Origin of the sequence: Caecibacteroides pullorum, assembly GCF_019239235.1 — a bacterium.
In the GTDB taxonomy this organism is placed as follows: domain Bacteria; phylum Bacteroidota; class Bacteroidia; order Bacteroidales; family Bacteroidaceae; genus Bacteroides; species Bacteroides pullorum.
The window spans coordinates 226579-310866 of record NZ_JAAZTS010000002.1 but is presented as its reverse complement, the minus strand read 5'-3'; the positions used below and the strand labels follow the sequence as shown (position 1 = coordinate 310866).

At 50.4% G+C, this 84288-nt stretch carries 87 protein-coding genes, 3 tRNA genes and 2 pseudogenes (1 of these 92 only partly in view); 58 read left to right on the top strand and 34 right to left on the bottom strand.

The genetic code is table 11. The annotated features are described in order from the left end of the window. A pseudogene (locus HF894_RS15110) lies at window positions 1-184 on the top strand (hypothetical protein); the annotation flags it as partial. Window positions 185-292: 108 nt separating this feature from the next. Here HF894_RS15110 and HF894_RS03460 read toward each other — a convergent pair. The 10 genes from HF894_RS03460 to HF894_RS03415 all read right to left on the bottom strand — a co-directional run bounded on the left by HF894_RS03460 (window position 293) and on the right by HF894_RS03415 (window position 8575). Next, the gene (locus HF894_RS03460) at window positions 293-1006 is read right to left on the bottom strand and encodes a tetratricopeptide repeat protein (protein ID WP_204971117.1); all 714 of its coding nucleotides are present in this window, start codon (window positions 1004-1006) and stop codon (window positions 293-295) included. A 416-nt stretch (window positions 1007-1422) separates the two neighbouring features. Further along, window positions 1423-2457 (bottom strand): UDP-glucose 4-epimerase GalE, encoded by a 1035-nt coding sequence (gene galE / locus HF894_RS03455; protein WP_021848231.1) that lies wholly within the window; start codon window positions 2455-2457, stop codon window positions 1423-1425. 175 nt (window positions 2458-2632) lie between these two features. Further along, window positions 2633-3211: an electron transport complex subunit RsxA gene (gene rsxA, locus HF894_RS03450; RefSeq protein ID WP_021848232.1), complete on the bottom strand. Its 579-nt coding sequence runs from the start codon at window positions 3209-3211 to the stop codon at window positions 2633-2635. Window positions 3212-3252: 41 nt separating this feature from the next. Further along, window positions 3253-3837, bottom strand: coding sequence for an electron transport complex subunit RsxE (rsxE, locus tag HF894_RS03445; RefSeq protein ID WP_075316953.1), 585 nt, complete (start codon window positions 3835-3837; stop codon window positions 3253-3255). 16 nt (window positions 3838-3853) lie between these two features. After that, window positions 3854-4516, bottom strand: a complete 663-nt coding sequence (locus HF894_RS03440; RefSeq protein ID WP_075316954.1) for an RnfABCDGE type electron transport complex subunit G — start codon at window positions 4514-4516, stop codon at window positions 3854-3856. Beyond that, window positions 4513-5505 carry an RnfABCDGE type electron transport complex subunit D gene (locus HF894_RS03435; protein ID WP_021848235.1) on the bottom strand — a complete coding sequence of 331 codons (993 nt, stop codon included), beginning with the start codon at window positions 5503-5505 and terminating at the stop codon, window positions 4513-4515. Before HF894_RS03435 ends, HF894_RS03440 begins: the two co-directional genes overlap by 4 nt. Window positions 5506-5537: 32 nt before the next feature. After that, the gene (rsxC, locus tag HF894_RS03430; protein WP_021848236.1) at window positions 5538-6875 is read right to left on the bottom strand and encodes an electron transport complex subunit RsxC; all 1338 of its coding nucleotides are present in this window, start codon (window positions 6873-6875) and stop codon (window positions 5538-5540) included. A gap of 38 nt (window positions 6876-6913) precedes the next feature. Next, window positions 6914-7855: a Fe-S cluster domain-containing protein gene (locus tag HF894_RS03425; RefSeq protein ID WP_204971116.1), complete on the bottom strand. Its 942-nt coding sequence runs from the start codon at window positions 7853-7855 to the stop codon at window positions 6914-6916. A gap of 36 nt (window positions 7856-7891) precedes the next feature. Beyond that, window positions 7892-8314 carry a SoxR reducing system RseC family protein gene (locus tag HF894_RS03420; protein WP_204971115.1) on the bottom strand — a complete coding sequence of 141 codons (423 nt, stop codon included), beginning with the start codon at window positions 8312-8314 and terminating at the stop codon, window positions 7892-7894. A 186-nt stretch (window positions 8315-8500) separates the two neighbouring features. Next, window positions 8501-8575 (bottom strand) — tRNA-Asp (locus tag HF894_RS03415). Window positions 8576-8744: 169 nt separating this feature from the next. On the opposite strand from HF894_RS03415, the gene HF894_RS03410 reads away from it, so the two are divergent. The 3 genes from HF894_RS03410 (at window position 8745) to HF894_RS03400 (ending at window position 11805) form a co-directional block, all read left to right on the top strand. Continuing rightward, entirely contained in the window at window positions 8745-10064 is a 1320-nt protein-coding gene (locus HF894_RS03410; protein ID WP_204971114.1) for a pyridoxal phosphate-dependent aminotransferase, read from the top strand. Window positions 10065-10394: 330 nt separating this feature from the next. Next, window positions 10395-11156: a DUF6261 family protein gene (locus tag HF894_RS03405; protein ID WP_204971113.1), complete on the top strand. Its 762-nt coding sequence runs from the start codon at window positions 10395-10397 to the stop codon at window positions 11154-11156. 55 nt (window positions 11157-11211) lie between these two features. Beyond that, window positions 11212-11805, top strand: a complete 594-nt coding sequence (locus tag HF894_RS03400; RefSeq protein WP_204971112.1) for a YqgE/AlgH family protein — start codon at window positions 11212-11214, stop codon at window positions 11803-11805. On the opposite strand, the gene HF894_RS03395 is transcribed toward HF894_RS03400, so the two are convergent. From HF894_RS03395 to recR, 3 genes are read right to left on the bottom strand one after another with little or no spacing between them, the layout of a single operon-like run. Then, on the bottom strand, window positions 11802-12335 hold the full coding sequence (locus HF894_RS03395) for a GNAT family N-acetyltransferase (RefSeq protein ID WP_204971111.1): 534 nt from the start codon (window positions 12333-12335) through the stop codon (window positions 11802-11804). The genes HF894_RS03400 and HF894_RS03395 overlap by 4 nt on opposite strands. Next, window positions 12332-12793, bottom strand: coding sequence for a hypothetical protein (locus tag HF894_RS03390; RefSeq protein ID WP_021848243.1), 462 nt, complete (start codon window positions 12791-12793; stop codon window positions 12332-12334). The genes HF894_RS03395 and HF894_RS03390 overlap by 4 nt, the downstream gene beginning before the upstream one ends. Before the next feature lie 53 nt (window positions 12794-12846). After that, on the bottom strand, window positions 12847-13464 hold the full coding sequence (gene recR / locus HF894_RS03385) for a recombination mediator RecR (protein WP_204969770.1): 618 nt from the start codon (window positions 13462-13464) through the stop codon (window positions 12847-12849). A gap of 92 nt (window positions 13465-13556) precedes the next feature. Between recR and yihA the strand changes: the two genes are divergently transcribed. From yihA to HF894_RS03365, 4 genes and pseudogenes are all read left to right on the top strand, one after another. After that, window positions 13557-14159 carry a ribosome biogenesis GTP-binding protein YihA/YsxC gene (gene yihA, locus HF894_RS03380; RefSeq protein ID WP_021848245.1) on the top strand — a complete coding sequence of 201 codons (603 nt, stop codon included), beginning with the start codon at window positions 13557-13559 and terminating at the stop codon, window positions 14157-14159. Window positions 14160-14172: 13 nt separating this feature from the next. After that, complete coding sequence (locus tag HF894_RS03375) at window positions 14173-14775, top strand: DUF4923 family protein (RefSeq protein ID WP_204971110.1); 603 nt, start codon at window positions 14173-14175, stop codon at window positions 14773-14775. 82 nt (window positions 14776-14857) lie between these two features. Beyond that, window positions 14858-15181 (top strand): annotated as a pseudogene (locus HF894_RS15390) (ISAon1 family transposase N-terminal region protein); the annotation flags it as partial. Between the two features lie 197 nt (window positions 15182-15378). Beyond that, a complete protein-coding gene (locus HF894_RS03365) occupies window positions 15379-16008 on the top strand; it encodes an ISAon1 family transposase (RefSeq protein ID WP_436627456.1) in 630 nt (209 codons plus the stop codon). A 144-nt stretch (window positions 16009-16152) separates the two neighbouring features. Here the strand turns inward: HF894_RS03365 and HF894_RS03360 are convergent, their stop codons facing one another. From HF894_RS03360 to HF894_RS03350, 3 genes are read right to left on the bottom strand one after another with little or no spacing between them, the layout of a single operon-like run. Beyond that, window positions 16153-16500 (bottom strand): hypothetical protein, encoded by a 348-nt coding sequence (locus HF894_RS03360; protein WP_204971109.1) that lies wholly within the window; start codon window positions 16498-16500, stop codon window positions 16153-16155. A gap of 10 nt (window positions 16501-16510) precedes the next feature. Continuing rightward, on the bottom strand, window positions 16511-16810 hold the full coding sequence (locus HF894_RS03355) for a hypothetical protein (RefSeq protein ID WP_204971108.1): 300 nt from the start codon (window positions 16808-16810) through the stop codon (window positions 16511-16513). Window positions 16811-16822: 12 nt separating this feature from the next. Continuing rightward, window positions 16823-17176, bottom strand: coding sequence for a helix-turn-helix domain-containing protein (locus tag HF894_RS03350; RefSeq protein WP_204971107.1), 354 nt, complete (start codon window positions 17174-17176; stop codon window positions 16823-16825). Window positions 17177-17308: 132 nt separating this feature from the next. Between HF894_RS03350 and HF894_RS03345 the strand changes: the two genes are divergently transcribed. The 45 genes from HF894_RS03345 to HF894_RS03125 all read left to right on the top strand — a co-directional run bounded on the left by HF894_RS03345 (window position 17309) and on the right by HF894_RS03125 (window position 56385). Next, complete coding sequence (locus HF894_RS03345; protein WP_204971106.1) at window positions 17309-17509, top strand: hypothetical protein; 201 nt, start codon at window positions 17309-17311, stop codon at window positions 17507-17509. A gap of 4 nt (window positions 17510-17513) precedes the next feature. Then, window positions 17514-17741: a hypothetical protein gene (locus HF894_RS03340; RefSeq protein ID WP_204971105.1), complete on the top strand. Its 228-nt coding sequence runs from the start codon at window positions 17514-17516 to the stop codon at window positions 17739-17741. A gap of 3 nt (window positions 17742-17744) precedes the next feature. Continuing rightward, window positions 17745-18305 (top strand): response regulator transcription factor, encoded by a 561-nt coding sequence (locus HF894_RS03335; RefSeq protein WP_204971104.1) that lies wholly within the window; start codon window positions 17745-17747, stop codon window positions 18303-18305. Window positions 18306-18482: 177 nt separating this feature from the next. Further along, complete coding sequence (locus tag HF894_RS03330; protein ID WP_204971103.1) at window positions 18483-18815, top strand: hypothetical protein; 333 nt, start codon at window positions 18483-18485, stop codon at window positions 18813-18815. A gap of 3 nt (window positions 18816-18818) precedes the next feature. Continuing rightward, a complete protein-coding gene (locus HF894_RS03325) occupies window positions 18819-19229 on the top strand; it encodes a hypothetical protein (protein WP_204971102.1) in 411 nt (136 codons plus the stop codon). A 60-nt stretch (window positions 19230-19289) separates the two neighbouring features. Next, complete coding sequence (locus HF894_RS03320; RefSeq protein WP_204971101.1) at window positions 19290-22148, top strand: hypothetical protein; 2859 nt, start codon at window positions 19290-19292, stop codon at window positions 22146-22148. Beyond that, window positions 22129-22446, top strand: a complete 318-nt coding sequence (locus tag HF894_RS03315; RefSeq protein WP_204971100.1) for a hypothetical protein — start codon at window positions 22129-22131, stop codon at window positions 22444-22446. The genes HF894_RS03320 and HF894_RS03315 overlap by 20 nt, the downstream gene beginning before the upstream one ends. A gap of 528 nt (window positions 22447-22974) precedes the next feature. Further along, window positions 22975-23472 (top strand): transcriptional regulator, encoded by a 498-nt coding sequence (locus HF894_RS03310; protein ID WP_204971099.1) that lies wholly within the window; start codon window positions 22975-22977, stop codon window positions 23470-23472. A 72-nt stretch (window positions 23473-23544) separates the two neighbouring features. Beyond that, complete coding sequence (locus HF894_RS03305) at window positions 23545-23958, top strand: hypothetical protein (RefSeq protein WP_204971098.1); 414 nt, start codon at window positions 23545-23547, stop codon at window positions 23956-23958. Between the two features lie 52 nt (window positions 23959-24010). Then, complete coding sequence (locus tag HF894_RS03300) at window positions 24011-24922, top strand: S49 family peptidase (protein WP_204971097.1); 912 nt, start codon at window positions 24011-24013, stop codon at window positions 24920-24922. Window positions 24923-24926: 4 nt separating this feature from the next. Continuing rightward, window positions 24927-26405, top strand: coding sequence for a coiled-coil domain-containing protein (locus HF894_RS03295; RefSeq protein WP_204971096.1), 1479 nt, complete (start codon window positions 24927-24929; stop codon window positions 26403-26405). Window positions 26406-26429: 24 nt separating this feature from the next. After that, the gene (locus HF894_RS03290; protein ID WP_204971095.1) at window positions 26430-27017 is read left to right on the top strand and encodes a hypothetical protein; all 588 of its coding nucleotides are present in this window, start codon (window positions 26430-26432) and stop codon (window positions 27015-27017) included. Window positions 27018-27138: 121 nt separating this feature from the next. Next, window positions 27139-27975, top strand: a complete 837-nt coding sequence (locus HF894_RS03285) for a hypothetical protein (protein WP_204971094.1) — start codon at window positions 27139-27141, stop codon at window positions 27973-27975. 12 nt (window positions 27976-27987) lie between these two features. Continuing rightward, window positions 27988-28479 (top strand): hypothetical protein, encoded by a 492-nt coding sequence (locus tag HF894_RS03280; protein WP_317196518.1) that lies wholly within the window; start codon window positions 27988-27990, stop codon window positions 28477-28479. Beyond that, window positions 28476-29036 carry a phospholipase D-like domain-containing protein gene (locus tag HF894_RS03275; RefSeq protein ID WP_021848378.1) on the top strand — a complete coding sequence of 187 codons (561 nt, stop codon included), beginning with the start codon at window positions 28476-28478 and terminating at the stop codon, window positions 29034-29036. Before HF894_RS03280 ends, HF894_RS03275 begins: the two co-directional genes overlap by 4 nt. After that, on the top strand, window positions 29008-29364 hold the full coding sequence (locus HF894_RS03270; protein WP_021848379.1) for a hypothetical protein: 357 nt from the start codon (window positions 29008-29010) through the stop codon (window positions 29362-29364). Before HF894_RS03275 ends, HF894_RS03270 begins: the two co-directional genes overlap by 29 nt. A 5-nt stretch (window positions 29365-29369) precedes the next feature. Further along, window positions 29370-29990 carry a hypothetical protein gene (locus HF894_RS03265; RefSeq protein WP_204971093.1) on the top strand — a complete coding sequence of 207 codons (621 nt, stop codon included), beginning with the start codon at window positions 29370-29372 and terminating at the stop codon, window positions 29988-29990. Next, on the top strand, window positions 29956-31710 hold the full coding sequence (locus tag HF894_RS03260) for a hypothetical protein (RefSeq protein ID WP_204971092.1): 1755 nt from the start codon (window positions 29956-29958) through the stop codon (window positions 31708-31710). Before HF894_RS03265 ends, HF894_RS03260 begins: the two co-directional genes overlap by 35 nt. A gap of 1035 nt (window positions 31711-32745) precedes the next feature. Further along, the gene (locus tag HF894_RS03255) at window positions 32746-32943 is read left to right on the top strand and encodes a hypothetical protein (RefSeq protein WP_204971091.1); all 198 of its coding nucleotides are present in this window, start codon (window positions 32746-32748) and stop codon (window positions 32941-32943) included. A gap of 19 nt (window positions 32944-32962) precedes the next feature. Continuing rightward, entirely contained in the window at window positions 32963-33367 is a 405-nt protein-coding gene (locus HF894_RS03250; protein ID WP_204971090.1) for an ArdC-like ssDNA-binding domain-containing protein, read from the top strand. A gap of 36 nt (window positions 33368-33403) precedes the next feature. Beyond that, entirely contained in the window at window positions 33404-33904 is a 501-nt protein-coding gene (locus tag HF894_RS03245) for a hypothetical protein (RefSeq protein ID WP_204971089.1), read from the top strand. Between the two features lie 307 nt (window positions 33905-34211). Next, window positions 34212-35612, top strand: a complete 1401-nt coding sequence (locus tag HF894_RS03240) for a hypothetical protein (protein WP_204971088.1) — start codon at window positions 34212-34214, stop codon at window positions 35610-35612. Then, window positions 35605-35940: an STAS-like domain-containing protein gene (locus HF894_RS03235; protein WP_204971087.1), complete on the top strand. Its 336-nt coding sequence runs from the start codon at window positions 35605-35607 to the stop codon at window positions 35938-35940. Before HF894_RS03240 ends, HF894_RS03235 begins: the two co-directional genes overlap by 8 nt. A 5-nt stretch (window positions 35941-35945) precedes the next feature. Further along, window positions 35946-36545 (top strand): hypothetical protein, encoded by a 600-nt coding sequence (locus HF894_RS03230; protein WP_204971086.1) that lies wholly within the window; start codon window positions 35946-35948, stop codon window positions 36543-36545. A 337-nt stretch (window positions 36546-36882) separates the two neighbouring features. Beyond that, on the top strand, window positions 36883-37077 hold the full coding sequence (locus HF894_RS03225) for a hypothetical protein (RefSeq protein WP_204971085.1): 195 nt from the start codon (window positions 36883-36885) through the stop codon (window positions 37075-37077). Beyond that, window positions 37074-37298: a hypothetical protein gene (locus HF894_RS03220; RefSeq protein ID WP_204971084.1), complete on the top strand. Its 225-nt coding sequence runs from the start codon at window positions 37074-37076 to the stop codon at window positions 37296-37298. The genes HF894_RS03225 and HF894_RS03220 overlap by 4 nt, the downstream gene beginning before the upstream one ends. After that, on the top strand, window positions 37291-37503 hold the full coding sequence (locus HF894_RS03215) for a hypothetical protein (protein ID WP_204971083.1): 213 nt from the start codon (window positions 37291-37293) through the stop codon (window positions 37501-37503). Before HF894_RS03220 ends, HF894_RS03215 begins: the two co-directional genes overlap by 8 nt. A gap of 161 nt (window positions 37504-37664) precedes the next feature. After that, window positions 37665-37859, top strand: coding sequence for a type II toxin-antitoxin system HicA family toxin (locus HF894_RS03210; protein ID WP_204971082.1), 195 nt, complete (start codon window positions 37665-37667; stop codon window positions 37857-37859). 26 nt (window positions 37860-37885) lie between these two features. Next, entirely contained in the window at window positions 37886-38302 is a 417-nt protein-coding gene (locus HF894_RS03205) for a type II toxin-antitoxin system HicB family antitoxin (RefSeq protein WP_021848394.1), read from the top strand. Between the two features lie 119 nt (window positions 38303-38421). Beyond that, entirely contained in the window at window positions 38422-38859 is a 438-nt protein-coding gene (locus tag HF894_RS03200; protein ID WP_204971081.1) for a hypothetical protein, read from the top strand. Beyond that, window positions 38856-40211 (top strand): hypothetical protein, encoded by a 1356-nt coding sequence (locus tag HF894_RS03195; protein WP_204971080.1) that lies wholly within the window; start codon window positions 38856-38858, stop codon window positions 40209-40211. The genes HF894_RS03200 and HF894_RS03195 overlap by 4 nt, the downstream gene beginning before the upstream one ends. A gap of 37 nt (window positions 40212-40248) precedes the next feature. Beyond that, window positions 40249-41115, top strand: coding sequence for a hypothetical protein (locus HF894_RS03190; protein WP_204971079.1), 867 nt, complete (start codon window positions 40249-40251; stop codon window positions 41113-41115). A 19-nt stretch (window positions 41116-41134) separates the two neighbouring features. After that, a complete protein-coding gene (locus HF894_RS03185; RefSeq protein ID WP_204971078.1) occupies window positions 41135-42031 on the top strand; it encodes a DUF6712 family protein in 897 nt (298 codons plus the stop codon). Next, complete coding sequence (locus HF894_RS03180) at window positions 42028-43014, top strand: hypothetical protein (RefSeq protein WP_204971077.1); 987 nt, start codon at window positions 42028-42030, stop codon at window positions 43012-43014. The genes HF894_RS03185 and HF894_RS03180 overlap by 4 nt, the downstream gene beginning before the upstream one ends. Next, the gene (locus tag HF894_RS03175) at window positions 43011-43460 is read left to right on the top strand and encodes a hypothetical protein (protein WP_204971076.1); all 450 of its coding nucleotides are present in this window, start codon (window positions 43011-43013) and stop codon (window positions 43458-43460) included. Before HF894_RS03180 ends, HF894_RS03175 begins: the two co-directional genes overlap by 4 nt. 36 nt (window positions 43461-43496) lie before the next feature. Continuing rightward, window positions 43497-45380, top strand: a complete 1884-nt coding sequence (locus HF894_RS03170) for a hypothetical protein (RefSeq protein ID WP_204971075.1) — start codon at window positions 43497-43499, stop codon at window positions 45378-45380. 63 nt (window positions 45381-45443) lie between these two features. Further along, entirely contained in the window at window positions 45444-49070 is a 3627-nt protein-coding gene (locus HF894_RS03165) for a phage tail tape measure protein (RefSeq protein ID WP_204971074.1), read from the top strand. 40 nt (window positions 49071-49110) lie between these two features. Further along, complete coding sequence (locus HF894_RS03160) at window positions 49111-49383, top strand: hypothetical protein (RefSeq protein WP_204971073.1); 273 nt, start codon at window positions 49111-49113, stop codon at window positions 49381-49383. After that, on the top strand, window positions 49383-51641 hold the full coding sequence (locus HF894_RS03155) for a hypothetical protein (protein ID WP_204971072.1): 2259 nt from the start codon (window positions 49383-49385) through the stop codon (window positions 51639-51641). Before HF894_RS03160 ends, HF894_RS03155 begins: the two co-directional genes overlap by 1 nt. Before the next feature lie 2 nt (window positions 51642-51643). Next, a complete protein-coding gene (locus HF894_RS03150) occupies window positions 51644-51982 on the top strand; it encodes a hypothetical protein (RefSeq protein WP_204971071.1) in 339 nt (112 codons plus the stop codon). Between the two features lies 1 nt (window position 51983). Next, on the top strand, window positions 51984-52508 hold the full coding sequence (locus HF894_RS03145) for a hypothetical protein (protein WP_204971070.1): 525 nt from the start codon (window positions 51984-51986) through the stop codon (window positions 52506-52508). 5 nt (window positions 52509-52513) lie between these two features. Beyond that, window positions 52514-54799 (top strand): hypothetical protein, encoded by a 2286-nt coding sequence (locus HF894_RS03140; RefSeq protein WP_204971132.1) that lies wholly within the window; start codon window positions 52514-52516, stop codon window positions 54797-54799. 10 nt (window positions 54800-54809) lie between these two features. Then, complete coding sequence (locus tag HF894_RS03135) at window positions 54810-55481, top strand: TIGR04255 family protein (protein WP_246593114.1); 672 nt, start codon at window positions 54810-54812, stop codon at window positions 55479-55481. Next, complete coding sequence (locus HF894_RS03130) at window positions 55472-55930, top strand: hypothetical protein (RefSeq protein ID WP_204971068.1); 459 nt, start codon at window positions 55472-55474, stop codon at window positions 55928-55930. Before HF894_RS03135 ends, HF894_RS03130 begins: the two co-directional genes overlap by 10 nt. Then, window positions 55906-56385, top strand: coding sequence for a DUF7689 domain-containing protein (locus HF894_RS03125; RefSeq protein ID WP_204971067.1), 480 nt, complete (start codon window positions 55906-55908; stop codon window positions 56383-56385). Before HF894_RS03130 ends, HF894_RS03125 begins: the two co-directional genes overlap by 25 nt. 176 nt (window positions 56386-56561) lie before the next feature. Here HF894_RS03125 and HF894_RS03120 read toward each other — a convergent pair whose 3' ends face one another. The 6 genes from HF894_RS03120 to HF894_RS03095 form a co-directional block, all read right to left on the bottom strand. After that, window positions 56562-57809, bottom strand: a complete 1248-nt coding sequence (locus HF894_RS03120; protein WP_436627455.1) for a Y-family DNA polymerase — start codon at window positions 57807-57809, stop codon at window positions 56562-56564. A gap of 1 nt (window position 57810) precedes the next feature. Next, a complete protein-coding gene (locus HF894_RS03115; RefSeq protein WP_204971066.1) occupies window positions 57811-58251 on the bottom strand; it encodes a LexA family protein in 441 nt (146 codons plus the stop codon). A 22-nt stretch (window positions 58252-58273) separates the two neighbouring features. Next, window positions 58274-59479: a tyrosine-type recombinase/integrase gene (locus HF894_RS03110; protein ID WP_204971065.1), complete on the bottom strand. Its 1206-nt coding sequence runs from the start codon at window positions 59477-59479 to the stop codon at window positions 58274-58276. 124 nt (window positions 59480-59603) lie between these two features. After that, window positions 59604-59678 (bottom strand) — tRNA-Pro (locus tag HF894_RS03105). Window positions 59679-59712: 34 nt separating this feature from the next. Further along, a tRNA-Lys gene (locus HF894_RS03100) sits at window positions 59713-59785 on the bottom strand. A gap of 90 nt (window positions 59786-59875) precedes the next feature. Beyond that, complete coding sequence (locus HF894_RS03095) at window positions 59876-60679, bottom strand: MBL fold metallo-hydrolase (RefSeq protein ID WP_021848249.1); 804 nt, start codon at window positions 60677-60679, stop codon at window positions 59876-59878. 237 nt (window positions 60680-60916) lie between these two features. Here HF894_RS03095 and HF894_RS03090 point away from each other — a divergent pair, with 237 nt between their 5' ends. Continuing rightward, window positions 60917-61474, top strand: coding sequence for a DUF3332 domain-containing protein (locus HF894_RS03090; RefSeq protein WP_204971064.1), 558 nt, complete (start codon window positions 60917-60919; stop codon window positions 61472-61474). 93 nt (window positions 61475-61567) lie between these two features. Next, window positions 61568-62044, top strand: a complete 477-nt coding sequence (locus HF894_RS03085) for an alanyl-tRNA editing protein (protein ID WP_021848251.1) — start codon at window positions 61568-61570, stop codon at window positions 62042-62044. A gap of 139 nt (window positions 62045-62183) precedes the next feature. Here HF894_RS03085 and HF894_RS03080 read toward each other — a convergent pair whose 3' ends face one another. From HF894_RS03080 to HF894_RS03060, 5 genes are all read right to left on the bottom strand, one after another. Then, window positions 62184-63299 (bottom strand): ABC transporter permease, encoded by a 1116-nt coding sequence (locus tag HF894_RS03080; RefSeq protein WP_204971063.1) that lies wholly within the window; start codon window positions 63297-63299, stop codon window positions 62184-62186. A 7-nt stretch (window positions 63300-63306) separates the two neighbouring features. Further along, window positions 63307-64410, bottom strand: coding sequence for an ABC transporter permease (locus tag HF894_RS03075; protein ID WP_204971062.1), 1104 nt, complete (start codon window positions 64408-64410; stop codon window positions 63307-63309). Window positions 64411-64484: 74 nt separating this feature from the next. Then, window positions 64485-65942 (bottom strand): ATP-binding cassette domain-containing protein, encoded by a 1458-nt coding sequence (locus HF894_RS03070; RefSeq protein WP_204971061.1) that lies wholly within the window; start codon window positions 65940-65942, stop codon window positions 64485-64487. A gap of 62 nt (window positions 65943-66004) precedes the next feature. Then, window positions 66005-66907: an HlyD family secretion protein gene (locus HF894_RS03065; RefSeq protein ID WP_204971060.1), complete on the bottom strand. Its 903-nt coding sequence runs from the start codon at window positions 66905-66907 to the stop codon at window positions 66005-66007. Between the two features lie 71 nt (window positions 66908-66978). Then, complete coding sequence (locus HF894_RS03060; RefSeq protein WP_075317032.1) at window positions 66979-68241, bottom strand: TolC family protein; 1263 nt, start codon at window positions 68239-68241, stop codon at window positions 66979-66981. A gap of 182 nt (window positions 68242-68423) precedes the next feature. On the opposite strand from HF894_RS03060, the gene HF894_RS03055 reads away from it, so the two are divergent. Further along, window positions 68424-69311: a helix-turn-helix domain-containing protein gene (locus HF894_RS03055; RefSeq protein ID WP_204971059.1), complete on the top strand. Its 888-nt coding sequence runs from the start codon at window positions 68424-68426 to the stop codon at window positions 69309-69311. Window positions 69312-69338: 27 nt separating this feature from the next. On the opposite strand, the gene HF894_RS03050 is transcribed toward HF894_RS03055, so the two are convergent. The 7 genes from HF894_RS03050 to HF894_RS03020 form a co-directional block, all read right to left on the bottom strand. Then, the gene (locus HF894_RS03050) at window positions 69339-69980 is read right to left on the bottom strand and encodes a DUF4252 domain-containing protein (protein ID WP_204971058.1); all 642 of its coding nucleotides are present in this window, start codon (window positions 69978-69980) and stop codon (window positions 69339-69341) included. A gap of 15 nt (window positions 69981-69995) precedes the next feature. After that, window positions 69996-70523, bottom strand: coding sequence for a hypothetical protein (locus HF894_RS03045; RefSeq protein WP_204971057.1), 528 nt, complete (start codon window positions 70521-70523; stop codon window positions 69996-69998). Then, a complete protein-coding gene (locus HF894_RS03040; protein WP_204969780.1) occupies window positions 70510-71019 on the bottom strand; it encodes an RNA polymerase sigma factor in 510 nt (169 codons plus the stop codon). The genes HF894_RS03045 and HF894_RS03040 overlap by 14 nt, the downstream gene beginning before the upstream one ends. Window positions 71020-71347: 328 nt before the next feature. Next, window positions 71348-74578: a carbamoyl-phosphate synthase (glutamine-hydrolyzing) large subunit gene (carB, locus tag HF894_RS03035; protein WP_204971056.1), complete on the bottom strand. Its 3231-nt coding sequence runs from the start codon at window positions 74576-74578 to the stop codon at window positions 71348-71350. A gap of 293 nt (window positions 74579-74871) precedes the next feature. Next, window positions 74872-76092 (bottom strand): glutamine-hydrolyzing carbamoyl-phosphate synthase small subunit, encoded by a 1221-nt coding sequence (gene carA, locus HF894_RS03030; RefSeq protein ID WP_204971055.1) that lies wholly within the window; start codon window positions 76090-76092, stop codon window positions 74872-74874. Beyond that, complete coding sequence (locus HF894_RS03025; RefSeq protein ID WP_072545637.1) at window positions 76089-76301, bottom strand: hypothetical protein; 213 nt, start codon at window positions 76299-76301, stop codon at window positions 76089-76091. The genes carA and HF894_RS03025 overlap by 4 nt, the downstream gene beginning before the upstream one ends. Before the next feature lie 4 nt (window positions 76302-76305). Continuing rightward, on the bottom strand, window positions 76306-78189 hold the full coding sequence (locus HF894_RS03020; RefSeq protein WP_204971054.1) for an amidophosphoribosyltransferase: 1884 nt from the start codon (window positions 78187-78189) through the stop codon (window positions 76306-76308). Window positions 78190-78671: 482 nt separating this feature from the next. Between HF894_RS03020 and gltB the strand changes: the two genes are divergently transcribed. Together gltB and HF894_RS03010 are read left to right on the top strand one after the other, a co-directional pair. Beyond that, window positions 78672-83198: a glutamate synthase large subunit gene (gene gltB / locus HF894_RS03015; protein ID WP_204971128.1), complete on the top strand. Its 4527-nt coding sequence runs from the start codon at window positions 78672-78674 to the stop codon at window positions 83196-83198. Between the two features lie 30 nt (window positions 83199-83228). Then, window positions 83229-84288, top strand: the 5' portion of a protein-coding gene (locus HF894_RS03010; protein ID WP_204971053.1) for a glutamate synthase subunit beta. Its footprint extends 284 nt past the window's final position; only the first 1060 of its 1344 coding nucleotides appear in the window; the start codon lies at window positions 83229-83231; its stop codon lies off the right edge, out of view.

Sequence of the window (84288 nt, the reverse complement as noted above, 5' to 3'; positions counted from 1 at the left end):
ATCTTTAGGCTTAAAGATACAAAATCTTTAGGTAATAACAAAGCCCCAGCTTGTGAAAGTCGGGGCTTTGTGCTAAACAAAGAAGGTGTGCTTTTTGACACACCTTCTCTTTTCATTTAATAACAACAAACCTCTACTTGAGCGATGTAAAGTAGTACTTTATGTTCCTAAAGCTTTACTTTAGAAACATAATCATTGAGCTTACAAACTAAGTCCGGATTAATATATACAAAAAGAGGATGCGTTACATGAACGCACCCTCTTTTATTCTTTCTCTAAAGACAGAAATGAATTACTCAGCTTGTAACTGAATATCAATTTGCTTCAGCATACCATTTACATTGTCCAACATTGCTTTTTGCTTTGGGTTGGTCAAAAGCTTGGCAACGGACTCCAAATAACCCTTAGCCTCTGTATAAATGTTTTTAGCCTTATCTCTGTCAGTAGCCAATGTCTTGGTAGCATCGTTGTATTTCAATGCACCAAGGCTGTACAAAGCATTTGTATTGTTTTTCTGAACTTCCAAAATTTCTTTGTATGCTTCTTCAGCAGCTGCTGTCTTACCGGCTTTCTGTGCTGTAATACCAGCGTTCAGATAATAAGTGGTATACATCTTGGTCAGAGACTTGTCGCCCGGAACTTCTTTCAACCCTTCCTTAATAGTAGCAAGATATTCATCGTTCTTTTTCAAGTCTTTTAATGCACCCGCTTTTCCGATATAAGCATTAACTAGATTGTATTTCTTCTGTACAGCTATATCAAAGTATTTCACAGCATCTTCAGATTTCTTTATTTTATCGGCACAAATACCACAATTAAATGCGATAACTGAGTCTTGATTGTTTGTCTGGTTCAGATAATTACTGAAATTGGTATAGGCTTTTTGATAATCCTTGGCTTCCAAGGCTGCGATACCGTCGTCTCTCAATTTTGCGAGATCTGCTTCCTGAGCAAAAAAGTTTGTTGCTGCACAACACAGTGCAAGAGATAAGATTAATTTTTTCATATTGCTTTAATTATTTAAAATGTATTCCCAAAAGTAAGAGTACATCTTGTAAGAAACAAGTCTCTTTCACTTTTTTTGAGTATTGCCCTGCGAATGTAACATGTATTAGCTTTAAGAAGAAGAAATCACAATAAATGTTACTTTATATATTCACCAGATCTACCCCTCTACATGCAAATAGCAAGCATAATAATAAAAATAGGCCCTGTCGTCACGACAGGACCTATTCACAACACAAACACAAAATAAAACACGACAAAACTACTATGCAATTATGCCTATTATGTTTTCACATAAAACACCTTCTATGGATATTCACATACACATATCGGCGACATATTGCATTCAATGAACAAATATCATGAAACATTTGTTCAATGAGGTTATGTATTTTTTCTTATTTAATCTATTATTCTTTATTGAATGCCTCTTTCACGAAGTTTCAACTGCCAGTTCCATGCAGAACGTACAGTATCTTCAATTGAGGTTTCAGCCTTCCAACCCAGCTCCTCGTTAGCCAATGTCGGGTCAGCCCATACTTTTACAATATCACCGGCACGACGGCCTACAATCTGATAGTTTAGCTTCACACCTGTCGCAGTTTCAAAAGCTTTAATGAGTTCAAGTACAGAGAGACCACGACCTGTACCGATGTTGAACACTTCCACTTTCTCCTTCTGCTTGTGCTGTAGAATGCGGTTAATAGCTACCACATGTGCCTTGGCCAGATCGACTACATTGATGAAGTCGCGGATACAAGAACCATCAGGAGTATCATAATCATCACCGAATACGCTCAATTTCTCGCGGATTCCAATAGCTGTCTGCGTCAGGTAAGGAACGAGGTTCTGGGGAACACCGTTGGGCAATTCGCCGAGCAATGCGCTTGGATGAGCACCGATCGGATTGAAGTAACGCAACATGATAGCATTAATAGGCGCACCTGAAGCTACAGTATCACGAATAATCTCTTCATTAATCTGCTTGGTGTTGCCATAGGGAGATTCGGCCTTTTTAATAGGCGCAGCTTCTGTTACAGGCAAAACATCGGGCTGACCATATACCGTACATGAAGAAGAAAATACAATTCCTTCTACCCCATGTTTAGGCATCAACTCAAGCAAGTTAATCAAAGAAACCAAATTATTGCGATAATATTTCAAAGGTTTCTCGACAGACTCACCCACAGCTTTGCTAGCAGCAAAATGAATGATTGCTTTAATGCCTGTATATTTGGAGAACATGGCGTCAAGTCCCTCAAAATCCAAACAATCAAGTTTCTCAAACGCCGGACGGATACCTGATACCTTTTCAATATTGTCTACTACATCAGCACTGGAATTAGACAAATTATCAATGATAACTACTTCATAACCTGCGTTTTGAAGTTCTACAACAGTATGAGAACCAATATATCCGGTACCTCCTGTCACTAATATTCTTTCTTTCATAATAGAGTCTTTTAGTTTTTAGGTCGATTTAATGCTACAAAAGTAGCAAATATTTTTAATTTTATACAAGAATTTGAGAAAAAAACGTGCCGACCTGTTTTTTAGTTCCGAAAAGTGTTTCCACTTCTTCTCAAACAGACCGACACGTCACTATTTCAAACGCATGGTCAGCGTCTCAAATTTTCACAACACCTGAGAAGCCCATAAAAGCCATAGCCAGCAAGCCGGCCGTGATCAAGGTGATAGGCGTACCCTGCAAGCCTTTCGGAATGTTAACCAGACTCAACTGCTCGCGGATACCCGCAAAAATAGTCAAAGCAAGTCCAAAACCAAGCGCCGTTGAAAAAGCGTAAACCACACCTGTCAGCAAATCATAGTCTTTCTGAATCACAAGGATGGCCACACCCAATACGCAGCAGTTCGTGGTAATCAGCGGGAGGAAAACACCTAGTGCCTGATACAGCGAAGGAGAGACTTTCTTCAAGATGATTTCCACCATCTGTACCAAGGCGGCAATGACCAGGATAAACGTAATAGTCTGCAAGTAACCGAGCCCCAACGCATCGAGCACATATTTCTGAATCAGGAATGTGACTATCGTAGAAAGGGTCAACACAAAAGCTACGGCTGCCGCCATACCCAATGCCGTATCAATTTTCTTGGAAACACCGAGGAACGGACAAATACCCAAGAATTGAGACAACACAATGTTGTTTACAAAGATTGCCGATATAAATATCAATATATATTCCATAATCACTGTTTAATTAAAGTAGGGAAAAATCACTGTTTATCTCAGGCTTTCTTCAAGCGGTTCACTATGGCGATGAGGTAACCCAACGCAATAAAAGCACCCGGAGCAAGCACAAACACCAGCATACCATAATCTTCGGGCATGATAGTCAGTCCGAATATCTTACCCGTGCCCAACAATTCGCGCACGGCGCCCAGCAGGGTCAGTCCCACAGTGAAACCTAATCCCATACCCAGACCGTCGAACATGGAAGCCAGTGGCCCATTCTTGGCCGCAAAAGCCTCAGCACGTCCCAACAGGATACAGTTCACCACAATCAACGGGATAAACAGACCCAACGTCGCGTAAAGCCCCGGCACGTAAGCCTGCATAATCATCTGCAACAACGTAACGAACGAAGCGATGACCACCACAAACGCAGGAATACGCACCATGTCAGGAATCAGATTTTTGATAGCGGAAATAACCACATTAGAACAAATGAGCACAAAAGCCGTAGCCAGTCCCATGCCCATGCCGTTCATGGCGGAAGAAGTAGTTCCCAACGTAGGACACATGCCAAGCAAAAGCACAAATGTGGGGTTCTCCTTGACAATGCCGTTCATCAAAACCTTAAAGTTATTCATAAATCACGCTCCTTTCTTATTTACCACTGATGGAGTCGGCAGCGGCAACTCCGTCCGTGTTTTGTTCTACATTCTGTTGAGTGGTGGCTCCCGTTACACCATCGGCACTATTCTGCCCTGCATATGCCGCATATGCTACGTTGACCGCGTTCAAGAAAGCACGTGAAGTAATGGTAGAAGCCGTGATGGCGTCTATCTCACCACCGTCCTTGCTGACGGTCAACGGTGTCGCACCAGGATTCTTTCCAGTGATGTCACCTTTCGCCCCTTTCTTAAACCAGACGTCGGCTTTCGAACCCAGACCCGGTGTCTCGGCATGCGACAGCAATGAATAATCAAGAATATTCCCTTGAGCGTCAAAGCCTACCAGCACCTTCAGTTCGCCACCAAAACCCATGGCTGAAGCTTCTACGGCAGCACCGATAAATTCACCGCTTTTGGTAGCCGGATATACGGCATACTCCACACCGTTCACTTCCTGCATCTTCTTCTCGGCAATGGGATCATTATCAAAGCCCGGCACCACCGCTTTCACAGCGTCGCTCAACGTCTTGGCGTTGGCCGCAGCAATGGGTTCCTTGGTCAGTTCATTCACATAAGCCAGCAACGCTACGGAGATGGCAGTTACCCCCGTAAGCACCAGCAACATATTCTTTAAAGATGATTCTAATTTTTTCATTTTTTCTTAGCTACCTCCCCGAAGCGTTTTGGTTTGACATAGGTATTAATCAACGGAGTGAACGCGTTCATGATGAGAATGGCGAACGACATACCTTCGGGATAGGCACCGAACAAACGAATGACCACCGTCAGCAAGCCGATGCAGACACCATAGATCAGCATTCCTCTATGGTTCATCGGAGATGTCACATAATCAGTCGCCATAAACACGGCACCCAGCATCAGACCACCGGAAAGCAAATGAGTAAGGCCATCAGCATATCTGGCAGGATCCACATAGTGCATGATGGTGGTGAATAAAAACACGGTCACCAAGATGGACACGGGAATGTGCCAAGTGATGATTTTCTTCCAAAGCATGTACACCAGCCCCAGCAACAGAGCCACGGCACTTACCTCACCGATACATCCGGGATTGTTGCCAAAGAACAAGTCCAAAGCACCGGGAAGCTGATCCATGGAAAAGCCGGGAGCGCCGTTGGCCACACCTTTCATAATAGCCAGCGGAGTGGCGGTAGTCACGGCATCCGTATAGGCAGTCAACTGCCCCACAGCCGGCCAGCTCGTCATCTGCACAGGAAATGACAGCAACAGAAATACACGTCCTACCAAAGCAGGGTTAAAGGGATTGCAGCCCAAACCGCCGAACGACATCTTGCCGACACCGATGGCGAACAAGGCACCAATGATAATAATCCAAACAGGCAGGTTAGAAGGCAGGTTGAAGGCCAGTAACACACCTGTGATAATAGCCGAACCGTCACAAACGGTCGTTGTTTCTTTCTTCATGATGAACTTACCGATGGCCCACTCGAAGAACACACAAGCCAATACGGAAGTCAGAGTCACAATCAAAGCACCCACTCCAAAAAAGTAGAGGGACACGAGGAAGGCTGGAAGCAGTGCGATGAGCACGCCGTACATATTCTTCTTCACGCTGTCACCTCCGTGAACGTGGGGCGAAAGGGATACAATTAATTTATTCATAAATCTTCTTGAATTCTATTCTTTAACTATTCTTACTTCTTGGCCTGACGGGCACGTATCATAGCGCCAACCTTAGCTTTACCCAAACGGATGTAGTCGAGCATCGGACGGTTGGACGGACAGGTAAACTGACACGAACCACACTCGATGCACGACATGATGTCCTCTTTTTCCACACGTTCGAAATCGCCGTGAGCCGAAACCGTGGCAAGCAGGAAAGGCTCCAATCCCATCGGACAGGCACCTACACACTTGGCACAACGGATACAAGGCTGTACGGCTCCGCGCTTGGCTTCCTTGTTGTTCATGATCAGGATACCGGAACTGCCTTTAGCGGTAGGAACATCGGTATTGACCAATGCCTTACCCATCATCGGCCCACCGCCGATAATCTTGCCTGTATCTTCGGGCAGGCCACCGCAAGCGTCGATCAGTTGCTGCATCGGCGTACCGATACGTGCCAGGAAGTTGGAAGGTTTCGTCAGCGATTTACCTGTTACAGAGATGACACGTTCGAACAACGGTTTGTTCTTCTGCACAGCTTCATACACAGCGAAGGCTGTACCTACGTTCTGCACTACGGCACCCGTAGAAATAGGTAATGCGCCGGCAGCCACCTGACGCTTGATAATGGCATCGATCAACTGCTTTTCACCGCCCTGCGGATATTTCACTTTCAAGGGAACTACCTCGATGCCAGAATAAGAAGAAGCAACCTTCGTCATCAGCTGGATAGCGTCGGGCTTGTTGTTTTCAATACCAATGAATGCCTTGTTCACCTTGACAGCTTTCATCAGGATCGTCACACCTACCATGATTTCTTCGGCATGTTCCAGCATCAGCTGGTGGTCGGCCGTCAGGTAAGGCTCACATTCCACAGCATTAATGATGACACATTCGGCCTTGAATGCAGGAGGTGGGCAAAGTTTCACTTGAGTGGGGAAGCAGGCACCACCCATACCTACAATACCAGCATCGGCTATCTTCTTGACAATTTCTTCGGGAGTCAGGTTGCATTCCTTCACCAGCGTGTCAGTGCGGTCAATGCTTTCTTCCCATTCGTCGCCTTCCACGTCGATGAAGATGGCAGGTTTAGCGTAACCGCTGGCATCGACAATCGTATCAATCTTGGCAACTTTACCGCTGACAGACGAATGAATAGCTGCTGATACAAAGCCACCGGGTTCGGCAATCTTCGTACCTACTTTCACAACATCACCCTTGGCTACAATCGGCTTTGCAGGAGCACCGATGTGCTGCCCCAACAGAATGACGGCCTTGGCAGGAACTTCTGCCTTGATGATGGGCTGATGTGCTGAAAGTTTATTTTCGTGTGGATGAACACCACCGATTGAAAATGTTTTCAACATACAAATTCTGTATTTTAGTCGTTTATGATTCTAGTTGATTATGCTTCGGCTTTGGGGGCTTCGGGAGTCTGTTTTGAAGCCTCGGCTTTGGGAGCCTCTGCCTTCGGAGCAGCAGTCTTCGAGGCAGCAGCCGGAGCGGCTCCTTCTTCCGTCTTCGGCTTACGCGGAGGGAAGTTCAGGGCAATGATGGCGTTCTGAGGACAAACCTCTTCGCACTTACGGCAAGATTTACACTTGTTCGGATCGATGTAAGCCAGGTTATTCTCCAGCGTAATGGCTTCGAAAGCACATACCTTCACGCACTTGCCACAACCGATGCAGGCAGCCGTACAAGCCTTGCGTGCCACGGCACCTTTATCCTTGTTGACACACTGTACGTACACGCGACGTGACTTCTTGCCCTGGGGACGAATTTCGATAATGTTGCGCGGACAAGCTTTGGCACACGCACCACAGGCCGTACACTTGGCCTCATCCACTTCGGGAAGCCCCGTCTCGGGATTCATTCGGATGGCACCGAACTGGCAGGCCGACACGCAGTCGCCACATCCCAGACAGCCATAGCTACAACCGGTTTCACCACCATACAGCGAAGCCGCAATGGCGCAGCTCTTCGCGCTGTCATACTGGTTGATGCGCGGACGGTTCTGACAAGTACCATTACATCTTACTACTGCCACCATCGGTTCAGAAGCGGCAGCGGCCAAACCGAGGATATCGGCAACCTTTGCCATGACCGGCTGTCCGCCAACCGGACAAAGTTTACCTTCCAGCGAACCAGCCTTCACGCAAGCGTCGGCAAATCCGCTACAACCTGGGTAACCACATCCACCGCAGTTTGCCTGGGGCAGCACAGCAGCCACCTGAGCAATCCGCGGATCTTCATACACGGCGAATTTCTTGGAAGCGACATACAGGATGGCAGCCAGTACCAACGCTATCACTCCTAACGAAATCACTGCAATCAGAATTACATTCATAAAGTTAGTTGTTTATTAATTGTTTTGAATTATTAGTTAGTTCATCGGTTGGATGGAAAAAGAAAATTTCTTTCCCAAACGCGACTTGTTCAGCCACAATATAAAATAGTAAGGCACAAGCAAAAACAGCGCGCCCAACGCCGCACCGAGTTCGTCGTTCCAAATAGCCATAAAAACAAAAAGAGAAACGACCAGCACCAGAAAAGGCACCACGAAAGCCAGCAGGACGGCCATTACGCCCATAGACAATTGGCCCGTCACCCATACACGGTCGCCGGGACGATATGTTTCCGCCGCAGCCTCGCAGGTCACGTCGATCAGTTTTTCTTTAGCGTCGGCCGAGGTACAGTGTCCCTTGATGCTGCATGCAGCACAAGCAGAAGTTTGAACTATCCGCACTTGTAGATGGGTACCGTTGATGTTTTCCACAATACCTTGATGTTTTATAGTATCCGCCATTTTGCAAAGTGAGCATTACAAATCGCGGCAAATTTAAGCATAATTTATGAACTACAAGCCTTTCTACGTATTTTTCTGTGTGCGCAAACAAGCTTTTTTCAAAAGTGAGGGATGAATGGAAAAAGAAGAAAGCCTCGATTTTGTTAAAAATCAAGGCTTTCTTTAATTGTTTTTTCTTTCAGAGAGCGGTGCGGACGGGACTCGAACCCGCGACCCCATGCGTGACAGGCATGTATTCTAACCAGGCTGAACTACCGCACCATTTCATTGTTTCGTCGCTATCTCTCTCGATTGCGGTTGCAAAGGTACGACTATTTTTGAAACCTGCAATAGGTTGGGCAAAAAAAATTTCTTTTTTTTCGTTCGGGGCGCCAATATACCGCTTTTATATTACCTTTGCCATATACAATTTATACCAAAAACGAAAAACATGAAAGCTACTCCTATCGAACGAGATATCATTGACCGGACGATCGATGAGTTCCAGGTGGCCGATTTCGGCAGAGCCACCATCCGAGAAGTGAAGGCCATCGCGGCCAAGGCTGAAGCCCAGTCGGGCGTCGAGTTCATCAAAATGGAAATGGGCGTGCCCGGACTGCCGCCGTCGGCCGTTGGCGTGGAAGCCGAAATCGAAGCCCTGCGGAACGGCATCGCCAGTCTGTATCCTGACATCAACGGCCTGGACGAGCTGAAGCGGGAGGCATCGCGCTTCGTCAAGGCGTTTGTCGACGTAGACATCGCGCCCGAAGGCTGTGTGCCGGTGACGGGCTCGATGCAGGGGACGTTCGCCTCGTTCCTGACGTGCAGCCAATGCGACCCGCGCAAGGACACCATCCTCTTCATCGACCCCGGATTCCCCGTGCAGAAACAGCAACTGGTGGTGATGGGGCAGAAATATGAGACGTTCGACGTCTACAACTTCCGCGGCGAACGCCTGGAGGAGAAGCTGGAAAGCTACCTGAGCCGCGGAAACATCTCCGCCATCATCTACTCCAATCCGAACAACCCCAGCTGGGTGTGCCTCAAGGACGAGGAGCTGCGCATCATCGGCCGACTGGCCACAAAGTACGACGTCATCGTGCTGGAAGACCTCGCCTACTTCGCAATGGACTTCCGCCAGGACCTGAGCCGCCCGTTCCAGCCGCCATTCCAGCCCTCCGTAGCACGCTACACGGACCACTACATCCTGCTCATCTCCGGCTCGAAGGCGTTCAGCTACGCCGGACAGCGCATCGGCGTGAGCTGCATCTCGGACAAACTCTACCACCGCGCCTACCCGGGCCTGATGCAGCGCTATGGCGGCGCGGGCACGTTCGGCACGGTCTTCATCCACCGCGTGCTCTACGCCCTGTCGTCGGGCACGAGCCACTCGGCCCAGTATGCCCTGGCCGCCATGCTGAAGGCTGCCAGCGACGGGCGCTACAACTTTCTGGACGAGGTGCGCGTCTACGGCGAACGCGCCCGCCGGCTGAAGGAAATCTTCCTGCGCCATGGCTTCCGGCTGGTCTACGACAACGACCTGGGCGAGCCCGTGGCCGACGGCTTCTACTTCACCATCGGCTATCCGGGCATGACGAGCGGCGAGCTGGCCCGCGAACTGATGTACTACGGCGTCAGCGCCATATCGCTGGTGACCACCGGCAGCTCGCAGGAGGGCTTGCGCGCCTGCACGTCGTTCATCCAGGACCACCAGTATGCCTTGCTGGACGAGCGGATGGCCATCTTTGCCGAAAACCATCCCCTCGGATAGTTGCCGACTGCTGTCGGCAGGTTGCGGACAACGTCTTTCGAAGCTAATAAGCGCCTTTTCACTGTGAAATAGAGGTACGAAGTAGTGAAAAGGCGCTTTTTCATACCAATGTATTCATACGAAGCAATAAAAATGTACGTTTTTATACTAATGTATTAGTACAAAACTATAAAAATGCACATTTTTACGTAAATGTATTTATACGAAGCTATGAAAATGCGCATTTTTCCGTCGATGTATTAATATTTTAGGATGAAAAAGTAGTTGATTGCCAAAAAATATTCCTATTTTAGCGTCTTAAACCAGACGAATAACCTAAAAACGACCGATATGACACAGAAGATGAAAAGAATTGCCCTGACGAGGCTCTCGCTGGGCGCGCATTACACGTTCCACAACATGTTCCGCAACTTGCTCGAGCTGCTGAAGGGCGTATTTGCCCCGCTGGATGCCGCCATCGAAGGCTATACGGCGGCCTTGCAGACGGAGAGCCGCATCGTCGTGCGCCCGACGGCCCAGGTGGCCACACACCGCCTGAAGGAAGCCGACTACCGCCGCGACCGCCTGGTAGGTACCATCTTCATGAGCGTGCGGGCCCACTTGGCGAACCCCGTCGACCGTCGTCGCGAAGCCGCCCGCCGCTTGCAAACGGCCCTCTCACCCTTCCGTGGGCTGACCAGGCGCGGACTGTATGCTTCGGCCACCGGATATGCCCATCTGGTCGAGCTGCTGCGCTCGGCAGACTGGGCGGCAGACGTGGCCACTTTGGGACTGGAACCCGAAATAGATGCACTGGACGAAGCCAACCATGCCTTCAGCGAAGCATTTCAAATAAAAACAAACGAAATGAAAACGCTCGTCGTGCTGAGCGACCTGCACACCACCGATGTGCGCCTCCACACCGATGCCGTCTACCGCGACATCGCCCGCCTGCTGGACTCGCTCGCCGTGGTCAGCCCCACCGACGAGCTGACGTCCGTCATCACCGAACACAACGGCCTGGCCGACAACATGCGCCAGGTCATCGCCAACCAGGGCAAACAGCGCACCCCCGCTCAGGAGTCCCCCACGGTGGACGATGGAAAAATTTGAGACAAAAAACAGGCCGGAAGTTTTGTATTTAAAGAATTATCTGTAACTTAGGAGCATGTCAACCTACACGGATATATTCAAGATCGAAACCAACCACGTGGTACCTGTCCGCGGGAAGGTGCTTATCTCCGAACCTTTCCTCTGCGACAAGATGTTCGGACGGTCGGTCGTCCTGCTCATCGACCACACGAGCGAGGGCACGATGGGCCTGGTGCTGAACAAGCCTTTCCCTCTGTCGCTGTCCGACATCTTCCACGACATTGCGGGCGGCAGAAACATCCCCATCTACCGGGGCGGACCGCTCGGGGCGGACACCATCTTCTACCTGCACACCATCGAGGGCATCCCCGGCGCTTTCCCCGTGGGGAAGGGGCTGTACGTGAACGGCGACTTCAACGCCGTGCGCGATTACATCAACCGCACACCCTCGGTCGAAGGCACCATCCGTTTCTTCATGGGGTATTCGGGCTGGGAAAGCGGACAGCTGGAACAGGAAATCGAAGAAAATACCTGGATCGTCGGACGCGAGACCACCGCCTCGCTGATGGACGAGAAAGCCTCCGTCGGCCTTTGGCAAAAATCGCTGAGCAAGCTGGGAGGGAAGTACGCCGTCTGGTCACGCTTCCCACAGATTCCCACCCTGAATTAAACCTTGTGCAGGCGTTGCAGCAGCACCACGTCGCGATAGCGCCCGCCGGCAAACCACCACTCCTTCAATACGCCGCATTCCACAAAGCCCGCTCCGGCAAACAGCCGCCGGCTGGCCTCGTTGTCCACCGCTACGTGGGCCGTCAGCTGGTGGACGAAAAGGAAGCGGAACAGGTAGTCACACATCAGCGTCAGGGCCTCGCCCGCATAGCCGTTTCCGCGGAACTCCTTCCGTACGGCGATACCTACTTCGCCGCGACGGTGCATCGGGGCAAAGTCGGTCACGTCCACCGTTCCCACCACCACGTCGTCCGTCCGGCGGACAATCATCAGGCGGAGCTGCTTGTCGGCAAACATGTCGCACTGCGAATCCTCGATATACTGCTTCAGCACATAGCGCGAATAGGGCACGGAGAAATTGGACACGTCCCACGTCTCCGGGTCGTTCTCCATGCGGTAGAGCAGGTCGAGGTCTTCCGGCTCCATCGGCCTGAGGCGCACCAGCGTCCCCTCGAAATAGCTCCGGCTCATAAGCCGCCCTCCTCCCGCTCGATGTGCAGCTCGCGGCGCAGGCGCTCCTCACCCGGCAGGCAGAAGAGCGAAGCCGTCAGGGCAATCAGGGCGCAAAGCAGACCCGTCGTGCTCAACATCCCGTAGTAGGTCAGAAAACCCGCCATCAGCGGCAGGGCCAGCAGCACCAGCCGAATGCCACTCCAGAAGACATAGAGCTGCAAGGCCCGAGCAATGCCGGCACGGTCGATACGGCGGTAGAGCACCCAGGCAAACAGCTTCAGCGACAACGGCACGCAGGCCGCCGCCAGCAGGATGGACAGCGTCTCGGCATAGTACGTGGTGCGTACGTCGTCGGCATACGCCCCCACCCAACTGTCCGTCGTCTCGCCCACGAGCACGAACACGACCGGCACCATCCAAAACAGGAGATAAGACATCCGCACAAAGCGGACTGCCTTCTTGATTTGTTCTTCCATATATCCTATATATAAATGTATTCACATCATCGCCCGGCGGGCGGAACAGGGCCTCACAGGGTGCCGTTGAACGGCGTGCGGTTCACGATGCTCCGCCCCAGCGTCACTTCGTCGGCATACTCCAGCTCGTCGCCCACGGAAATGCCGCGCGCGATGACCGACAGCTTGACGCCAAACTTCTCCAGCTTGCGGTAGATGTAAAAGTTGGTTGTGTCGCCCTCCATCGTCGTGCTCAGCGCCAGAATCACCTCCTTGACGCCTCCTGCACGGACGCGCTCCACGAGGCTGTCTATCTGTAAGTCGCTCGGTCCGATACCATCCATCGGCGAGATGACTCCGCCCAGCACGTGGTACAGGCCTCGGAACTGCTGCGTGGCCTCGACCGCCATCACGTCACGTATGTTCTCCACCACGCACACCACCGAAGCGTCGCGCTGTGGGTTGGAACAGATGCGGCAGACGTCCGTATCGGAAATGTTGTGGCACACCTTGCAATACTTCACCTCGCGCTTCAGCGTAATGATGGCGTTGCCGAACGCCTCGACTGCCGCCACGTCCTGACGCAGCAGGTGAAGCACCAGACGCATGGCCGTCTTGCGTCCCACACCCGGCAGCTTGGCAAACTCGCTCACCGCCTTCTCCAGCAAAACCGAAGGATATTGTCCGTTCATATAACCCTAAACTTTCATAATGCGGACGCAAAGATACGCAAATAAGTGCTACCTTTGCAAAGGCAATAAAACTAAATTTTCAGATAGAACCCATGGAGATAACAAGCGCAGAATTCGTCATCAGCAACACCGACGTCCGCAAGTGCCCCGCCGGCAACCTGCCCGAATACGCCTTCATCGGCCGCTCCAACGTCGGCAAGTCGAGCCTGATCAACATGCTGACCGGCCGCAAAGGCCTGGCCATGACCTCGGCCACCCCCGGAAAGACCATGCTGATCAACCACTTCCTCGTCAACAAAAACTGGTACATCGTCGACCTCCCCGGCTACGGCTATGCCAAACGCGGCTTCAAGGGGCAGGAACAGATCAGGAACATCATCGAAAGCTACATCCTGCAACGTCCGCAGATGACCTGCCTCTTCGTCCTCATCGACAGCCGCCTGGAACCGCAGCCCATCGACTTGCAATTCATCGAATGGCTGGGCGAGAACGGCATCCCCTTCTCCATCGTCTTCACCAAAGCCGACAAGCTGAAGAGCGGACGGCTGGGCGCCAACGTCGAGGCCTACCTCAGAAAGCTGAAAGAACAGTGGGAAGAACTCCCGCCCTACTTCGTCACCTCTTCCGAGAACCGACTGGGACGGAAAGAGCTGCTGGACTACATCGAAAGCATCAACAAAGAACTTAAACCCTAAAAGAGAACAGAATATGAACAGAAACATCTGGAAATGTATCTTCATCATCGCATTGGCCCTGCCTTCTGGCATCCATGCGCAGTCTCTGAAAGACCTGCTGAACAAGGAAAATATCGAAAAGGTGGTCAATGCCGTCACCAACAACAGCAACATCGACATGACTGGTACTTGGACTTTCACCGGCTCGGCCCTGGAACTCGAATCGGACAACCTGCTGCAACAGGCAGGTGGCACCTTGGCCTCCTCGGCTCTCGAGAAGAAACTGGACGAGCAACTGAACAAGATCGGCATCAAGCCGGGCCAACTGTCGTTCACCTTCAATGCCGACAGTACCTTTACGGCCAATGCCGGCAGCAAACCCGTGAACGGTTCCTATTCTTACGACGCCTCTACACAGAAAGTGAACCTGAAAATTGCCAAAATCGTCGGGCTGAACGCCAAGGTGAACTGCACCTCCAGCAACATGGATCTGCTCTTCGATGCCGACAAGCTGCTGCAACTGCTCACCTACCTCTCCAGCAAGAGCAGCAACTCCACCCTGCAAACCCTCGGCAACCTGGCCGGCACCTACGACGGTATGCTCCTCGGCCTCGGATTGAAAAAAGCGAATAAATAGTTTCCAAAAAGAGTCAACGTAACAATCCGAGTGGTGAATCTGATAAAATTATACCTTTGTCTGAAACAAATCATCAGCACTCATGGAAAACAACGGTTACCGTTTCCTTCTTCCAGAAGTATTTCATCATCTCAGATGTAAAGGAAAGCAACAATGAAATAGTAATTTACCTGGAAGAGAAAATGAATTTCCAGGGGAATACTCGAATATAAAAGTGGAGAGTAAGGGATTTTATGATCCGGTAGTCGTTCAGGACTTTCCGATCCCTGGCAAGAAGCTTTTCCTGAACATCCACCGTCGCAGATGGATTGTGAAGGAGGATGGATGCTATGTGAGCCGTAACTGGAAACTGGTTGCTGAAAGCAGCCGTATGACGCATGAATTTGCGTCTTTGTTAAAAGAGATTGATACCCTTCCGGTAAGCTGCAAGCTTTTAGGACTTCTCTTTGGAGTAAACTGTGAATTTCTTGAGCGTCAGTACTGCTATTATCTGATCGGTTACATGAACTGGAATCAGCTCTTCCATGCGGAAGAATGGATTCTGTTCGAAAAGAATATCGGTCCGTATGTGAGCATTGATGAAGTCAAGGCGAACTCTATACAATTCTGATAAACAAGGAGAAAAGAGGATGTTCGGGAAGCATCATCGCAATCATAAAAGGTACGGATGTCAGGACTGTCACATCCGTCCTGTTAAAGCTTTCCAGACGCAGACGCTTCCAGGTCAGGGAAATAACCCTTGACATGGCTCCGAACATGGAACAGACGGCACGTGTCTGCTTTCCGGCCGCACGTCGTGTGACGGACCCTTTCCATGTGCAGAAGCTGGCTTATGAAGCGGTTCAGGAAATGAGGGTGAAAGCGCGCTGGGAAGCCCTGGATGAGGAGTCCATACAAATGACACATGCCAGGGCATGCGGAAAAACATATCATGCTCTGGTCTTTGAGAACGGTGATTCAAGAAAGCAGCTGCTGGCCAGAAGCATCTATCCTCTCTATAAGAAAGAATCCCTGTGGACTGAATTCCAACGTATACGTGCCGTCATCCTGTTCTGGGAATATCCTGATATAAAGAAAGCATATTATCTTTCCATGAGACTCGGACTGATATATCACCAGTGCAGACATAAGGATACCGCATTAACAAGGCTTGCCAGATGGTATGACGAGGTGGACAAACATCCGCTGACCCCAAATTCAGATATTTCAGACAGAAAAAAGAAACCTATTTAAAACAAAAAGGCCTGATTTACAATAAAATCAGACCCTTTGTCGGGGTAGCGGGAACTTTATAATATCATTTAATCACTGACAATCAACATAATATCATACAAGTATTTAGTCTTATTATCTGAAAATGTCTGAATTTGTATCTATCTAAATTTTTCTATCCAATTTGGATAATAAACGTAATTTTTTAACATATTTATTCCACAAGTCAGGAATAATTTTTCCCTTTTGATAGGGATTTGTGTTATCATCATAAAACCATAAACAAATGTACTCACCTTTCTCGTTAACCTTATATCGACCTTCTGCTAACTGTTCTAGCAATTTTTTATTGATACCTTTGTAGGAACAATAATAGGATGAATGTTCATCTATTGTTTCGTTTAATGAGTTACCTAAAGAAGTGTACTCTCTATTAAAAAACATCCATTCGTCACGGTCATTTTTTCTCATGCCATAAGGCAAGTTTATTCTTAAGAAATCACTCAGTGCCATATATACTCTATTATAACGTTTTCTTTTCTAATAGAAATGTTATCTCTGATATAGCAGATGGTATAGATTCACACTTTTCTTGTAACTCTTTTTGAGAATCTATCATATCATGAGACATATCTAAAATTGAGCTTTCTAAATCTTTAGTAGCGATTGATTGTACCAATGTGGACACTACTTCCGGATGAGATTCAACAAAGGTTTTACCGTATTTATCTGCTAAACGATTATACACAGAATCCCAATAATAAAATACTTCATTAATGTGTTCTTCCATTTTTTTCGAGTAAGATTTTCTTTCTGCTTTCATAACAAACTACTATTATTTATTCATTAATATTTGAATAGTTCTTTCCTTCTCTAACAACAATTCCTTGAGGTGGGCTATCTCCTTTTGGCAATCACTAAGTGCAATGTCACCATAGACTTTGTTTCCATTACCTTTTACATGATGGCCAACATTCAGCGTTTGGCAGTCAATTTCCCTATCAAAAAAATCATCTATGCTACATTTGAGTACATTAGCCATCTTCTCTAATGCTTTAGACGTGGGATTTGCGTTAGCGTCAAAATAGCCATATAGACTTTGTTCGCTGATACCAGCCTGAGAACAAAATTCTTTTTGAGTCAATCCGGAAGCCTCTATTAAACTCTTTAAATTCAACCCATTAAACATGATATATTATTTTTATGCAGTCTAAATAACTATATTATATTTTACTTTTAACTAAATTATATTGTGCTTATATAAAATATATTTTAGCTTTGCATTATAAATTTAATCATAAATATTATAATTCATAGTTTTATGAGCAAGGAAATTGAAGAAATGGTACTTAGAAACCAGTACAACCAACTCCCGATGCAGAAGAAATTACAATTGCGAGATGAGTATTTGCGACGAAGCGGAATGTCTCTTATTACGTTCTATCAGAAACTACGGACGGACAACTTCAAGAAGTTGGAAAGAGAATTGTTTGAAGAACTGTTTAACAACTTTAATAACTGAACCTATGGACAAGAAATTGATAACTGCGCAAGAGGCAAAAGAAAAGGCTGACGCCTATTACTCTATGCAAAGAATATGCGAACAAATTAGTGAAAATGCAGAGAAGGGACGCACGCTAATTCGTATAAGGAGCATAAGCCCCGACAATAAAATTAAATTGGAAGAATTAGGCTATATCGTAACTGTAGATAAATTGAATTGTGTATTCCCTGTTTCAATATCATGGAAGTAGCGTATGGAAACAATAATCAATATCGAATTCTACACCACCCCCGAAGGCGTCGTCATGGTGAAGCCCGTTGGGCAACCAGCCTATGAACTGAAAGAAGATTGCCGAGAGGTTGTCTGTGCGATGCTGGCTATCATCAGGGAACGTTATCCGAAAGCTCATGATGCGTTGATGAAGCTATACTCATCCAGTTCGATGAATCGAACCTGGTATGAATATAAGGTGGTTCACCGCTTCATCCGGTGCAACTTCGGCGACTATAACCAAGGTGCCATTGACATCAACCATAACGGAACATTCCAGTTCGAGGAAGTGGGATGCCCGTTGCGTGGAGAATGTCCGCTGGAGGGCGTAGTATGCAAGCCAGAACTCGACATGCGGCTCACAGAGCGGGAAATGGATGTGTTCCGGTTGTATGCCCAAAATCTACAGACGGATCAGATTGCCGAAGAACTGCACATCTCACCCTGTACCGTGAACCGTCATCGAGAGAATATCAAAGCTAAGATTCGAGTCGGTAGCGTATCAGAGATGGTTGCTTACTGGTATGCAAACAATCTGAAATAAACTCATGATATTATCCTGATCAAAGCCCGAGCCTCCTGTGAAGGCCGCGAGGGCACCCACCCCGCACTATGTCCGAATGGTAGCGGACTGATGGTCATCACCATCCTCGCAAGCGACGGCGGTTCGAATCCGCCATGCGGGACACGACGATTTATGAACCAACAAAACATGATTAAGATGGAAAATAAGATTTCAAAAGGCTTTGCGTCCGTATCTACACCGGACGGTAAATATCGTATCTGGATGCCAAGACCTACCAAAAACGGGCACATGATTTGTTCATGTAGCTTTGCTTTAAAACGACGACTCCCATTGGTAGATGCTATCGATGCACTGCCCTACATTCAAGTAGACGAAGTACGAGAAATAGATGAAGATTACAGCACAATGGTTCTCACATGCAAGACGCCTCCCTATTCAGCTTGCCTGGAGTCCCTCATGGAGGATCTGCCTGAACTAATGGAAAAGCATCTAAATTATCAAGAATTCAACTTATCAAAAGGAGAATAATCAATGAAAAAAGGAACCCGCGTCCGCGTCCTACGGACAAATGAAATCGGCACTATCGCCGATAAACAGTTCATCCGAAAAGGAGGAGAAACGAAAATATACTGCAGAGTTAAGCTTGACAAGAACCCGAAACAAGATACCTGGTATTTCGCAGACCAGTTAATTGACACGATTGTGAAAGCTGAAGTGAGTATCAAAGCGTCCGACAGCTCTACATCTACATTTTCTGTGATATTTGACACGGATAATAAAAATATATCCATGGAACATATCCGTTCTATATCCGAAAACAAGAATATACCCACAGACAAATCACTTTCATCCTGGATTACAGTATGGTTATTCAAAGGTATCCGTGAGACACTGAAAGAAGCATATGGTGGTGACCCTATCATCAATAACGAGAAGTGGTAGTTTCGTCCTTGAACCACCGACACGACTTCCTTTTCTTTGTATCTCATAAAGATTTTCGCCATGATCAAAGCCACCGACATCTACGAAGCTACCCACCACGGACTGGACATCATCCTGTACTACTATCCGCAGGCAGAAGGGTGTGTAGATAATAAGAAGAAATTCAAGCGCCGCCCTGATGAGGACGACGCTTCCGCTTGCCTCAAGAAGTACGACGACTGCTATAAGGTCACCGATTTCGGCGATAGCGGCACGGCCATGAGCCCCATCGACATCTGTATGCAGGAGGAGAACGTACGTTTCCCGGAAGCCATTTCCATCCTGGCCTCACGTTACAACGTAACAGACGAGCTGAAGCGATCCGTGAACAAGCCCGACATCCGCAAGCGACCGGCCACTGCTGATGAAAAAGAGGGTACCCGATTCTTCGAGCTGGAAGAGAAGTTCACTGCCGACCAATTGGCCATACTTGGCCCGCGGGTGAAGCAGGAACACGTGGATTCGCTGCACTGGTTTGTGGCCAAATCCATCTCTTATGTCCGCAATCGGGAAGTGACCACCAAATACACGACACCGACCTATCCTATCTTCATGCGGGAATGTACAGTGCTGAAAAAAGATGGTTCGACGGATAAGTTCTACAAGATCTATGAGCCACTGAACCCCGACAAGCAATGGCGATTCAGCTACTCGCCAGACGGAGTGAAGCCCAAACTTTACATCAATGGCCTGGCTGAACTGCAAAAGGCTTACCGTGACTTCAACGCCCAGGAGGAAAAGCTGTTTTACAACGATCCCAAGAACCAGGACCAACCCTACAAGGAGAAGAAGCTGGACGAATGTTTCATCTGCAGTGGTGAACGAGATTCACTATGCCTGCGTGCCCTAGGCTACCATCCGCTGTGGTTCAACTCGGAGACCTACAAGGTATCGCCGGAAGAAATCAAGGAGATATACAAATATGTGGAGCGTATCTATAACATCCCCGATATCGACAGCACTGGTGTCCGCAAGGGGCGTGAACTGGCTTTGCGTTTTTTGGACATCCATACCATCTGGCTACCATCGTGGTTATCCCAGCATCGAGACCGACGGGGCAAACCACGCAAAGATTTTCGTGACTTTGTGGAATTGCGCCCGACCAACGAAGACTTCCGTAACCTGATGACGTTGGCCATGCCCGCCCGCTTTTGGGAAGAAAGCTGGAGTGAACGCAGCAAGAAGAAGACATACAGCATCAACACAGCCTACCTGCACTACTTCCTCACATTGAATGGATTCTACGCCCTGCACGACGACAACATCGACAGTGTGCGATACATCCACATTGACGGATGCACCGTCAGCCAGATTAAGGCCAAAGACATATCAGCCTTCCTGAAAAAGTTCACAAGGGAGAGGTTCCTGCCTGTGGAGATACGCAACCTGATACTGGACTCGCCACGAACCAGCGAGGCCTCACTGTCGCAACTGGATGAGATTGATTTGGACTTCACCAACTACACCGCCACCAGCCAATACCTGTTCTTCAAAGATTGTAGTTGGGAGGTCACCAAAGACGGTATCACACCCCATGAAGGAATGCTACCGAATAATCGATTTGTGTGGGACAACAACGTGATACCCCATAAAGTAAAAGTGCTACCACCCATGTTTACGATCACGCAAACGGATGATTTGGAAGGTAATCCGGTTTTTGACATTGCCGTTGGGGAACACCGCAGTTGTTTCTTCAATTACTTAATCAATACCAGTCGTCTGTATTGGCGCAAAGAACTGGAGTATGCCTGGTCAGACAAGGGTGTGGACGAAGCCAACCGCTACCGTACCGAACATAAGTTCGATATCGCCGGTCCCCTACTCACCACCGAAGAAATCGCAGAACAGAAGCTGAATCTCATCAATAAGATTTACGCTATCGGATATAATCTGCATCGGTACAAATCGCCCTCACGCGCTTGGGCCATATACGCCATGGACAATAAAATCGGCGATGAGGAGCAATGTAACGGACGTAGCGGAAAATCCTTTTTGTTCAAGGCATTCCGTTTTTTCATGCAAACCGTTAACCTATCCGGACGTAACCCTAAATTGCTCGATAATCCACACGTGTTTGATCAGGTAGACAAACATACGGGATTTGTCCTCATCGATGACTGCGACAGATATTTTCCTATTAAGCAGTTCTATGACATGGTAACCGGTGGCATGACAGTCAATCCCAAAAACAACAAGTCGTTTTTCCTGGAATTCGAGGAAAGCCCCAAATTTGGATTTACAACCAATTATGTTCCCCGTGATTTTGATTCATCCACCAATGCCCGTATGCTCTACATGGTGTTTTCTGACTATTACCACGAAAAGACCCCGGAAAATGATTATCTGGAAAGCCGCAGCATCCGCAATGACTTTGGTCGCAACCTGATGACAACTAACGACTACACCGAGGATAACTGGAACCAAGACTGCAATTTCTTCGCACAATGTCTTCAATTTTATCTATCCATGGCAGATCGTGGCATTAAGATACAACCTCCCATGGATAACATCGTAAAGCGAAAATACAAAGCAGACATGGGAGCCAATTTCGAAGATTGGGTCTATGGATACTTTTCCGAAGAGGGTGAGAATGTCAATACCTTCGTACAACGTACCAAAGCATACGATGATTTTATCACATTTGCCAAGGTTAGCAAAGGTCTATGGAGCATGCAGCGCTTCACCAAAGCCCTGCGCGGCTTCGTGGAGCTGTGCCCTTACATCGAGGAAATGAACCCTATTGAGTTTTTGAACAAAGATGGTCGTCTGCTCAAGAAGGTGGATGGCGAAACCAAAGAAATGATCTATCTGCGAACCAGACAGAGAGAAGGAGTATTCACCCCAAAAACCGAAGACAGCAATGGAAACATTCCGTTCTGAGTACATACAGCACTACGACCGATATCTATCCGACCTGATGAAGGACGAGACGGCTGCAGCCTACATGCACCGTGCCTACGACTATCTGGAAATGATGGGTGACGACAAAGTAATGCATCTGCAAGACGATAACCCCAAGCAGCTTCAGTGGTTGTTGGTGGCTTGCGGTGCCTTCCTGGCTGCAGGTGATCATTGGATAGATTACGAATTGAACGACGATTACACCAAAGTACGAAAGAAATTCGTCCCGCCCAATTTCCGAAAGAAAATCCTCCAGCAAATCCAGGAGATATCTTAGGTAAAAGCCGTTGGCACAAATGTCAGCGGCTTTTACTATTTTATATCAAGCCGGCCAACAAGGCATTTGCCCGGTTCCCCACTCCCCTTCTCTATTTACTACTAATTTTTTGTAACTCTGTAACCATTGTTTGAAAAAGAGGATAAATCTCTGAAAAAGAAAGAATAATAGAAGTTACGAAATCAGTTACAAACTGAGGTTACAAAAAAACAAGGTTTGTAACTTTAGAGAATATAGCACCCGATAAAGCTCAAAGTTACAAACTGTATTATCGGTTACGGTTTTATCAATCTGTTTTGTATCTCAAAATATACACTGAAAAACAGCATTTTATGACTGATAAGATACAGGTCACAAAGTCACAAATATTTTGGGCAAAATTGTTAGCTATACCGTTCATGTATTATGTTTATATGAAAATACCTATCTTATTTTTTACATATGTGTAAATATAGAAGAATTTCTATGTTTATATTGTGCACATTCAATATATTCATTATTTTTGTATGAAAACCAATAAGTTACAAGATGAAACCAACTGTTACCATTGAATTGCAACCCTATCTTCACGATTTCCTCTACCATGAGTTCGGATGTCCGCGATCAGACGAAGCTGTTGTCATCAAGGCTTCGAATGACATGGGCCGGTTCATCCAGTCGATGATAACCGTGACTGATAGACCACCCAAACAGGCCATTAAGGAGAATCCAATAACATTAGCACTCCCTGTGCAGGAGTGGAATCACTTCCTCTTTCGTGATAACTTTATATACATCCCGGAGTGGAAGCAGAGATTGATTCAGAATTATGTCGAAGCCTCCTTCAGGCTTAGGATCCGTGAATATTTCATGGCGGGGTATGCCAAAGGGTACAAACAAGACCGTATCATTCGAGCCTTCCTGATGGCTTACAATATCAAGAATAATGTGACAAACTACGACCAGGTGAAAAAGTACGATTATCGGAATCGGCAGAAGGCTATAAAAGAGGTCAAAAAAGATATTCAAAACGTGCTAAAATCTTAATATTTTTTAGCATATTAATTTGTAAGCAAAAATAAGAAACTCTATTCAATTTTACTTAAACCAGCAGCAAAAATGAGTAATCATACCAAGATAAATCAAATATGCGGATTGAAGTTTATTCCGCTGGCTGAAGCCGAGATTTTCAATCTTCCTGGAAGTGACTCAATAAATGTTAGCGGAGCCCTGACAGAAATCCCCATTGCCTCCGGTGAATTTACCGAAGAACAGACTGATGGTTCTCCTGCAAAACAGACCTTATCTGCGAATGTTACAGATACCGGACAGGACACGAGTTCCAATTTACGTCAATTATTCAGTCAAGAGGGTATCTTAGTCATCCAACTGACTTCTGGAGAACAAAAAGTCGTCGGTACCGATGAATTTCCGGTACTCGTTACCATGACCCAATCTGGATCTCCAGCAGCTTACAAACTTACTTTTGACCGCGAAAGCCCTGAACCTGCTAAATTTTTGCAGTCCTTTTGACGAGAAAATGCCATTGTAATTTTGTATCGGTTTTCAATAGGTACTTTTTACAATGGCATTTTCATCTTTATATAGCGCGGTTTGTCGGGGCAAATGGTTCCTCCGCTTCCAGGACGTTGACGCCAACATCCCGTTGGTCGAAAAACTGCTGGAGCGGAGCATGTCCGCCGAAGACAGCAGCACACTCTCCGAGCGCAAACCGCTTGCCCATACTTATTATCACAAGGGAGCGAAGTCTAAGAGCGGAAACCGTTTTGCAGATGCTCCCAAAGGCAGCTCCGCCATCATACCCGTACATGGTACCTTACTTAAATACGGAACCATGTGCAGTTATGGTACCACGGAATATGCGGATATGGTGCGCGAAGCAGTCGATTCCAACAATATCTCATCCGTCATTCTTGACATCGACTCCGGAGGCGGTAGCGTGGATGCAATCGCACCGATGCTTGATGCTATTAGTTATGCCCGTACATCCGGCAAGTCTGTGGTGGCATATTGCGATCTGTGCGCTTCTGCAGCCTACTACATCGCATGCTATTGCGACGAAATCATTGCATCTAACGAAGTATCTTCTGAGTTTGGCAGCATCGGCGTGATGATGAGTTTCATGGATTATGCCAAGTATTATGAAAATGCTGGTGTCAAACTGCATACGGTTTACAGCAACTTGTCTGACTACAAGAACCTTCCATTCGAAATGGCGAAGAAGGGCGAGTACGACAAAATACGGGATGAAGAGCTGGATCCTTTGGCCAAAGACTTCCAAGAAGCCGTCAAGTCGCATCGGACCAACCTGAAGGTTGACACCGAGGGCATCCTTCGTGGGCGTATGTTCTACGCCCGCCGTGCTGTTGAGGTCGGTCTGGCTGATTCCGTGGGTTCACTGGCCTTTGCGGTACAACGAGCCGAACAAATCAATACGCAAGCGATAGTTAACGAATATATTCACTCTAAATCGTAAAGTTATGTTTAGCAAAGTGTTAGGTGTGGTACTTTCGTTTCTGGGAATTTCCGCTTTCGCCAAAGACGAAAATGGAAAATCCATTCTGCTCGACGTTCAGCGCGAGCAGTTGAAACAAAAGTATGGTGAGCTGTTCTTGCAGAGCTTTGAGAAAGAGCTGCAGGAATTTGAGAAAGACGGTGCATCCGCCGAGTCAGCGGTTACACCGGAAGTGGTGGCTTCGCTCGAATCCGAGCGTGACGAATACGCAAGGCTGTTGGCCGAATCTCGGGCAAGATTGAAGAAGCTGGAAGAAGAGAAGGTTCAGTTTGAAGCTGCAATCAAGGAGAAGGATGCCCAAATTGAAAAGATGGGTAAAACAGAAGAACCTGCCGACGGCCAGGCCGTACAGGCACAAAACGGTGGTAAAATGCCTAAGTTCAAACCGGACATGTCACTGATGCACAACCAGTATCTGGAGGCTGCTTTCAAAGGTGCTGCTTATAGTGGCAATGATACCATTGACACGGAAGAACTGCAGCAGGAATTCGGCAAGTATGTAGCTGCCGAACGTTTGCAGATTATGATGGACTTGCTGGGCAAAACAGAGTCCATTCAGTACATGTCCACCATTGTGACTGACAAAACCGAAGTACGCGCTGTGCAGTCGGACATTGACTCCGTGCTTCAGGCATTCGTACCGAAGTGGACACCGAAAGGCAAGAGCACATTCACGCCTCTTGTCATCAAGAACTACAAGTGCAAGATTAACGTGTCTATCACTCCATCCGACATCATGGAGGACATCTTGGGCTATCTCTACGACGAGAACCTTGACCCGAAGGATATGCCGGTAGTGAGGTACATCATCTACCAGCTTATCATCCCGAAGTTGGACGAAGAGCGCGAAATAGCCCTGGCCGTCGGTGAGTACAAGGAGAACACTGCTACAAACGATGGCGATCCTGCCGGAGCTGCCAATGAATCGATGGACGGTTATGTTACCCAGTTGAAAGCGCTCAAGGAGGCCAGCAATGACAAAGTGACCTGGTTGCTCGATGGTGAGACCTTGTCCGATGAAACATTGTTGGCCCAGATCGACAAGGCGGTTGATCAGGTGAAGCCTCTGTATAAAAAGAAAACAATGTTCATCCATGCCGACCCGGACATTGTGACCCGTTACAGCAAGGCGTATCGCGAAAAGTACCCGTGGCTGAAAAACGAAGACGGTGAGAAAGTCAAAGTTGACTTCTCGAGGTTTACCTTTGCTCCGCTCGAAGGCATGCGCGGTACCGGTGTGTTCTTCATCACGCCCAAAGAGAACTTCAAGCATTTGAAGAGCAAGAATCCACAACAGACCAAAATCCGCATGGAAACCTATCACTACGACGTGCATGTCATGGCCGAGTGGTGGGAAGGTACAGGATTCTGGCTGGCTGAAGCTATCTTTGCCTATATTCCTCCCACAGAAGAAGCAGAGTCAAGTCAGGGAGGTGGTGTTTAATCGTAACGAATAGGAGATTTGATTATGGCTGAAGCATATAGCATGATATCAGTGCCCCGCAAGAATAACAATGCGGGGCGCGCATCCGGCAAAAAATCTTATATCATCATCTTTCGTTGGGATGATATCAAGACCTTTGCCAAGGATGAAAAAGGTGTGAAAGTGACTGCATTCGATTTTCAGGAAGGGAAGAAGCCGGTGGCTGTGTACGCTACGGACAGCACCATCAACATCTACCATACGGCAGAAGGCGATGATGACGCCCGTGGCTTCATTCATCACGTGGACTTCGACCATCCGGGATCGGAAGTCGAATGGGATGAGTTCGTCAACAACAACGTGAACGAGAATCTGGGTGCCATCGTGATTAATTGTTCGGGCGATGATTGCAAGATTGCCGGTACTCCTTGCACACCGCTCAAGATGTCGACCGCCGAAGGTCAGGACAACAACGAGGCCAACAAGACTACCGTCAACCTGGCCAGCTCGTTGCGAGGTGACACCCTTGGCCGAATAGCCAAGTCACTGATACCGGCTACCGACAACGAAGAAATCAATGCCATCCTCGGATTGCCTCCTGCGGCAGAATCCAGTCAGGGTGGCGGAGTCTGAATCTTTTAGTGGTTTGATTAATATCCGATCGGAGGGGCGCAGCCGCATGGTTGCGCCTTTTTTGTCCTTTCCCGATTTGCGATTGCAACTTACCTTTGCCGTGTAACAAAAAACAAATCGTATGAAAGAAGAAAAACAAGAAGGTGTTATTGCCACGGAAGAAATGGCCGCAAAAATCGCGGATAGTTCATTTAATATTGTGCAGACAGATGTGCTCAGGGCTACACACACATCAGTAGTCATCCCCTACTGCAAGGAATTTGCACAGGGCAAGGAGTTGCTTTATGCCCTGCGTTCCTGGGATAAGAACTGCTGCTTCCCTGCCGACTTCGTTGTGATCGGCGACAAGGAAGAATGGTTTTCCGACGAAATTCACTTCATCGAATGCCCGCGTGTGTCAGACAATCCGTCGGTGGATACCTATCACAAACTGAAGGTTGCATTGGAGAGCGACTTGGTGACCGATGACTTCATTTGGACAAACGACGACATCTATGTGCTGCAGCCCATAGACCTTTCGCACATCCAGCTCCCGAAAGTGCTCGGCCCGTTGGATACGTCCAAATACAAGGGATTTTACCGTGAAAACATGCAGCGTACCATCGACTTCCTGAAGCAGCTGGGGGCTTCCTGCCAGAACTACGGCACGCACACGCCGGTCATGTTCAATAAGGCTTCATGGTTGGGGATGATTGCGAAGTTGGACGAGCAGATAACGCAGGGCATGTTATACACATCCATCTACTTCAACCTGCAACAGCCACAGGTGACGGCTGTCACACTAGACTGGAGAAAAGACCCTTTCCTGCTGCCTGTGGTCTCTCAAAACCCAAGCACCGAGGTCGTGAAGTCGCTTCTTCCAAAAATGTTCCTGAACAATGCCCGTTCCGGCTACTCGCCGTGGCTGGAGTCATTCCTGGATAAGGAGTTCCCGGCAAAATGCCTGTTCGAGCAGTGAAGAACTTCCTCCGTGCCGTCTTTGAGTGAAGAAGACACGGAGGGACCGTCCTTCCGCGAAGAGTTCCCCTTCCTGAATGAACCGGACTGCCCCATGGAGCTGGAGGCACTTGCCTCCCGCAAGTTCAACCGCTATCATGCTTATGTGCGGTTACATCACGAGCTGAAGGACTGCACTTCCTTGGAGCAGTGTGCCGATGTGAGTCGCCAACTTATAGACAACTACCTGGATAACCGGATGATCTGGGATGAACTGAACTGGTACAAACAGCATCATACCCTGCTTGGCAAACATCCGGCCTTTGCCGAGTTCAACCGCCGCAAGGAGCTGCTGACGTTACCCATCAAGGAACTGCTGCAGCGCAAACGACAGGTGGAGATGAACATCTGGCGGGTGAAGTCGGAGATGAAGAAGGGCGACAAACCTCATCTCGACACTACACGCCGGGAGAGGCTGGCCGGGTATGAACGTGAACTGGAGGATATCAACCGATTGCTGGAATGAGCTACTATTTTTCACTCGATGATCTCCGCCGGGAGATGGCCGACTCGCACCTGTATTCGCGCAGGTTCGAAGAGATGCTGACCTTCAAGCTGAACAACTTGAAGGAACTCTGTGGCCGACTGCCAGGGCCCCGTGAAGCCTTCTTCATCGAAACGAAGAAGAGCTTCACGGCTTTCACGTTCATTGTGTATCTCATCAAGCATGCCGGACGTGTCCGCCATCTCTACATTGCCACCTATTCAACCAACGAACGCATCCTGAATGCCTTGCTTCGTTGGCGCGAAAGAGGTTTGATAGACAGCATCCATCTGCATGTATCCGAAACGCTCCAGTTCCGTATGCCGAAGATCTTCGCCCGGTTGGTCGAGCTCCATCACGCCGGTGTACTCACGCTGTCGTATTCCTGGAGTCACAAGAAAATTACCTGCCTCGACACCGAAGCGGGATTCTTCGTGGTCGAAGGTTCCGGCAACTATGGGGAGAATGCGATGGAAGAGCAATATGTTTTCTTACAAGACCGTAACGTATATGAGTTTCACAGCAGACGAATTGGTTAAGTGGCGGGATGCTCCCGCCTGGTTCGACCGTATCGACATCGACGAATACGAGAGACTGGCCGGAATCGGCTACCGGCCCGAACAGATAGCCATGTACTACAACATACCGGCTGAAGATTTCTTGTGGTACTTCAACCTGGTAGGAAGCCCGCTGAAGTACCACTACGACCGTGGCCAGCTCCTGCAGTCAGCCAAAGAGGGCCTGTCCATGTCTACTGCGGCACAGACAGGCGAGAATGTCACCCAGGCGCAGCGCTTCGACAAGTTCCGCAAGGCTGCAGGTTACAAGAACTCGATTAACAAGATTTTTTTTGATGATATCGGATAATGGGAATGTTTGACCAATCGCACTTCGACGTGCTTCAGGATTACATCGCTTCAGGCTGTACGATGGAGCTGACGGACGAAGAACTGAACTACTACAATGCGCTTTATGCCTTGGTGGGCATCAACCGGAAGTATGGCAAGGACAATGCCATCGCCTTCTTAATGCACGAACCGTTCAACATGGACCGGATGCGTGCCCGTCGCATGTACACCGAGGCATTGAATCTGTTCTTCCTCAACGATGCGGTTGAAAACGATGCTCACCGCAACATCATCTTCGACAATCTTCAGAAGGCCGCGCTGGCCGTACTTCAGAATGCCACGTGTGCTAAGGATATGGAAGTATATGGTAACCTGCTCACACAGGCTGCCAAGATTAAGCAGCTGGACAAGCCCGACCCGGTCAAGCCGAAGGAGATTACCGAGAAGCCCATCAAGGTCTACGACCTCGACCCGACGGCGGTTGGATTGCCTATCGTAAGCCGCCATGTCCTAGGCCGTCAGATTGACTCCATGGACCTTCCCGAACGTGAGAAAAACCGCCTACGCCGCGATGCTAACATTGTAGATATCGATATAGAAGAGATGCTTGATGACACGGAAGAAAAAACTAAAGACTACGAATGACGTCGAGGTGCGCTACTCCAACTGGATGGCGCAGCTCATCACCCTCATGATGCCTTGGTCGCTCTACTGGGTAGCCGGTCGTGCCAGCGCCAAGACGGTACAGGTACTCTCCGAGCGTGTGCAGGAAGTGGTTCACGACTGCCCGGGCGCTCCTTTTGCGTGGGTGGCCGACACGTACAGCGACCTGCGCAAGAACATCATCCCGTCGCTCATCGACGGCCTCTCTATGCTGGGCTGGCAGATGGGTGTGCATTATGTCATCGACCAGGAGCCGCCGCAAGCTTGGCGCGACCGCATGTACAACGTCAATACCAAGTGGACGGACACCATGACCTTCTTCACCGGCTTCAATTTCACCTTCATCTCGCTGGACAGGGCTTCCATCGGCGCCGGTCGCTCGTATGTCGGTGTGTTTGGTGACGAGGTGAAATACTTTCCGGAGGAGAAGTTCACCAACCTCCTGAAGGCCGTCCGCGGCTTTCGTGTGAAATATGGCAATAGTGTTTGGTACCGAAGCCGCACGCTCACCACCGACATGCCGAATCCCAACCACCTGGGCGAATACGACTGGATTCTGAAGCTCGCCAAGCAGAACGACAAAAAGCGTATCCTGCTGCTCATGCAGGCCAGCTTCGTTTACAACGATACCCGCCGCGAATACGTTGCCCGCCTGCAGCAGTACGAAGAACTGGCCGAGCAGGCCCGCACGGACGCATCCCTGCGTGCCAGGCTGCCCGAAGCGCACCGCACCATGGAATTGGCCAAGCGCACCATGGAGCGGTGGGAGAAACGATGGATATCAGCCCGCCGGAGCGTATCGTTCTTCTTTATATCCTCAAGCTACGTCAATGCTGACGTCCTGGGCGAAGACTGGTTTGCGGGTGAACTCGACGAAGGTCTCGAGGGGCTTGCCTGCAACGTGCTTTCCATCATCCCCAAGCTCGAGGCTACCGAAATGTTTTACTGTAACCTCACCCTGAAGAACTTCTACGCCGACGGCTTCCTCAACGAAGTTATCGAACGCCACCCCATCGGGTGGGAACAGGACTGCACCGTTCTGCGCTATCTCGATACCAGCCGCCCCATCGAGGCGGGCATGGATGCCGGAAACATGCTCTCCATGGTTTTCCTGCAGCAGACGGGGCATGTTGTTCGTGTGCTCAAAGAACTTTATACGCTCCCACCACAGAGCGCGCGCGAGCTGGCCGACAAATTCATTGCCTATTTCCGCCCGCATAAGCGTAAGATCCTGAAGCTATACTACGACCGCTCCATGAACAACTACAAGCGGGTGAACCAGGATATGGCCACTACTATCAAGAAGTACATCGAGTTCGATGCCGAGGGCCGGCGCACAGGCTGGCAGGTGCAGCTCATGTCGCTTGGGCAGGGCAATATCGGTAGTAACCTCGAGTATCGCTTCTTCATGGACTTGCTGGCCGGAAACCTGGAGCGCCAGCTGTTCGTGTTGCTCATCGACCAGTACAACTGCCCCAACCTCAAGAGCGAGATGGAGGTGACCCGCACCAAGGTCAAGGTAAACCAGTCCGACCAGTCGAAGATGGTGGTAAAAGAGAAGACGGGCGACAAGCTGCCAACCGCCCGCCTGCCCAAGGAGAGTACCAACCTGACCGATGCCCTGAAGTATGCCATCCTACGCAAAGATACCATACGAGTATGGCAGCGAGGGCACAACATATCCGCCTCTTCCTTCATCTGATACTTTTTGTTATGTGTTGTGGTAGGCCCTGCCGTCCGTGAGGATAGCAGGGCTTTTTCATGGACTGCGTGCGGGATGGTAGGATTTGTATGTAAGGATGTTTTATCACATTTCCGACCCTTCTCGCCCCTGCAATCGCAAATGGAGGGCGGCGCGGCACGGGCAGAAACGTCTTTCCCTCCTCCCGCAGTGGCGGTCGGAGGGGGTTCTTTTATTAGTTATCAGCGGTTTGCGGTTTCCAAAGTAAGAAGCGAATGAGTATATCGGCCTGTATGAATGAAAATACGCCCCATATTCATGTGGGCGCGCGAAAAATTCGGGCGGCACGCTTTCCATCTTAACTGCATTCCTGCAGGAGAAAGAAAACTTTGCCGCCCGAATTTTTCGCGTTAATTTGTAGAAAGTGACCTTTCTGTTTGTCTGATTGCGTTCACGCAGAGGTCACCGCTTCTTGCGATGCCGTGACCGGTTCTTTCGCCTCGTCATCCCCGACGGATAGACGGGGCATTTGCCTGATCCGTCACTTCGTCGGAAATAACCAGGCAGAGTGGTACTCTATTTTGCGTACACGCAGAGATTACCGCATGTCTCATGCCGTAATCAACCATTTCCACCCAGATATTGCGCTATGGAACCTCGCAGGCTTCGTTGTCCATTCGCATAACCGGGCAGAGCGGTATAGTCTGCAATTATATCTTCCCAGGCTGTTTCCTCTTCTGATTATCGCCATTATTTTGGCACCTATCACCACGCAGTTTCGCTTTTTTTGCCACGAATGTAGGGCACCGGTCTGACAGGCAAGGTCGGGCGATGTCTGCTGAAAAAATCTCCACCTTACAGGTAGTATTCAAGCCTACGGTTTTCGGCAGAACCTTGCTGGTAGTCATCCTCGGCACCGCAATTCTTGTGGCGTAAAAAAGGCGAAACATACCGCGTAGCGACAGGCGACGCACAAAAAAAAAGCTCTAATCAGGGAAACAGCCGAATAAAGGCTCACACCCACGAGCTCAAGGTTCAACATTAAAATTACGCACAATGAAAACTTTTACTTTGGCACAGGCAATCAACGTTTTAAACGAAAATTTCAAGGGCTATAAAATCCTGAAAAAGTGGGATAATGTACGAGAGCTTTGTATCGTTTTTTTGGACGGAAATGGGAAGAAATGGGAGCTTTTCAGCAGTGGGGATAATTACTTCCAAACGGCAGAGGACTTTGTGATATATGAAGCATAACTATTTAAAATATAAGGATATGAAAAAGAAAGAGACCAAAAATTCTGCTGAAATGCAGGAAAAAAGGATGAAGTTAAGAGAGCTTTCCAACGCCTTGGTGTCTGCTCGAGATAAAGGCCAGTACATGGGAAATGAGGATGACACCGTGAACGGATTATTACGGTTTTATTACGCATGCAAAGGATTTAAAAATTTGAAAACTTTTTCAGAGTGGAAAAAGGATGGCTTTTCTGTAAAAAAGGGAGAAAAGGCGCTTCTTGTGTGGGGAAGCCCTGTTTCATTCAACAAGAAAAAAGAAGAGGACACAGCAAAGGAAGCAGAACAGGAAGAAGAGAAGAAAAAAGATGATGATTATTTCCCTTTGTGCTATCTGTTTGCAGAATGCCAAGTTCACAAAATTACGAAATCACAAAAAAACGATTAATCAACCCAATTTATTAACTCATTAAAAAACAAAATTATGGAAAGAGAAGCAAAGAAAATCGGTAGTGAAATTATTAAATCTGTTGAAGAAATGAAGGCAAACGGTAATGTTCTGGTTGTTTCCCCAGCTTTGAAAGTCGCAGAAAAGACCGACAAGCTGGAAGAACCGGCCGCAGTTCCCGTCAAAAAGGCTAAACAGAAGATGAAGGAAGCCGATGAGCTGAAAAAGGAAATTGAGCAACGCACAGCGGAGCTGCAAAAATGCTTGGCCGAGCTGGAGCGGAAAAAGAAACTTTCGGAAAATCGGGTGCAGTTTATTGACGTGATGGATAAACTGGAGAAAGCAGAGGATGAACTTTCACAAGAAGAAGATTTTAACACCGTTTTGTATAAGCTGAAATTCTGCCAGGGAAATTCGTATCGGGATGATGACACTTTTTCGATAAGCAACCGACTTATTATCGTGGAATTTATCCACTTTATTCGTGGTAAGATAACAGAGAAAATCCAAGAGATAGAAGCGCAGCTAATTGCCTAACAGATGCCCCCGTCAGTTCGCTGGCGGGGCTTTTCTGTGCCCTCCCATGCCGTTTTGCTCGCCACCTCGCAAAACGGCATGGGACCCGAATAAGTAGGTTTGATATCCGTTCCTTCAACCATTGAAAAAAGTTATTTACAACTATTTCTTTGTGGTATCAGAAATATTGTATATTTTTGTTATGCCAAAAAAAGAATGATTAATTAGATGAATCCATCACTACAGCGTAATCCGTAAAACCGGGTTCAGGTGTTTATTCATTTACCTGTTGGCGCGCAGTAGTGAAGGATTCTCCCGTTTATTAGCCATGATCAGCATAATATTAATTCAAAGGCGTTTTAGAAGGAAATTAAAAAGTAGAAAGAAAAAGCATAATAGGAATAAAGGTAAAAGCTATTTTTTAAACATATTTAAAGAATATAGAAAAATAGGGAAAAACATCCATTCCTATCAAGAAGCTTTGAACACATTTCTGCCTAAGAATTTGGCATATCTAACAGAAGAAGAAAAAAGTCCTTTCTACATTAATAAATTGAAACAGAAAAATAAGAAGAATGTAGGAATACATATAGTTCCTAAACATTTTTCAATAATAGAAAACAGTTTCGAGAGCATAGACTTTTTACGATCAATAATTGAAAGTTTCATATTTCAAACATACGAAGAACTTTGGTTAGATTATCGGAATTGTGAAAATGTGGATTTGCCAACTCAAGTATTTTTAGATTCAATTTTACTAGATATAGACGAGTTTATAAAGACATGCAAAAAAGCAAATGTTTATAAATTTGTAAGATTGGCATCTATTGGGGGAAGAAATATAAACAATCAAAGTGTTATTCGATTGTTATACTCTGTAGGATCTCCTGTTGAGCTTATAAATAAACAGGTTAGATATAATGATATTATCCCGTATAAATTAAGACGATTTGACGAAGAAAAACTTAATAAGAACAGTGCTTTGGTTCAAAAGGAGATAGATACTACTACCTTGCTTGATTATGTAAATTCCTGTTTGTCAAGAGTGAAAAAAACTCTATCAAGAGAAGCTTCCATGGATTTAGGATATGTCATAGGAGAAACTTTGATAAATGCAGAAGAACACTCATCTCTAAAATGCAGGTATCTGATCGGATATTTTGAAGAATGCAACAAAGACGGGAAGCATTTTGGCCTTTTGAATTTGGTTATTATGAATTTCGGGCAAACTATCTATGAGAAATTCAAATATCCGATAGGAGATAATCCAATCAATGAAGACTGCCTTCACAAAATGAAAATAATGTCAGATAAATTCAGATCTCATAGTTTATTTAAAAAGGATAAATTTACCGAAGAGACATTGTGGACTTTATATTCTTTGCAAGGAGGAGTAAGTTGCATTCCTAGGGAGATTCAACAGCGAGGGAATGGTACAATTCAATTCATTAATAGCTTCTTTAAATTGAAAGGAGATGAAAATGTTGATAATATCTCAAAGATGTTCTTATTGTCAGGCAATACGAGAATTGATTTTGACGGAACATATAAATTAGTCGATGACAAAGATGAAAATGGGAGTCCAAGAGGAGTTATTTCCTTTAATAAAACGGGGAAATTAACGGATGCACCGGATGAAAAATATGTTAGAAATGTACCGGATTATTTCCCAGGAACTATTATATTTGCTAAACTATCCATAAATGATGATGATTTGAACAATGAATAAAACAATAGATTTAGAAAATTTCAGAACTCAATTAGGAGCAGTAAAATCCAGAGTTTTTACTGGAAGAGACCGAGGAGAAGTAGTTAGGGATAAAAGTAACATAGATAAGATATTTGATACTTGTGATAAGATTACGATTATTATTCCTAAGGATGTATATTCTATAACTCCTTCTTTTTTGGAAGAATTTTTTGTCAACATTGTTAAAAAATATGGGAAAAAGACATTCTTAAGCAAAATCCAATGGGTAGATAACGGATATGATATTTCAAGCCAACTGGACGAAGCCATAGAACGAATTTTGCGAAAAAAGACTGGACTTGATTGACGCGTATGGTTGAAGATACTATTTTCATAGAACAGGCTTTGGATTCATTGTCCAACGTGCCTCAAGCGGTTTCCGTTTTCTTGAATACATCAAGTCCTATATATAAATCTATTTTGGATGATATTTACAAGATTGCAACCGTAATTATAGCAAGCTTTAATGCTTGGTTTGCCTATGTCATTTTCAAATTGAAGAATAAAAAGGAAGATGAGACTAAAGAGGCAGACAGAAAGTTAGCGTTGATGAAAACTTTAGTTCTTGATTACAATCTAAAGCACATGTATTCTTTCTTCGATGATTTAATAGTGCATTTGAATGAATTAAAGCAGAAGAATGCAAACAAAAAGGATATAGAACAACACATCCAGACAGATTTTAAATCATTGAACGAGAGTTTTATTAATCTATTAGCTGCTATAGATTTAAATTTGCATAGTGAACTCCTCCAGAAAAGCGACAATTTTAGGGATAAGTTAGTGGAAAACATTGGGGATGAAGGTATTAATTTATATGTATCCCAGAAATACAGTGAGCTGATTGAAGATCCATATTGCAAGTTCAAGCAGGATATGATTTCTTGTTTGTTTAATTATAAAGGAAAATGATAGCAATTTTTGTTGAGGAAAAAGCGGAACCCTAAAAAGTTCCGCTTTTTTATTGCCCATCCAAAAACAATCCCTATATTTGCAGTGCTCAACATTTGATACAGGCGACGAGACGTTCGCCAACCGATTGCCGTTGGCATTTTTTATGCCTATCGGTTAACCATATAAGTTCCGACCCCCGTGTGGAGTGCTTAATGGCCTCCCAGCCTGTATCAGGTGTTGAGCAACGGGAAAGCGGAACTTTCGTTTTTTAGGCAAGTTTCTTAATTTTTTGGGTACTGAAAGGGCCGCTTTCCCGTATTATTAACCTATTTGTTTCATTTAATTGCTCAACAAAATGAAAAAGAACAAATCAAGCGAACGCGGACGCTACGTATCCGTTGAGAAAGTCCAGAAAATGTTATCTGACCTTGGCCTCCAGCTCTGCGAAGGCCGCAAGCGCATCCATGCGGCCCAACGAGACAACTCCATTGTTTTCTACGTGTCCGGTGGTACCGTGAACATCACCTTTCAGGAAGGAGGTGCACAATGAAGAATACGGTAGATATGACGCCCGACGTAGTGGAAACCCTCAACCGCTGGCAGACTGGCGGAGCTGAATTATGGATAGACGTACTGCAGCGCAGCGTGGAAAGCATTGCCTGCAATGACAACGATGATGCGAATGCCCGGCTCAAAATAATCAGTGAACTGATATACTTCCAGCAAGAGATGAAAAGTTTTATAGGGCAGAAAGGAGGTACACATGAATAATGCATCTCTCCGTTACGACCTTGAGAACATCACCACCCTACCCCACTTGCTTTGCCTGGCGCGCGAGTTCTTCTCCGAGACGGGCATGATTCCTGCAGAACTGGAGTACCACGGTGTGCGGTTATCCTACAACAGCATCGAGGCGAACGCTGTCATCAAGGGCGCCCTCGACGAACAGGTGTACATCGAACGGAATAAGCTCTGAATGTCGCAAACTTTTTTTATACATTTTGATAGCCCTGTCTGTCCGTGAGGACAGATGGGGTTTTATATTTAAATAGTATTAAAACTAATACTATTTTCGGGCAAAACTTGTGTATTAGTATTAGTTTTAATACCTTTGCAGTGTTCCAAAACAATCGATTTATGAAAGTATTAAAAGTTAAAGAGGTTGTCAAGCTCCTCGAAAAAGACGGGTGGGTGTTGTCATACTGGAAGGGAGACCACCGACAGTTCAAGCACCCCGACAAGCCCGGCAAGGTGACCGTGAGAGGGAAACCGAACGAGGACATGGACCAGAACAACCTCAACAGCATTTGGAAACAAGCGGGGTGGCGATAAAGCCACCCCTTTAAAAAGATATGGCAATGGAAAAGAAGATTATCAAAGTGAATGTGGAATGGGCGGAAAAGAATTTCTGCGCTTCGGTTGACGAACAGGTGCCAGGCGCTGTCGTGGTGACCGACAAGACACTGGAAGGGCTGAAGCAGGCTGTGCGTGAAGCAGTCGAGTTCCACGTAGAAGGCATGCTGGCCGACGGCGACGAAGTGCCCGCTTGGCTGGCTGAAGGCAACTATGATTTTGAGTGGGTGCTGGGCGTATCTGCCCTGTTGCGCAACTGCGGACAGTTTGTTTCGCTGGCTGCCATTGCGCGGGCATCGGGCATCAACGAGCAGCAGCTGAGCCACTATGCCAACGGGCTGAAGCATCCTCGTCCTGTACAGCGCCAGCGCATTGTGGACGGGCTGCACCGCATCGGGCAGAGCCTTATTTCGGTAGAATAACGATTGTTTGACGTATTTTTCTATTTAAGCCAGACACACCTTGGAGTGCCTGGCTTTTTTATGTCCTTTTCTCCCGCGCCCGCGGGCGTTACCTTTGCGCCAAACAAAGAGTAACGACAATGATCAGCCAAGAGAGTGACGAAGTGAAATTGCTATTCATCGAAGAAGCCCTGTCGCTTCACGGTGAATGGCTGTGCGACATTCTGGTCGAAGCCATCGAAAAGAACAAGCTACGGCGCACGGATGCGCTGCTGGACAGCATCAACTACAGCAGTTTCACCGACAACGGCAATCCGGGCCTGCGCTTCTCTTTCTTCGGATACGGTCGTGCGGTGGATATGACAGGATACAAACGCAACAAGCACGAAGTGGACACCATGCACGACATCTGGGGCATGAAGCGCAACAAGCTGAAGAGGACTTCGAATCGCTGGTATGCCAAGAACATGTACGCAGGCTATTACAAGCTCGTGTCGAAAATCATGTACGGACTGGGCGAGCAAGAAATCGCACGACTCAAAGGGATCCTCGAAAATCGTAAGAACGCAACTATATGAGTACAATCAAGAAGAAAATCGGAAACTATTCGTTCGTGGACACGGCGAAAGGCCAGTTCGCGCTGCACATGGACTGGAGCTCGAGCATGAGCCAGTTTTTCAACTTCCGGACGCCACACTGGGATGATAGTCCTGTCAGCGTGGCAGGTGTGCGCGTGGTTCCCTGGGGGCAGGACAACAACCTGCCAAACGGTATCCGTAACCTGCTGGAGCGCAATAACCTCGGTCCGGGCATCCTCGACCGGAAAATCGGCCTGCTCTACGGCCAAGGCCCCGCACTCTACCGCCTGAAGCTGGAGAACAACGAACGCACACAGGAGCGGGTGGAGGATGAAGAGATACAGGAGTGGCTGGAGTCGTGGGATTACCGCCGATACGTTCGTTCGTGCCTCGTGGAATACACGCACATGAACGGCGTGTTCAACAAGTACGTCATGGGGCGTGGACGCCGCATCGGGCGCCCTTGGGTGAGCCGACTGGAGTGCCTGCACAGCGCGGAATGCCGGTTGGTGTGGCCCGAGAACGACAGCCGACACCTGGAGGACGTGACGCAGTACCTGCTGGGCGACTTCGACTCCTACCGGAGCCAGACATTCCACCTCTTCCCGGCCTTCGACAAATGGGAGCCGACGAAGCATCCCGCCGCCGTGAAGTACCACAGCCTGCGGTCTTTCGGACGCAACATGTACGCCCTGTCGTGCTTCTTCGGCTCCGTTCCTTGGCTGGAGAACGCCAACGACCTGCCGGAGATCATCCGCCACTTGAACGAAAACATGATAGCGGCGGCCTACATGGTACATACGCCGCAGCAATACTGGGAAGACAAACAGGCCATGCTGAAGTCCATGCACGAAGAATGGACCGATGACCAGCTGGCCAAGGAAATGGAGAAGCTCAAGGATCAGCTGGTGAATACCATCGCCGACGTGATGGCCGGGCGTGAAAACGCCGGCAAATTCTTCACCTGTGTGGACTTCATCGACCCGAATGGAAAAGAACAGAGCTGGAAGGTGGAGCCCATCGAGATGAACATCGACAAGTATATCGAGGCTCAGGCCAAGATTTCACGCATTGCCGACAGCTCTACGACCAGCGGCTTCGGTCTTTCGCCCGCCTTGGCCAACATCATCATCGATGGGAAGAGTGATAGCGGAAGCCAGATGCTCTATGCCCTGAAGATCTTCTACGGTGCCGATACACAGATAGCCGAAGACATCGTGCTGGAGGCCATCAACGACGCCATCCGCATCAACTTCCCGCAGAAGAAGGGCATCTTACTGGGATTCTACAGGAAGGCCATCAACAAGGAGGACAATGTGAGTGCCAGCAACCGGACAACCAATAATATTTGAGAATTGAGAATTGAAAATGGATAATTGAGAATTGGGAATGAAGAGTTTTAAAGAATATATAGGCAGACGGGAGGCTGAACGTTTGGACTTCCCGGAATGCTGGGAAGAAGTGGACAGCAAAGAATGGATTCACTTGCTGTGGCTACGCCAGCAGCTGATGGAGCGCAAAGGTATCACTCTCGACGATATCCGGCGCGACTGGTGCGCCTTCGTCCTTCAGAACAGAGGGCTGAAGAAGAGCAAACCCGACTTCTGGCTGCTGGTGCACCAGCTGGCCGGCACGCTGGACTGGATGTGGCGGACCGAACAGGAGGGTGAAAACACCTGGATCTCGCTTACCTACGACAGCACGGTCAACCTGCTGCCACAGGTGGCCGGACTCATGGGACCGGCCAGCCACGGAGCCGACCTGACGTTCGGTGAGTTTCGTGCGGCCACGGCGGCCATGAACCTCTACGACCAGTCGCACGAGGATACCGACCTGCTGGCCTTGTGCGCCGTGCTCTATCGTCCGGCCAAGAAGCAGAAGGGCGTGTTCCGTCGGGAACCGTTCGACACCGACCGCCTGCCGGTACTGATGACGCGTGCCAGCATCCTGCAGCCCTATCTGCGATGGGGCATCTATGCCTGGTTTGCCTACTTCTGCCAGTATCTCTACACAGGTACTTTCCTGATTGACGGCCAAGAGGTGTGCTTTGCACCCGTATTTGACCGTTCAAAGCGCACGGAAGGCAAGCCGGCTGAAGGGTTGGGGCTGAACAGCATCCTTTACTGCGTGGCTTCGAGCGGTGTATTCGGTACCGCTACCGACACCGACAACGCGCCGCTGCTGCGAGTGATGCTGAAGCTGCTCGACGACAAGCATCAGGCAGACCGCCTGCAGAAGAGAACGAAAAAGAAATGATAACGTTAACAATACCGATATGGAACTACTGATTAATTCGAGCGAAGAACTCCGCCAGCTGACGGGCAATTACTACGCCAACAACGATTTCTCCAAGGTAGTGGGCGACATCGAGCAGGCTACCGAGGAACTGACCGAACTGGTGGGCGAGAAGGTGATGGAAAAAGCGGCCGGCAGAGATGATGCCGAACTGCTGAAGAAGGTACAACGCCCTATCGCCATCCTGGCTACCTTGCGTCTTTATCGCAAGAACGACTTGAGCCACGAAGACGACGGCCGCAAATTCAAGGTATCGACCGACGGCGCGGACAAACTGCCCTGGGAGTGGCAGCTAGACCGTGACGACGCCATGCACCTCGAGGAATACTATCGGGCGGTGGACGCGCTCATCCGCTACCTGAACAAAACCAACCTGCAGGAGTGGACAGAGAGCGATACTTATCTCGAGACGCAGAAGCTGATTATCCGCAGCGGGCGGGAGCTGAACCGCTACTTCCCGACCGAGGGCAGCGAACGCCTCTACCTGATGCTGGTGCCTTTCATCCGCGAAGTGCAGACGCGCACCGTGAGCCGTGCTTACGGAGAGAAATGGCCGGAGCTGCTGGGGGAGAAAGGCACCGAAACCGAAGCCCACTATGCCGCCTCGATGGCCGTTGCGCTGCTGGCCATGTCCGCCGCCTTGCGACGGTTGCCCCTCCGGCTTTTCCCGATGGGCGTAATCCAGGGCTATCTGGCCGAGAACGGCATGAAGGGTAGTCGGATTCCGTCGCTGGACGACGTGGCCCGAACCGCCGCATGGATGGCGGGCGACGGCGAACACTGGCTCGACGAAATGAAGCGGGCACGCGACGGCTCCGCACCCGATTATCAGCTGCTTCCTGAAAACGACCGACGTAATAAATACATGCGCTTATGAACGTGCTACAACGACCCCGAGAATACGAGTTCTGCGCCACCATGCAGGACTACATCATCGACACCGACGTCACCATCCGCTTCTCCGTGCAATACGGAGGGCGTACCATCCTCGACGAGGACTATGTGCCGGACGGCAACAACCAGGTACGCATCCGCCGCCTGGGCAAGTTCTGTGCCATGGCCTTGTGGGGCGTGTGGCCCGACGGCGAGCACACCCTTCAGACCACGGCCGCAGGAACCTTTACTTTCCTGATCAACGAAATGCAGGACGCACAGAGCTTCGTCATGTACAGCCGGATGCAGACTAACAAGGCGGGCGACCTGCCGGCGGTGCTGAGCGAAGTGAACCGCAAGGTGACTCATCCGTCCGTCACCGAATACGCCAGCGGCGACCGGCATGCGGGCGGATACATTCTGTACGGTACCGATGCTGAAGGCGCAGAAAAGAATAAGGTAGTGCAGGTTCCCGGCGGTGACAATGCGATGCTGACGGTTGACGTAAGCTACAGCCGGGTGTGCAGCCTGCTCGAGGTGGATGCCCTGCAGAACTACAAGGTGAATTTCAACGGCGGCACGCTGGAGTTCCTCGTGGATCCGACGCACTACGGCCAGCTGTGGCAGTTCCGCTTCAAGAATGTATATGACATGCCGGAGGTGCTGACGGCCACGGGCGGCCTGACGGTATCGGCAGCTGACGAAAGCGATACGGCGCTGATGTGGGGCGTGGAGCGCAAGTTCGGCGTCAAGGTGACCGACGAATACACGGCCAACAGCGGCGTCATCCTCCTGCAGAGCGACTACCGCCTGTGGCGTGACATGCTTCACGCCCAGGAGGTTCAGGTCAAGGCCGGCGAGAACTGGCTGCCGATAGTGATAACGAATATGAAGTATGATCGTGACTTCCGTCGCTCCAACCTGAAGACGGTGGAGTTCAGCTTCCGGCTGGCGGATGGCACACAAAGCAATCTGATGGACGTATGATTGATATTGTACAATACCGAGAGATCCTGGCCGAGCTGCGGGAAAAGGTAAACCAAAAGAGTGAAGAAAAGATAGAGGGCATCGTGATGGCGGTGCGTGAGGGGCACATGGTGAAGAAGCTGAAGGACCGCACAGGCATCCAGCTATGCGCCAACTACCCCGACGCACAGATGAACGGTACCTTCGACAACCACAGCGACCGTAACAAGGTGCTGATTTTCCTGCTGGAGAAGGTGCCGAGCGGCCAGCAGACCGACGAAGCGGAGCTGCAGCACTATGCACGCATCCAGCGCATGATGCGGATATTGCGGGATTCCCTGCTGGAGAATGATGCCTTTTGCGGCGAATTGCGCTCCGGCGACGACCTGCTGACGGAATGGGAGTACGACATCTGTGGCGGATGGAACGGCTTGAGCATCGGCCTGTACATCGAGGACTTCGATTAATTTTCAATTATCCATTGTCAATTTTCAATTAAAGAAATGACCGAATTGATTATCGACGGCACCCATGCCGTACTGCCTCAGGACTTCAGCGCTTCGGTGAAGCGGGAGAACCCGCTGTTCACCAAAAACGGTGAATACACCTACGACATCACACTGCAACTCAGCAATCCGACCAACGCATCGCTTTACGAGCACTTGAACCGCTTGACATCCGTCACCGAGGTGCGGAGTGAGCGGTCGGCGGTGCTGATTGCAGACAACCGTGTGTACTGCAACGGTACCGAAGTCATCACCGCCTGGACAGACGACACCGTATCCATCCAGATTGCCAGCGGTAACTCCGAGCTGAACTACGTCATCGGAGGCGACTTGATGATTTCATTCCTGGACATGAAGGAAACGGTACCGGCTACGGGTGACTACAGCCCGAACGAAAAGACATACCCCGAAGCGGAATACAACCTGGCACCCGTGTACAGCGATACGGAGAGCCGTGTGCTGAACCAGTGGAATTTCTTCCACGATACGGGTGTCGTTCCGCAATGGATAACCGATGGCGTCTATATCCCACAGCCCTATCTGTGCGCTTATATCCGCGAGGTGCTGCGGGCACTGGGCTATACGCTGACAGAAAACAGCCTCGAGGAGACCGTTTTCAAAGACCTGTACCTGTGCCATACGCAGCATACATCGAAGTGGTGCGAGATGTTGCCGGGCTGGTCGGTGCTCGACTTCCTGGAGCAAATCGAAATCACCTTCAACATGGTTTTCGTCATCGACGCCCGTACCCGCAATGTGCGCCTGCTCTTCCGCAACGAGTTCTTCGCTGGTGTCACCACGCTGCATGTACAGCGGGTGAAAGACGAATACGAGGCCGAAGTGGACGAAGAACCGGACGTAGAAGATGCAGCCGCCAGCGACGTGGCTTACAACCTGGGCAGTGACAGCTTTTGGAAATATGCCTGCTTGAACGATGCCATCCGTCAGGCAGCCAAATACGACACTATCCCCGAGGACTACGAGGCTACGGACATTGACCGCATCTCCCGCTGGTTCCGCGAAGAGGAGCACGCCCGCACGGACACCATCTATACGGATGCCGTGACAGGCAGGCAATTCCTGTACCTGGGTACCGTATTTGACGAAATTGCAAAGTGGCCGGTATATGTGATGGTGGACCAGTTTGCGGAAATGAAGCGTGACGAAGCGGTGGCCGAAGTTACGTCCGAAATCGTACCGGCCTGCTTGGTACAGACGCAGACGCACAAGTATGCCTCCGGATCTGTCATATATTCCTATACCGTGTGGATACCTTCGCCAGACGACGCGAGCTCTTCATCCGAAGATGAAAGCGATATGTCGCTGGTTGATATGATCGAGAATGGATTGAGCGATACAGAAAAGGATTCAACGTCAAAAAGCACGCTGGCTTTGGCCTTCTACACCGGCGACATGACGATAGAATACAAGGGTGCAGGCGGCAGTGTCGTAGCAGCAGAACGGGCCAGATATCCCGTTCCCTATATCGACGAATACGCCATTCTCCCGGTCAGCGGTACCGAACAACGCCGCCGCTATTACAAGACCAACACCGTAGGGGCTTCCCTCCGCCTGCAGAAGCTCGACGAGCTTTGCTACCAGGGCGCATACGACATTGACTACCGCAATGAAATCACCATCGAGAGCTACGACCCGAATGTATATGACCCGCGCATGATCTTTGAGATTGCCAACCGGAGATATGTCTGCAAAGAGATGGAATACACACTGGACGCCAACGGACGAAAGGGCCCATGGAAGGGTACCTTCTATCGCATCAACATCAGCGATACCGAAGCCGACGTCCGATGGATCCTGTCGGATGGCAAATGGCGTGACGGTGGCGTATGGCTCGACAACGGGCGATGGCTCGACGAATAGACATGTCCTTTTCTCAGCATCCGGCTGCACGTACTTTTGTCTTGTCATCAATAGGTAGTAATTATGAGTCTGAAGATAGATAGAGTGCAGCTGGAAATCATCGTTCAGCAGGATAGTGCCCGGCAGAAGATGATTGAGCTGGAGAAGGACATGAAGAATGCCTCCAGCACTTTAAACAAACTGAAGAAACAGTTTGGCGAAAATAGTGCGGAATACAAAGCTCAAGAGCAGGTCGTAAAAAAGCTGAAGGCTGAATACGACAAGCTTTTCGAAGAGATTGGCATCGGCAAACTCAGTCTGAAGGAACTGGGCAACCGCCAGCGGGAACTGAATGCCATCCTTCGCAATCTCGACCCGAGCCTCCCGCAATGGAAGCAGTACAACCAGCAGCTGAAAGAAGTCAATGCCCGTATCCGTGAGCTGCGAAACGAGGCCAAGGAGACGCAATTCTCCATTGCCAAGCTGGCCGACGGGTTCAACCGCTACGCCGCCATCGGCGCATCGGTCATCGCTTCACTGACCGGCGTGGCATTGACAGCTCGCAAATGTGTCGATGAATATGCGCAGATGGAGGAAGCACAGAGTCAGGTCATAAAATATACGGGCATGACGAAAGAAGAGACCGAAGCTTTGAATGAATCATTCAAGCAGATGGATACCCGCACACCGCGCGAAGAGCTGAACCGACTGGCCGGAGAGGCGGGCAAGCTGGGTATCAGCAGCCGCGACCAGGTACTGGAGTTTGTCGAAGCAGCCGACATGATCAACGTCGCACTGGGCGAAGACCTGGGAGAGGATGCCGTGAAGAATATCGGCAAGCTGTCGCAGATGTTCGGTGACGGAAGCCGCACGCTGAAAGAAGACATGCTGGCCATCGGTTCAGCCGTGAACCAGGTCGCTCAGAGTTCTTCGGCCTCCGAACCTTATTTGGTGGAGTTCACAGCCCGCATGGGCGGTGTGGCCAAACAGGCCGACCTGGCCGTGACCGACGTCATGGGATTCGCTTCAGCCCTCGACCAGAACATGCTGCGCAGCGAGATGGCAAGCACCGCCCTGCAAAGTCTCATACTGAAGATTTATCAGGAGCCTGCCAAGTATGCCAAGCTGGCAGGCATGGACGTGCAGGAGTTCGTGAATCTCGTGAATACTGATGTCAACGAAGCCCTGCTTCAATTCCTGGGTACGCTGGGCAAGATGGGAGGCATGGCACAGATGTCACCCATCCTGAAGGAAATGAAACTTTCCGGAGCCGAAGCCGCCGGCGTCATTTCCGCACTGGCCGGCAACATAGATCAGGTTCGCCGGGAACAGGTGAATGCCAACCAGGCATTCATCGACGGTACCAGTATCATCAATGAATTCGGTGTACAGAATAATACCGTACAGGCAGGGCTGGACAAAGCGAAGAAACAATTCAAGGATGTTCGTGTAGAACTTGGCGAACAGCTCTTGCCAGTAATGAAGTACATGGTAACGACTGGAAGTCTGACGGTGAAGGGGCTGAAAGAAGTAGTATCCATTATGGTCGATTACAAGAGCGAGATCCTCACTGCCGGTGCAGCTGTCGTTACCTACACGCTATACCTCAAGGCTGCTACCTTATGGACCAACCGGCATACGGTGGCCACTAAAACGGCTACCGTAGCCACGACGCTATTCAACAAGGCACTGAAGATGAGTCCCTGGGGCTTGGCGTTGGCTGGAGTAGCCAGCCTGATATCCTATTTCGCAATTTTCAAGGATAAGACAGACGAGGCGACCGCCTCGCTTGGCTCAATGAACAACGAACTGGACAAGACCAAGGAGACAATGGACTTGATATCCAAGGTGAAGTTGTCCGCTGATAACTTTCAGTTCTTGACTGACCGGCAGAAGCAACAGATGAAGGCTGACGCCCAAAAAGGTATTGAAGAGCTCGATGACCTGATAACACAGGGCATGATTACGAACAAACAATGGTACGAATCGGAGAAACAGAGCCTGCTGAAGCTGGCAGGTGATAATGAAATCCTGCGGAAACTCTATATGAGCGGACTTGAGCACGATTTGCGCGAGCGAATGTCGGTCATCGCCGGATATATAGAGGAGAAAAAAGAACTGCAGAAGATTATAGGCATGGTTCCTGACAGCAATAATCAGACCAATGTCACTGTACCAACCGACCAAAAAGACGCCGAAGCCGCCCTCAAGTCTCGTTACCAAAACGAACTGAACCTGCTCAAGGAGAAGTATCTGAATCAGCAGCTGACCGAAGAGCAATACAACAAAGCGCTGTATGATGCAGAAGTGAAGTACCTGGCCTCACGCAAACTGCTGCTCGAGCAATACGGGCAGGACAGCAGCGAGATACAGGGACAGATTTACGACAAAATGATTGCCGAGGCCAACCGTCTGTACGAAGAAACGAAGACGGTCGATGCCAACCGGCAAACTGATTTACTAGGTCAGGCGGAGCTGGAGTACCAGCAGGAGCAGAGCCGCCTGAAGCAGGCTTATCTCGACGGAGACATCCGCACACAGGAGGATTATCAAGAACGGATGCTGGAGGCTGAGCGGAGCTACCTGGAGCAGCGTCGCGACATGCTGGCTGCCTTCGGGATGGATACATCGGCAGAAGACGGGCGCCTGCTTGACATGGATCTGAAGGATAAAGAGTCAGGAAGAAAAAAGCAGCGCAAGCGCGGCTTTGAGGACATTGCCAACACGACTGACCTGGACCAACAGCTGAACCTCCTGAAGGCGATGTATGATGCTGATCTTATCAACTACGAAGAATACCAGGAGACGAAAACGCAGTTGACCGAAGCGGCAGAGCGGCAACGAGAAGAGATAACGAAAACCTCTCTCGATGTCATCAGCCAGGCCACATCGGCGGCCAGCCAGTTGATACAAGCCTTGCAAGATGCTGAAATCAGCAAGATTGAGAGTCGATACGACAAGCAGATCGAAGCCGCAAAAGCAGCGGGGAAAGATACGACAAAGCTGGAGGAACAAAAGGAAGCGGCTGTTAACGAAGTGAAGCGGAAATATGCAGACAAGCAATTTGCGGCCTCCGTCCTTCAGGTTACAGCTACGACTGCAGTGACCGCAATGGAGGCTTACAAGGCCATGGCCGGTATTCCGTTCATAGGCCCTGCATTAGGTGCAGCAGCTGCAGCCGCCGCACTGGCTGCCGGAGCAGCACAGATAGCCGTGGCCAAGCAGCAGCGCGACGAGGCCAAGGGGCTCAAGTCCGGTGGCTACTCCGACGAATATGTGGATGGCTATACCCGTAAGGGTAATCCCAATGATGTGGCCGGAGTAATCCCTGTGCACAAAAATGAGTTTGTGGCCAACCACGAAGCGGTGGGCAATCCGGCGGTGAAGCAATTCCTCGACGTATTCGACGTAGCGCAGAAAAAAGGTACCATCCGTATGCTCAACACGACGCAGATCCTGGAACAAGTCCGCACCCGCAGCGGTCGTTACTCCGGCGGATATACCTACGACAATCCGACACGACCATCTGCCACAATCTCCGCAGAACTGGGGCAGATGACGCCGGAGCAAAGACTGCAGGTCATCGCACTCCTGCAGGAGAACAACCGCCTGCTGGCTGTCCTCTGCAACAAGGAGCTGGTGGTTGATCCGCGTAAGGTGCGAGACGGCATCAAGCGGGTGGAAACACTCGAACGTAACGTCAGCAGATGATGTCCTTTTTTTCAAACCTGCCCCCATATACTTTTGCGACATGGATGTATTCACTGCAATAGACAAGATGCGCCGCCTCTCCGAAGAGGGGCAATCGTTCTCCTTCTCGTTCATGAGCTACAGCTACGACCGGAAGAAGAGCGAGGGGATTGTGCAGGTTCGACATGCCCGCCTGCGCAAGCAGAACCGTAAAGAGCACAACCGATTCAGCGACTACATGCTGAACTACATCAACCTTGACACGCTGGAGAATGGAAGCTGCTGGCAGCCTCTTCTCCTGACATTCAACAACGAAGAACTCGAGCTGAAGTAATGGACAATGAATTTGAAAATATAGTACCGTGGAATGGAGCGAAAGACACCGGTCGTGACGTCCGTCTCAAATGGCAGCGGAATTTCGAACGGATCAAAGCGAATTTCGAAGAAATCCTGAAAATTGTCGGTGATGGTGAATTTGCAAAAAAATACCTGCGCAAAGATCAGCCGGATCAGACAGAATATTTGGTAAAGTTCCTTGCTGGCATAGAGATAGGTCAATTTGTATCGGGACTGCTTGGAACCGGAGGAGCCATACAGATAGACAAGGACGGAAACAGCCACGCAGAATTCGACTACCTCACCATCCGCAAGCTGGCCATATTCATCGAACTCATCATACAGGAAGCCAAGCACGTGGGGGGTATGTTGGTAGTATCGCCTTCGGGAATGACTATTTCCAAGGTAGAAGAAACTGATACAGCATACCGATGCTACTTTGACCAAACTGACGGAGACCGCACTTTGCAAAACCAATTCACCGTAGGCACGCAGGCCCGCAGGCAAACATTCAACCTATCCAACCAGGCATACTACTGGAGATTGGTGACGGCGGTCGGTGATGATTACATAGACCTTAGCAAGGCCGACTGCGATACCGGTTCAACTATTCCACAGGCAGGGGACGAACTGGTAGGACTTGGACACCGCACAGACAAGATGCGCCAGTCAGCCATCATAATTTCGGCTTTCGGAGCAGGCAGCCCTTCCATTAAGTATTATCAGGGAATAGACTCTTATAGCCTTGTAGACAAAGCCGTAAAAATGGATTACTACGACCCGGTAAGCGGTAGATTCCAATCTGTTACTTACGGTGACACTTATGTAGGTGCAAAAGATGGAAGTACCTACATTAAATATAATCAAGAGACGGGAGCAGAAGTTAAAGGAACACTTCATATAGAAAATGGCTCTACCGGATGGAAGAATATGGACGGCCTGCCTGAAGAAATACAGGCGGCTGCCGACTTGGCGCAACAGGCGCAAGACGACATCAACAACGCCACTGTCGGCAGCGTCAACATCTTGCTGAATTCGGGATTCACCGGGAACTACGAAACCGAAGTCATGGATGGTGACAAACAGCTGGATGCAGACACGGAGTTATACAGCAAGGCTCTGTTGAATTGGTCCGGCATGGCTACCGTGCAAGAAGATGCTGGTGCGACCTCAGGACGATCGGCCACTATCGGAAGTTTATCCCAATCAGTTGCATTGATACCCAATGAAGTTTATGTTATCAGCTATAAAGCAAAAGGTACGTCACTGGCTGTGTCATGTGGCGACTACAACGTATCTCAGCCTATCACAGCCGAATATCAACGGTACACACACAAGTTCACCTATACAGGTACAGGTGTATTTCTTATCAGCGGTACCGCAACCATTTGTGACCTTCAGTTAGAGCGTGGTACCATTGCCACGGACTGGAAGCCTTCTCTGCTTGACAATGACAAGACGAATGTGAAGTTCCAAGCCATTCAATATCTGTCAGATGCGATGAAGAATGGCAGTGTGGATATACTTGGCGGATTAATACTGGCCAATATCATTCAGCTCGGTAATTACAAGGATGGTGTGCTACAGAAAATAACTGCCGGTATATCGGGCATCTACAACGATGACGATGATGTGTACACATGGGGAGGCGGATCTATGGAGAAGGCCATCTATACCGTAATGAAGTATAAGGATAATCCGCAATACGAGCCCACCGAAGAAGAGCTGCTGAATATGGCCAAAGCAGTCATCACACACGGAGGAAGGGCCATTTTTAACGACGTCATCGTCCGCGGATATATACATGCGTTGGGAGGATTCTTCCGGGGAAAGGTGGAAACAGCAGTGGACGGCCAACGAATTGTCATCGATCCGTCGGAAAATTCTATCCAGATGTTCGACGCAAATAACAAGTTGATATACGATCTGTCATTCAATACGTTTGACGATGGCAAAACCATTGTCCCCAAGATGATGGTACGCGGATACAGCGGTGACGAGAATGTGGTACGAACCGCCTACGGAGCCAACGGTTTCAGCGGTTACTACAACAATATGAATTTCGCAATGGGCGCAAACGGACTGAGTTTTTCATACCTCAAGTCAGATGGGTTGATACAAAATATAGTACTGGGTATACGACCGGACGGAATCGCAATGGTCCGAATAGAAGGGCTACCGACCGAAGACAAGGTCGATGCATTGGACCAGCTGTATCAGGATGCCAACGGATTCATTAAAATCAAGAAGATATAGCTATGGAACTGAATACTATCAACAATACGGACAAATGGGGCAGCACTGTATCCCGTCTCAATGAAAATTTCGGAAAGATTTCCACCGAAATAGATAAGTCAAAGTATTCTACTTCGAAGAATAAAGGTCTATTCTCGACACTGTCCGACTTGAAAGCAACTCATCCATCGCCACAGGTAGGAGACTGGGCTGTCGTTGGAAGCACTATACCCGGTCCAATTTACCAGTGCAAGACCGCAGGTACTTGGACGGCTAGCGGGCAAACAGGCGGTGGCGATGAAGTAAACTTGGCTGACTACTTGACTTCCGAAGAAATTACTGACGTTACAACTATCTTGTAAAATGAAACAGATAAATTATAAATCAGACTTCAAGCTGTTCGAAAAGGGCGAGTTACATACGGCTCCTTTCGAATACGAATACAGCACGACCTTCGGCAAGAGCTACAAGGCCAGCTATCTCGATGGTGTGTACACCAACTGCCGCCTGCTCGATGATGGCCGGCTGATGGTTATCTTCGACAACCACGGTCTCCCTCCTGGCATCCTGCGCGTCACCCGCCGCTACTACCTGACCGACAACGACTATCACGATGGTATCTGCGACTTGGTCAGTAAGGACGAAACCGGTGTGATACTGACCGCAGGAAAGACGGATGAGTGCGAGGTGGAGGTACAGGTTCCACCGCATTACATGCAGGGCGAACAGGGTGACCCTGGTAAAGACATGACATGGGATAACATGACTGAAGAGCAACGGGCAGAACTTGTACAAGAAGTGACCGGCAATATCGAGGGGACAATGATAACCTCGACGCAGCTATCTGATACTGAATACGAAGACTTGTTTGATAACACTAAAAAATAACGAATATGGCAAAGATACATAAGCTGAGCAAAAACGGCCAGACCATCTATCCGGCCACCACAACCGATGCGGTTGCACATCCGACGCTCAAAGTGTCAGCCTCCAAGCTGATCGGCGAAATCAACGTTTCAAATCTGTACCCGACCGGCGGTACTGACGGTACAAATAAATATACACTCGCGTCCGCCATTGCGAAGATACCGACCGACCTCCGGACCGTCGGGATAAAATGTTCGTTTTTGAACGAGGAGAATACTGTGGAGAGTTGGACGTATCAAGATGGAACGTTCACAGATGCAAGTAATTGGGAAAAAACAGGATTAGACAGAAACTTGAATAAAGCTGTATATTATGCGACCTTTGATATTCAAGAAAAAACTACCAATTATTATGAAGGCAGCCCCGTACCAGTGAAACCGGGGTTATCCGTGATAATACATACCAATTCCATCAATAATTCGTCTTATTCAGAATGGTACGATGTAGAAATGAAATCATTGGGTAAATTGCCGGAAATTTCTAATACGGACTATGAGGTTACAGTACCTGAAAATGCATATTACCTGATCATAAGGTCATATAATTACAAGGATTCAATGAGTTTGAGATATGCCAGCAAGTTTCAGAACGTACCCACATACGCGGACTTGGAATCTACAAATAGCAAGGTCAGTTCTCTTGAGAAAAGAGCTAAACTTGTCGAAAAAGATTATGCTCCCGCTGATGTGATATACGTGAACATTTCTATCAATGACAATGCCCCCAAAATAGATGTCAGCAAGGCTGATTACGTAAGTATCTGCACGACGATGAATTATGCTAATCCAAATCCTATTGTCACTTTCTATGATTCATCGGATGAGATTACAAAGTCTATGATGCGGTCAGATTTTAGCATATCAGGAAGTTTGTGCGTAAAGAATGAAATACCTACGGATGGATCGTCATACATGAAAATTATCGGCTGGAATGAGGCCTCATTTAACGAAAACATCGACAGCATGTACGTGAAGGTGTATGAGAGATTGGCCGACATACTCACGGAACTTGAGAACAATTCAGGAGGCGGTGGCTCATCAGAAGGAAAGGAAGAAATTATTAAGGAATACGACCCATCTGAATATATTTATACAAAAGGCTATAATGATTTAGCGATGCAATCTGCTCCGGCCATTGACATAAGCAAGGCACATAAGGTAAGTGTTTGTACGGTTATGAATTTTGCAACGACTTTTCCTGTCATTAGCTTCTACAATGATGGTGGAGTGATAACTAAATCAATCATGTATTCCGAATTAGAAAATGCAGGCGGTGCGCTTAGAAAGGCAACTGACATTTCTACGGACGGTGCTGCCACTATGAAGATAGTGGGTTGGAATCAAGCCGCATTTGATGAAAATATCAAGAGCTTATACATCAGGTTGTACGAATATAAGTCGGAAGAAGACGAAAGGATTGGCGACTTGGAAAAGCTGACGACCAACAATAAAAAGAACATTGTGTCAGCAATCAATGAAATAAATGGGAAGAGCATCGAGAATGTATCAACCAAGGTTTTGACATCAGGTAACATCGTGAAGCAGATTGATAGTTGCAATGGCGATTACAAATCGTTTACCGTACACTCTACATGGTCTGACCGTAAACTTATTTGCTTCAAGGTAGGTGAAAATGCTAATGTGCATATCAAAGATTTATCTCACATTTACTCATTGGCTGCTACAAAAGAAATTCCGGAAAAAGGACCAACTGGTACTACGCAAATGGCACAATTCGGGAGTTCGGAAATTGTCAAGAACGAATATGTGACAATGCCATCGGAAAAAACTTATTTTGTAATTTGTGTGACAGTTAACGCTAATGTAGATGAACTGTTCGAGGTTGTTGGATTGTATGAAAGGATTGGAGCATTGGAATATGCCGATTTCAATTTCTTTGCCGGGAAGAAAATCGCTTTTGTCGGAGACAGTTTGATGGCGGATGGCGACAAAGTGCCCAAGAACATTGCAATGCTGCTTGGTTTGGAATATAATTCGGACGAGAATGAAGCCACTTCAAAAGGCGGTACACAAACCCTTGAAGATTTGCGCCCTGACTTGTGCGGGCAGATGAGGGCAAGGAAATTGGAAAACTATGATTCTCCTGACATCATCGTCGTGGAAAACGTCAATGACGGCAATGGAGAGGATTATACGGATGAAGAGATGGGCAATGTAGAGCCTTTCATGCTCAGCAGTTATACAGACATTAAATCCTCCTGTTGTTGCAGCTATGTTTCAGATTCATTTTGATTCTAGTAATTTGAAATTAGAAGATTTTTCCAAGTTTGATAATAGTATTAAAGAACTTGGTTTTCCCAAACGTGCTGATGGTATTGAAGCTAGCTTAAATGTAGATCAATCCAGAATTCCATTAGGGAAATCTAAGATTTCAGCAACATCAGATGCTAAATTAATTCATTATAGTTATTCTTCTGATGATAATAAGAAGAAATTAACACTGTCAGTTAGTAATATAACTTATATTGATGAATCTGATTATGAAGGATGGGAAAGGTTTACTGATAGTGTTATCAATATACTTTCAAAGCTTGATTCGATCTTAGAACATAGAACTATAAAACGTACTTCAATACGTTTTTTAAATCAGTTCAATTTTGATCAATTTGATGACCCTACAGAATATTTTAAGGTGGTAATTTCTTCTACAGAAGATTCTCTTTCGTATCCTTTGGCTAAATATGCATTTAAAACGACTTTTAAGGTATCCGATGTATCCCATGCAGTAGTTAATCATTTTCTAGATAGAGTAGATGAAAGATATATTTATATATTGGATTTAGATATTCTAAATAGTAGAAATTATGAATATGCTCCTTCAATCATTTTGGAGTTATTAAGCCAATTGAGAGAAGTAAAGAATACCATATTTTTTGATAGTGTAACAGATAAGTTGATTGAATTATGCAACTAATAAATACTTTCACTAAAGGTCTAAAACCTTTAACTTTAGCAGCTGCAAGTTTACTTGTAGCACCTGCAAATGCTTACTCTGATATAGATAAGTATAGCAAAGTAACATCAGTTATGCAAAAAACAGAATCTTCTAATTATCTGTTGAATATTGATGATCGTGAAGAAATGTTTATGCTTAATAAACGAAAGTTTCAATGTCATTTAGAAAAATGGCAAGAAGACACAATGTTCACATCTTCTATCTCTGATATAATTGAGCATAAAGATTTTCAAGCTATTATTGCTATGGGGAAAAAAGCGGTTCCTTTTATATTAGATGAGATTGAATATGAACCTTCTCATCTGGTTTGGGCATTAAATATAATATATGGGAAAAAAATAACGAATAGAAATAACGCTACAATAGCTGACGCATGTAAATTATGGGTAAAGATATTGAGAAGTTGAAACGTTTGATAATAAATTATTTCCCAAGATTAGCACATGATAAAAACTTTCAAATAACAAGTCCTCAAACTCCTAATTATAATTGTATAGCATGGGCTTATAATTATAATGATAGATGGATGTGGCCTGCCCCTTGTGCAACAGAAGCACTTGATGGAGTTTGTTATTGGCCAGATGACGTTACAAAAACTCCTGATGTAGATTCTTTTATAGAGGCCTTTCGTAAAAAGGGATATGAAATTTGTGATAATGCTGAATTTGATGAAAGACTTCAAAAAATAGCTTTGTATGTGAAGCCTGGAACTAGAGAATGTACACATGCTGCTAGACAACTAAGAAATTCTTTTTGGACAAGTAAATTGGGAAAAGGAAATGATATTCAACATGGTACACCATATACTATAGAAGGGAATAATTATGGAATAGTGTATTGTATTATGAGTCGTGCTTTTTAGTTATTGCAATGAGGGTGACTCAAAAGTCCAATTTGGCAAGGGTAGATTTATTAGCAGTAACTTGATTGTAGTAACTTATATTTTTAGAGCCTTATCATAGCCTCAAAATAGGATTTGATAAGGCTCTTTTATACTTAAACTTAGACAACATTATAAGTGACCGGTTTATTGCTTACTCATTCCCTACAATTTATTTCAATAATCTCTCCAAGATTTGTCGTGTAGTGCTTGGATAGCTGCTCCTGCTTCAGCTTACAACCGTTCCCCTGACCCTGCACGGCCAACTTGACAGAATGCCCATGCTTGCCGTTGATACTATCTATGGCATTCATCAGCCGCTCCCGTTTGCCCCGGTCAACTGTGTCGAACAGGTTATGCTGGACATTATACGTGATTTCCGTGATGATGACACCAGCCTTCTTATATTGGTACCCAGTTCTGAAGATACTCCTTAACCCGGACAGGGCATAGTGAACAATCTCCAGCGTATCGTCTGTGGGCACCGGAAGATTTACTGATACACTCTTCCAGTATTGTGGCAGGTCTTCCCGGAATCGGTTGGTTATGATGAACACATGAAGCGACACGGCATAGCCTTTCTGCTCTCTAAGCTTCTTGGCACAAGTGGCCGCGAAGGTAGATACGGCTTCATCCATCTGTTCTATGCAGTCTATCATCTGGCCGAAACTTCTTGAGGTGCAAATCTGCTTACGGGGCGTGATATTCTCAGAAATACAGGGTATTCCACGAAGTTCTTTCCAAGTACGTTCGCCGACTACCGTCATGTACTTGCGTACCCATGAGCCTGGTAGTTGGGTGAAGTCGTAAGCTGTTTTCACGCCTTCCTTTTCCAGCTTGGCCGCTTGTCTCCGGCCGATTCCCCACACATCGCCAATACTGAATAGACGCAGGGCTTTCTCCCGCTTATCATCCGTATCGATGCAGCAAACACGCTTATAGGCCGGGTATTTCTTCGCAAACTTGTTGGCCATCTTGGCCAAGGTACGGGTCGGCGCTATGCCCAGACTAACGGGAATACCTGTACCTTTATATACCTTGTTGACGATGGTAGTTCCGAGGCTTTGGTAGTCCTTGACGCCATCCAGATTGACGAATGCTTCATCGATGGAATATACTTCGATATCGGGGGCCAGCGAGGAAAGGATGGACATGACACGGGCGGACATATCCCCATAAAGGGTGTAGTTTGATGAAAAGACTGCAATCCCGTGCTTCTCGACCAGTTCTTTTATCTGATAAGCCGGCGCACCCATCGGGATGCCCAGTGCTTTCGCTTCATTGGAGCGAGCAATAACACAGCCATCGTTGTTCGATAGCACGACAACGGGCCGCCCATTCAGCGAAGGGTTGAATACCCGCTCGCACGAGGCGTAGAAGTTATTACAGTCCATTAAGCCGAACATATTACCTCCTTCTACGGTTCTTCTTGATGGTGTAGGTGACGATTCCCCAGACTAAGAAATCATTATCGGCTGTTACCTTGATACGAGGATAGGAAGGATTGGACGGTACAAGCCAAACGGTGTCGCCTTCAATGGAAACTCGCTTGACGGTAAACTCTCCATCAACATAGCAAACTGCCAGGTCACCCTCAATCAGCTCAAGTGACTTGTTGATGACGAGGATGTCGCCCTCTTCAATACCTTCATCCTTCATGCTGTCACCGACTACACGGCCGTAAAATGTGCTGGATGGGTGCTTGATAAGCTCCTTGTTTAGATCTATGGCCTGCTCCATATAGTCCTGCGCTGGGCTTGGGAAGCCAGCTCTGATACCTTCATCGGCGTATGGCAAAGGCAATGAAGTAGAAAGATCTACAAGATGTATTTCGATGTTCTTTTTCATGTTGGCAAATGTAGAAATATTATCAGATATCAGGGAAGTGATTCTTAATTTTATCGCTTTTCACCGCAAAATTTCTACGAATATATCGCTCTGTTGTATCAATAGATTTATGTCGAAAATGACGTTGTAGTTCCCAAGTATCTACACCAGCATTAACCAACTCTACCCCACCCGTGTGCTTGAAACTGTATAGTTTATATTCTGCCGACAAACCCAATCGGTTACGGATGCGGTCAAAGCGAAAACGAAAATTATTCTTTCCTAACATTGACTTCCCGGGCCGACCACAACTAGAGAACAGATAGAGCCCACCTTCATGTTCATCAACCTTCATTGCAAGTAATACATTATATAATTGGTTCGGGATATTCACTAATTCAGTTTGACGGTTCTTACTAATAGTACAAGGAACACGGATAATGTGCCTGACAAAATCAATATCTTGAATACGTAACTGTCGCAATTCATTCGGACGGATGGCGCAATAGTACTCCATCTGACAAAACAACCATAGCTGAGGATCGTTCTTTTTCATATATGCCATCAGCTTTGAGCGTTCCTTCTCAGGAATTGGCCGAGGAGCTTCATCCGTCAGCCTTCCCATTTCAGGAATATCATGAACAGGATTGGTTAATATAATCCCCCGTGCCTGAATCATATAATCAAAGAACCCGTGCAAAATTTGTTTATACTTTAGAATGGTCCGTCTGGATACATTGTTCTGTTCAATCAAAAAGAACATAAAATCACAAATATGATCCCTTGTAATACAACTGATATGGATAGTATCCAATTCCTGATGTTCTGCCCATTCGGCAAAAATACGCAGCTTTGATCTATATGTTTGATAGGAATGCTGGATGACGGTAGCTTTCTTTACCTCAAGAAACTCAGACAAATATATCCGAATGGTTGGGAGTGATTCACGCTCACGTCCCCATCTGTCAGCATGAACCTGCATAATAAGTTCATCTTGAAAGGTCACTTTTTCCTCTTGAAATGGAACCCATCCTGTAGCAAGTTTCTCCTTAAGTTCTGCAATGATTTGCTTGGCTAAAGTATATCTTTCTTTGGCAGACTTATGCTTACCGAGACCTGTATATTCTCTGAATCGTTTGAGCTTATCAGTTCTTGGATCACGGCAAGAATATTCCACGAACCAATTTTTACTCAAATCGCCGCCAGCATCTACCAGATGTGGCAAAATAATAACTTTCTTTCTTCTCATAGGGTCTTTTTGCTGGTTTATTTTTGACAATTTATGAACCAGACAAATTCAGACATTTCAGACAGAAAAAAGAAACCCATTTAAAACAAAAAAGGCCTGATTTTCAATGAAATCTGACCCTTTGTCGGGGTAGCGGGATTCGAACCCACGACCCCCTGCTCCCAAAGCAGGTGCGCTAACCGGACTGCGCTACACCCCGAATACCTTTCCCAAGAAAGGTTTTTCTTGATTAGTACACCCTCAGGGATTCGAACCCTGGACCCACTGATTAAGAGTCAGTTGCTCTACCAACTGAGCTAAGAGTGCCTCTCTTTTTCGTTTGCGGGTGCAAAGGTAGTTCTTTTATTTGAACCAACAAATAAAAAAACAGTTTTTTTTCGATGGAAGCGGCATTTTCTATTCAAATTCGTAGAGTTCGGAAGGTGTAGTACGCTTTAAAGCGCATAGTTGGACATCCCGTCCGACCACAATTCCATAATCATGCAGCTTCAGTTCTACCGTCTTATAGGCAAGTTCAGGATGATTATTGTCTTTACTGAGATGACACAGCCAAATGTAACGCAGTTGGTTACTGAAGTGGTCTGCTAGAAATTGAGCAGTTGCTGCATTACTCATATGTCCTGTCCGGCTTTTGATACGTTCCTTTAAATAGGGAGGATACGGCCCCATTTGCAACATTTCGTCATCATAATTAGCTTCCAAAACCAAATAGTTGGCTCGACAGATATATTCTGCAGCAACGGGAGTGATTTCACCCAAGTCGGTCAAAAATGCAAACTTCTTGTCGTCAATCGTAATAAAATAGCCCACGTTGTCAGTTCCGTCGTGAGGAACTTCAAAGGATTCAATGCAAAAATCTTCCAGTTGCATAGGAGTCTGCTTTTCCAAATAACGGGCAGAAGTATGCAACTTTTCCGTCATGCAATAGCTGCGACCAATGCCTTCATGGATACGTGCGGTAGTATAAATAGGGATATTCAGTTTTTCACCCAAGCCACCCAATGCTTTGATGTGATCGGCATGATCGTGCGTAACAAACACTGCAAGGATGGTCTCCATGCCGATGCCATATTCTTTCAAGATTTTCCGGATGCTGCGGGCCGCTATGCCTGCATCTATCAAAATACCATATTTTTCGGTGCCCAGATAGTAACAATTGCCACTACTGCCACTGGCCAGGCTTATAAATCGTACTTTCATTACTTACTTCTTTACATTTTATTCATTACGAAACTTACGCTTCAGCAAAAGTGGCGCAAATATAGAAAAAAAAGCCTGTTTAACAACTGCTATTACCTAGAAATTATGAATGCCTACACATAAGAAAAAAGAAAAGAAAATCTTTCCATTTGATAGCATTTTATAGATAAAAGTGTATATTTGCACAAATCTAATGCAGAAAGTTTTTTAATCTTAAACACCAAAGAAGAAAAAATTATGAAAAAATTTAATCTTAAAATGGCAGCTTCCGTAATGATTTGCGGTGCATTCCTTTTCAGTTCATGTATTGGCTCTTTCGGCTTGCACAGCAGATTAGTCAGTTGGAATCAAAGTATTGGAAATAAATTTGTGAATGAACTGGTTTTTTTAGCTCTCAATATTATTCCCGTTTATGGCGTTTGTTATTTTGCAGATGCGGTTATTATTAACTCCATTGAATTCTGGAGTGGAAGCAATCCGATGGCAAGTGTCGGTGACATTAAGAAAGTGCAAGGTGAAAATGGAAACTACCTAGTCGAAACACTAGAAAACGGATATTCTATCACGAAGGAAGGCGATGAAACGGCGCCGATGGAACTGATCTACGACAAGAGCCTGAACACGTGGAACGTGGTGGCCGACGGCGTGAGCACCGAACTCGTAAGACTAAACAACGACGGAACGGCACAGATGACGCTGCCCAACGGCGAAGACCTGACCGTCACGCTGGACGCGCAGGGCGTGGCCAATGCAAGACTGGCTGTGTCGACAGACATGTACTACGCTTGTAGATAAACGACTATAGAAAGTAGAAGAGTACCCTCATTCTTTGTCTGCAGAGAATGGGGGTTCTTTATGAAAAATAAAACCAACAAAATACTTTTCAATATGGAACAGCAACCCACGCTCAACGAGCACAACAAGCAGGAATACCCGCCTATGCACACCTGCGAACACATCATCAACCAGACCATGATACGCCTTTTCGGGTGCGGAAGGTCGATTGCGGCACACATCGAACGGAAGAAGAGCAAACTGGACTACCGACTGGAACAGCAGCCGACGGAAGAGGACGCCAGGCGGCTGGAGGAGGCCGTGAACGAGGTCATCGGCCGACACCTGGACGTCACCACGGAATTCATCACGCAGGAGGAGGCGCGCGGACGCTTCGACCTGAAACGCCTGCCCGACGACGCCTCGCAGACGGTGCGCATCGTCAAGGTAGGCGACTACGACGAATGCCTCTGCATCGGTACGCACGTGGCCAACACGGCAGAAATCGGTACCTTCCGCATCATCAGCCACGACTGGGACGAAGCGGAGAAGCGTTGGCGCATCCGCTTCAAGCTCGTCAGTCCGGCATAAATTCGTATGGATGTACCCGTTCCCTCAGAGGGGAACGAGCGTTTCCTTGTACAGGGAACGGGTGTTTCCATATAGAGGAAACGGATATCATCCCCAGAAACCAGACCTTTCGTGCCCGTTTCTCTCTGCAAACAGGCACTCAACCGCTCTTGCGGTAACTCTTCACCGCCCACAGATTGAAACCTGCGGCAAAGAGCAGCAGCATACCCAGCTGAGGAAGCAGGTCGGCCACACCGCCTCCACGCAGGTAGACGGTACGCATCACCTCCACGAAGTAGCGCAACGGATTGGCGTAGGTAAGGGCCTGCGCCCAGCGGGGCATGCTGTGGATGGGGGTGAACAGACCGCTCATCAGTACCAGAATCAGCATGAAGAAGAACATGACGAACATGGCCTGCTGGAGCGTGGACGAATAATTGGACACCACCAGCCCGAAACCCGACACGAGCAGCAGGAAGATGATTGCAAAGAAATAGAGCGTCACGAAATGGCCCGCAGGCAGAATGCCGTAGAGCAGCCACGCCAGCACAAAGGCAATGGTGAGCACCACCAGTCCCGTCAGCCAGTAGGGCACCAACTTGGCACAGATGAAGGTGAACTTGCGCACAGGCGTCACGTTAATCTGCTCGATGGTTCCCGCCTCCTTCTCGCCCACCACGTTCAAGGCTGGAAGGGCACCACAGATAAGGGTGAGCAACATCACCATCAGAGCCGGAACCATGAAGAGTTTGTAGTTGAGCCGCGGGTTGTAGAGGTTCAGCGTCTGCACCGACACCTGCGGCAGCCTGAAGGCGGACGCCATGGAACGTCCTTCAGTAGCGGACAGGCTGCGGGCGTAGTCCGAGATGATGGACGACAGATAGGAACTGCCCATACCACCCTTCGTACCGTTCACCGCATTGGCAGCCACCAGTACACGGGGCGCTCCGCCACGCATCCAGTCCTTCTCGAAATCGCGCGGAATCTCCAGCACAATATCGGCCGAACCCGCCTCCACATGCCGCAGGGCCTCATCGTAAGTTGCAGGAAAGGCCGACACACGGAAGTAGTCCGATGCCGCCACCTTCTCCACCAGCCGCCGCGACAGGGGGCTGTGGTCGCCGTCTACAATGTCCAGCCGGATGTTCTTGATTTCCAGGCTGGCCGCCCATGGCATCAGAATCATAATCATACAGGGGAACAGCAGGATGAGTTTCGGGATGAACGGATTCCTGAAGAGCTGCTTGAATTCTTTTTCTATCAGATACTTTATCATACGACTTTCATTCTAACCGGTTCTTGAACTTTTTGAGGCTGACCGTGACCAGCACTACCGCCATGCCCAGCAACACGCCCACCTCGGTGAGCACATTCACCACGTCGACGCCCTGTATCATCAGCTTGCGCACGGCCTGGATGTACCACCGCGCCGGAATGGCCGCCGAAATGCCCTGAAGCACCCAAGGCATGCTCTCCACCGGGAAAATCATGCCGGACAGGAGCATGGTGGGCATCATCAGCACCAGTCCCGAGGCCAGCATGGCGGCCACCTGCGTCTGCGTCAGGGTGGAGATGAGCAGACCCAGCGAGAGCGACACGAAGATGAAAAGCAGCGACACGGCCACGAGCCACGGCAGGCTGCCCGCCACGGGCACGTGGAGCACGTAGACGGACAGCAGGAGAATGGTCGTGAGATTGACGAACGAAAGCACGAAGTAGGGCACGGTCTTGGACAGGATGATGAAGATGGGCCGAACGGGCGAGACGAGCAGCACTTCCATTGTGCCCATCTCCTTTTCGCGGACGATGGAGACAGACGTCATCATGGCACAAATCAGCATCAGGATGAGCCCCATGACGCCGGGCACGAAGTTGTAGACGCTCTTCATCTGCGGATTGTAAAGCAGCTTCACTTTGGGCCGCAATTGGGGGGCGCGCACCCCGGCAGGCAGCAGTTCGCCGGTGGCGGCGGTGATGATGCCCGTGGCGTAGCTGGTCTGCATGGTGGCCGTATTGGGGTCGGTGGCGTCGCAGACCAGCTGGACGGCGGCATCGCCGGTGTAGACTCCGTCGGCAAAACCGGGGCTGAAGACCACGGCCATGTCCACCTGCGAACGGCGGAAGGCCTCGTCCATCTCCTGCGGCGTGTGGAAGCGGGCCGTCAGGGTGAAGTACTCCGAAGCGTCCAGCCGCTCGACGATGCGCCGCGTCAGCACGTCGTCCGAAGGGTCGAGTACGGCCATGCGTACGTTCTGCACCTCGGTGGTGATGGCGAAGCCGAACAGGATGATCTGCACCACGGGCATCACGAGCAGGATGAGCATCGTCCTGCGGTCGCGGAAGATGTGGCGGAATTCCTTGCCGGCAAATATGAGGAACTGTTTCATTTCTATCAGAAGTTAAAGAAGTTAGAAGGAGTTAAGGGGAATTACAGGCCGATAGTCTTACATATCGCATCGTTTCACGTCGTCCGCTCCGCCTCGCGCGCCAGCCGCCGGAACACTTCGTCCATCGTGGCGGCGTGGAAGGTGCGTTTCAGTCCGTCGGGCGAATCGAGGGCGCGGATTCGCCCGTCCACCATGATGGAAATGCGGTCGCAATACTCCGCCTCGTCCATGAAGTGAGTGGTGACGAAGACCGTGATGCCGCGGTCGGCCGCCTGGTAGATGAGCTCCCAGAACTGGCGGCGCGTGGCGGGGTCCACCCCACCCGTCGGCTCATCCAGGAAGACAATCTCCGGCTCGTGGAAGACGGACACGGAGAAGGCTAGCTTCTGTTTCCAGCCCAGGGGCAAGCTGCCCACGCGCGTGTTGCGCTCCGCCTCCAGCCCGATGCGTCGCAGCACCTCGTTGGTGCGCGGAGCGATATCGGCCTCCTTCACGCCGTAAATGCCTGCAAAGAGGCGGATGTTCTCCCACACTTTCAGGTCTTCGTAGAGCGAGAACTTCTGACTCATGTAGCCGATGTGGCGCTTCACCTCTTCGGGCTGCCTCTCCACGTCGAAACCGGCCACTGCGGCTCGTCCGCCCGTAGGTCGGCTCAGGCCCGTGAGCATGCGCATGGCGGTGGTCTTCCCCGCCCCGTTGGCACCCAGGAAACCGAAGATTTCGCCCCGCCCCACATTGAACGAGATGTGGTCCACGGCCACGAACGAGCCGAACTGCTTCGTCAGTCCCTCCACCTCGATAACCGGACGGTCGGCATGCCGAGTCTCGTCGTGACTGAGGCCCGGCGGACAGAGAATGTCGGCAAAGCGCGTCAGGATGCAGTCTGGCGTATCAATGCCGTTCACCTGTCCCCGATTAAGGAAAGCGATACGGTCGCACTGCCGCGCCTCATCCACGATGGGGGTGGAGACAACGATGGTGATGCCCTGCTCCTTCAGGCGGCGGAGCATGTCCCACAGTTCCCGACGTGACACAGGATCCACACCCGTGGTGGGTTCGTCTAGGAACAGCACCTCGGGCTTGTGGATGAGGGCACAGCTCAAGGCCAGCTTCTGCTTCATGCCGCCCGAGAGGGCACCGGCACGGCGCGTGCGGAAGGGTTCTATCTGGCTGTAGATATCGCGCACTAGGTCGTAGTTCTCGCGGATGGAGGTACCGAAGACAGTGGCGAAGAACTGTAGGTTCTCCTCCACCGTCAGGTCCGGGTAGAGCGAGAAATGGCCGGGCATGTAGCCCACGCGGCGGCGTATCTCTTTGTACTGCCGCTCCACGTCGAAGCCCGCCACCACGGCCCGTCCGCTGTCCGGACGGAGCAGGGTGGTCAGGAGGCGGAACAGGGTGGTCTTCCCCGCCCCGTCGGGACCGATGAGCCCGAAGATCTCACCGCAACGCACCGCGAACGACACGCCGTCCAGCGCTTTTACCGTGCCGTAGCTCTTTGTCAGTCTGTCTGCTGTCAGTATATATTCCATCGATGTCTGTAGAAAGATTTTTTATCCAGTCAGAGAAATATATTTCTCCAGTTAGGGAAAAATCATTTTCCAACTGAAGAAAAACGCAAGCCGCCGTACATGCCTATCTTCAGCCCGCCGTCGTTACGCACGGCCACCTTGACGGCATAGACCAAATTGGCCCGTTCGTCACGCGTCAGGATGTTCTTGGGCGTAAACTCCGAGGTATCCGAAATCCACGTCACCTGCCCCTCGTATTCACGCTGCTGCCCGCCACCGTAGTCGGCTACGACGGTCACCGTCTGCCCCAGCCGGACTTCGGCCAACTGCTCGCCGGTGACATAGGCACGCAGGTACATCCGTTCCATGTCGCCCAGCCGAAAGAGCGGTGTGCCGGGTACCACGAACTCGCCCGCCTCGGCATACTGCGCCAGGATGGTTCCAGCCACGGGGGCACAGACACGGCACTTGGCCAGCTGGTCGTCCACCTGCGCCACCTGGATATCGACGGACGACGACTGCCACGACAGGCTGCGGTCGCTGTTCTGCAAGGAAGAGTTCTGCGCCGCCAGCTGCTTGCGCAGCACCTGGAGCAGCGACTCGGCGTCGTCCAACTGCTTACGGTTGGCCGCATCGGCCACCAGCAGACGCTTCACGCGGTCGCGCTCACGTTCGGCCTGACAAATCTGTTCCTGCGTGGCGGCTATCTGCTTGCGGATGTCAGGGCGCTGGTCCGATACGGAACGCGCGCTGGCCTCCAACTGCAGTTTCTTGAGGTAGAGCTGCACGGTGTCCACCTGTCCCACCGCCTGACCGGCTTCCAGCTTCATGCCCTCCTCCACGTCCATGCGAAGAAGTTTGCCCGAAGCCTCGGCAGACACAACGACCTCGGTCGTCTCGAAAGTCCCCGTGGCGTCGTAGCTGTCACCGCCACCCGAACAGGCGGCCAAAGTCAGAAGAAGAAAAGTTGTTGTAAAGAATCTCATATGCATGGTAAATGATTAATGATTAATGGTAAATGACGAACAATTAATTCTCCATTCTCAATTTTCAACTCTCAATTATTCAGCGTGTGCCTCCAGTCGTACAGCCTCATCAGCCACTGTATCTCGTGGATGGCTTTCTGCTGGCGGGCCAGGCTCTCGGCGGTGATGTCGCGCAGGAGATCGTTCACCGTATATGTGCCGCTTTGCAGCTTGGCTTCCGAAGCCTGACGGATGCGGGTACGCAGGCGGATGATTTCGTCGTCGTCCTCCATCTGACGTCGCAGGGCACGCACATCAGCTTCCTGACGGGTAGCCTCCAGCCCCGTGTTGAAGAGGAAGGTACTGCGTACCGTCTCCAGTTTCCGGCGGCTATTCTCTATCAGGCGACGGTCGTTCTTCAATGTGTAGAGCCGTCCCAGGTTCCACGACAGGCTTACGCCCGCCACGTAGTAAGCCTTGAACTTGTCCTCCAGCATGTTCAAGCCAGGGTTTCCGTATCCGCCTTGTACGAAGAGGCCCAACCGGGGCATATAGCCCGTACGAAGCGAAGCGTCCTGCGCTGTGAGCCGGGCTGTCTGCGCGTCATACCATCGCAGCTCAGGACGACGGTTCTCCCCGCCTTCCGGTTCATCGGCGGCCGGTTTCTCCAGCTTCAGCTCTTCTTCGGACGGGCGGCCCAGATAGAGCAGGAGCATGTCGGCATAGGCACGGCGCGAAGCCTCCATCGCTACACGCTGCTGACGGGTACTGAGCTGTTCCACGGCTACCTCATCTAGGTCACTGCGGTTGGCCGTGCCGTTGTCCACGCAGGCGCTCACCGTGCGGTGCGTCCGTTCCAGGTTGTCCTGCAACAGGCGGTTCTGCTCCAGCTGTTCGTCCAGCAGCAGAATGCCGAAGTAGAGCTGGTTCACCCGCTCGTCCAACGCATAGAGGTCCACGTTCAGTTTCTCCGTATTGACCTCGGCTCCGGCACGCACCAGCTGTTTGCGCCATTTCGTCTCGCCGCCGTCCCACACAGACTGCTGCACCTGCAGCGTTACCTGATACTGGTCGCGGGGCATGAAGTTGATGTCGATGCCCGGCAACTCGAAAGGCAGTTTGGTCACATCGCTCTGATAGGACGCCTTGGCCGAGAGGCTGACCTGAGGCAGATAAGCTTTGGCGACATTGGCCACATCGTACTGCGCAGCCTGCTCAATCAAGCCATATTGGCGGATGAGGGGATAATTGTCGCGTGCCTGGTGGCGGCATTCTTCCAGCGAGAGCTGCGCACGAAGCGGCGGCAGGCACAGGGCAGACAATAATAAAGAGAGGAGCAATCTGTTTCTTTTCATAAGCAACAAGAGTTAAGTGAACCAATCATGTTGCAAAGATAAAAGGAAACGGGACAGATATACATTCTTTCGCGCAGTATCTCTGTCCCATTTGTACGATTTTCGGTAGAAATGTCCGCCAACATTCCCCTTTTTCTGTTTTTATCCGCATATTTGCGTCATCATTATCAAACGAAAGCATCATGGAACACCAGAAACCCATCCACCTGACACTCGACTTTCTGAACGGAATCGGTGTAGCCGCCAACAACGACTACGCCTTCATCAACCGCGAAATGGTCATTGTGAGCAGCATGTGCGGCATGAACAACCGCCTCTTCAAGACCGGCCAGCCCTATCGGGCCAAGGAAGTTCGGATATTCCACGTGAAGCAGGGCAAGGCACGTACTTCGGTCAACCTCATCGAGCACACACTGGGAGAACACGCCTTCGGTATCATCCCGCCGGACTCTCTCCTGGAGTTCCTCGAATTCGACGACGAGTTCGACTTCCAAGTGCTTGCTGTGGACAGCAACTTCATTCCTACGCCCCAGCACGTCGTCCTGACAGACCAATATACAGGACAAGCCTTCTGCATGAGCGACAATCTGGAAGAATGGCAACGGACAGGTGCCTATTTCTCGCTGATATGGGATGCCGTCCATCTGCATCCCTACCGGCGTGAAGCAGTACGCCATCTGGTCACATCGCTGTTCTACCACTTCCACTACCTGCAGGCCGACAACCACCGCGACGAACAGCTTCGTCCGTCACGTCAGGAAGAACTGTTCCGACGTTTCATCACGCTGGTCAACGAGCACTGCAAGACACAGCGCACCACAGCCTTCTACGCCGACCGCCTCTGCCTGTCGCCCCGCTACCTGAGTTCCGTCATCCGCGACGTCAGCGGACGCACCGTCGTGGAGTGGGTCAACCAAGCCGTCATCCTCGAAGCCAAAGTACTGCTGAAGCACAGCGACCTGCTCACCTATCAGATAGCCGACGAGTTGCACTTCCCCAACCCTTCGTTCTTCAGCAAGTTCTTCAAACGGATGACGGGTATGACGCCGCAGGAGTATCAGCGGACGTAAAAAACGCCGGACTGTTGCCGGATCCATTTAATCCTGAAGCGACTTCATGTTGTCGCCCAGCTTCTTCATGTCCTCAATGAATTTCTTCCATTCGTCGGAGCTGAACGCACGCTCCAGATTCTTCAAGTCGATATGAGACCCCTGAATACCCATGGCCTGCAAGTCTTCCAAGCGATAGCCTCGGGAAGGAGTGACGTATCCACTGGTATTCTGGTAGAGCAGGATGTTCTGCACGTCCTTGGTCGTCATCTCCCCTTCCAGGTAAACGAACTTCAGCGAGGTGGCCCCGTTGGTTACCATTATCAGCTCCTTCACCTTGTCGCCCTTGCGGCTGACGTAGAACTCGGAGGAAGACACCGTGCCCTTCTGCTTCATCAGCAACTCGTAGCGTGAGGACTTCACCAGTTCGCGGATGTCTTTCAGCAAATCCGATTTGATCATTTTGTCCATCGTAGAGACAATCTGCACCGAGTTCAGCTGCGAAGCCGCCTTGCCGATGTAGATGTCTTTCGTGAACAGGCTGGGGTTCATCTCCAGCATGGCTTTGGAGATATAGACAGACGACACGTTCTTCCTGTCGCTGTATTTCTTGAACAACTCCTGTTGGGCCTGGCCCAGCAATGGTAATGCCAGCAGTAGGCTGACAAAAAACAATTTGACGGTTTTCATAACAATTGATGTTTTTTATTTGGATAATTCTTGTTTCACTTCCTGCTGCACCACGTCCACCTGCGACTGCACTTCCTGCATCTGCTCGATGCCGGCCCTCCAGTTGCTCGACATCTCGCTGAACGTAGCCTGTAGCACGTGATAAGCGTCCTGCGGGTCGCTGAAGGTGTCGAGCGGCGTGGGCGGCACAGGTTTCTTCTCCATCGTGGTCACGCCCCACCCGATGCCCATCAGCACCAGGAACGTGGCTGCCACGCCGGCCGCCCAGCGCCAGTTGCGGCGCGTACGGTTGGGACGGAGGAAGTGCGGCAGCTCCTCGTCCTTGCGGTCTATCAGGCGCGACAGCTTCTCTTCCAGCCCTTCAGGCACGGGTATTTCCTGCGGACTCTCCTCCTCCAGAGCCACCAACAGCCTGCGGTCGGACTCCAGATGTTCGGGTACGTCCTCCGTGCACAAGGCTTCCTTCAACCTGTTTTCTTCGTGCTCGTCCGTCGTCCCTTCGTAGTAGGCAGCGAGCAACCGTTCCATTTCATCGACTTTCATAGTTGTTCCATTTAGTAAATTCTTCACGTATCTTCTTTCTCGCCCTCGACAGGAGCACACGGACGTTCACCGCGTTCAGTCCCGTCAGCCGCTCCACCTCTTCGTAGGAGCATCCCTTCACATCGCGCAGCATCATCACCATCCGCTGCTGCTGGGGCAGACGGGCTATCAGCATCCTCACCAGCTGTGCGTCGTCCTTCGCGTCCCGGCCGTCGGCGGGCAGGGCGTTCTGTGCCTCGGTCAGGGGCAGGTGTTGCCTGTCGGAAAGGTATTTGCCCGATCTCAGCAGGTCGAAGCACATGTTCTTCACCAGCGTGACAGCAAAGGCTTCAGGATTGCTGATGAGCGTCAGCTCCTCGCGCTTGCTCCACAGCTTCAGGTAAGCTTCCTGAATGAGGTCCTCGGCGTCTTCGGCGTTCTCCAGCAACCTGCAGGCCACTCCGTACAGCTTGGCGTGGCAGGGTAGAAACATTCGTTTGAAACTCTCGGCATCCATGTGCTCTTTCTTCTATTCTTCTTTTATCAGTCCTATACCCATCAGACGTCGGGGCAAAGTGTTTTGTTACAAAGACAACCTGTTTTTTTATGCTTCCCCTGCATTTAGACACAGGACATAATGATTGTTTAAGCCGGGCAAACAGACATTGTAGTTGGGATCTATAAAGTCCGTAGTTACGGCGCTAATGTTCATAGTTACGGTGCTGAAGTCCATAGTTACGATGCTGAAGTTGCATTCTATCCAAACGCAGATGCAACAGTAAAAAAACAAATGGGCTGCCCCGAAAGACAGCCCATTCATATAACGGTTCGCGCGGAAGCTCGAATCACTTATACTCCGCCCACGACTTGATGCGCAGGTCGTCCACCGACATCGTGCAGAAGGCATTGATGAAGGCGCTGGCCAGACGGGCGTTGGTGATGAGCGGGATGTTGAGGTCGATGGCCGCACGGCGTATCTTGTAGCCATTGCTCAGCTCGCCCGCCGTCAGGTTCTTGGGGATGTTGACCACCATGTCGATTTCCTTCTTGTGGAGCATGTCGAGCGCCTGGGGCTGGCCGTCCTCGCTGGGCCAGTAGACGCGGGTGTTCTCCACGCCGTTCTCGGTGAGGAACTTCGACGTGCCGCCCGTGGCGAAGAGCTTGTAGCCCTTGCGCTGCAGCTGACGGGCCGCCTGAAGCATGTCCACCTTCTGCTTTGTGGAACCGGTGGACAGCAGGATGTTCTGCTTCGGGATGCGGTAGCCCACGGAGAGCATGGCCTTGAGCACGGCACACGAGGTGTCGTCGCCGATGCAGCCCACCTCGCCCGTAGAGGCCATGTCGACGCCCAGCACGGGGTCGGCCTTCTGCAGGCGGTTGAAGGAGAACTGCGAGGCCTTGATACCCACGTAGTCCAGGTCGAAGAGGTTCTTGTCCGGCTTCTCCACGGGGATGCCCAGCATAATCTTCGTGGCCAGCTCGATGAAGTTCAACTTCAGCACCTTGCTGACGAAGGGGAACGAGCGGGAGGCGCGGAGGTTGCACTCGATGACCTTGATGTCGTTGTCGCGCGCCAGGAACTGGATGTTGAAGGGGCCGGAGATGTTCAGCTCCTTGGCTATCTCGCGGCTGATGCGCTTGATGCGGCGCACGGTCTCCACGTAGAGCTTCTGCGGCGGGAACTGGATGGTGGCGTCGCCCGAGTGCACGCCGGCAAACTCGATGTGCTCGGAAATGGCGTAGGCGATGATTTCGCCGTTCTGTGCCACGGCATCCATCTCCACCTCCTTGGCGTGCTCGATGAACTGGCTCACCACCACGGGGTGTTTCTTCGATACGTTGGCCGCCAGCTGGAGGAAGCGCTCCAGCTCTTCCTGGTTGGAGCAGACGTTCATGGCGGCGCCGCTCAGCACGTAGCTGGGGCGGACGAGCACGGGGAAACCTACCTTCCGGATGAAGGCATTGATGTCTTCCATCGACGTCAGCGCGCTCCACTCGGGCTGGTCCACGCCGATGCGGTCGAGCATGGCGGAGAACTTGTCGCGGTCTTCGGCATTGTCGATGCTCTTGGCCGAGGTGCCGAGGATACGGACCTGCTGCGCGTCGAGACGCAGGGCCAGGTTGTTCGGTATCTGACCGCCGGTAGAGACGATGACGCCGTGCGGGTTCTCCAGGTCGAGGATGTCCATGACGCGCTCGAAGGTGAGCTCGTCGAAGTAGAGGCGGTCGCACATGTCGTAGTCGGTGGAGACGGTCTCGGGATTATAGTTGATCATCACACTGCGGTAGCCCTCCTTGCGGATGGTGTTCAAGGCCTGCACGCCGCACCAGTCGAACTCTACGCTGGAGCCGATGCGGTAGGCGCCCGAACCGAGGACGACGATGCTGCGGTGGTCGCCCAGATAATGCACATCGTTGGCCGTGCCGCTGTACGTCAGGTACAGGTAGTTGGTCTGCGCCGGATATTCGGCGGCCAGCGTGTCTATCTGCTTCACCACGGGCACGATGCCGCGCTCCTTGCGGTGGCGGCGCAGGGTGACGATGGCGTCTTCCATCTCGCCTTCCATGCCGATGGCGCGGGCCACCTGGAAGTCGGAGAAGCCCTGACGCTTGGCCCTACGCAACAGGTCGTCAGGCAGGTCGGAAAGCAGCTTGTGGTTGCCTGCCCACTCGTGCAAATCCTTCGAGGTGCGCATGATGTTCATCAGCTTCTCCAGGAACCAGCGATCTATCTTGGTCAGCTCGTGTATCTGGTCTACGGTGTAGCCGGCACGGAAGGCTTTCGAGATGACGAAAATACGTTTATCGGTCGGCTCGCGCAGTGCCTTGTCTATGTCGAGAATGACGAGTTCCTTGTTCTCTACAAAGCCGTGCATGCCTTGGCCTATCATACGCAGGCCTTTCTGAATGGCTTCCTCGAAGGTGCGGCCGATGGCCATGACCTCGCCCACGGACTTCATCGACGAGCCCAACTCCTTGTCCACACCGTGGAACTTGCCGAGGTCCCAGCGCGGTATCTTGCACACCACGTAGTCCAGCGCGGGCTCGAAGAAGGCCGAGGTGGTCTTGGTCACGGAGTTCTTCAGGTCGAACAGTCCGTAGCCCAAGCCCAGCTTGGCGGCCACAAATGCCAGCGGATAGCCGGTAGCTTTCGACGCCAGAGCCGACGAGCGGCTGAGGCGGGCGTTGACCTCGATGACGCGGTAGTCTTCGGACTGGGGGTCGTAGGCATACTGCACGTTGCACTCGCCCACGATGCCGATGTGGCGGATGATGCGGATGGCCAGCTCGCGCAGCTTGTGGTAGTCGGTGTTCGAGAGCGTCTGGCTGGGGGCGATGACGATGGACTCGCCCGTGTGGATGCCCAGCGGGTCGAAGTTCTCCATGTTGCAGACGGTGATGCAGTTGTCGAAGCGGTCGCGCACCACCTCGTACTCCACTTCCTTCCAGCCGCGGAGGCTCTTCTCGACGAGCACCTGGGGCGAGAAGGAGAAGGCTTTCTCCACCAGCACGTTCAGCTCTTCCTCGTTGTCGCAGAAGCCCGAACCCAGTCCGCCCAGCGCATAGGCGGCGCGGACGATGACGGGATAGCCCAGCGCGGCGGCGGCGCGGCGGGCGTCTTCGGCGTTCTCCACGGCCTCGCTCTTGATGGTCTTCACATCGATTTCGTTCAGTTTCTCAACGAAGAGTTCGCGGTCTTCGGTGTCGATGATGGCCTGCACGGGGGTACCCAGCACCTGGACGCCGTACCGCTCGAGCACGCCTTCCTTGTAGAGGGCCACACCACAGTTCAGCGCCGTCTGCCCGCCGAAGGCCAGCATGATGCCGTCCGGCCGCTCCTTCTCGATGACCTTCTCAACGAAGTAGGGGGTGACGGGCAGGAAGTAAATCTGGTCGGCCACACCCTCCGAGGTCTGCACGGTGGCGATGTTGGGGTTGATGAGGACGGTCTGGATGCCCTCTTCCTTGAGGGCCTTGAGTGCCTGCGAACCGGAGTAGTCGAACTCGCCGGCCTCGCCGATCTTCAGCGCGCCCGAACCGAGCAGCAGGACTTTACGTATGTTGTTCTCTTTCATATTTTGTTCAATTATTTCGTTCTTTCTTTATTTATCTCATTTGCCGGTGCCCGCTGAGGGCGTTTTCAGGGGAAGTGGCCTCAGGAGTACTTCTGGAGGGGGTTCGGAGACTCCAGGGAGTGACGGACGAAGACTCTAGGGAGTGTTGGCCTATGACTCTAAGGAGTGTCGGTCGATGACTCTAAGGAGTGTTGGCCTATGACTCTAAGGAGTGTCGGCCGAAGACTTCGGGATGTCTTCGCAAGCCCCTCAAAGTGTAAATATCCATTACCTCTTTGAACGGCTATTCCCCCTCAGAGCAGCTTCACGAACTCGTCGAAGAGGAACTCCGTGTCCGTAGGTCCCGAAGCGGCTTCGGGGTGGAACTGGGCGGAGAACCAGGGGTTGCGCTTGTGGCGGATGCCTTCGTTGGAGCCGTCGTTCATGTTGATGAACAAGGGTTCCCAGTCGGCGCCCAGCGTGTTGTTGTCCACCGCGTAGCCGTGGTTCTGGCTGGTGATGAAGCAACGCTCTGTGCCCACCATGCGCACGGGCTGGTTGTGGCTACGGTGTCCGTACTTCAGCTTGTATATCCGCGCGCCTCCGGCCTTGGAGAGGAGCTGGTTGCCCATGCAGATACCGAAGATGGGGAGCTTTTCGTTCGCCATAGCGCGACGGATGTTCTGCACGGCGGCGTCGCACGTGTCAGGGTCGCCTGGTCCGTTGGAGATGAAGAGGCCGTCGAACTGCAGCTGGTTGAAGTCGTAGTCCCAGGGCACGCGGATGACCTCCACGCCGCGGCGCAGGAGGCAGCGCAGGATGTTGGTCTTGACGCCGCAGTCAACGAGGACGACCTTCTTTAATTGAGAATGGAAAATGGATAATTGAGAATTAAGTTCCTCCTTCGGGGTGGAGACGGGGAAGGTCTTGCTCTCCCCTGCGGCATAGACGATGATGTCTTTGCAGGAGACGCGGTCCACGTAGTTCACCTCTCCATAGTTGAATGAAGAATGAAGAATGTCGGCTTCGCCTCCGAATGAAGAATCAGGCTGCACTGCGGCGCCGCACGGCAATTCTTCATTCTTCATTCTTAATTCTTCATTTTCATCGAATACGATGCGCCCCATCATGACGCCATGCTCGCGCAGCACCTTGGTCAGCTCGCGGGTATCGATGCCCGTGATGCCGGGCACCTGTTCGCGCTTCAGCCAATCGGCCAGGCTCTCCACAGCGTTCCAGTGGCTGTAGTTTTCGGAATAGTCGCTCACGATGATGGCCTCGGCGTGTATCTTCTCGCTCTCCATGAAGGTGGCCAGTCCGTTGCCTTCGATGGTGAAGGGCGGCACGCCGTAGTTGCCCACCAGCGGGTAGGTCAGAGTCATCAACTGGCCGGCATACGAAGGGTCCGTCAGGCTCTCGGGATATCCCGTCATGGCCGTATTGAACACCACCTCGCCTGCTACCGGCTTTTCATAACCGAACGACTGGCCGCGGAAGCGGGTACCGTCGTCGAGGATAAGGGTTACGTTTCTCATTGTTTGTTCGTATCGTTATTGTTACTGTTGTTGTCTTTGTTCTTTCTCTTCTTCATCACACTCAGAGAAAAGGCCATGGCTACACCCATGGGCAACCAGAGGGCCAGGTTGTCGAGAATGATACCCAAGGCCGTACCTAATGACAGGCCGATGGCTAACGAGGAACCGTCGATATTTCCTTTGTCCTTCTGCTTCTGTTCTTCTTCCATATACTTAGAATTGATAGACTTGTTCGATGTAGTCGATGAAGGCCCTATTGAGCAGCTTCACGCCGCCGGGCGTGGGGTAGTTGCCGCTGAAGTACCAGTCGCCCGGATGGTGGGGGCAGGCCTCGTGCAGCCCCTGGAGAGGCTGATAGACTATCTGCACCTTGGCACGGACGCTCTCGGGCTTGAGCAGTTCCACCATCTTGGCCGCTATCTCGTCGTCGGTGAAGGGGGCATAGATGTCCTTCACGTAGTTCACCATCTGCTCCTTGGGCAGGTCGGCCTGCGCCTTGGCCTTACGGTAGGCGGCGGCGATAACGTCTTTCATGTCGCGGTCGCGCAGCAGCTCAATGGCCGCCTTGAAAGCGATGAACTCGCTCATGCGGGCCATGTCAATGCCGTAGTAGTCGGGGTAGCGCACCTGCGGCGATGAGCTGACAATGACAATCTTCTTCGGATTGAGGCGGTCCAGGATACCGATGATACTCTGGCGCAAGGTGGTGCCGCGCACGATGGAGTCGTCGATGATGACGAGGTTGTCCACGCCCGGCTCCAGGCTACCGTAGGTGATGTCATAGACGTGGGCGGCCAGGTCGTTGCGCGTGTTACCCTCGGCAATGAACGTGCGCAGCTTGATGTCCTTGATGGCCACCTTCTCACTGCGGATGCGGCGAGAGAGAATACGCTCCAGTTCGTCGTGGCTGGGATTGTGGCCCAGGGCAGCTATCTGCTTCACCTTCTCCTCGTTGAGATACTCGTCCAGCCCCTGAAGCATGCCATAGAAGGCCACTTCGGCCGTGTTGGGGATGAAGGAGAAAACAGTGTGTTCGATGTCGTAGTTGACGGCCTTCAGGATGCTGGGCACCAGTTTCTCGCCCAGCAGCTTGCGCTCGCGGTAAATGTCCATGTCGCTGCCGCGGCTGAAGTAGATGCGTTCGAAGGAACAGGGGCGCAGCTCGCGCGGCTTGTTGATCTGTACTGTGCGCAGACGTCCCGCCTTGCTGATGAAAATGGCCTGTCCCGGCTGTAGTTCGCGGATGCTGGTGGTAGGCACGTTGAGTACGGTCTGTATCACGGGACGTTCGCTGGCCAGCACGGCTATCTCGTCGTCCTGATACCAGAAGGCGCTGCGGATGCCCCACGGGTCGCGCACGGCGAAGCTCTCGCCGCTACCAGTGAGACCACACATCACGTAGCCTCCGTCCCAGTCCTTACTCGAAGTGCGCAGCACGTTGGCCAAATCGACATGTTCTTCGATATAATGGGTGATGTCCATGCCCGTCAGTCCTTCGGCCTCGGCCAGGTTGAAGAGGCGTTCCACCTCGCGGTCCAGGCGGTGGCCCACCTGCTCGAGCATGATATAGGTATCGGCATACTTGCGGGGATGTTGCCCCATGGCGGTGATACGGGCAAAGATTTCGTCCACGTTGGTCAGATTGAAGTTACCGCAGAGAGCCAGGTTCTTGGCCCGCCAGTTGTTGCGGCGCAGGAAGGGGTGTACATACGTCAGGCCGGACTTGCCGGTAGTGGAGTAGCGCAGGTGGCCCATATAGACCTCACCGGCAAAGGGCAGGCATTTCTCGGCATAACCGGCATCGGCCAGCTGTTCGGGCGTCAAGTCCTTGAAGTGACTCTGCACGGTGGAAAAGATTTCGGTAATGGCTCCCGAGCCCAAGGCACGTTCGCGGAACATGTATTCCTCGCCGGGATTGGCGGCCAGCTTGACACAGGCCAGTCCGGCTCCCTCCTGTCCGCGGTTGTGCTGCTTCTCCATCAACAAATAGAGTTTGTTAAGCCCGTACATCCACGTGCCATACTTCTTTTGATAATAGTCGAGCGGCTTGAGAAGGCGTATCATCGCCACGCCGCATTCATGTTTTAATGGTTCCATATCGCTATCTGGATTGTTCTGTTGTCTTTTCCTGAATTCGGATGCAAATATCGGTAATTTTACTGAGACCTGTATCATTTTAAGTCGCCAATGCTATAACTTTTTTCCCTTGCAAGCTCCATAGTTCAGTACGCTCCTTATTTCAGCTGCAAATTTAGGAATAAAAATATCATTATGTCATTATTTATATAATTTATTTATCACAATAACATAAAACAACGAATTTAGCGTCATAATGCTTCATTTGGATAAATTTTACAGGAAGGGAGCAAAATAACAATATAACAGATATAAAGACTTATATATTACAATCTAAAACAAAAATAAACTATCTAGGTTTTATTCTATCACCCCACATGAATATATCTAAAAATTCCTATCAGAAAATGAAAGATAGAAAGAACAAACAGAAAGATAATTCATACCTTTGCATTACACTTTAACACAAAAACATCAATAAAAGAAGAAATATGAAAGATGAAATGAGTATTAAAAAGCAGAGAGGAAAATTATCAAGCCAAATTTGCGACAAAACGGACAGGCGAAAGGAAGGACTCTATGACCCCGCGCACGAGCACGATGCCTGCGGCGTGGGAATGATTGTGAACCTGAACGGAAGCAAGTCGCACGAACTGGTGGACTCCGCCCTGCGAGTACTGGAGAACATGAAACACCGCGGAGCTGAAGGCGCCGACAACAAGACGGGCGACGGTGCAGGTGTCATGGTACAGATTCCACACGAATTCATCCTGCTGCAAGGCATCCCGGTACCTGAAAAAGGTAAATATGGTACAGGACTCATTTTCTTGCCCAAAGATCCGAAGGAACAGGAACATATCCTGAGCATCGTCATTGAAGAAATAGAACGGGAAGGGCTCACCCTGATGCACCTGCGTGCGGTCCCCGTCAACTCGGATATTCTGGGACAGAGTGCACGCGAGACGGAACCGGACATCAAGCAGGTATTCATCACCGGAGCCGGACACACGGAGAACCTGGAACGCACACTCTACATCATCCGCAAGAAGATAGAGCAGCGCGTACACCAAAAGGATTTCTACATCGTGTCCCTGTCCAGCCGCACCATTATATATAAAGGTATGCTGTCGTCTACCCAGGTGAGGACATACTTCAGCGACCTGACACAGCCCTACTTCACCAGCGGACTGGCCATCGTCCACTCGCGTTTCAGCACGAACACCTTCCCTACATGGAGTCTGGCACAGCCCTTCCGCCTGCTGGCGCACAACGGCGAAATCAACACCATCCGCGGCAACCGCGGATGGATGGAAGCCCGCGAAAGCGTACTTTCTACCCCTACACTGGGCAACGTGAAAGATATCCGCCCCATTGTCCAGCCGGACATGAGCGACTCGGCCTCGCTGGACAACGTACTGGAATTCTTCGTCATGTCCGGCCTGAGCCTGCCACACGCCATGGCGATGCTGGTGCCCGAATCGTTCAACGACAAGAACCCCATCAGTGAAGACCTGAAGGCCTTCTACGAATACCACTCCATCCTGATGGAGCCATGGGACGGTCCGGCCGCCCTGCTCTTCAGCGACGGACGGTATGCCGGCGGTATGCTGGACCGCAACGGTCTGCGCCCCGCCCGTTACCTCATCACGCACGACGGCATGATGGTGGTGGCCAGCGAAGCGGGCGTCATCAGCTTCGAAGCCGAAAAGATCAAGGAAAAGGGACGGCTTCAACCGGGCAAAATTCTAATGGTGGACACCGAGGAGGGACGCATCTATTACGACGGCGAGCTGAAGGAACAATTGGCAGCCGCCAAGCCCTATCGTCAATGGCTTTCGGCCAACCGTATCGAACTGGACGCCCTGAAGAGCGGACGCAAGGTAGCCAATACCGTGGACGACTACAACCGGCGTCTGCGCGCTTTCGGCTATACCCGCGAAGACGTGGAGCGTATCCTCGTGCCCATGTGCAGCAACGGCGTGGAGCCTACAGCCTCCATGGGTAACGACACGCCGCTAGCTGTGTTGAGCGACCAGCCACAACTGCTGTTCAACTACTTCCGCCAGCAGTTTGCCCAAGTGACAAACCCTCCCATCGACCCCATCCGCGAGGAACTGGTGATGTCGCTCACGGAGTACATCGGTGCCGTAGGCATGAACATCCTGCTGCCCAACGAGACGCACTGCAAGATGGTGCGCCTGCCCCACCCCATCCTGAACAATACGCAGCTGGATATCCTCTGTAACATCCGCTACAAAGGCTTCAACACCGTAAAGCTGCCTATGCTTTTCGAGGCCGCACGTGGCAAGGCGGGCCTGCAGGAAGCTCTCGACCGCCTGTGCAAGGCTGCCGAACAGGCCGTGACAGACGGAGCCAACTATATCATCCTGTCAGACCGCGGCATCGACGCCCGGCAGGCAGCCATCCCCTCACTGCTGGCCATCAGCGCCGTACACCATCACCTCATCAGTGTGCAGAAGCGCGTACAGACAGCTCTTATCGTGGAGAGCGGCGAAATTCGCGAAGTGATGCACGCCGCCCTGCTGCTGGGCTACGGTGCCAGTGCCATCTGCCCCTACATGGCCTACGCCGTACTGGACGACCTGGTGAAGAAGGGCGAGGTACAGATGAACTATGAAACGGCAGAGAAGAACTACATCAAGGCCGTCTGCAAGGGGCTCTACAAGATTATGAGCAAGATGGGTATCAGCACCATCCGCTCTTACCGCGGCGCCAAGATATTCGAGGCAGTGGGTCTGAGCGAGGAACTGCTCAAGGGCTACTTCGGTACCTCCACCTCTACCATCGGCGGCATCCGTCTGGAAGAGATTGCCAAAGACTACATCACCTTCCACGACAACGGCTTCGTGCCCGAAACGACAGACCCGCTCCTGCCCTATATCGGACAAATGTCCTACCGCAAAGACGGAGAACACCACGCCTGGAATCCGGAAACTATCAGCACCCTGCAATTGGCCACCCGCACAGGCAGCTACAAGAAATTCAAGGAATTTACCCGTGCGGTGGACGAAAAGCAGAGCCCCATCTTCCTGCGCGACTTCTTCGGCTTCCGCCGCAACCCGATTGACATCGAACAGGTGGAGCCGGTAGAAAGCATCGTGAAACATTTCGTCACGGGTGCCATCTCGTTCGGCGCCATCAGCAAGGAGGCACACGAAGCACTGGCACTGGCCATGAACGAACTGGGCGCACGCAGCAACACGGGCGAAGGTGGTGAAGACAACGCACGCTTCCACGACACGGTGGACGGTATCAGCCTCTCCAGCAAGACGAAGCAGGTAGCTTCGGGACGTTTCGGCGTGACGGCGGAATATCTGGTAAACGCCGAGGAGATACAGATCAAGGTGGCCCAGGGTGCCAAGCCGGGCGAAGGCGGACAACTGCCAGGCTTCAAGGTGGACGAGATCATTGCCCGCACGCGCCACTCCATCCCGGGCATCTCGCTCATCTCGCCGCCGCCCCACCACGATATCTATTCCATCGAAGACCTGGCACAGCTCATCTTCGACCTGAAGAACGTGAACCCGCGCGCTGCCATCAGTGTAAAACTGGTAGCCGAAAGTGGTGTAGGCACCATCGCCGCCGGTGTGGCCAAGGCGAAGGCCGACCTCATCGTCATCTCGGGTGCCGAGGGAGGTACGGGCGCATCGCCGGCCTCGTCCATCCGCTATGCGGGAATCTCGCCGGAAATAGGCCTGAGCGAAACACAGCAAACACTGGTGCTGAACGGCCTGCGCGGACAGGTACGCCTCCAGACCGACGGCCAACTGAAGACCGGCCGCGACATCATCAGCATGGCGCTACTGGGCGCCGAGGAGTTCGCCTTCGGTACTACCGCCCTCATCGTGCTGGGCTGCGTGATGATGCGCAAATGCCACTCGAACACCTGCCCCGTGGGCGTAGCGACCCAAGACCCCAAGCTGCGGGCCCATTTCCGCGGACACTATAAATACGTGGTAAATTACTTCCGCTTCCTGGCACAGGAAGTACGCGAGTATCTGGCTGATATTGGCTTCACCCGTCTGGAGGATATCGTGGGCCGTACCGACCTCATCGAACTGCATCCTGTTGCCAAAGGCACGAAAGCCAGCCTGCTGGATTTCAGCCGCATGCTATGCCGTATGGATAGCAACGCCGCCCTGCACCATTGTACCGAACAGAAGCACGACATCGCCCACGTGAAGGACGTGGAGATGCTGGCAGCCGCCACGCCCGCTCTGGAAAGCCGCCGCGAAGTGTCGCTGGAGTACGCCATCGGCAACACCGACCGCGCTGTAGGTGCCATGCTTTCGGGAGCCGTAGCCACCCGATATGGAAATGACGGCCTGCCCGACGGTACCATCAGCGTGAAGTTCAAGGGTTCGGCCGGACAGAGCTTCGGAGCATTTCTGGCCCGCGGCATCAGTTTCAAGCTGGAGGGCGAGGCCAACGACTACTTGGGCAAGGGCCTGAGTGGCGGACACATCGCCGTGCTGCCACCTGTACGCAGCAACTTTGCCGCCGAACAGAATACTATCGTGGGCAATACCCTGCTCTATGGTGCCACCAGCGGCGAGGTCTACATCAACGGACGAGCGGGCGAACGCTTCGCCGTGCGCAACTCGGGTGCCATCGCGGTCGTCGAGGGCGTGGGCGACCACTGCTGTGAGTACATGACCGGAGGTCGTGTCGTTGTACTGGGACAGACGGGCCGCAACTTTGCTGCGGGTATGAGTGGCGGTGTGGCCTACGTGTGGGACCCGCACGGCACGTTCGACTACTTCTGCAACATGGACATGGTGGAACTCTCGCTGCTCGAAGACTCCACCGCCCGCAAGGAGCTGCACGAACTCATCCGCCAGCACTACCTCTACACCGGCTCCACACTGGCTCGCACCATGCTCGACAACTGGCCGCGCTATGTAGAAGAATTCATTCAGGTGACGCCCATCGAGTACAAGAAGGTACTGGCCGAGGAACAGATGCGCAAACTGCAACAGAAGATTGCGGAGGTGCAGAGAGATTATTAAAATTCTCAATTCTTAATTATCAATTATCATATGGGAACCCCCAAAGCTTTTCTCACCATCCCGCGCCAGGAAGCGGGATACAGACCGATACACGAACGTATAAACGACTATAGCGAAGTAGAACAGACACTAAATACCAGCGAACGCAAGCTGCAGGCCAGCCGCTGCATGGACTGCGGCGTGCCCTTCTGCCACTGGGCCTGCCCGCTGGGCAACCGCCCGCCCGAATTCCAGGATGCCCTGTGCAAGGGCGAATGGCAGAAAGCCTACGATATCCTGAGCCGCACGAACGACTTCCCCGAATTCACGGGCCGCATCTGCCCCGCCCTGTGCGAGAAGTCGTGCGTGCTGAAGCTCTCGTTCGACGCCCCCGTCACCATCCGTGAGGACGAGGCCGCCATCATCGAAGCCGCCTTCCGCGAAGGATACATCCGGCCGCAGCAATACGAACGCAACGGGCGCCGCGTAGCCGTCGTCGGCTCGGGCCCCGCCGGACTGGCCGCCGCCAACCAACTGAACCGCCGCGGCTACGAAGTGACCGTCTTCGAACGCGACGAGCAGCCGGGCGGACTGCTGCGCTACGGCATACCGAACTTCAAGCTGGGCAAGAACATCATCGACCGCCGCCTGCGCATCATGGAGGCCGAGGGCATCGCATTCCAGACCGGCAGCGAGATAGACCTCGCCCGCCTGCCCGAAGGCTTCGACGCCTACGCCGTCTGCACCGGCACGCCGCAGGCGCGCGACCTCGCTATCCCCGGACGCGAGCTCGCGGGCATCCACTTCGCCATGGAGATGCTGGCGCAGCAGAACCGCGTCCTGGCCGGACAGACGTTCGACGCGAAAGAGCGCATCACCGCCCGCGGCAAGCACGTCCTGGTCATCGGCGGCGGCGACACGGGCAGCGACTGCATCGGCACCGCCCACCGACAGGGCGCCCTGAGCGTGACACAGATAGAAATCATGCCCCAGCCGCCCGTGGGCCACAACCCCGCCACCCCCTGGCCGCAGTGGCCCGTAGTGCTGAAGACCAGCTCCAGCCACGAAGAGGGCTGCACCCGCCGCTGGAGCCTGAACTCCAACCGGTTTA

Bases quoted from the DNA above. Each gene is read 5' to 3' on its own strand.
- carB (WP_204971056.1), bottom strand. From the start codon at position 74,578: ATGAAAGAGAACAACATACGTAAAGTCCTGCTGCTCGGTTCGGGCGCG.
- HF894_RS03260 (WP_204971092.1), top strand. From the start codon at position 29,956: ATGACACGGAAGAAAAAACTAAAGACTACGAATGACGTCGAGGTGCGC.
- HF894_RS03200 (WP_204971081.1), top strand. From the start codon at position 38,422: ATGATCAGCCAAGAGAGTGACGAAGTGAAATTGCTATTCATCGAAGAA.
- HF894_RS03235 (WP_204971087.1), top strand. From the start codon at position 35,605: ATGAATAAAACAATAGATTTAGAAAATTTCAGAACTCAATTAGGAGCA.
- carA (WP_204971055.1), bottom strand. From the start codon at position 76,092: ATGAGAAACGTAACCCTTATCCTCGACGACGGTACCCGCTTCCGCGGC.
- HF894_RS03285 (WP_204971094.1), top strand. From the start codon at position 27,139: ATGAAAGAAGAAAAACAAGAAGGTGTTATTGCCACGGAAGAAATGGCC.
- HF894_RS03230 (WP_204971086.1), top strand. From the start codon at position 35,946: ATGGTTGAAGATACTATTTTCATAGAACAGGCTTTGGATTCATTGTCC.
- HF894_RS03155 (WP_204971072.1), top strand. From the start codon at position 49,383: ATGGACAATGAATTTGAAAATATAGTACCGTGGAATGGAGCGAAAGAC.
- HF894_RS03220 (WP_204971084.1), top strand. From the start codon at position 37,074: ATGAAGAATACGGTAGATATGACGCCCGACGTAGTGGAAACCCTCAAC.
- HF894_RS03090 (WP_204971064.1), top strand. From the start codon at position 60,917: ATGAAAAAATTTAATCTTAAAATGGCAGCTTCCGTAATGATTTGCGGT.
- HF894_RS03125 (WP_204971067.1), top strand. From the start codon at position 55,906: ATGGGTAAAGATATTGAGAAGTTGAAACGTTTGATAATAAATTATTTC.
- gltB (WP_204971128.1), top strand. From the start codon at position 78,672: ATGAGTATTAAAAAGCAGAGAGGAAAATTATCAAGCCAAATTTGCGAC.
- HF894_RS03150 (WP_204971071.1), top strand. From the start codon at position 51,644: ATGGAACTGAATACTATCAACAATACGGACAAATGGGGCAGCACTGTA.
- HF894_RS03340 (WP_204971105.1), top strand. From the start codon at position 17,514: ATGGACAAGAAATTGATAACTGCGCAAGAGGCAAAAGAAAAGGCTGAC.
- HF894_RS03395 (WP_204971111.1), bottom strand. From the start codon at position 12,335: ATGAGCCGGAGCTATTTCGAGGGGACGCTGGTGCGCCTCAGGCCGATG.
- galE (WP_021848231.1), bottom strand. From the start codon at position 2,457: ATGAAAGAAAGAATATTAGTGACAGGAGGTACCGGATATATTGGTTCT.
- HF894_RS03240 (WP_204971088.1), top strand. From the start codon at position 34,212: ATGATCAGCATAATATTAATTCAAAGGCGTTTTAGAAGGAAATTAAAA.
- yihA (WP_021848245.1), top strand. From the start codon at position 13,557: ATGGAGATAACAAGCGCAGAATTCGTCATCAGCAACACCGACGTCCGC.
- HF894_RS03320 (WP_204971101.1), top strand. From the start codon at position 19,290: ATGATCAAAGCCACCGACATCTACGAAGCTACCCACCACGGACTGGAC.
- HF894_RS03060 (WP_075317032.1), bottom strand. From the start codon at position 68,241: ATGAAAAGAAACAGATTGCTCCTCTCTTTATTATTGTCTGCCCTGTGC.
- HF894_RS03345 (WP_204971106.1), top strand. From the start codon at position 17,309: ATGAGCAAGGAAATTGAAGAAATGGTACTTAGAAACCAGTACAACCAA.
- HF894_RS03440 (WP_075316954.1), bottom strand. From the start codon at position 4,516: ATGAAAAAATTAGAATCATCTTTAAAGAATATGTTGCTGGTGCTTACG.
- HF894_RS03245 (WP_204971089.1), top strand. From the start codon at position 33,404: ATGGAAAGAGAAGCAAAGAAAATCGGTAGTGAAATTATTAAATCTGTT.
- HF894_RS03375 (WP_204971110.1), top strand. From the start codon at position 14,173: ATGAACAGAAACATCTGGAAATGTATCTTCATCATCGCATTGGCCCTG.
- HF894_RS03045 (WP_204971057.1), bottom strand. From the start codon at position 70,523: ATGAAAGTCGATGAAATGGAACGGTTGCTCGCTGCCTACTACGAAGGG.
- HF894_RS03190 (WP_204971079.1), top strand. From the start codon at position 40,249: ATGAAGAGTTTTAAAGAATATATAGGCAGACGGGAGGCTGAACGTTTG.
- recR (WP_204969770.1), bottom strand. From the start codon at position 13,464: ATGAACGGACAATATCCTTCGGTTTTGCTGGAGAAGGCGGTGAGCGAG.
- HF894_RS03170 (WP_204971075.1), top strand. From the start codon at position 43,497: ATGACCGAATTGATTATCGACGGCACCCATGCCGTACTGCCTCAGGAC.
- HF894_RS03070 (WP_204971061.1), bottom strand. From the start codon at position 65,942: ATGGAATATATACTGACAGCAGACAGACTGACAAAGAGCTACGGCACG.
- HF894_RS03405 (WP_204971113.1), top strand. From the start codon at position 10,395: ATGACACAGAAGATGAAAAGAATTGCCCTGACGAGGCTCTCGCTGGGC.
- HF894_RS03225 (WP_204971085.1), top strand. From the start codon at position 36,883: ATGAAAAAGAACAAATCAAGCGAACGCGGACGCTACGTATCCGTTGAG.
- rsxA (WP_021848232.1), bottom strand. From the start codon at position 3,211: ATGGAATATATATTGATATTTATATCGGCAATCTTTGTAAACAACATT.
- HF894_RS03315 (WP_204971100.1), top strand. From the start codon at position 22,129: ATGGAAACATTCCGTTCTGAGTACATACAGCACTACGACCGATATCTA.
- HF894_RS03270 (WP_021848379.1), top strand. From the start codon at position 29,008: ATGAGTTTCACAGCAGACGAATTGGTTAAGTGGCGGGATGCTCCCGCC.
- HF894_RS03110 (WP_204971065.1), bottom strand. From the start codon at position 59,479: ATGAGAAGAAAGAAAGTTATTATTTTGCCACATCTGGTAGATGCTGGC.
- HF894_RS03055 (WP_204971059.1), top strand. From the start codon at position 68,424: ATGGAACACCAGAAACCCATCCACCTGACACTCGACTTTCTGAACGGA.
- HF894_RS03040 (WP_204969780.1), bottom strand. From the start codon at position 71,019: ATGGATGCCGAGAGTTTCAAACGAATGTTTCTACCCTGCCACGCCAAG.
- HF894_RS03180 (WP_204971077.1), top strand. From the start codon at position 42,028: ATGAACGTGCTACAACGACCCCGAGAATACGAGTTCTGCGCCACCATG.
- HF894_RS03350 (WP_204971107.1), bottom strand. From the start codon at position 17,176: ATGTTTAATGGGTTGAATTTAAAGAGTTTAATAGAGGCTTCCGGATTG.
- HF894_RS03355 (WP_204971108.1), bottom strand. From the start codon at position 16,810: ATGAAAGCAGAAAGAAAATCTTACTCGAAAAAAATGGAAGAACACATT.
- HF894_RS03115 (WP_204971066.1), bottom strand. From the start codon at position 58,251: ATGAAAAAGAACATCGAAATACATCTTGTAGATCTTTCTACTTCATTG.
- HF894_RS03335 (WP_204971104.1), top strand. From the start codon at position 17,745: ATGGAAACAATAATCAATATCGAATTCTACACCACCCCCGAAGGCGTC.
- HF894_RS03425 (WP_204971116.1), bottom strand. From the start codon at position 7,855: ATGAATGTAATTCTGATTGCAGTGATTTCGTTAGGAGTGATAGCGTTG.
- HF894_RS03255 (WP_204971091.1), top strand. From the start codon at position 32,746: ATGAAAACTTTTACTTTGGCACAGGCAATCAACGTTTTAAACGAAAAT.
- HF894_RS03145 (WP_204971070.1), top strand. From the start codon at position 51,984: ATGAAACAGATAAATTATAAATCAGACTTCAAGCTGTTCGAAAAGGGC.
- HF894_RS03330 (WP_204971103.1), top strand. From the start codon at position 18,483: ATGGAAAATAAGATTTCAAAAGGCTTTGCGTCCGTATCTACACCGGAC.
- HF894_RS03410 (WP_204971114.1), top strand. From the start codon at position 8,745: ATGAAAGCTACTCCTATCGAACGAGATATCATTGACCGGACGATCGAT.
- HF894_RS03205 (WP_021848394.1), top strand. From the start codon at position 37,886: ATGGAAAAGAAGATTATCAAAGTGAATGTGGAATGGGCGGAAAAGAAT.
- HF894_RS03420 (WP_204971115.1), bottom strand. From the start codon at position 8,314: ATGGCGGATACTATAAAACATCAAGGTATTGTGGAAAACATCAACGGT.
- HF894_RS03310 (WP_204971099.1), top strand. From the start codon at position 22,975: ATGAAACCAACTGTTACCATTGAATTGCAACCCTATCTTCACGATTTC.
- HF894_RS03275 (WP_021848378.1), top strand. From the start codon at position 28,476: ATGAGCTACTATTTTTCACTCGATGATCTCCGCCGGGAGATGGCCGAC.
- HF894_RS03075 (WP_204971062.1), bottom strand. From the start codon at position 64,410: ATGAAACAGTTCCTCATATTTGCCGGCAAGGAATTCCGCCACATCTTC.
- HF894_RS03460 (WP_204971117.1), bottom strand. From the start codon at position 1,006: ATGAAAAAATTAATCTTATCTCTTGCACTGTGTTGTGCAGCAACAAAC.
- HF894_RS03250 (WP_204971090.1), top strand. From the start codon at position 32,963: ATGAAAAAGAAAGAGACCAAAAATTCTGCTGAAATGCAGGAAAAAAGG.
- HF894_RS03195 (WP_204971080.1), top strand. From the start codon at position 38,856: ATGAGTACAATCAAGAAGAAAATCGGAAACTATTCGTTCGTGGACACG.
- HF894_RS03390 (WP_021848243.1), bottom strand. From the start codon at position 12,793: ATGGAAGAACAAATCAAGAAGGCAGTCCGCTTTGTGCGGATGTCTTAT.
- HF894_RS03185 (WP_204971078.1), top strand. From the start codon at position 41,135: ATGGAACTACTGATTAATTCGAGCGAAGAACTCCGCCAGCTGACGGGC.
- HF894_RS03020 (WP_204971054.1), bottom strand. From the start codon at position 78,189: ATGGAACCATTAAAACATGAATGCGGCGTGGCGATGATACGCCTTCTC.
- HF894_RS03065 (WP_204971060.1), bottom strand. From the start codon at position 66,907: ATGAGATTCTTTACAACAACTTTTCTTCTTCTGACTTTGGCCGCCTGT.
- HF894_RS03210 (WP_204971082.1), top strand. From the start codon at position 37,665: ATGAAAGTATTAAAAGTTAAAGAGGTTGTCAAGCTCCTCGAAAAAGAC.
- HF894_RS03435 (WP_021848235.1), bottom strand. From the start codon at position 5,505: ATGAATAAATTAATTGTATCCCTTTCGCCCCACGTTCACGGAGGTGAC.
- HF894_RS03025 (WP_072545637.1), bottom strand. From the start codon at position 76,301: ATGGAAGAAGAACAGAAGCAGAAGGACAAAGGAAATATCGACGGTTCC.
- rsxE (WP_075316953.1), bottom strand. From the start codon at position 3,837: ATGAATAACTTTAAGGTTTTGATGAACGGCATTGTCAAGGAGAACCCC.
- HF894_RS03325 (WP_204971102.1), top strand. From the start codon at position 18,819: ATGAAAAAAGGAACCCGCGTCCGCGTCCTACGGACAAATGAAATCGGC.
- HF894_RS03130 (WP_204971068.1), top strand. From the start codon at position 55,472: ATGCAACTAATAAATACTTTCACTAAAGGTCTAAAACCTTTAACTTTA.
- HF894_RS03120 (WP_436627455.1), bottom strand. From the start codon at position 57,809: ATGTTCGGCTTAATGGACTGTAATAACTTCTACGCCTCGTGCGAGCGG.
- HF894_RS03175 (WP_204971076.1), top strand. From the start codon at position 43,011: ATGATTGATATTGTACAATACCGAGAGATCCTGGCCGAGCTGCGGGAA.
- HF894_RS03050 (WP_204971058.1), bottom strand. From the start codon at position 69,980: ATGAAAACCGTCAAATTGTTTTTTGTCAGCCTACTGCTGGCATTACCA.
- HF894_RS03165 (WP_204971074.1), top strand. From the start codon at position 45,444: ATGAGTCTGAAGATAGATAGAGTGCAGCTGGAAATCATCGTTCAGCAG.
- HF894_RS03305 (WP_204971098.1), top strand. From the start codon at position 23,545: ATGAGTAATCATACCAAGATAAATCAAATATGCGGATTGAAGTTTATT.
- HF894_RS03140 (WP_204971132.1), top strand. From the start codon at position 52,514: ATGGCAAAGATACATAAGCTGAGCAAAAACGGCCAGACCATCTATCCG.
- HF894_RS03095 (WP_021848249.1), bottom strand. From the start codon at position 60,679: ATGAAAGTACGATTTATAAGCCTGGCCAGTGGCAGTAGTGGCAATTGT.
- HF894_RS03295 (WP_204971096.1), top strand. From the start codon at position 24,927: ATGTTTAGCAAAGTGTTAGGTGTGGTACTTTCGTTTCTGGGAATTTCC.
- HF894_RS03160 (WP_204971073.1), top strand. From the start codon at position 49,111: ATGGATGTATTCACTGCAATAGACAAGATGCGCCGCCTCTCCGAAGAG.
- HF894_RS03290 (WP_204971095.1), top strand. From the start codon at position 26,430: ATGGCTGAAGCATATAGCATGATATCAGTGCCCCGCAAGAATAACAAT.
- HF894_RS03215 (WP_204971083.1), top strand. From the start codon at position 37,291: ATGAATAATGCATCTCTCCGTTACGACCTTGAGAACATCACCACCCTA.
- HF894_RS03300 (WP_204971097.1), top strand. From the start codon at position 24,011: ATGGCATTTTCATCTTTATATAGCGCGGTTTGTCGGGGCAAATGGTTC.
- HF894_RS03360 (WP_204971109.1), bottom strand. From the start codon at position 16,500: ATGGCACTGAGTGATTTCTTAAGAATAAACTTGCCTTATGGCATGAGA.
- HF894_RS03400 (WP_204971112.1), top strand. From the start codon at position 11,212: ATGTCAACCTACACGGATATATTCAAGATCGAAACCAACCACGTGGTA.
- rsxC (WP_021848236.1), bottom strand. From the start codon at position 6,875: ATGTTGAAAACATTTTCAATCGGTGGTGTTCATCCACACGAAAATAAA.
- HF894_RS03085 (WP_021848251.1), top strand. From the start codon at position 61,568: ATGGAACAGCAACCCACGCTCAACGAGCACAACAAGCAGGAATACCCG.
- HF894_RS03080 (WP_204971063.1), bottom strand. From the start codon at position 63,299: ATGATAAAGTATCTGATAGAAAAAGAATTCAAGCAGCTCTTCAGGAAT.
- HF894_RS03265 (WP_204971093.1), top strand. From the start codon at position 29,370: ATGTTTGACCAATCGCACTTCGACGTGCTTCAGGATTACATCGCTTCA.